Origin of the sequence: Micromonospora sp. NPDC007230 (assembly GCF_042869115.1) — a bacterium.
Taxonomy (GTDB): Bacteria; Actinomycetota; Actinomycetes; order Mycobacteriales; family Micromonosporaceae; genus Micromonospora.
The window spans coordinates 288,358-403,700 of sequence record NZ_JBIAFE010000002.1; the positions used below are offsets into that span (position 1 = coordinate 288,358).

Consider the following 115,343-nt stretch of genomic DNA (forward strand, 5'->3'; position numbering starts at 1 on the left):
CAGCCACTGACCGACGAGGACGTGACCCGGGCGAGCGCGCTGATCGAGGCGACCGGCGCCCGGGACTGGACCGCGCAGCGGGCGTGGGAGGAGGCCGAGCGGGCGCGGGCGGAACTGGACGCGCTCGACCTGCCCGACGACGTGCGCGATGAGTTCGCCGATATCGCCACCTTCACCACCGGACGGGACCACTGATGACTGAGCTGCTGTCTTCGAAGCCGAAGCCCACCACCAGCCCGGCGACCAAGGCGGGTGGGACCGCGAGCGACCCGGCCTGGGCGGCACTACGCCGGGCGCGGGACCACCTGCTCGGGCTGCAGGACGACGCGGGCTGGTGGAAGGGAAACCTGGCCACGAACGTCACCATGGACGCCGAGGACCTGCTGTTGCGGCAGTTCCTCGGCATCCGGACCGCCGAGCAGACCGCCGAGTCGGCGCGGTGGATCCGCTCCCAGCAACGCCCGGACGGCTCGTGGGCGACCTTCCACGGCGGGCCGGGCGACCTCTCCACCACCATCGAGGCGTACCTGGCCCTGCGGCTGGCCGGCGACACGCCGGACGCCCCGCAGCTCGCCGCCGCCGCCCGGTTCGTCCGCGCGCACGGCGGACTGGCGGCGAGCCGGGTGTTCACCCGGTTCTGGCTGGCCCTGTTCGGCCACTGGCCCTGGTCACAGCTGCCGGCGGTCCCGCCCGAGCTGGTGCTGCTGCCGCACTGGATGCCGTTCAACGTCTACGACTTCGCGTGCTGGGCCCGGCAGACCATCGTCCCGCTGTCCATCGTCCGGGCGCTGCGCCCGGTGCGGGAGCTCGGCTTCGGCGTCGACGAACTGCGCATCCCGACGGCGGCGCCGCGGCCGCCGCGGCTGCGGTCGCGGGCCGGGGTGCTGCACCGGCTGGACCGGGTCGCCAGCGGCTACGAGCGGATCGCCCGGGGACCGGTGCGCCGGCACGCGCTGCGCCGGGCCGCCGAGTGGATCGTGGCCCGCCAGGAGGCCGACGGTTCCTGGGGCGGGATCCAGCCACCCTGGGTCTACTCGCTGATGGCGCTGCACCTGCTCGGCTACCCGCTGGAGCACCCGGTGCTCCGCGCCGGGCTGGACGGGCTGGAGCGGTTCACGGTGCGTGAGCAGACCGAGGACGGCCCGGTCCGCTGGCTGGAGGCGTGCCAGTCGCCGGTGTGGGACACCGCGCTCGCGGTCACCGCGCTGTCGGACGCCGGGCTGCCGGCCGGGCATGCCGCCCTGGAACGCGCCGGGAACTGGCTGCTCAAGGAGGAGATCCGGGTGCGCGGCGACTGGGCCGTCCGCCGGCCGAAGACCCCGGTGGGCGGCTGGGCCTTCGAGTTCGAGAACGACGGGTACGCCGACACCGACGACACCGCCGAGGTGATCATGGCGTTGCGGCGGACCGGCGTACCGGCGGAGGCCGCCGTGCTGCGGGGCACCCGCTGGCTGCTCGGCATGCAGTGCCGCGACGGCGGCTGGGGCGCCTTCGACGCCGACAACACCCGGGCGATCGTCGGCGACCTGCCGTTCTGCGACTTCGGCGAGGTCACCGACCCGCCCAGCGCGGACGTGACCGCGCACATCGTCGAGGCGCTGGCCGCGGAGAACTTCGCCGGCACCGCGCCGGTCCGCCGCGGCGTGCACTGGCTGCTGCGGTCCCAGGAGCCGGACGGTTCCTGGTTCGGCCGCTGGGGCGCCAACCACGTCTACGGCACCGGGGCGGTGGTGCCCGCCCTGGTCGCCGCCGGGGTCAAGCCCGGCCACCCGGCGATCCGGGCGGCCGTCGACTGGCTGCACGCGCACCAGAACCCGGACGGCGGATGGGGTGAGGACATGCGCTCCTACCGGGACCCGTCCTGGGTCGGGCGGGGCGAGTCCACCGCGTCGCAGACCGCCTGGGCGCTGCTCGCGCTGCACGCCGCCGGCCATGGCGCCGGTGAGCCGGCCCAACGCGGGGTGCGCTGGCTGGTCGACACCCAGCGGCCGGACGGCGGCTGGGACGAGCCGCACTACACCGGGACCGGCTTCCCCGGCGACTTCTACATCAACTACGGCATGTACCGGCTGGTCTTCCCGATCAGCGCGCTCGGCCGGATCCTGAACGCGCGGGGCGGCCTGACCGCCGAGGTGGTGCCGTGACCGAGCCAGCAGCGCCCGCCGTTGCGGCGTGGACCCTGTGCGCGCCGATGCGGCCCGAGGCGGCGGCGCTGCGGCGGGGGCTGACCAGCCTCGATCCGGGCCGGTGGCCGGCGCTGCGGCGTACCGGCGCAGGATCCCGGCGCGCCCGGTCGGTGGCCGCCGGCCGGCCGACCGGGACGACCCCGGTGGCCGTCGCCGGGATCGGCGGCGGGCTGGCTCCCGGGCTGGCCCCGGGCGACGTCGTGGTGGCCACCGAGGTACGCACCGACCCGCGGGCCGGGCACCCGGGGCCGGAGGTCGTGCCGATGCCGTCCGCCGCCCTGCTCGCCGCCGCACTGCGTCGCCGCGGGCTGCGGGTACACCTCGGACCGGTGGTGACCACGACCCGGCTGGTCGACGGCGCGACCCGGGCCCGGCTGGCCGCGACCGGAGCGCTGGTCGCCGACCTGGAGTCGGCGTGGCTGCTGGCCGGCTGCGCCGACCGTCCGACCGCCTGCGTCCGAGTGGTCGCCGACACCGCGACCGGACCGCTGTACCGACCGGCCACGCTCCGCCGGATCCGCACCGCGCTGCGGGTGCTGCCCGCGGTGGCGGCGGCACTGGCCGAGTGGGCGGCGGCCGCCGGCAGCGTCCAGCAGGTCCTGCTGGCCTCGCCCCGCTCGTTCTGCGCCGGGGTGGAACGGGCGATCGCGGTGGTGGAGCAGGCGCTGCGCCGGCACGGCCCGCCCGTCTACGTCCGCAAGCAGATCGTGCACAACGCCCGGGTCGTGGCCGACCTGCGCTCCCGCGGCGCGGTCTTCGTGGACGAACTCGACGAGGTCCCCGACGGCGCGCTCACCATCTTCTCCGCGCACGGGGTGTCGCCCGCGGTACGCCAGGAGGCCGCCGACCGGCAACTGCCGGTCATCGACGCCACCTGCCCCCTGGTGACCAAGGTGCACGCCGAGGCGCGCCGGTTCGCCGGCCGGGGCGACACGGTGCTGCTGATCGGGCACGCCGGCCACGAGGAGACCGAGGGCACCCTCGGCGAGGCGCCCGAGCGGATCCGGCTGGTGCCCGACGCGGCCGCCGCCGAGACGGTGCAGGTGACCGACCCGTCCCGGGTGTCCTATCTGGTACAGACCACGCTGGCGGTGGACGAGGCGGCGGGCGTCGTCGACGCGCTGCGCCGGCGCTTCCCGGCACTGACCGGCCCCGGCTCCGACGACATCTGCTACGCCACCACCAACCGGCAGCGGGCGATCACGGTCGTCGCCGAACGGGCCGACGTCGTGCTGGTGGTCGGGTCGACCAACTCCTCCAACTCCCGCCGCCTGGTCGAGGTGGCCGAGCGGGCCGGCGCGCGGGCCCACCTGGTCGACGACGTGGGCGGCGTGGACCCGCGCTGGCTGGCCGGCGCCACGACGGTCGGGGTGACCGCCGGCGCGTCGGCGCCGCCCGGCCTGGTCGACGAACTCGTCGCGGCACTCACCGCGCTCGGTGCCCGGGAGGTGAGCGAGCACACCGCAGCCGTCGAGGACGTCAGCTTCACCCTTCCCAAGGAGGTACGTCAGCCGTGAGCATGCCGATGCGCCAGAGCCTGCGGATCGCCAGGTACCTGGTCGAACAGAAACTGCGCCGACGGCAGCGGTTCCCGCTGTTGCTGGAACTGGAGCCGTTGTTCGCCTGCAATCTCAAGTGCGCCGGGTGCGGCAAGATCCAACAGCCGGCGCACCTGCTGAAGCGCCGGATGCCGGTGGACCAGGCACTGGCCGCCGTGGAGGAGTGCGGCGCACCGATGATCTCCATCGCCGGCGGCGAGCCCCTCATGCACCCCGAGATCGACACCCTGGTCGCCGAACTGGTGCGCCGGAAGAAGTACGTCTTCCTCTGCACCAACGCGGTCCTGCTGCCCAAGAAGATCGACAAGTTCCGGCCGTCGCCGTACTTCGCCTTCACCGTGCACATCGACGGGCTGCGCGAGCGGCACGACGCGTCGGTGTGCAAGGACGGGGTCTTCGACGCGGCGGTGGCGGCCGTGCGGGACGCCCAGCAGCGCGGCTTCCGGGTCACCACCAACACCACGTTCTTCAACACCGACACCCCGCAGACCGTGATCGAGGTGCTCGACTACCTCAACGACGACCTGCGGGTGGACGAGATGATGCTCTCGCCCGCGTACGCCTACGAAAAGGCGCCGGACCAGGACCACTTCCTGGGCGTCACGGAGACCAGGGAGCTGTTCCGCAAGGCCTTCGCCGGAGGCCGGCGGGCCCGCTGGCGGCTCAACCACTCGCCGCTGTTCCTGGACTTCCTAGAAGGCCGGGTGGACTTCCCCTGCACCGCGTGGGCCATCCCGTCGTACTCGCTGCTCGGCTGGCAGCGGCCCTGTTACCTGATGGCCGACGGATACGCCGCCAGCTACCGCGAGCTGCTCGACTCCACCGACTGGGACAGCTACGGCCGGGGACGCGACGACCGCTGCGCGAACTGCATGGCGCACTGCGGCCACGAACCGACCGCCGTGCTGGCCACGATGTCCTCGCTGCGGCAGTCGCTGCGCGCGGTACGCGGCCGCTGAGGTCCGGCGCCGGCCCGGTTCACCCGAACCGGGTGGCCAGCCGGCGGTACAGCGCGGGCAGCAGCCCGCGTACCGCCACCGGCAGGCGCAGCCAACCCGGGACGTACACCTCGGCCTGGTTCCGGGTGATCGCGTCGGCCAGCGCGTCGGCCACCCGCTCCGGTGGCAGCGGGCGGGGACGGCGACGGTGGTACGGCTGGCCCCGACGGACGAAGAACGGGGTGTCCACCACCCCGGGCACGATCGTACTGACGGTCACGCCGCAGCCGGCCAGTTCCAGGCGCAGGCTCTCGGCGAAGGCGTCCAGCCCGGCCTTGCTGGCCGCGTAGACGGCTTCCCCGCCCACCCCGAGCCGCCCGGCGATCGAGCCGACGAAGACCAGATGCCCGCCGTGGTGACACATGCCGGGCAGCAGCGCCCGGGTCAGCTCGATCGGTGCGCGCAGGTTCACCGCGAGCAGCTCGTCGGCGCGCGCGTCGGCCATCCCGGCGAACGGGCCGGCCCAGCCGGTGCCGGCGTTGTTGACCAGCACGTCCACCCGGGTGTGGCGGGCCAGCGCCCGCTCGGCCAGCTCCCGGCCGGCGCCGGGCCGGGTCAGGTCGGTCAGCAGTGTGGTGACGCCGGTCTCGGCGGCGAGCCGGGCCAGCCGGTCGGCGTCCCGGCCGGCGGCGACGACCTGACTTCCGGCGTCGGCCAGCCGCCGGACGAGGGCGGCGCCGATGCCCGACGAGGCACCGGTGACCAGCACCACCGCGCCGGTCAGCCGCACCGCGGCAGCTCCGGCGGCGCCGACCCCCGCCGGGGCGGGCCGGACGTCGCGGGCGCGTCGGCCGGCCGGTCGTCGGCGACCGGCGCGCGGTCGGCCTCGGCGAGCAGGTGGGCCAGTTCGGCGTGCAGGGCGGCGACGAAGGCCGGGCCGACGTCGGCCAGCGACCCGTCCAGCAGCGCACCGACCTCGAAGGTGTCGCCGCAGCGCAGCACGCCGATCCCGACGGGCACCCCCGCCGCGAGCGCGACCACCGGGGTGGCCGTCCTGAGCGGCGCGCCGGCCAGCACCTGCGGACGCAACGGCGCCGGGACGTAGGAGACGATCACGTTGAGGTGCCGGCTGCTGTAGAACCGCCGCGCCAGGGCGGCGTGCACCGGCGCGGGCAGGTTGCCCATCGCCCGCATGACCAGGCCGGCCGCTTCGGGCTCCCCGCTGCGCAGCGCGGTCCGCAGCGACTGCCGGACCAGGGCGACCCGGAACCGGGGCGGGATGCGCCGCACCGGGAGGTCGAGGTTGACCGCACCGGTCCAGTTTCCCTGCGTCGGCGCCCGCCGCCGGGCGTCACGGGAGACCGCGAACATGGCCCGCAACCGGGGCGGCGCCGGCGCGGGATGGACCCGACCCAGCGCCCCGGCGGTCAACGCCAGCATGAGTTCGCTGGCGTGCGCCCCGCAGGCGCGGGCCGCGCGGAACACCTCGGCGGCGGGCAGGGTGGCGGTGACCAGGACCCGGCGCGGTGAGCCGAGCGGACGGTTGAGCACGGTGGCCGGCGCCGGCCCCTGGGCGGCCAGGCGGGCCAGCCCGCGTGCGGTGAGCGCGACCTGGCGGGCGGTGTCCCGGACCCGGCCGCCCAGCCCCGCGGTGTCCCGCCCTGGCCGGGCCGGTGCCTGCCCTGCCGGCTTCGCCGGCCGGGTGGTGGCCGGGTCGAGCAGCCGTTGCAGGACGCCGATCGCCGACAGACCGTCGCCGAGGCAGTGGTGCAGTTTGACCGCGACCCGGGTACGCCCGTCGGGGAGCCCGCCGAGCAGCAGGATCTGCCACGGTGGCCGGTCCAGGGCCAGCGGCTGGGACCAGAACCGGTCCACCGCGGCGCTGCCGTCGTCGCCCGGCGCGAGCCGCACCTCGGTCAGGTGGGCGGCGGGGTCGACGTACCGGTCGACCACCCAGCCGGGCCGGCGCCCCGGCCCCCGGCTGACCAGCCGGCGACGCAGGGTGGTGATCGTGGGTAGCCGCCGCGCGAGCAGCGCGGCCAGATCCTCGCGGGTGAGGGCGGTGCCGTCGGGTCGGGGCCCGAGCTCCAGCACCACACCGATCTGTTGCGCCACCGTGGCCGACTGCACGTACCGGAAGAACGCGTCCTGTGGGCGTAGCGGCCAGCTGGCCGGCTGTTCGCCGGCCGGCCCGGCGGGAGGCCCCCAGCGGGCCGGGTCGGTCGGGCGCGCCCCGTCCGGTGACGGCGCCTCGACCGGAGAGCGCGCACCGGCGACGGCCGGCAGCCCGAGGTCCGGCAGGTGCGGGTGGGCCGACGCCTGCACCGGGTGGGGTGGGTGCGGACCGACCAGCCGGGAGCGGACGAGCGCGACCAGCGCGGCCGGGTCGCGGACCGTCTCGGCCAGCCCCGCGGCGGTCATCAACGCCGCATTGGCCGCGCCGTGCGCGGCGATCGGCCGGTACATCACCACCGGCGTGCCGGTGGCCCACGCCTCGAGTGCGGTCGCTCCGCCGGCGTTGGTGACCAGCAGGTGCGCGGCCCGCAGCAGCGTGGGCATGTCGTCGACCCAGGCGCGCACCAGCAGCCGCCCGTCGGGGGTGGCCAGGCGCGCCAGCCGGTCGGCCAACTGCTGGTTGCGTCCGCAGACCGCGACGACCTGCACCGCGTCGCCGATGCCGATCAGCGGGGCGATCGCCTCCTCGACCGAGCCCAGGCTGTAGGAGCCGCAGGCGACCACCACCGCCTTCCGGTCCGGGTCGAGACCGCAGCGCCGGGCGGCCTCGGCCCGGTCACCCGGCCGGAACCGCTCGAGCACCGGGGGCGCGCAGACCCCGAGCGCCGCGCCCGGGGCGGCGACCGCCGCCACCGGCAGCGCCGCCGGGTGCACCACCATCCCCAGATCCAGCTGGGAATACACCCAGAACGGATGCGGGGCGAAATCGGACACCCAGGCTCCGACCGGTACGCCGAGACCGCGGTGCCGGCGTAGCCAGGCCAGCCCGGCACTGCCCAGCGGGTAGGTGGAGAGGATCAGGTCCGGGTCGAACGCCTCGATGACCGGGGCGAGCCGCCGCCCGGCCCAGGAGCCGGTGAACCACTTCGAGGCGTCGGCGAACCACCGGTGCCGCCACAGCGAGGACCAGAAGAACTCGTACAACCAGGGCGTCGCCCCGACATTGGTGAGGTAGGTGCGACGAAAGGTCGGGCCGACCCCCGGACCCATCGCGTCGAGGGTGTCCACCCAGCCCACCCGGCTGCCCGGCCAGAGCGCGTGGACGCGTTCCTCGAGCGCCCGGCCGGTGGCGTCGTGCCCGCCGCCGATGTCGGCGGAGACGATCAGCACGCGCCGCGCGATCGACTCGGCGGGCGGCCGGATCGGGTGACCCGGCCCGTTGTCGGGCGCGATCACCGGAGGCCCGCCGGATTCGGGCGGCACCGGGTGCGAGACCCGCGCGCTGGTGGGTATGCCAGGCGGGCATCGACCGGCCGATCCGGCGCCGACGATCTCGGGACTTCTCCATGGCCTTCGGTTTTCTGCTGGCGCTCCTCGCCGCACTGTGCAGCGCCACCGCGGCGATCCTGCAGTCGATCGGAGCGCGCCGGGTGGCGGCCATGGCGCACCTCGACCCGAGGCTGCTGTGGCGGCTGGTGCGCACCGGGCCGTACGCGGCCGGCCTGGCCCTGGACGGCGCGTCCTCCGGATTCACCTTCACCGCGCTGCGTACCGTGCCGCTTTTCGCGGTGCAGGCGGTCGGGGCGGCCAACCTCAGCCTGGTGGCGCTGATCGCCATGCTGGTGCTGCGCGTCCGGCTGGCCCCCCGGGACTGGGTGGCCATCGGTGGCGTGGTCGCCGGCCTGCTGCTGCTGGTCTTCTCGGCCGGCAGCAGCCCGCCGGCCGAGGCCTCGCCGAACGACGGCTGGTGGCTGCTCGGCGCGGTGCTCGCGCTGGCCGTCGGCGCGTACCTGGGCAGCCCCTGGATGCGAGGCCCGGCCCTGCCCGGCGTGCTGGCCGGGCTCTCCTTCGGCGCCGCGGCGGTCGGTGCCCGGCTGCTCGGCCGGGCCAGCAGTGCGGGCATGGTGCTGGCCAGCCCGGTCAGCTACACCCTGGTGCTGGCCGGAATGACCGGCGTGCTGCTCTACGCCACCGCCCTGCAGCGCGGCTCCGTCACGGTCGCTTCCGCCTCCACCATCCTCGGCCAGACCGTGGCCCCGGCGGTGGCCGGCTGGCTGGTGCTCGGTGACCGGGTGCGGCCCGGCGCCGAGCCGGTGGCGGTGCTGGGCTTCCTGCTCGCCGTCAGCGGCGCGGTCGCGCTCGCCCGGCACGCCCAGCCGCACCGGGTGGGGACCGACAGACCGGCGGACCGTGGGCGCCGGGCACCGGGTCGCGGTCGTTGACATGTCGTACGCCTCCAGCGACGAAAGGCGGAGCGCGCCACCAGCCGCCGCCCCTCGGGATGAATAGCAGCTTACCGGCGGATTTCTCCCCATCTAAGGTACTTTCAGGCTCTCGACAGCACGAGTGCCGGTTCGACCAGACGAGGGAGGAGGCGGATGGCAGCGGGAAGGTCCGCCCGGAAGCCCGACGTTCGTCCGCCTCGCCCGCTCGGTGAACCCGCCCTGGCTCCGGTACCGGCCGGCTGGTGGCTCGACGGCCTGCTGGTCGCCGCGCTCGCCGCGCTCACCGCCGCGCTGGTGTGGTGGTCGCCGCTGCTCGACGTCGACATCGCCGTACGGGACTGGTGCGACCAGCATCGGCCACCACCGGTCGCCAAGCTGATGCTGGCCTTCGACTACCTGGGCCAGGGCGGTCCGCTGACCACCCTGACCGTGGCGCTGTCGTTCTGGCTCGCCTGGCGGCACCGGACGATCCGGCCGATCATCCCGGCCGGCCTGGCCCCGATCGTGAGCACCATCCTGATCGTGGGCCTGAAGAAGTGGACCTCGCGCGGCGCCCCGCACCACGGTTCGGTGCGGTTGTTCAGCCAGGGATGGGAGGAGTTCTACCCGTCCGGGCACGTGAGCAACGGCATCGTCTACTACGGGGTGCTGGCCATGCTGCTCGCGCCGTACCTGGCGGTGCCGGTCCGGCGCGTGCTGCAGTGGCTGCCCGGTGTGCTGGTGGTCATCGGCACCACCTACCTCGGCTACCACTGGCTCACCGACAGCATCGGCGGCTACCTGCTCGGGCTGCTGATCATCCGGTTCCTGCTGCGGGTGCCGTGGCGGACCCTCCGCCTGCCCCGCCGACTCGACCGGCCGCCCCCCAGCGACCACCAGGTCTACTCGCACGCCTACCGGGAAGGGCCGCCGGGTTCGCACCACCGTTGGGGGCAGGTACGCATGATCGGGCCGGAACGCCCATGCTGACCGCCGACGTGCTGGCCGGAACCCCACTCGCCCTCGGTGCCGCCGCGGCGTTCGGGGCGTCCTCGGTGCTGCAGTTCCGCGCCTCCCACCGTGCTCCCGAGAGTCCGGCCGGGCGACCCAGCCTGCTGCTGCACCTGATACGCCAACCCGAATGGCGCTGGTCGGTGGTGCTCGCCGCCGGCGCCTTCGGCCTGCAGGTCGGCGCGCTCAGCCTGATGCCGCTGATCCTCGTGCAGCCGCTGCTGATCACCGGACTGGTCTGGTACATCCTGCTGCACTCGCTCACCGAGCACAGGCGCCCGGACCTCAGGATCATGCTGGAAGCGGTGCTCTGCCTGGTCGCGCTCTCGGCGTTCCTGCTGATCGCCCAGCCGACCGCCGGACAGGGCAAGGGGCTGGGAACGCTCTCGTCGGCCCTGCTGCTGGGCGTCGCGGTGGTCGGGGCGGTCGCGTTGTGCCTGGCGGCCGCCGTCGGGCTGGGCCGCAAGTGGCGCCCGCTGCCGCTGGCCCTGGCCGCCGGCGTCTGCTACGGCGTCACCGCCGGCCTGATCAGCAGCCTCGCCTTCCACTACAACGGCAGCCCGCTGAGCGTGTTCGGGCATTGGCAGACGTACGGGCTCATGATCCTGGGTCCGTTCGGCGTGCTGCTGAGCCAGAACGCCTACCAGGCCGGTCCGCTGGGCGCGCCGGCCCTGGCCACGATCATCGTGGCCGACCCACTGGTGTCGCTCGCCGTCGGCCTGCTCTGGCTGGACGAGCGGATCCAGGCGGGACCGGGAGACCTGATCGGCGAGATCCTGGCCCTGGCCGTGCTGGCCGGCGCCGTCTTCCTGCTCGCCCGGCGGGCCCCCCACGTGGACAAGGAGTAGCCGGTGGCGGGCCGAGCCGGAGCGCGAAATTGAGGTGCCCGGTCGCGGCCCGGCGCTCTAGGTTTCCGCCGTGACCCTCGACATCGTGAGCCTCGCCGAGCGCCCCGACCTCGCCCCGCTGCTCGACGAGGACTTCGACGGGGCGTGGCCGCAGTTCATGCTCTGGGACCCGATGGCGCCCGTCTACTACGGCGTCGCCCACGACCTCTATCCGGAGTTCGTCTTCGCCGCCGTCGACTCCGCCGACCCGGGGCGTGCCGTCGCGCGGGCGTACGCCGTGCCGCTGCGCTGGACGGAGGCGGAGCTGCCCGACGGCGGCTGGGACCGGGTCATCCAGCGAGCCACCATCACCCGCCTCACCGGGGCCACCCCGAACATCGTCTCGGCCCTGGAGATCTGCATCCGGCCGGACCAGCGCGGACGCGGCCTCTCCGCGCGGATGCTCACCGCCATGCGGGAGGCCGCCGCGAAGCTCGGCTACGACACGCTGGTCGCCCCGGTCCGCCCCAGCGGCAAGCACACCCACCCCGACCTGCCGATGACCGAGTACGCGGCGCAGGTCCGCGCGGACGGCCTGCCGGTCGACCCGTGGCTGCGGGTGCACGTCCGGGCCGGCGGGCGCATCGAGCGGGTCGCCACCCGGTCCATGATGATCAGCGGGACGCTCGCCGACTGGCGCTCCTGGACGGGCCTGCCGTTCGACACCAGCGGCCCGGTGCACGTGCCGGGCGCGCTCGTGCCGGTGCACTGCGACGTGACGCACGACCACGCCGTTTACGTCGAGCCCAACGTCTGGGTCCGGCACCGGCTCCAGTGAGCCGGCGCGGTCCCGGAGGGAGCACGGCAGCGATGTGGTGACGGGGTACGACGAGTCCGGCAGCGTCCGGCCGAGCCCGGCGGGCCAGCGGCTGCGGGGCGTGCCCGGCTGGCACAATCGCCGCCATGGATGGTCCCGAGCTGGTGCTGGTGCTGCGGTACCGCAAGGCGGTGACGTACGGGCTGCACGTCCTGCTCGGCGCGCTGGAGCAGCACGAGACCGGTACCCGGTACGAGGTGCGCTTCGGCGAGACCCCGGAGGCGACCGCGGCGCACATCCGGGCGGCGTCCGCCACGGCCAGCCGGGTGCTGGTGCTGTGGTCGTTCTATTCCCCCGACGCCGAGGCGCTGGCCCGGGAACTGGCGCAGATCCGGGCCCTGGCCGACGCACCGAACGTGGCGCACCTCGCCGGCGGCGTCCACGCGACCGCCGAGCCGGTGCAGACCCTGGACGCCGGCTGGGACATCGCCGCGGTCGGGGAGGGCGAGACCACGCTGCTGAGCCTGGTGGACGCGGTCGGCGAGCCGACCGGCATCCCCGGGCTCGCCTACCGCGACGCCGCCGGCGCCGTGGTGCGGACCGGGCGCCCGCAGCGCCGACCGCTCGACGAGTTTCGCGGCTTCTCGCTGAGGTGGGACCGGTTCAACGCCTTGGAGATCACCCGGGGTTGTGTCTTCTCGTGCCGGTTCTGCCAGACCCCGTTCATGTTCTCAGCCAGGTTCCGGCACCGCAGCGTGGCCAACGTCCGCCGGCACGTCGACGCCATGCGGCGGCGGGGGCTGCGCGACGTCCGGTTCATCACCCCGACCGCCCTGTCGTACGGGAGTCAGACCGACGAGCCGAACCTGGACGCGGTCGAGGAACTCCTGGCGTCCTGCCGGGAGGGGATCGGCCCGGACGGGCGGGTCTTCTTCGGCTCGTTCCCCAGCGAGATCCGGCCCGAGCACGTCTCGCGGGAGGCGCTGCGCCTGGTCCGGAAGTACTGCGCCAACAACAACATCATCGTGGGCGCGCAGTCCGGCTCGGACCGGGTGCTCGACGCGGCGAAGCGGGGACACGGCGTCGAGGAGGTGAAGCGGGCCGTCCGCCTCGGCGTTGAGGAAGGTTTCCGGATCAACGTGGACATGATCTTCGGAATGCCGGGTGAGAATCAGGCCGACGTCGACGCCTCCCTGGGTCTGGCCCGCGAGCTGGCCGACCTCGGCGCCCGGATCCACGCGCACACCTTCATGCCGCTGCCCGGCACGCCGTGGCGGGACGCGCCGCCCGGCGACGTGGCCCCAGAGACGATCAGGGAGGTGGACCGACTCTCCCAGCGCGGCGCCCTCTACGGCCACTGGCAGCGGCAACGCGACCACGCCGCCCGGCTGGCCGCGGCGGCCGAGGCCTACCCCCGCCCGGGAAAGAGCCGCACCATCCTGCCCCTCGCCGACCGCTGACCGGCGCTGGTCACGGCCGGATGTCAAGGGCGCCGATCAGACCGTCCCGCAGCGTGAAGCGGTGCCGCAGCCGGACCGGGCTGCCCGGAAACGTCCCCGAGACCAGGGTCCTGACCACCACGTTGCCACCGGCCTCCTCCTCGACCGCCTCGGGAATCGCCTTGTAGTCGAACTCGGCCGCGGTCCGCTCGCGCCAGGCCCGGATCGCCGCCGGGCCCTGGTAGGTCCGGTCCTCGTCGGCCACGAGCGCGTCATCGGTGAAGCAGGAGACGAAGGCGTCGATGTCGGGTTCGGCGCTCAGCTGGTAGTAGCGGACGATCACCTCGGGAACCGTGACGGTCATGCTGCTCTCCTCAGGTCGTGACCGGTTCGTCGTGGCTGACTACCACGAACGCGCGTTGGTAGGCGTCGCGGCGTCGTGCAGCGCGACCTCGACGGTCGTCCCGGGCGGCAGCGGGAAGGACTCCCCCCGTACGGCCACCGGAACGGGCTGGCCCGCCCCCGGGGCGGCGGAGATCCGCAGCCCCTCGTGGTCCACGTGCAGGAAGATCAGCTGGTTGCGGTAGCGGATCACGCAGTCGAGTTCGTCGAGGCCGTCGGGCAGCAGCGGGTTGAGCCGCAGGACGTCGCCGCGGACCTCCAGGCCGGTGTAGCACCGCTGCAGGATGTCCAGCGTGCCGGCGGCGGCGCCGAGGTGAATGCCGTTGCGGGTCGAGCTGTGCTGCGGATCCGTGAGGTCGGTGCCGAGGGCGGTGGTCAACATCTCGTACGAGCGGCGACGGTCCGTGCGGGCCAGCACCCACGCGTGGGCGACCCGGCTGAGCGTGGAACCGTGGGTGGTGCGGGACAGGTAGTAGTCGACGACGGCGGGGATCCGGGTCGGGTCGAACTCGTACCCCAGGCCGCGCACCAGCCCGGTGAGCTCCTCGGCGCTGAACAGGTACAGCAGCATCAGCACGTCGGCCTGCTTGGAGATCTTGTACCGGTTCGCGTCGTCGCCCTCGGCCTGCAGCAGCGAACCCAGCTGCCGCAGGTCGCCGTACCGCCGCCGGTACCGGTCCCAGTCCAGCTCCGCCAGGTCGCCGTAGCCCTCGAACTGGGCGAGGATGCCGTCGTCGAGGAAGGCCAGCCGTAGCCGGCCCCGGATGTGCGCCCACCGGCGCCGCTCGTCGTCCGCCGGGGCGACCTTCCGCCACGGCGCCACCCCCGGATGCCGGCCGAGGATCGCGCAGGCCTCCTCGGCGCGGCCGAGCACCCAGGCGACCATCACGTTGACGTACGCGGAGTTGTCCAGCCCCTGCCCCGGCCGACCCGGGTAGCCGTCGTGGAACTCGTCCGGACCCATCACCCCGCGGATGTCGTACCGGTCGTCGGCCGGGTCGTAGGTGGCCAGTCCGGCCCAGAACCGTGCGGTCTCGACCAGCATTTCCAGCCCGGAGTGGGCGAGGAACGGCAGGTCGCCCGTCGTCTCCCAGTACCGCCACACGCAGTAGGCCACGGCCAGGTTGACATGCTGCTGCCGGCCGCTGTGGTCCGCCACCCACTCCCCGGTCACCGGCGAACGCGACCGGGACGGACTGTCGTCCCGGCCGCTGTCGCCGCTCTGCCAGGGAAACAGGGCGCCGGCCATGCCCGCCGCGGCCGCCTGCCGCCGGGCCGCCGGCAGCCGCCGGTACCGGTAGGCCAGCAGCGCCCGGGTCAGCTCCGGCATCCGCAGATTCAGGTACGGGTAGACGAACAGCTCGTCCCAGAAGATGTGCCCGTGGTAGCCCTCGCCGTGCAGTCCCCGGGCGGGCACCCCGGCGTCCAGGTCGATCACGTGCGGTGACAGCGTCTGCAGCAGATGGAACGTCTGCACCCGGATCGGCACCTGCCAGGCATGCTCCTCGCCGACGTCCAGCCGGAACCGCTCCCACAGCTGGGTCCACGCCGTGGCGTGGTCGGCCAGCACCATGTCGAAGGTCCCCGCGTGCCGCAGTTCCCGGCGGGCGGCCGTCAACGGCTCGGAGACCACCCGGTCGCGGTTGGAGAAGATCGTCACGGTCTTCTCCACGACCACCCGGTCTCCGGGAGTCACGTCGACGCCGATCACCTGGCTCACGTCGTTCGGTCCGTGGGCCGCCGCCAGCCTGAGGTGGGCGACGCCGGCACCGCTGACCCTGGTACGCGCCGCCACGGCCACCTGGTGTCGGGACGTGGTCGTCACCGCCGTCAACCAGACGGTCTCGGCGTCGTCCCCGCCGGTGGTCACGTCCGTGAGGTGCCGACCGCAGCTGCCCGCCTCCGCCGGCGCGTTCGCGTTGACCACCCCACCGTCGAGGCCCGACCTGATCTCCAACCGGCCGGACCAGTTCTCCGCGACGATGCTCGTCTCCAGCGCCGCCAGGTGGGGACTCGCCAGCGACACCAGCCGTCGCTGCCGGACCCGGGTACGCCGCTCGTCCCGGTCGACCACCAGCAGCTCCCGCAGGTACAGCCCGCGCCGCAGATCCAGCATGTGATGTTCGTGCTCCCGCCGCCCCTGCCCCGGCGCGAACCAGTCCCCGCCGGCGGGACGGAACGTCAACGGGAGCCAGTTCGGCAGGTTGACGATGCCCTCGTCGCTGTCCGGCCGATCGGCCCCGTACAGCCGGTTGTGGAAACCGGCGAGGTAGGTGCCGGGATAGTGGACGCCGTCGGCGGAGGCCTCCGGGGCCGCCCCGCGGGTGGCCAGGTAGCCGTTGCCGAGGGTCAGCATCGTCTCCCGGGTGCCTTCCTCGGCCGGTGCCGCACCGTCCTGGTACGCCAACACCCAGCCGGCCGGCGGAGGCCGGCTGCACAGCTCACACCCAGGGTCCACGTTCGCCGGCACCCCGCACTCCCCTTCCACGGCGCGGTGCCGTTTCCCCGTTTCCCGCGCGTCAAACTCCCGGACGCCGGTAAATCGGGCGCTGAGGCACATTGCGCCGGCATAGGTTGGCCGGGTGAATCAAGCGGTTGCGGTGGTTGATCGGGTGGTGACCGAGCGGGGCGAGCTCGTCCTGCGGCAGTGCGGCGGGCATTTCGAGATCGTCAGCAACGGGGTGTTCCTCATGGACACCCGGGCCGGCGCGTCGGAGCGGCTGCTCGTCCGGAAGGCACTCGAGCTGGTACGGCCGGGGGCGCGGGTGCTGATCGGCGGGCTCGGGGTGGGGTTCTCGCTGGCCGAGGCGGCGGCCTCGGCCGTGCCGGCGGAGATCGTGGTCCTGGAGATCGAGGAGACGCTCATCGGGTGGCACCGCGACCAGCTGGCCGCCTACAGCGGGCACGCCCTGCACGACGCCCGCGTGCGGATCGTGAACCGCGACATGCTGGCCTGGCTGCGGAGCACCGACGAGGCCTTCGACGCCATCTGCCTCGACATCGACAACGGCCCGGACTGGACCGTGTTCCCCGGCAACGCCACCCTGTACGACGCGGACGGCACGGCGCTGCTGCGCGACCGGCTCGCCGCCGACGGCGTACTGGCCGTCTGGAGCGCCTCGGCCGCACCGGCGTACGCCGAGCGGCTGGCGGAGGTAATCGGTCCGGTCACCACGCACCTGGTCGAGGTGCCGCGCGGCGAACCGGACGTGGTCTATCTGGCCCGCCGCACCGGCCCTGGCCGTCCCGGGCCGTCCCGCAGCCCTGGCTGCCCGAGCCGGAGTGGATGATCCGCCGGCGGACCGCCCAGCAGCAGGTGCCAGCCGGGCGGAGCGGTGAGCCGGTGCAGCGAAATCGAGGCGCTGCCAGCGGCTCACCCGTTCGCCGGGGGCGGTGCCGTGACGAGCTGCGCGAACAGGTCGGCGGCGGCGTCCAGAACGTCCCGGTCACCGGTGATCAGCAGGTCCAGCAGCAGGCCGCGGGTCGCGGCGAGGCTCAGCCGGGCCCGGCGGCGGGCCTCCGCGTGGTCGTATCCGAGCTGGACGAACAGCTCCTCGACGGGGCTCGCCCAGGCGGCGATGACCGAGGCCCGGAACGGCTCGGTCCAGGATCGGCCGTACAGCGCGTGCGCGTAGATCTCGAAGAACAGCCGTTCCGCCGGGGCCAGCGCCGGGTCGGCGAGGCGCCGCCAGAAGCGCCGGCTCACCTCGACCGGATCATCGGTCTCCGTGGCGAGGGCGGTGAGCGCGGCCCGTTGCTCGGCCTCGATCCGCCGGACCACCTCGGTGAGCAGGCCCTCCCGGCTGCCGAAATGGTAGATCAGCATGCGGTGGCTGGTGCCCGTCCCGGCGGCGATCTCGCGGAGGCTGAGCTGGCTGAACCCGCCCTCCTTCAGGAAGCTGACGCACCGGTCGAGCAGCGCCTCGCAGGCGTCACCGGCCACCGGTGGACGCCGCGCCGTCGTCCGTCGCATCCGCGGCACCGGCCGGCGACGCCACGGTGCCCGACTCGGCAGCCGGGGACGACGATGCCACGGCTTCCGACTCGGCGGCCGCCTTGAGCCCGGCCGCCTCCATCCGCAGGTACCGTCGCGTCCGCGCCGCAGTCAGCAGCGCGACCAGCCAGGCGAGGGCGCCGGTCTGCTGGATGCCGATGCTGATCCGAGTCGTCCCGTCGGGCTGGCCCTCCACCCGGTGGTAGGCGATGGTGTGCACTCCGGGCGCGTGCGCGTCCCAGACGAACGACGCGCCCGGTCGTAGCTCGCAGACCCGCCACACCGTCGGCGGCAGGCCGGGCTGGCGGATCCGGAACCGGCTGCCCATCTCCAGGGATGGCCTGTCGAGCGGCTCCACGGTGGACATGGATGCCGTCCATCGTGGATAGCTCGTCACGTTCGCCAGCGCGGCCCAGGCGTGCTCGGGGGCCGCCGTGGTGGCGATCGTCTCCGCGTAGTTCATGTACCAGATGGTACACAGCGGCGGCGATCGTCAATAGCTGCCACCTCGGCCCAGCTGCGCGGTGACCCGCTCCTGCAGGGCGGTCAGCGCCGGGCTGACCGCGACGGCGAGCGGCGCGGGATCGGCCAGCCGCCGCGCCCCCGCCGGCAGCCAGGCGAGGTCGGCGTCGAACCGGCGGCGGGCGGCTCGCACCTCGCCGGCGGGGTCGGCGTTCTCGAGGCGCCGGCCGTCGCGCATGACCGGCGCCAGCAGCGGCTCGCGATCCGCCGGGGGCGGCTCGTCGCGCAGCCCGACCAGATCCCCGTCGGCGCCGGTGGGATCGCGGAACACTTGCTTGGGGCCGGGCAGGGTGGCCTTGCCGGGCGAGAGTTTGAGCACCGGCCGGTCGCCGTAGGCGACCAGTTTGTAGGCGCTGTCCAGCGACGGTGCGTCGTAGGAGACGCCCATCTTTGTACCCACGCCGTACCCGTCGATCGGGGCGCCCTGGGCGACGAGCGCCGCGATGACGTCCTCGTCCAGGCTGCCGCTGGCGACGATCCGGGCCTGCCGCAGCCCGGCCTCGTCCAGGAACGCGCGGGCCTGCCGGGCCAACGCCGCCAGGTCGCCGGAGTCGAGCCGCACGGCCATCGGGCCGGTCAGCCCGAGTTCGGTGACGACGTCCACGGCGGCCCGGACGCCGGCGGGCGTGTCGTAGGTGTCCACGAGGAAGATCGGGTTCGTCGGGAAGTCGGCGGCGAACGCGCGGAACGCCGCCCGCTCGTCGGGGAACGCCTCGACGTAGGAGTGGGCCATCGTCCCGGACGGGGTGAGCCCGTAACGCCGGGCGGCCTCGACGTGGCTGGTCGCGGTGAAGCCGGCGATGGCCGACGCCCGCGCCACGCCCGCCCCGGCCTCGATGCCGTGCGTCCGCCGGAACGCGAAGTCGATCAGCTGTGCGTCGCCGGCGGCCAGCCGGCAGCGGGCCGCCTTGGTGGCCACCGTGGTGTGGAAGGTGATCAGGTTCAGCACCCCGGTCTCCACCAGCTGCGCCTCCGCGATGGGCGCGGTCACCTCCAGCAGCGGCTCGTCGGCGAAGACCACGCGACCCTCGGGTACGGCCCGGACGTCGCCGGTGAACCGCAGGCCGGCGAGCGCCGCCAGGGTCGCCGGGTCGAGCCCGGCCACCTCGCGCAGATAACCCAGCTCGTCGTCGTCGAAGGTGAAGCTCTCCAGGAAGTCCAGCGCCTCGGCCAGGCCGGCCGCGACCAGGAAACCGCGCCGGTGCGGCAGGCGGCGCACGAAGAGGCTGAAGGTGGCCGGCTCGGTCATGCCGCGGCGCAGGTAGCTGGCCGCCATCCGCAGCTCGTACAGGTCGGTCCGCAGTCCGCTCATGTCACCCCCTCGACCACGCCACCACTGTGGTGGACGCGGTGGCGGCGCGTACGGCAAACGGAGATCCTGCGGCAGCCCCGCACCGCGTCGAAGGTGCCGACGGATCCACCGGTTGACGGCCAGGCGGGATTTCCCGCATCGCGTTTGACGAACTCATCGGGACGTGGGTCCGGTTCGGCGGGCGGGCGGGCACCAGCGGGCCTAGAGTGTGGGAATGGGGGAAGCGGTTGCCGCGTCCGCGGTGGCCATCATGGCTGCCGTGATGGGTGGCGTCCCGACGCCGACACCGACGCCCAGCCCGCGGGTGGACGCGACCCCCGTGCTGACCTCGACCCCGTTCGGTGCGCTGCCCGGGCAGCAGGTCACCCACACCGTCACGATCGCCGGCACGGCGACCCTCGTCGCCGCGCGGATCACCTTCACCACCACCGCGGATCTGGAGACGGTCACGGCGCGTGCCCAGCCGGGTTGGTGCGCGGTGACCGCCCGCGAGGTGGTCTGCGACCTCGGTGACGTACGGCTGGCCAGCGGCTCGCCGGCGCCGCGGATCACGATCACCGGCCGGGTCCGTCCCGGTGCGGCGCCCGGCACCGTGGTCCGTAACCGGGTCGGCCTCACCTCCGAGCAGGTGCCGGAGAACGAGGCCCAGATCGCCAGCAACGCCTACCTGGTGCCCGGCTCGACCGCGACCCCCATCGACCCGCCGGTCGAGCCGCAGGCGGCGACGGTCGACCCGACGCCGGCCCGGTCGATGCGGGTGCCCACCGTGCTGGCGGTGGTGGTGGCGGGCTTGGCCGCGGCCGGGGCGGTGGTGACCCGTCGGCGGTTGCGGCGGCGTCGCGCGGAAGGTGTTACGACTGGGCGGCCGGATCCGATGTAGCAGGCGGAGGCAGGCGGCGTCAGGAGTACGGCATGAACCGACGGTGGTGGCGGCGGGCAACGCTGGCGGCGGTCGCCGGGACGGCGACTGTGGTGACGACGTCCACCTGGCTGGACGCCGGGACCGGCACCGCGGCGGCGCAGGGACCGCTGCCCCTGCCGACCCTTTCCCTGCCCGTGCCGCTGCCCTCCGTATCGCTGCCGCCCCTGCCGCTGCCGTCGGTGACACTGCCCCCGCTCACGCCACCGTCGCCGAAGCCACCCACCGTCCGACCGACGACCTCCCCGTCGGCCGGCCCGTCGACCGGGCACAGCCCCGGGCCGGCGCCGGCCTCGCCGGCCGCGCCGCCGCGAGCCGGCGGGCCGGCCGCCCCGGCCGCGGGCCCGCCGATGGCCGACCCCGGGTCCGCCCCGGCGCTCATCGCCGCTGACCCCGGCGCCGACCTGTACCCGCAGCCACCGGTGGACGCCGCCAGCACGCCCGACGCCCGTCAGGTCGCCGCGCTCACCGACGTCGAGCGCCGGATCCAGTACCTGCACAACATCCTGGCCCGCACCCGCGACGACCTGGCCACGGTGCAGCGCCAACCCGATCCGGTGCTGCAACTGCTGACGGTCTGGACCGGTGGCCCCGCGCCGGTGGGTGACCCGGCGCCGCCGCTGGCCGTGGTCGACGCCGCGGACCTGCTTGACACGCCCACCGGCCGCGCTGCCGCCCTGTCCGCCGCGATCACCTCCGGCCAGGCCGAACTCACGGGCCGGCAGCGGGAGGAGGCGGCGCTCCGGCGGGAGATCGACCGGCGGGCCCGCGCCGCCGCCGTGACCGCCGCCGCGGCGGCACCGACCACCCGAGTCGGCGCGCCCGGCGGCAGCCGGCTGGGCCGGCCGCTGGCGGGCCGGCTCACCAGCAGGTTCGGCGTCCGCTTCGACCCGTACTACCACGTCTGGCAGCGGCATCCCGGGATCGATCTCGCCGCCCCGATCGGCACCCCGATCATGGCGGCGGCCGACGGACGGGTCACCCGCGCCGGATGGTACGGCGGATACGGCAACTACATCTGCGTCGACCACGGCCGGGTGTCCGGGCAGCGACTGTCCACCTGCTACGGCCACCAGTCCCGCCTGCTGGTGTCGCCCGGACAGCGGGTCCGCGCCGGCCAGGTGATCGGCCTGGTCGGCTCGACCGGCGCCTCCACCGGACCACACCTGCACTTCGAGGTGCGTCTCGGTGGCCGGGCCGTGGATCCGCTGCCCTGGATCTGAGACGTGCCCCTCGCGCCGGACCGTCGGTGTCCTCGCGCGCCCGGGTGCCCCGGCGGATAACCTGATCGCCATGATCTTCATTGCCGCCAAGTTCCGGGTGAAGCCGGAGGACGCCGACCGCTGGCCGCAGCTCGTCGCGGAGTTCACCGAGGCCACCCGCGCCGAGCCGGGCTGCCTGTGGTTCGACTGGTCACGCAGCGTGGCCGACCCGACGGAGTACGTGCTGGTCGAGGCGTTCCGCGACGACGAGGCCGGCGCCGCGCACGTGCAGTCGGAGCACTTCCGCACGGCGCAGCGGACGCTGCCGCCGCACCTGGCCGAGACGCCCCGGATCGTCAACGTGACCGTCCCGCAGCAGGACTGGTCGCTGCTCGGCGAGATGGCCGTTCCCGAGGGCAGGTAGTCGGCCGTCAGTCCTCGACGGTCGGGCCGAGCAGCCGGATCTCCTCGATGTCCAGGGCCGCCTGCACCTCGCGCAGCACGGCGTCGTCGATCTGGTTGGTCCGCCGCAGCCGGGTGAGCTCCTGCCGCTTGCGGTCGAGGACGCCCAGCCGCAGCCGCCGGCCGAGTTCCCGCTCCTCCTCGGCCTGCTCGTCCCCCGGGCACCGGATGTCGTCGAGGTGCTCCTGGTAGTCGGAGCGGAGCCGCTCGACGGCGTCCGGCGCTGCCCCCACGTCGGCGGCCACCTGGGGCAGGGCGTCAAGCGCGGCCTCGGTGGCCCGGATACGCGCCCAGCGGACCTCGTTCTCCCGCTCCTGGTCGCCGCTGAGGCCGGCCCAGCTCACCACGGCCGGCAGCGTGGTGCCCTGGACCAGCATGGTCAGCACGATGACCGTGACGGTCACGAAGATGATCAGATCCCGTTCGTGGACCGGCGTGCCGGCGCTGGTGGCGACCGGCACGGCGAGGGCGGCGGCCAGTGAGACCGCGCCCCGGAACCCGGCCCAGCCGGCTGCGGTGCGGACCCGCCAGTCGAACCCGCGGCCGCGCCGGGACTCGCGCCGGTCGAGATTCTGCAGCGTGGACACGCCCAGGTGCACCCAGGCCATCCGGGTCACCACGACGACGACGGTCACCACCACCGCGATGCCCAGCGACTGTGCCGGCGAGTGGCTGGTGATGCCGCGTAGGGATCGCGGGATCTGCATGCCGAGCAGCACGAAGAGGCTGCCGTTGACCATGAAGGTGGACAGGTCCCAGAACGCGAACGCGGTGATCCGCGAGCGGGCCCGGATGATCCGGGGCGCGGCCCAGGAGATGAGCAGCCCGGCGACCACCACCGCGAGGACGCCGCTGGCGTGCACGACGTCCGCGAGCAGGAACGCCACGAACGGGGTGAGGATGCTGATTCCGCCCTCGCGCAGCGGGTCGTCGACGTGGCTACGGATCAGGACGGCGACCCCGCCGACCAGCAGGCCGGCGGCAACTCCGGCGGCGGCCGAGCCGACGAACCGCCCGAGCAGTCCGGCTGCCCCGGGGAGTGCTCCCCCGGCGATCACCCCGACCGCGACGGCGAAGATCACCAGCGCCGTACCATCGTTGATCAGGCTCTCCGCGCGCAGGGTGGTGAGGATGCCGCGCGGCATCCGCTTGGCCAGGCCGGCGACGGCGGCGGCGTCAGTCGGCGCGAGCACCGCGCCGAGCACCCAGGCCGCCGGCGACTCGACGCCGAGGGCCTTCGCGGCGTACGCGACCGCGACCGTCGTGAGGAGCACCAGCGCCACGGCCAGCAGGGCGATCACCGCGAGGTTGGCCCGGACCTCGCGGATGCTGATCACGAGGCTCTCCCGGTAGAGGATCGCCGGGAGGAAGAGCACCAGCACCACCTCGGGTGGGAGCACCACGTGCGAGAACGGCGGGAGCAGCCCGAGCAGCGCACCCATGCCGATGAGCAGGACCGGGGGCGCGACACTGTAGCGGCCGCCGATCGTGGTGCCGATCAGCACCGTCGCGCCCAGTACCGCGATCAGCACGAGCGGTTCCACGTCGTACCCCCGTCACCGATCGGCGTGGTGCGGCGGCGAGCGGATCGCGGGCACGCCGCCGCCCCAACATGGTGGTACGGCGGGCCGAAGGCGCGCGGACAAACCGGCTAATTTGGGCGGCGGCTACTCGAACCGTGACGGATCCCCGGCACCGCGGCGCAGGATCTCCGGTTCGGGCCCGGACAGGTCGACCACGGTGGTCGGCTCGGTCCCGCACTCCCCCGCGTCGACGACGGCGTCGAGCTGGTGGTCGAGCCGCTCCTTGATCTCCCAGCCCTGGGTCAGCGGTTCGTCCTCGTCAGGCAGCAGCAGCGTGCTGGACAGCAGCGGCTCGCCCAGCTCGGCCAGCAGCGCCTGGGTGACCGTGTGCTTCGGCACCCGCACCCCGACGGTGCGCTTGCGCGGTTCCTGGAGCCGGCGCGGCACCTCGTGGGTGGCCGGCAGGATGAACGTGTAGCTGCCCGGGATGGCGGCCTTCACCAGGCGGAAGACCGAGTTGCTGACCTTGACGAACTGGCCGAGCTGCGCGAAGTCGCGGCAGACCAGGGTGAAGTGGTGCCGGTCGTCGAGCCGGCGGATCTCCCGGATCCGGTCCAGGCCGCCTCGGTTGCCGATCCGGCAGCCGAAGGCGTAGCAGGAGTCGGTGGGGTAGGCGATCAGCCCGTCGTCCCGGATCAGGTCGACCACCTGCCGCAGGGTCCGCGGCTGCGGATTGTCCGGGTGCAGGTCATAGTACCTCGCCACGGCGCCCAGCCTATGCCTCGCCGCGCGGACCGCGCGGGGTGGGGCGCGGCACAAATTTGCAGCTCGCAGGTTTGGCGGAGGATCGGACCGGAAAGGATGAGGCCCGCTCGAAGAGGGGGACCCGACCATGTCCGATGCCAGCACAGACCGCGACGACCGTCCGGCCGAGGTGACCGACCCGCTGCTGTGGCGGCTCGCCGCCGCGGTGGCCGACACCCACCAGCCGGACGAGCACGACGCCTGCGACAACGGCAGCTGCTTCGGTGCGACCTGGCCCTGCGCGCCGTGGAACAACGCCCAGGAGGGCCTACGCGCGGCGCAGGCCGCACCTCGTACCGACACTGCCGAGCCGGCCGCCCACCAGGACGCACCGGAGACGCCGGCTGGACGATCCGCCGAGTCGTCCCCGCCTCCGCCGTGGCAGTCACAGCCCGACCAGTCGCCGTTGGCGATCACGTCCGCGGCCTGACCCGGCACACCCGGGATGTTTGACCCAGTTGGTCAGCCTGGCCAGCCGATCGCGTCCAGGAACTCTTCCACGGCGACCACGACTCGGCTGAGCACCGCGATGGATTCCGTGAGCGGGCCGGGTACGTACATCCCGTGATCCGCTCCTTCCACCTCCAGCACGTGAGGTGACAGCCGGCGGGCGAGGTCAGCGTCCCACACCTTGTCGGCGGTGCCACCCACGAGGAGGAACGGTGCGGTCGCACGGCCCAACGCGTCAGCCACCCACGGCAGGGCGAGCAAGGGCGTGAGCCACACGGCGGGCAGGGATCTCTCGGCGGCAATCGCTGCCGCGTTCGTGCCGAGGGACTTGGCGATCAGCAGGGGGCGACCGCCAATAGTGTCGATCAGCGGGGCGACCTCGCCGCTGACCCACCCCTCGATTGCTGCCTCGTCAGGCCTCGGAAACTCCTGGGACCACGAGTATCGGTGCACCGTTGCGCCCCGCTGCTCCGCCACATCGCCGGCATACATGAGCAGGGGCGCACCCGGTCCGAACATACCGCCGGGAATCACGACAGCGTCAGCCATGCGGACGACCTTACCCAGATCCGTGACGGGGACGGGGTCAGCGACCGAGGGCTCGCTCCTGGTCATTGACTGGTAACCGTGACCGCGAGTTGTGTCAATATATTGTCCTGACATCCGCCGGCTTCACCGGGTGACCGCTTCGGTACAGTGGCGCCCATCCCCGGACCCCTGGACAGCCGTGACGAGGAGGTCCCGCGTGACCAGCCCCGAGATCGTCGTCGACCGGAGCAGCCCGATCCCGCTCTACTTCCAGGTCGCCGAGCAGTTCGCCGCCGCGATTCAGCGTGGTGACCTGGCACCGGGCGAGCGGCTGGACAGCGAGTTGCAGCTCGCCGACCGGCTTGGACTGTCCCGGCCCACCGTCCGGCAGGCCATCCAGCACCTGGTGGACAAGGGGTTGATCGTGCGCCGGCGGGGCGTGGGCACCCAGGTCGTCCGGGGCGAGGTCCGCCGGGCGGTGGAGCTGACCAGCCTGCACGACGATCTCGCCCGGGCCGGGCGGCAACCGTCCACGTCGGTGTTGGAACTGGCGACTGTGGGCTGCCCGGCCAAGGTGGCGGCGGCGCTCGGGGTGGACGCCGACAGCCCGGTGCAGCACCTGCGCCGGCTCCGCTTCGCCGACGGGGAACCCCTGGCGGTGATGGAGAACTGGCTTCCCCTCGACCCGGTCCGGCTCACTCTGGACGTCCTGCAGGCCCGGGGCCTGTACGCCATCCTGCGCGCGGCCGGGGTGCGGATCCGCAGTGCCCAGCAGCGGATCGGGGCCCGGGCGGCGACCGCCGCGGAGGCGCAGATGATCGGCGAGCGGCGCGGCGCCCCGCTGCTGACCATGACCCGCACCGCGTACGACGACCAGGGCCGGCACGTCGAGTACGGCGAGCACCTCTACCGGGCCTCCCGGTATGCGCTGGAGGTGGCTGTCGCCGAGCGGTGAACCCCGGGTTTCTCGCTCATTTCCAGTGATAGGTATTTACGTCGTCAGGCTGTCATGACATTGTGGCCGACATGCACCGCCGGCATGGACCTGCGGCCGGCGGGGCGACCCGCGAGTCTCTTCGAAAGTCACTTCTTGCGAAGGGAACAGCCCATGTCAGTCACGCCGAGACGCGTCCCGGCCGTGCTCGCCACGCTCACCGCGATCACCCTCGCCGCCACGGCCTGCGGTGGCGGCTCGGAGCCCGCCGGCAAGGACGCCAAGAACATCACCCTCACCATCGCCGCCAACGCTATCGCCGGCGGCAAGAACGCCACCGGTGCGGAGTGGATCGAGAAGTGGGTCATCCCCCGGTTCATCGAGGCCCAGAAGGCCAAGGGCGTCACCGCCAAGGTGTCGTTCGTGCCCAGCGGCGTCGATGACGAGCAGTACAAGACCAAACTGGCCCTGGACCTGCGGTCCAAGGGCGGTGCCGACGTCATCTCCGTCGACGGCATCTGGGTCGGCGAGTTCGTCCAGGCCGGCTACCTGAAGCCGCTGTCCGAGGTGGCCGGTGGCCAGGCCGACTCGTGGGAGGGCTGGTCGCAGATCCCGGAGAGCGTGCAGGGCCTGGGCACGTTCGAGGACAAGCGCTACGGCATTCCACAGGGCACCGACGGCCGGGTGCTCTATTTCAACAAGAAGCTGTTCGCCCAGGCCGGCCTGCCCGCCGACTGGCAGCCGAAGAGCTGGCAGGAGATCCTCGACGCCGGCACCAAGCTCAAGGCGCTGCCCGGGGTGACCCCGATCCAGATCAACGCCGGCACGGCGATGGGCGAGGCGACCACCATGCAGGGCGCGCTGCCGCTGCTGGTCGGCGCCGGCGGGGAGATCTGGAAGGACGGCAAGTGGGCCGGCGCCAACCAGCCGGTCAAGGACGCGCTCGACTTCTACACCAAGGTCTACGGTGGCGGTCTCGGCGACCCGAAGCTCCAGCAGGAGGCCAAGGGGCGGGACAAGTCCTTCGAGGAGTTCGCCGCCGGAAAGATCGGCATCCTGGCCGAGGGCGACTACTTCTGGCGCAGCGTCATCAACCCGAAGGACGGCACCGCGAAGATGCCCGACCGGGACAGCACCGTCGGGTACGCGATGATCCCGGCGAAGCAGCCCGGCGCGGGCATCCGGGGGCAGGACTTCGTCAGCATGTCCGGCGGCGGCGTCGACGTGCTCAACCCGAACTCGAAGTACCCGTCGCAGGCGTTCGAGCTGCTCGCGTTCATGCACTCGGCCGAGGCCACCAAGGCCCAGCTCGCCGGCGCGGCGCGGATCACCTCCCGGGCCGACGTCAACAAGGAGGTGCTGGCCGGCGACCCGATGCTCAACTTCGTCGCCGAGAAGGTGCTGCCGTTGACCGCGTACCGGCCGCCGCTGGCGGTCTACCCGCAGGTGTCGGTGGCGCTGCAGGAGGCGACCGCGGCCGCGGCGTCGGGCAAGAGTGCCGACGAGGCGGCCTCGGCGTACCGAAAGAAGGTCGAGGGGATCGTCGGTGGTCCGGGTAACGTCTCGTCCTGACGAGACGGTCGGGGGAGCGCGCCCGACGACGGGCGCCTCCCCCGCCCCCGACGCCGCCGGGCTGGGCCGTGCCCGCGCCGCCGGGTTCCTCGTCCCGAGCATGGTGCTGATCCTGCTCTTCCTCGTGGTGCCGGCCGCCTGGACGATCTACCTCGGCGTCACCAACTACCGGCTCACCGGGTTGGCCGCGGCCCATCCGGAGGTCGTCGGTCTGGACAACTACACCAAGGCGCTGACCGACGAGCGCTTCCGCACGTCGCTGCTGCTGACCCTGCAGTTCGTGCTCGGCTCGGCGGTGCTCGGTCAGGCCGGCCTCGGCTTCGCGATCGCCTTCGCGCTGCGCGACCGGCGCGGTCCACTGCGTCGAGTGGTCGAGGCGTTCATCCTGCTGTCCTGGATCCTGCCCAGCTCGGTCGTCGCGTTCCTCTGGATCGCCCTGCTCGACCGGGACGCCGGCACCCTCAACGCCCTGTTGGGCACGCCCGGCATGGCCTGGTTGCTCGACCACCCGATGCTGTCGATCATCATCTTCAACACCTGGCGCGGTACCGCGTTCTCGATGATGCTCTACGCCGCCGCGCTGGAGAACGTGCCCCGCTCGCACCTGGAGACCGCAAGGCTGGCCGGCGCGTCCACCTGGCAGCAGCTGCGCGACGTGGTGTTCCCGCGCATCCGTGGCCACGTGCTGACCAACCTGCTGCTGATCAGCCTCTGGACGTTCAACGACTTCACCCCGTTCCTGATCACCGCCGGCGGGCCCGAGCAGCGCTCCGAGATCCTGGCGGTCTACGTCTACAAGGTCGCGCTCTCCGGCGGCGAGCTGGGCTTCGGCGCCGCGATCTCGTTCATCATGCTGCTGATCAACCTGGTCATCGCGCTGATCTACCTGCGCATGCTGGGCCGGCGAAGGGAGCGGGCGTGAGCGCGAGGAGTGAGCCGGTTCTGCGAGCCCCGCAGTCGCGAACGAAGGTGCTGCGGTGAGCGCGAGGAGTGAGCCGGTTCTGCGAGGCCCGCAGTCGCGAACGAAGGTGCTGCGGTGAGCGCGGACCTGGCGGACGAGGCCCGGACCGACCTCGCGGCGCGGGCGGCGGTGCGGCACGTGCTGGCCCGCGTCGGGCGCTACGTCTTCCTCTGCCTCGTGCTCGCCTTCTTCGCCCTGCCGCTGCTCTGGCTGGCCACCGCCCCGTTCGACGACACCCCGACGATCGGCACCTCGCTGCCGCGGTTCACCCTCGACAACTTCCGCACCCTGCTGGACAACCCGTACGCGCTGACCTCGCTGGTCAACTCGGTGTGGCTGGCCGGCGGCACCGCCGTGCTGGTGGTGGTCTTCGCCGCGCTGGCCGCGTACGCGCTGAGCCGGGTCCGGGTGCCGGGGCGCGACGCGCTGCTCTACGGCCTGCTGCTGCTGTCGTCCATCGTGACCGGCACGGCCACCATGGTGCCGCTGTTCGAGCTGGCGTTCCGGCTCAACCTGATCGACTCCCGGCTCGGGGTGATCCTGGTCCTCACCGGCGGCCTGCTGCCCGCCGCGATCTTCATCCTCAAGGACTTCATGGACGCCACGCCGACGTCGTACGAGGAGTCGGCACGGGTCTTCGGCGCCAGCGCCCTGCAGATCATGCGGCACATCGTGGTGCCGGTCGTCCGCCCCGGGCTGGCCACCGTCGGCGTGTGGGCGGTGGCGAACGTGTGGGGCAACTTCCTCGTGCCGTTCCTGCTGCTGCGCGGCCCGGACAAGGCCCCCGCCGCGGTGATCATGTACACCCTCTACACCGAGGGCGGGCAGGCCGACCTGCGGCTGCTCTCCACCTTCTCGCTGCTCTACTCGCTGCCGGTGGCGCTGATGTTCGTCTTCGTGAGCAGCAGGTACGGGTTCCGCTTCCACGGAGGGATCAAGCGCTGATGTCCGCCATCGCCCTGCGCGAGCTGACCAAGGTCTACCCCAACGGGGTACGCGCCCTGGACGCCCTCGACCTGGAGATCGCCGACGGCGAGTTCTTCGCCCTGCTCGGCCCGTCCGGCTGCGGAAAGACCACCCTGCTGCGCACCATCGCCGGCCTCGAGCTCGCCTCCGCCGGCAGCGTACGCATCGGCGACCGGGCGGTGACCAACCTGCCTCCGGGGCAGCGGGACGTGGCGATGGTCTTCCAGGACTACGCGCTCTTCCCGCACATGACCGTGCGGGACAACATCGCGTACCCGCTGCGGATCAAGAAGGTCGGCCGGGCCGCCCGGCACGACAAGGCGGCGGGCACCGCCGAGGAACTGGGCCTGTCGGCGCTGCTCGACCGCCGGCCCGGGCAGCTCTCCGGCGGCCAGCAGCAGCGGGTCGCCCTGGCCCGGGCGATGGCCTGCCACCCGCAGGTGTTCCTGCTCGACGAGCCGCTGTCCAACCTGGACGCGCGGCTGCGGCTGGAGGCGCGGACGTTCCTCAAGCGGCTGCAACGGGAACTCGGCGTCACCACCGTGTTCGTCACCCACGACCAGGCCGAGGCTCTCGCCCTCGCGGACCGGATCGCGGTGATGGAAGGCGGCCGGATCCGGCAGGTCGGCACCCCGACCGAGGTGTTCCGCCGGCCGGCCAACACCTTCGTCGCCGGGTTCATCGGCTCCACCCCGATGAACCTGGTCCCGGCCCGGGTGCACGGCGACGAGTTGGCCGTCGCCGGGGTGCGGCTGCCGGTGCCCGAGGACGTCCGCGGCCGGCTGACCGACGGCGAACAGGTGGTCTACGGGGTCCGCCCCGAATACCTCGACCACTCCCCCGAGCCCGTACCCGACGCCCTCACCGGCCAGGTCGTGGTGGTGGAGAACCTGGGCAGCTTCTCCCTGGTGTCGCTGGACGTGCCGGCCGGGGACGATGGGGCGACCAGCGTGCAGGTCGTGGTGCCGGAGGGGCGGGAACCGGCGCCCGGCGACACCGGCTGGGTGGTGCCGCGCCCCGGTCGCACCCTGGTCTACCGGGGCGGCGAGCTGGTCACCGGCGCGGCGGCGCCACCGGTGCCGGCGCCGCGTACCGGCGTCGCGGCGGACGCCTGACATGGTGACGCACCGGGGCAGGTGGACGCTGCGGGACCGCGCCGAGAGCATCATGCGCGCCCTCCCGGTCACCGTGGCCCCGGGCACCGCCGCGCTCACCGTACGCCTCGACCACCCCCGCGACGCGGGCGTGCTGGACCTCGGCTGCCTCGGCCCGGCCGGCTTCCGCGGCTGGTCGGGCGGCGCCCGCGACGGCTGGACCATCACCGCCGACTGGGCCACCCCCGGCTATCTGCCCGGCGAGCTGGAGCCCGGCGAATGGCAGGTGCTGCTCCGGCTGCACCGCATCCCGCGCGACGGGCTGCCCTACGAGGTCACCGCTACCGCCAGCACCCGCCCCCCGGCCCCGCCGGCCGCGCCCGCGCCGCCGCCCCGGCCGGCACGCCCGCCCCGTCCCGCGCTGCCCGAGGTGGACGGGCGGCGGTGGCTCGCCGGGGACCTGCACGCGCACACCGTGCACAGCGACGGCGCGTACACCGTCGACGAACTGGCCGCCCTCGCCACCGCGCGGGGCCTGGACTTCCTCGCCGTCACCGACCACAACACCGTCAGCCACCATCCCTGGCTGCCCGCCGCCTCGGCCCGCTACGGCATCACGCTCGTGCCCGGGCAGGAGGTGACCACCGACCGGGGGCACGCCAACGTCTTCGGCCCGGTCGGCTGGGTCGACTTCCGGCAGCCGCCGGACGAGTGGCTGGCCACCGCGGAGCGGGCCGGCGGGCTGATGTCGGTCAACCACCCGCTCGGCGGCGACTGCGCCTGGCGGCAGCCGCTCACCACCCGGACCCGGCTCGCCGAGGTGTGGCACTCCGGCTGGTGGGACCGCACCTGGGGCGCCCCGCTCGCCTGGGCGCAGGCGTGGCGGCCGGACGTCGTACCGGTCGGCGGCAGTGACTTCCACCGGCCCGGCGCGGACGCGCTGCCCGGCGCGCCGACCACCTGGGTGCTCGTCGACGGCGACCCCACCGACGAAGCGGCCGTCCGCGCCGCGCTGGCCGCCGGTCGCACCGCCGTCTCCGCCGGGCCCGACGCGCCCCGGCTGCTGCGCCTGGGCGACGAGCTGCTGGCGCTCGACGCGGACGGCGCGCTGCTCGGCTACCCGGACGGCCGGCACCGGGTCGTCCGCGGCGACCGGTGCCTGCTGCCGGCCGCCGACGGGCTGCACGTCCTGGAATCCCACCGCATGGAGGTGATCGCACTGTGCAGCTGACCGGACGCACCAGAGTGGCCGGAGCCCCGGTCAACTTCGGCATCTACCAGGCGACCGACCCGGACGTCGGTCCGGAGGACCTGCTCGCGTCGCTGGCCGCCGACGGCTACACCGGCGTGGACTCCGGGCCGATCGGCTACCTCGGGACCGGCGAGGTGCTCACCCGCCGGCTGGCCGCGGCCGGCGTCGGGCTCGCCGGCGGCTGGGTCGACCTGCGCTTCGCCGACCCGGACGGGTTCACCACGGACCTGGCCCAGCTCGACGCGGCCCTGGACGTGTTCACCGCCGCGCCGGTCGACGACCCGCGCTTCGCGCCCCGGCCCACCCTGGCCTGCTCCGCCAACCCGGCCCGGATGGCCCGCCCCGGCACCCCGCCGGACCTGGCCTCGGCGCTGCCCGCCGCCGCCTGGCCGGGCTTCGCCGCCCGGGTGCAGCAGGCCGTCGACCGGTGCCGGGACCGCGGCCTGGAGCCGGTGTTCCACTACCACCTGGGCACCGACGTGGAGACCGAGGCGGAGGCCGACCGGCTGCTGGAACTGACCGACGTGGCGATCTGCCTCGACACCGGGCACCTGACCCTGGCCGGCGGCGACCCGGTCGCGGCGGTCCACCGCTGGGCCGGCCGGACCGGCCAGGTACACGTCAAGGACGCCGACCTGGCCGCGCACCGCCGGGTCCGCGACGCCGGCGGCGGCCTCGCCGAGGTGGTCGCCGCGGGCGGGTTCTGCGCTCTGGGCGCCGGCGACGTCGACCTCGCCGGGGTGCTGCGCGGGCTGGACGAGACCGGCTACACCGGCTGGCTGGTGATCGAGCAGGACGCGCCCGAGCGGGGCCGGAACCTGGACCGGATCCGCGCCGACCAGCGGGCCAACCTGCGCTGGTTGGCGGAGGTGCGGCGATGACCGAACCGGGCAAGCGGATCCGGATCGCGGTGGCCGGGCTGGGGGTCATCGCCCGTACGGTGCACCTGCCCCTGCTGCAGCGCCGCGCCGACCTGTTCGACGTCGTCGCGCTCAGCGACCTGTCCCCCGCGCGGCTGGCCGAACTCGGCGACCGGTACGGCGTCGAACCGGCCCGACGGTACGCGGACGCGGCCGACCTGCTGGACGGCGGCGGCTGCGACGCGGTGCTGCTGGCGACCTCCGGGTCACACGGCGAACTCGCCGCCGCGGCGCTGGACCGGGGGCTGCCCGTGCTCTGCGAGAAGCCGCTCGCCTACACCCTCGCCGAAACGGACCGGCTGACCGGGGCGGCGTTGATGGTGGGCTACATGAAGCAGTACGACCCGGCGGTGGCCGAGGCCGTCCGCCTGCTGGACGGGATCGGCGGTGCGGCGGCGGTGCACGCGGTCGAGGTGACCGTCCTGCACGCCGCCGGGGAACAGCAGCTCGCCTTCGCCCACCTGCCCCCGCCACCGCGCGACGTGCCGGCCGCGGCGGAGGCCCGGCTGCGGGAGGCCGACGCCCGGCTGCTCGACGCCGCGGTGGGCGGGGACGCCGGGGCGCGCGTGCTCTACCAGATCCTGATCAACAGCATCTCGCACGACCTGTCGCTGCTGCGCTTGTTCACCGGGCCGCCGGCCACGGTGGACCACGTGGCGACCTGGCCGCTGGCGCCCGACGGGCCGGCCGAGCCGTCGGTGGAGATCTCCGGCCGGCTGCCCGCCGGCGGCCGGTACGGCATCCGGTGGCTCAACCTGCCGGACTGCCCGGCCTACCGGGAGACGGTCACCCTGCACCACGCCCGGGGCACCCTGGAGCTGGTCTTCCCGTCGCCGTACCTGCTCAACGCACCGACCACGCTGACCGCGGTGGACCGGCACTCCGGCGGCGAGCGGCGCGCGCAGTTCCGGTCGGTGACCGAGGCGTTCGAGCAGGAACTGGTCGCCTTCCACGCGATGGTGACCGCGGGTACGCGCCCGCTGACCGGCGTCGCCGAGGGCGCCGCCGACCTACGCACCAGCCAACAGGTGGTACGCCGCTACGGGGAGCTGACCGGGGCGGCGATCGGCGGAGAGGCGGCGAGCTGATGGACCGGTCCACCGAGATCATCGTGGTGCCACACACCCACTGGGACCGGGAGTGGTACGAGCCGTTCCAGCGGTTCCGGCTGCGGCTGGTCGCGCTGCTCGACGACGTGTTCGACCGGATGGCGACCGACGAACGCCAGCGGTTCACCCTGGACGGCCAGCTCGCCGCGGTCGACGACTACCTGGAGGTACGCCCGGAGCGCCGGGAGCAGGTGATCGCGCTGGTCCGGGCGGGCCGGCTGGCCGTCGGGCCGTGGCAGATCCTGCTCGACGAGTTCCTCTGCTCCGGGGAGAACATCGTCCGCAACCTGGAGCGCGGGCTGGCCCGCAGCGCGGCGCTGGGCGGGGCCATGCCGGTCGGCTACCTGCCCGACATGTTCGGGCACATCGCGCAGATGCCACAGCTGCTGGCCGGCGCCGGGCTGGCCCACGCCTGCGTGTTCCGGGGCGTACCGGGCCGGGTCCGGTCGCACGCGTTCGCCTGGCAGGCCCCGGACGGCACCACGATCCGCACCGAGTACCTGCCCGGCGGCTACGGCAACGCCGCCGGGCTGATGGACGACCCGCGGCTGGTCACCCGCCGGACCACCGACCTGGCCGAGCGGCTGCGCGGCTGGCGGTCCACCGGCGACGACACGCCGATCCTGGCGATGTACGGCACCGATCACGCCGCACCGGCCCCGGACGCGCCGGACCGGCTGGCCGCCGCAGCGGTCGACGGGGTGCGACTGCGGCTCGGCACCCTCGCCGAGTACTTCGCCACCCAGCCGACCACGGTGGACGGGCTGCCCACGGTGGCCGGCGAACTGCGTTCGCACGCCCGGGCCAACATCCTGCCCGGCGTGATCTCGGTACGCGCCCACCTCAAGCAGGCGATGGGCCGGGCCGAGCGGCGCGTCGAGCGGTACGCCGAACCGCTCGCCGCGCTCTACCACGACCCGTCCGTGCAGCGGTTCCTGGACATGGCCTGGACCCGGCTGATCGACGCGAGCTGCCACGACTCGGTGACCGGCTGCGGCTGCGACGAGACCGCCGAGCAGGTGGCGGCCCGGCTCGCCGAGGCGGACCAGCTCGGGCGGGCGGTCTGCGACCTGGTGGGGGCGCGACTGGCCGGCGCGGTGTCCCGCGACGGGTACCTGCTGTTCAACCCGACCCCGGCGGCCCGGACGGCGCTGGTACGGCTGGACGTCGAGGCCCCGGCGGACGGGCCGGTCGCTCTGGCCGGCGCGGACGGCAGGGTCGCGCCGGCCCAGGTCCTCGACCAGGCACGGACGCTGCTCGCCGACGACGTGGTGCCGGCCGCCGACCTGGCCGCGATCCTCACCCGGGTGCACGGCACCGAGCTGTACGGACAGGAGATCACCGCCTGGTCGGTGTCCCCCGCCGACGCCACCCTGACCTTCCAGGTGGCCCGGCACGGCGACCCCGCCTTCGACGTCGAGGACGTCCGGCTCGCGCTCGCCGCGGCCACCGGCCCGGACCGGTGGCGGGTACGCATCGTCGCCGCCCCGCGGATGACCGTCGCCGCGCTGGTGGACGTCCCCGCGCTGGGACACGCCGCGGTCCGCCCGGTCGCTCTGCCGCCGGGCACCCCGGCGGTCCCGGCGCCGGATGGCAGCACGCCGGTCACGGTGGCCGGCCGGACGGTCGACAACGGACTGCTGCGGGTGGAGGTCGCCGAGGACGGCACGCTGCGGCTGTCCACCCCGGACGGAATGAGCGTCGCCGGGATCGGCCGGCTCGTCGACGGCGGCGACGTGGGCGACAGCTACAACTACGCCCCACCCGCCGCCGACGAACTGGTCGACAAGCCCCGGGCGGTGCGTACCGTCGTCGTGCACGACGGCCCGGTGGTCGCCGTGCTCGACGTGATCCGGGAGTACCGGTGGCCGGTCGGCGCGGACGTGGACGCCGGCTCGCGCCGGGTGGAGCGGGAGACGATCACGGTGACCACCCGGGTGGAGGTCCGGGCCGGTGAGCCGTTCGCCCGGCTGCGGCTCGTCTTCGACAACCGTTGCGACGACCACCGGGTCCGGCTGCACCTGCCGCTGCCGGCGCCGGCCCGCTCCTCGTACGCCGAAGGCCAGTTCGCGGTCGTCGAGCGTGGGTTGACCGCCGAGGGCGGCGGTGGCGAGGTCCCGCTGCCGACCTTCCCCGCCTCCGGGTTCGTCGCGGCCGGGGGTGCGGAGGGCTCGCTCGCGGTGCTGCTGACCCAGCCCACCGAGTACGAGCTGACCGAGTCCGGCCGGGAGCTGGCGATCACCGTGCTGCGGGCGATCGGGATGCTGTCCCGCAACCGGCACGCCCTGCGGGACGAGCCCGCCGGCCCGCAGTTGCCCACGCCGCAGGCCCAGTGCCGGGGCGAGCGCAGCGTCGAGCTGGCGGTGCTGCCGTTCCGGGGCGACTGGGACTCCGCCCGGGTGCCGGCGGCGACCGAGGCGTACCGGCACGAACTGCTGGCGTTCCCGGGCGCCGGTGACCCGTCGGCCGGACTGCCGGCGCCGGTGACCGGGCTGACGGTCGACGGGGACGGCGTCACGCTGACCAGCGTCCGGGACCGGGACGGCCGGGTCGAGCTGCGGGTGGTGGCGACCCGCGGCACCGTCGCCGTCATCGGAGCCGGCCGCGGCGTACGCGGCGCATGGCGAACCGACCTGCGCGGCCGGCCGGGCGAGGCCCTGCCGGTCGACGGGGAGGGCCTGGTCCGACTGCCGCTGCGGGCGTGGGAGATCGCCACCGTCCAACTGGACCTGGCGAGCTGAGGCGAGGGCCGGGCGGCGCCCGGCCCTCAGGCCGTCGGCGTGACCGCCCGCAGCCAGGCCTGGGCGATCAGGGCGTGGCCGAACGGGGTCGGGTGCACGCCGTCGCGGGTCCACACCCGGTCGTCGACGTCGGCGGCCTGGAACAACTCGTCCACGGCGACCAGCGTCGCGTCGAACTCGGCGGCGAGGTGGCGGACCACGTCGACCTTCGGGTCGAGATCCTCCCGCCAGGTGCGCTGGGCGTCGTCGAGCGGAACGACGAAGGGCTCCACGAGGATGATGCGGGCGCCCAGCCGACGGGTCTCCTGGAGGATGTGCCGGTAGTCGCGGGCGAACTCGTCGGCAGTGGTCGGGTCGTCCCGGTCGTACCGCCGCCAGGTGTCGTTGACCCCGATCAGCACCGACACCACCTGCGGGGCGAGGGCCAGGCAGTCGGTCTCCCAGCGGACGCGCAGGTCGCGTACCCGGTCGCCGCTGATCCCCCGGTTGCGGAAGCTGACCCGGTGCCCGGGGTGTCGGGCGGTGAACCAGGCCGCGGCCATCATCGCGTACCCGGTGCCGAGGTCCTCACCACAGGACCGGTCCCGGCCGGCGTCGGTGATGCTGTCGCCGATGAAGAGCACCCGCCCGTTGTGGGGCACCGCCACCGTCATCCACCCGTCTCCTCCCGCTCGACGATCCGCCCATGATCATGCCGCAGCCGTACGACGGCTGACTTCCGGCCGAGACGTGAGGAAAAATCCGCCATCCGGCTGTTGCATTCCGGCCCTCGAAACCCGGCCAAGCCGCCGAGCGTTACCTGGCCAGCGTCCCCGGCTGACCGGGCGGGCCGGCATCCACCCATCCCGGGTGGATCCGGGCTGCGGGGCCGATCAGCACCCGGCTCCCGCCGCCGGCGTCGCCTGGCCGCCACCTTGCGCGACGCCGGCGCGACCTGCCACGGCGCCGCGACCAGGGTCGACTGCCGGCGACGACAGCCCCGGTTCCGCCAGAGATCCCGGCCCACCCGGTCCCGGGGGCCCTCCTGGCGGGCGGGACCGGGTGGGCCGGAAAGGCGAGGCTGGCCTGTAGATCTTGACGACTTCGCGTCGATGCGGGTGGATAGGGCCTACTCAACTGAAGGCCAGCGCTGCCCTGGCTTTCCCGGAGAGAGGATTCCCATGACCATCCCACGCCTGCGCGGCGCCGCGCTGGCCACGGTCGCCCTGGTGGCTGCCGGGTCGGCGGTGGCACCGGACGCGGCCGGCGCGGCACCCGGCAACCCCGGTGCCCCGCGCTACTCTGCCGGTGCGGCGAGCGTCAACGACCCGTACTTCCCCGACCAGGGCAACGGCGGGTACGACGTCCAGCACTACGACCTCAACTTCGCCTACGACCCGGCGACCCGGTTCATGGACGCCACCGCCACGATCACCGCGGTCGCCACCCAGGACCTCGACCGGTTCAACCTCGACTTCCGCGGTCCGGACGTCACCTCGGTGACGGTCAACGGGCACGCCCACGAGTTCACCCGCGAGGGCCAGGAGCTGATCGTCACCCCGCGCCCGAAGCTCAAGGCCGGGCAGACGTTCACCGTGGTGGTGAAGTACGCCGGCGTACCGGGCCCGATCACCGACCCGGACGGGTCGATCGAGGGCTGGGTGCCGACCGACGACGGCGTCTTCGTGGCCGGGGAGCCGCAGGGCGCGCCGGCCTGGCTGCCCACCAACGACCACCCGACCGACAAGGCCACCTTCCGGTTCACCGCGAAGGTGCCGGAGGGCCTCACCGCCGTCGGCAACGGCCAACTCCTCTCCCAGGAGACCAAGGACGGCTGGACCACCTTCGTCTGGGACTCGACCGAGCCGATGGCCACCTACCTGGCTACCATCACCATCGGCAACTTCGTGGTCACCGAGTCGACCACGCCGAGCGGCATCCCGGTGTACGTCGCGGTCGACCCGCGGCTCGTCGCCGGCTCGGCCCCCGCGGTGGCGCAGATCCCCAAGATGATCGACTTCTTCGCCTCGAAGTTCGGCCCGTACCCGTTCGCCTCCACCGGGGCGATCATCGACCGGGCCCCGAACGTGGGCTACGCCCTGGAGACCCAGACCAAGCCGATCTTCTCCAGCACGGCGAGCGTCGGCACCATGGCCCACGAGCTGGCCCACCAGTGGTACGGCGACAGCGTCTCCCCGGAGCGCTGGTCGGACATCTGGCTCAACGAGGGCTTCGCCACCTACGCCCAGTGGATGTACACCGAGTACAACGGCGGCGCGTCGGTGAGCCAGACCTTCAACAGCAGCAGCAACTACGGGCGGGCCGCCTCGTCGTCGTTCTGGCAGACCGTCCTCGCCGACCCGGGCCCCGTGGACATGTTCAGCAGCATCCCGTACAACCGGGGTGCGATGACCCTGCACGCGCTGCGCGGCAAGGTCGGCGACGACACCTTCTTCCGCATCCTGCGCGAGTGGGCGGCGAGCAACCGCTACAGCCACGCCACCACGACCGACTTCATCGCCCTGGCGGAGAAGGAGTCCGGGCAGGACCTCGACGCCTTCTTCGACGTGTGGCTCTACCAGAAGGGCAAGCCCACCAGCTGGTGACGCCGACGGGCCCCGCGACCGGTCGGTCGCGGGGCCCAGCCCGCCCTGGGCGCTGGTCGATCGGCTGGGCGTCGCCGGTGGGCGCGGCGTGGCCGGGCCTGGGGCCCGGGGCAGCAGGGCCACGGCGGCCAGGGTCAGCGCGGTGGGCCGGGGTGCCGGATCGGCCCCGCCGCGGTCCCCGGTCTGCCACCGTTGACGGCAGAGTCCGCGCGGGTCGGGGGTGACAGGGGTGACCGAGCAGCCGCCCGTCGAGCCCAACGCCGCTGGTCAGCCCGCTGGTTCCTGGTTGACCCGGAACCTGAAGGTCCTGTCCGGGGTGTCGCTGCTGCAGGACGCCGCGTCGGAGTTGCTGTACCCGATCCTGCCGATCTTCCTGACCACTGTGCTGGGGGCGCCCGCTGCCGTGGTGGGCGCGGTGGAGGGTATCGCCGAGGGCACGGCCGCGTTGAGCAAGGTCGTCAGCGGCCGGGTCGCCGACCGGTTCCGGGCCCGACCGATGATCGGCCTCGGGTACGGGCTCGCCGCGCTCGGCAAGGTCGCCATCGCCGCCGCCACCGTCTGGCCGATCGTCCTCGCCGGTCGCAGCGTCGACCGGTTGGGCAAGGGCATCAGGGGCGCACCCCGGGACGCGTTGATCGCGACCGGTGTGCCGGAGACCGCCAAGGGGCGGGCCTTCGGTTTCCACCGGGCGATGGACACCGCCGGCGCGGTGATCGGACCGCTCATCGGTCTTGCCGGCTACGAACTGCTGCACCACCACATCCGGCCGCTGCTCGTCATCGCCGTGGTGCCCGCGGTGGCCAGCGCCATCCTGGTCGTCGCGGTCCGCGAGCCACCCCGCCGCCGCCACCGCACCGCCGGCTGGCACCCGCGGCACCTGCCCAGCCGCTACTGGCGGGTGGTCGGCGTACTGGCGCTGTTCAGCCTGGTCAACTTTCCCGACGCACTCCTGCTCCTCCGCCTGCACGAGATCGGTTTCTCCGTCCCCGCGGTCATCGGCGCCTACGTCACCTACAACGCGGTCTACGCCGTACTCAGCTATCCGGCCGGGGTCGTCGCCGATCGGCTGTCACCCCGCACGGTCTTCGGCGCCGGCCTGATTCTCTTCGCCCTCGCCTACACCGGGCTCGGTCTGACCCACTCCCACACCGCCGCGTGGGTGCTCCTGGCCGCCTACGGCGGATTCACCGCCTTCACCGACGGCGTCGGGAAAGCCTGGATCTCCGGACTCCTGGCCCGTCACGAACAGGGCACCGGCCAGGGCCTGTTCCAGGGACTGACCGGCCTGGCGATCCTGGTCGCCGGCCTCTGGGCCGGATTCGCCTGGGGGAACGACGGCACCCTCCCCCTCCTGGTCTCCGGAATCGCCGCCGCCGTCCTCGCCGGCTGGCTCCTCACCGGCCCCATCCGACAGCTCGGCACCCTGAGGTTGCGCCGGAGGTAGGGGGAGAAATGCCGACCGCTGCCGCCCACCGTGCCCCGGCCACCGACCGCTACTGCTCCTTGAGGCGGCGGTTGACCTCCTCGGCGACCCGCCGGTTCAGGTCGGCCAACTGCTCGTCGGTGTACCTGGTCAGGTCGCCCGGGTCCGTGCCGCCGTTCGCCGCCTGCTCCTGCTGCTTCTGCTGCTCCCGGCGTTGCAACTCCTGCTCCTCCGGTGAGCCGGGTGCGGCGTACGCGCAGCGGACCAGGGTGCCGTCGGCGTTCTTCAGGCAGGTCGCCTCCCGGCCGTTGATCTGGCCCCGGCCCTCCACCCGGTACCGGATGCTCTGCTCACTGCCGAGCGTGGCGGTCCACGTGCTGCCGCCGGTCGGCACCACCTCGAACACCTGGTCGTCGTTCCAGCAGCAGACGTCCCGGTACTCCGATTTGATCAGGGCGACGATCGCCTGCGGCGACGACCAGGTCGGGCTGAGCCGGTGCACGGTCAGCGGAGCGAGCCGACCGCCGGGGTGCCGGGTCGGCACCGTCGACACCGCCACCACCGAACTGGCCTCGCCCTGCGGGGTGAGCGGGGTGACGTACGCGCTGCGCCCACTGCCGTCGCGGTAGCGCATGGCGAACTCCGACTCGTTGCCGTCGTTGGCGCCGTCCTCGGAGGCGCCCCAGCCGCTGCGCTCGAACCACCAGTCGGCGAAACCGCCGACGGCGGCGGTGCCCTCCCGCTGGCGGGCGGCCAGGCTGATCGGATAAGACGGTCCGGGCACCTTCGTCGAGTCGTCGGTGATCGTGACCTTCCCGGTCTGTCCGTCGTACAGCGCCACACCGGCCGGCCGTTCGGTCACCACCAGGATTCCGGTCTGTCGCTTCAGCGGCACCACCACGACGGGGGTCTCCCCCTGGCAGTAGACGTACGCGTCGTCGGCGGAGAACCGGACCCAGCGCCGCTCGGCGGAGATCTTCCGGGCCAGGTTGTGGGTGAACCAGCCGCCGATCCGCGCATCGGCGGTCGACGCGTCGAACCGGCACCGCTGCTGCGCCCGGCTGTTGCCGCCGAGCGGGATCTCCTGCACCAGGCCGACCTCGTAACCGGTCAACCAGCCGCGCCGCTCGACCAGGACGCCGAACCGGTCGGAGTCGGGCAGGTAGCTGATGTCGGTGATCTCGCCGGTGACGTCGCCCAGGTTGGGCGCGGCCTGCGCCTTGCCGACCAGGTACGGCGCGCGTGCGGTCAACTCCGGGACCGGATCGGTCACCACCCGCATGGTGGTCACGTACCCCCGGTCCTGGAGGTATTCGCCGTAGACCAGCCAGCACACCCCGAGGGCCAGTCCGACGGCGGCGCCCAGCCAGCCGAGGACGACGATCCCGCCGGTTGCGGCAAACCTGGTCTTGCGCCCGCCGAGCCGGTGGGTGAGCAGTCGCAGCAGGGCCGGCGCCCCGGCGAGCAGGGCCACCAGGGCTGGCGCGATCAGCCAGGGCACGAGTTTGCGCAGCTCCCACACGAGAATGGTGGTGGCGTACGAGGCGTACCAGCCGACGGCGCCCAGCAGCAGAACCGGCAGACCCACCCGCAGCGCTCGACCCATCGACACCCTCCTCCAGAAGGACGAGCCTCAACCCTATTTCGAACGGTCAATGCGACCAGGCGCACGGCCGGTAGCTCAGGCACCCTCCCCCTCCTGGTCTCCGGAATCGCCGCCGCCGTCCTCGCCCGCTGGCTCCTCACCGGCCCCGTCCGACACCGCGTCAGACTGCTCACGGCGGGTGGCGGTCGGACCTGACCGCTGCCACGATCCGCTACGGCGTCAGCCGCCGCAGCAACCAGGCCGGCTCCGGGTTCACCACCGCCTCGCCACGCACCACGACCGTCGGGACCGTCTCGTCCCCGCCGGTGACCGCCCGGACCGCCGCGGCCCCGGCCGGGTCGCGCCAGATGTTCACCCAGTACGCGCCGCCGGCCCGGTGGCCGAGCCGGAGCCGCAGCCGCAGGCAGTACCGGCAGCCGGGCCGCCAGTAGACGACCGGCCGGCCGTCCCGGGCGCTGCGCTGCCGCGCCTGCCCGGCCGGCAGCGACCGCGGGAAGACCAGCGGGGAGAACAGGGCCGCCAGCACCAGGAAGATCAGGAACTGGGCCACCGCGAGCCCGGGCGTGTCCTGGGTGACCGCGACGAGCACCCCGCACGCCAGCATCACGCTGGCCATCCACCAACTCCGCAGCACGCCGCGGAATGCTACCCGGCACCACCGGTCGCCTCTCGCGCCCTGATCCCGGCGGCCGGGCGGAACTCTCAGGCCGTCGCGTCAGCCAGGAGTTCGAGCAGGTGGCGGTACGGTTGCCCGGTCGCCCGGGCCATCCCGATCTCACAGGTCCGGTTGACCGAGGCGTACCCGTCGAAGGGCCGGGCGGACACAGCCGCCGCCTCCTCGCGGGTGGCCGCGGCGGTCAGCTCCGGGTGCAGCAGCCCGCGGTCCCCGGCGAAGCCGCAGCACTGCCAGCCGTCCGGCACCACGACCTCGTCGGCGATCGCCCGGGCCACGGTGAGCAGCGCCTCGTCCAGCCCCAACCGGGTCGACGAGCAGGTCGGGTGCAGCGCGAGGGCGCCGAGCCGGCGCCGTACGGTGAGCCGGGGCAGCAGCTCCGTGGCGGCGTACGCGACGGCGTCGACCACCCGCAGCGGGCCGGCGTCGGCGAGCAGCTTGGCGAAGCCCTCGGTGCAGGAGGCCGCGTCGCTGACCACGGGCAGCGCCCCGTCGCGGCTGGCCGCCCGCAGCGCCGCCGGCACCCGGTCGTGGACGCGCTGGTAGCCGGCGGTGAGGCCCTTGGACGACCAGGGTGTGCCGCAGCACATGGCGGCCACCCCGTCCGGCACGAGCAGGCGCAGCCCGGCCCGCTCGGCCAGGGTGAGCACGGCGGCGGCGACACCCGACCCGCCCTCGGCGGGTGCGAAGAGCGTGCCCAGGCAGGACGGGACGAAGATCGCGTTTGGCTCGTCGACCGGGCGCGGCCGGCGGACCTGGCCACCGCGGGGCAGGTCGCGTCGCCACTGCGGGACCCGGTCGGCGCCGAGCACGGCGCGGGCCGCGCGGGTGGCCGCCTCGGGGAGCGCGGGCGGCAACGCGCCGGCCAGGTCCAGGCCGCGGGCCATGCCCCGGGTGGCCGCGCCCCACCGGTTGGCCGCCCCGCGCCAACCGGCCTGCGCCACGCTGCCGGTGCGGTCGCTGCGCAGCCGTTTCACCAGGTCGCCGGTGTTGATGAGGACCGGGCAGGCGGTCGCGCACATGCCGTCGACCGCGCAGGTGTCGACCGCGTCGTAGTCGTAGGCGTCCGCCAGCTCGCGGGCCAGCGCGAGGTCGCCGTCGGCGCGGGCGGCGGCGATCTCCCGGCGCAGCACGATCCGCTGCCGTGGGGTGGTGGTCAGGTCGCGGCTGGGGCAGACCGGCTCGCAGTAGCCGCACTCGACGCAGCGGTCCACCTCGGGTTCGACCGTGGGCACGGTCTTCAGGTGCCGCAGGTGCACGTCGGGGTCGTCGCTGAGCAGCACCCCCGGGTTGAGCACCCCGTCGGGGTCGCAGAGCGTCTTCACCTCGCGCATCACCGCGTACAACTCGTCGCCGAACTGGCGCCGCACGTACGGGGCCATCACCCGGCCGGTGCCGTGCTCGGCCTTGAGCGTGCCGCCGTGGCCGAGGACCAGATCCACCATCTCCTCGGTGAAGTCGGCGTACCGGGCCGGGGCCTCGCCGTGCGCGAACCGCTCGTTGAGCATGAAATGCAGGTTGCCGTCCTTGGCGTGGCCGAAGATCACGCTCTCTTCGTACCGGTGCCGGTCGAAGAGGTCGGCGAGCGCGGCGCAGGTGTCGGCGAGCGCCGCCACCGGGACGGCGATGTCCTCCAACAGGGCGGTGGTGCCCGAGGGGCGGGCGCCGGCGACGGCCGCGTACAGGCCCTTGCGGATGTGCCAGAACGCGGCGCGGGCGGCCGCCTCGCCGCTGAGCCGGGCCGGGGTGGTCAGCGGCAGCTCGGCCAGCACCGGTCCGGCCGCCGCCACCCGCTCGGCGAGGGCGTCCGGGTCGGACTCCTGCCACTCGATCAGCAGCGCCGCGTGGTCGCGGACCGCGAGGCCGCGCAGCGCGGCGTCCGCCTTCGGGTCGCGCTGGGCGACCCGCAGGGCGGCGGCGTCGAGCAGCTCGATCGCCGCCGGCCCGGCGGCCACCAGTGCCGGCATCGCCGCCATCGCGGCGGCCAGGGTGCCGAAGACCAGCAGGCCGGTCGCGGCGTGCCGGTGCGCCGGTACGGTGCGGAAGGTGGCCGCCGCGACGAACGCGAGGGTGCCCTCGCTGCCGACCACCAGGCGGGTGAGCAGGTCCGCGGGCGAGTCGTGGTCGAGGAAGGCGTTCACTCCGTAGCCCATGGTGTTCTTCATGGCGTACTGGGCGCGGATGCGGCGCACCGAGTCGGGGTTGCCGCGGACCCGGTCGCGCAGCCGCAGCAGGCCGGCGTGCAGCTCCGGCTCGGTGGCCCGGAGCCGGGCGTCGGCGTCCGGGGCGCCGGTGTCCAGCACCGTGCCGGTGGGCAGCACCAGCAGCAGCGAGTCCAGCGTCCGGTAGGTGTTGAACTCGGTGCCGCAGGTCATCCCGCTGGAGTTGTTGGCGACCACACCGCCGACCGTGCAGGCGGACTCGCTGGCCGGGTCCGGCCCGAGCCGCCGGCCGTACGGGGCGAGCCGGTTGTTCACCTGCCGCAGGACCACCCCGGGCTGCACCCGGACCCGGCGGCCGTCGTCGAGCACCGCCAGCTCGCGGAAGTGCCGGCGGGTGTCGACGAGGAGCTGGTCGCTGACCGCCTGCCCGCTGAGGCTGGTGCCGCCGGAGCGGAAGGTCAGCGGCGTGCCGGTCTGCCGGCTGTGTCGCAGCAGCGCGGCGACCTGGTCGGCGTCGGTCGGGGTGACCACCGCGCGGGGGTGCAGCAGGTAGTGGGAGGCGTCGTGGGCCAGCCGGAGCCGGTCGGCGGCCCGGGTCCGCACCCCGCCGGGGACCGCCGCCTCCAGCCCGGCCAGCAGCGTCCCAGTCATCTCCGGCGTCATCGCGCACCTCCCCGGCTCCACCCTAACCAGCGGTGATCCGGCGGCGACCGGCCCCTTGCAATTTGCATCGACGTGGATGGATACTCGCGGCTGAAGCGTTCGCCGAGGTCAACCCCGATCCCCGGCGACGTCCCCCGGGCGCCGACGCAACCGGCGGCCAGCACCCTCCTAGGAGGAGACCGTGAGAATCCGCCGACTCACCCCACTGCTCGCCGCGGCCGTCGGTCTGGTGGCCGCCGGCGCGTTCACCGTGCCGGGCGCCGCCTCGGCCGCCCCGCAGACCTTCACCGCCGACCAACTCGCCCGGGTCGAGGCCGCCGTCGGCGCCTCCGGGGTGGAGGGCATCGCCTGGCACGTGGACAAGGCGTCCGGCCGGGTCGTGGTGACCGCCGACGAGAGCGTCTCCGCCGCCGAACTCGCCACGCTCAAGAAGAGCGCCGGCGCCCAGGCGGGCGCGATCCGGGTCGACCGGGCCCGGGGCACCTTCCGCCCGCTGCTGTCGGCGGGCAACGCCATCTACGGCGGCGGCTACCGCTGCTCCCTCGGCTTCAACGTGGTCAAGGGGAGCACCTACTACTTCCTCACCGCCGGGCACTGCGGCAACGTGGCCAACACCTGGTACACCAACTCGAGCCTGACCACGCTCATCGGCCCCACCACCGGCTCAAGCTTCCCGGGCAACGACTACGCCCTGGTCCGCTACGACAACACGTCGCTGACCCACCCGGGCGGCTACACCGCCGCGAACGCGTTCGTCGGTGAGGCGGTCAAGCGCACCGGCTCGACCACCGGCACGCACAGCGGCACGGTGACCGCACTGAACGTCTCGGTCCGTTACGTCGGCCAGGGCGGCGGCACCGTGAAGGGCATGATCCAGACCACGGTCTGCGCCGAGCCGGGCGACTCCGGCGGCCCGCTCTACGACGGCACCAAGGCGCTCGGCATCACCTCCGGCGGCAGCGGTGACTGCCGGTCCGGCGGCACCACCTTCTACCAGCCGGTCCCGGAGGCGGCCAGCGCCTACGGTGTGACCGTCTACTGACAACCGCCCGACAATGGCCTTCCCGGCTGCCGCACGCCGGGAAGGCCATTGTTGGTCGATTACCGGAGCATCTCTCTGCTTCGGACTGCCTGCTCGGACCGGAGCGGCAGGTAGATCCCCTGGGCTCTGACGATCTGCTGGCCCTGTTCGCTGAGGATCAGGCGGAGGAGCTCTGCGAAGATTGCGTTCACCGGTCGCTGCGGGTCACAGTTGAAGTTCAGATAGATCAGCCGGCTCAGCGGGTATTCTGCGGTGGCGACATTCTCATAGGTCGGCGCGTATACCGGACTGTTGTTGTGATCGGACAGGGCCAGCATCTTCACCGGCTGATCCACGTACGCCAAGCCGGTGTAGCCAAGGGCGTACCTGTCGTTGGCGATGTGCTCGGCGACCTTGAAGACGGTGCTCTCCCAGGTGACGTCCGGATCCTTCGGAACACCCGGGGCGGCAACACCGGAGCGCCATTCGCCGCGGTTACCGTTGTAGTTCAGCACCCGCTGGCGGGTGAATTCCTCGAAGCCGTTCCACGGCGCAATGCCATAGATGTGGATCGGCTTGTCCGCCCACTCACCGGTGAGCCCCAGGTCGCCCCAGGTTCGGATCGGCGCACCGCCGCGGTGGCGTGTGGTCGACAGGATGGCGTCGAGCTGGTCGAATGACAGCCTTCCGATCGGATTGTCCTTGTGCACCGCAAAGCCGATGGCGTCCAGGAATCCATAATGCCGGTAGCTGCCACCTGAGATCGGCACGCTGAACGGGTCGTAGCCGAAGGCCTCACGGAAGCCGGCGACGTCCGTGGGCTTGAGCTCCCGGGACACGAAGACGCAGTCCAGATTGCCCTCGATCAACTCCAGGGCACCCAGGCTGCCGGCGTAGGGCGGGTCGACCGAGATGTTGACCTTCGGGTAGTACTCCTTCAGTTTGGCGATCCACGCCTTCGCGAGGCCGGGCAGGACGTCAGACGAGGCGCATTTCAAGTCACCCCTGAGTTCGTTGCGCTGGTACGCGGGCTGGAAGGTGGGTAGGGCGGGGTCAAGCGACGGCTGGAGCAACTCCGGTTGCGGCAGGGCACGGCCATGCTCCCGCCCCCTCTCCTTCTCCTCCTCGGTGAGTGGGATGTTCGTCGGCAGATGCGGAACGCCCCAGGAGACCAGCCCTACCGAGGAGTCGTTACCAGTCGCCTGCACGACGGTTGCGCCACTGACCGCGAGGACGGAAACCAGACCGAGAACGCTCACGCCCCGTGAGAGTCTGTTCATGATGGGATCTCAACTCACTTTCCGGAGAAATCTGACACAGCTTGCCTCGGATTCCACGAGGAACCGACACCATTGGCCGGTCGACCAATGGCCGAATGGACAACAGTATCCATTGTGTTTCATAGATGTTATGGATGACCTTGACCGCAGACTCTAGGCATGAATGTCGATGCCGCGCACCCCTTGTGTAATTTATGACCATAGATTTCGTAGCGGTTGCTGTCGGGGCGCGTCGAGCAACCGGATTGAAGGTCCGCGAGCCCGGAGGCCGGTCAACGTCCACGCGCTGACCGCGGCAGGTGTCAACGCCAGCGGCCAACGAGAGGCCCGCAGTCGGTGGCCGAACGTTGGTGGACGTCGCAATAGCGCCTGCCCGTCGGCCCCGGCAAGCGACCGTCGGGTCCCCGTCAGCGGAAAGACCTGAGTAGACGTTCAGCCACCCCGGACGGGTCGGGGCACCCGTCGTCGGACCCATGGTTGTCGTCCGGCCAGCCGGAACCTTCGCGCTGTTGCGCCGTAGGCGCGGGCAACCGCGGTGACTTCAATCGAGGTCGACACTTCACGGCCGAGAGCGAAGGGACCCCGTATGACCGCTCCGACCGGCCTGCCGCTCGTACTCTGCGGCCCGATCGTGCGCCGCGTCGACCCGACCAGCGTCACCGTGTTCGTCGCCCTGCGCGCCGATAGCACGGTCACGCTGACCGTCTTCTCGCTCGGCCCAGGCCCCGGGTACGCCCGCGGCGCCACCGTGGGCACCGGCAGCCGGGCCACGGTACGGCTCGCCGACCGGCTGCACGTCGTGGCGGTCACCGTCGCCGGGGTCACCCTGCAGCCGGGCACGCTCTACGGCTACGACCTGGCGTTCTCCGGCGGCTTCAGCGCGGGCAGCCTGTTCGACGCCGACGTGGTGGCCGCCAGCGCGGCGAGCGCCCGGGCGGCGCTGACCTACCAGGGCCACCCGCAGGCGCCGGCCGCGATGCCGGCCGTGCCCACCTTCGTCACGCCGCCGACCGACCCGAACCAGCTGCGGATCTTCCACGGCTCGTGCCGCAAGCCGCACGGCGAGGGCCAGGACGCCTTCCCGGTCCTCGACCCGATCATCGCCGCCGCCGGCGCCGACCCGGCGCTGCGCCCGCACCAGCTCATCCTCGGCGGCGACCAGATCTATGCCGACGACGTGGCCGACCCGCTGCTGGCCATCATCCACGGCCACGACGCCCTCCCGGCCAGCGGCAGCGACCCGGCGGTGCCCGCCTATCAGGGCGTCGCGGCACGGCTCGGGCTGGTGCCGGAGGCGATGCCGGTGGGCACCAGCTCGCCGCCGACCGACCTGACCTACCTGCCGGGCAAGCGGGCCACCCCGATCGAGCGGGACGCCAAGTTCACCTCCGGCGCCGCCCACAGCCACCTCATGTCGCTGCGCGAGTTCCTGTGCATGTACCTGCTGGCCTGGTCGGACGTGCTGTGGCCGGCGAGCTGGCCGACGTTCGAGCACGTGCTGCCCGCCGACACCCGCATCCTGCGGGACCCACAGGGCCGCCGGCCCGGCGAGACGGTGTACGACCTGATGCGCGCCGGCCGGGCGTACTCCCCTAGCGCGCAGCAGAAGGAGATCATCGAGCGCTGGGAGCGCTGGCAGCAGCAGGCCATCGCCCTGGCCACCTTCCGGACCGGCCTGACCGCGGTGCGCCGGCAGCTCGCCAACGTGGCGACGTACATGGTCGCCGACGACCACGAGGTCACCGACGACTGGAACATGACCCGGTCCTGGGTCGACGACGCGGTGGTCAACTCGGCGCTGGGCCGGCGCATCGTGCGCAACGGGATGGCCGCCTTCGTGGTCTTCCAGGCCTGGGGCAACACCCCCGAGCGGTTCGCCGAGACCGGCGACGCCGGGGAGCCCGGACGCGCCGCCCTGACCGCGCTGCGGGGCTGGTGCACCGCGCCCGACGACGAGAACAACGACGTCATTCTGCGCACCCGACTCGGCCTGCCCACCGGAGTCACCCCGGAGGGCAGGCTGGTTCGGCCGGCCGGCGCGCTGACCTACCACTACACGGTCACCTGGCCCCGCTACCAACTGATCGCCCTCGACACCCGCACCTGGCGGCAGTATCCGGGCGGCAACGGCAACCCCGGCGGCCTGCTGCTGGACGACCACCCGCTCAACGACATGCTCACCGGCGGCGGGGTGCTCGGCGACGACGCGGTGACCGTGGTGGCCCAGCCGGTCGCGCTGTTCGGCGTACCCATCCTCGAGCAGGTCGCCCAGCCGCTGGCCAAGGCCACCGCCGGCCGGTGGACCGCCGACGCGGAGGACGCCTGGGTGGCCAGCGACGCCGCCGTGCACAAGATCCTGGCCCGACTCTTCGCCGCCGCGCCGCCGGGACCGGACGGGATCCGCCGCCGGCGGCTGGTGCTGCTCGGCGGGGACATCCACTTCGGCTCCGCCGAGCGGATCCGCTACTCGGCGACCCTCCCCTACGCCTGCGGCCCCGACCCGGCCAAGCCGTACGAGGGGATCAACCGCACCGAGGGCGTGCTCGCCGGCTTCGTCGCCAGCGCCTTCCGCAACGAGGACTCGATGACCCGGATCCTGCACGACGTCGGGTACGTGCCGCTGCTCGACGTGACCGGCCGGATCGACCTGGTCGGCTGGGCCAACGAGCTGCCCGGCAAGGAGGGACAGCGGATGCGGGCCGGCGTCCAGGTGACCGTCGGCGCCGACGCCACCACCGGCTGGTGGGTGTCCGGCCGGCCGGCCGTCAGCGACCTCGACGCGCTCAAGCTGCTCGGCCGGCAACCCGACTGGAACGTGTACGTGCAGTTCCTCCGGCACGACGAGGCCGACCCGACGGTACACCGCGACGGCGTACCGGAGCCGGTGGCGGACCCGGCCGGGCTGCCCCGCGACCAGGCCCTCGCCCAATACCTGGCGGCCGCCCGCAATTTCGAGGACTACAAGGGGTCCTGGGGCAGCGGCAAGGAGATCGTCGGGCGGAACAACCTCGGCGAGATCACCTTCGACTGGCCGGCCGGGGAGTGCAAGTCGGCCACCCAGCGGCTCTGGTGGCACCTGCCCGGCGAGAACCGGGCCGCCGCGTTGACCACGTACACCGTGGACCTCTCGCTCGGCTGCTCGCTGACCAAGCCGCCGCCCTACGGGGGGTTCGTGCTGCGGCCCGACGACCACGACGCCACCACCAGCGCGAAGGCCCACTACGACGGGGTGGAGCGGCCGGCGGAACTGGTCACGGACCGCTGGGTCAGCCGCCTCCAGCACGACCTGGCCACCCTGGGCTTCCGCACCCCGGGCGAGACCGACGGGACGTACGGCATCGTCACCTACTGGGCGGTCCGGGAGTTCCAGGCGTACGCCCGGCGGGAGCGGGCGGCGATCGAGCCGGCCGGCGCGACCGCGCCCCGCTGGTCCGACCGGCTGCAACCGGTCGACGTGCCGGAGGCCGACCGCTACCTCGGGCCGATCAGCGGGGTGGCGGACCTGGCCACCCAGGTGGCGATCCAGCACTGGCTGGACAAGCGGTGGCGCTGCCCTGTCGTGGTCGAATCCTGGCAGGTCTCCGGGGACACCCCGCAGCGCCTCGACCAGCCGAACGTCTGGCTCTTCGACGACGTCACCGCCACCGACCGGCGGCTCTACTCCCGGGTGGTGACCGGCCGGCCGGCGGGTGCCGGCGGCGCGCCGCCCGGACACCCGGAGCTGATCCGGCTCGGTGGGTACCGCGCGCACCCGACCGACGCGCAGTGGAGCGGGCCGGTCCTCGACGGCGAGTCGGAGCTGCTGCCGGAGTGCGTCCTGCCCGTTCCGCCGGGACACGGCACCGGTCCCGCCCTGACCGACCTGGTCGCCACCATCGGCACCGGCGGCGACGCCGGCACCCGGGCCGCCCGCCAACTGTCCACTTTCAAGGTGCTGCGCGCCGTCGCCGAGAACCAGGTGCCCGACGCGGCCGGCGGCTGGCTGGACCGGGTGGCCGCGGACGACCCCGCGGTGCTCCGGTTCGGGCCGTTCGGCTGGCGGGCGCACGGGCCGCAGACGGCGCCCACCGCGCCGCCGCCCGCGCTGGACATCAATGCCGAGCCGGGCGAGATGTGGGCGTACCTGGCCTTTCTGCGGGCCACCGACCGGGACGCATACGACGCACTCGGCGGGCAGGGCGGTGTCAACGCCGTGCCCGGCTGGGGAAAGGACGGCGGCGGGCTGCTCTACCCCGAGCTGCGGGTGCTGCGGGCCCGGCCCGCGGAGACCGACTCGACCGGCGCGGCCCGCGAGGCGGTGGGCACCACGCTGGAACTGCTCGGACTGCGTTCCTGGCACTGGATGCACCGGTACGCGCTGGCCCTGCGGACCCACGACGGGGTGCGCCGGGGCGTGTGGACCATCGCCCGGCAGCGGCTGCACGACCTGCTGGTCACCGACTGGGACTCGCCGGACCCGGCGGCGACCCCGACCGTGCCGGACGTGACCGGCGGCGACGGCAATCCGCGCCGGGCCCGCATCGGCGACGTGTTCACCTCCGAGCGGTCCGTGGCGCTGCTGGCCTGCTGGCAGCAGTACCGGGCACACCAACTCGTCGCGGTGGGGCCGCCGGCCTCCCGCGCGGAGAAGCCCGAGTTCCGCACCCGGGCCAGGGCGGCCAGCGAACTGCACACCGTGCTGACCCGGGCGAAGACGCTCGGCCCGGACTTCAGTGGCCCGCCCACCGGCTGGACCGACCTGCACGAGACCGCGCTGATCACCGCGATCGGGCAGGTCGTCGCCGCCGACGCGCCGGTGGCCGCCGCGCTGACCACGCTCGTCGGCTGGCCCGGCTGGCCGACCGGGCACCGCTACACGCTGCCCGTCGCGGTGCTGCCCGCGGCCGAGCGGACCCTCTCCCCCGCCCGCGGTTCGCTGCGGCTCGACCTGAGCGACCTGCCGAGGGTGACGGCATGACCAGTGGCACGGAAGGACGTGAGCTGCGATGACCGAGCCGAAGAACGCCCTCGCCCTGCTCTGGGACGAGGTCCGGTTGCTGGCCGAGCCGGTGCTGTCCGCGTACGACCCGTGGCGGCGGGCCCGGCTGATGCGCGCGCTCGGCTGGGACCTGGAGGCGGTCAGCGGCTTCGACGCCGCCCACTTCGAGGAGTGGGCCGCCACGGTCGAGGAGGCCCTGGCCGCGCTGTCGGTGGTCCGCAACGACAACAAGCTCGACACCTTGGCCGGGCTCGGCAAGGTGGCCGAGGCGGCCGGGAAGGCGTTCGGGAAGATCGGCGAGCTGCCGACCGTGAAGGGCGGCCTGCCCGACGTGCCCGGGCTGCCCGCCGAACTCGCCGACGACCTGATCGACCTGCTGGTGCTGACCTACCTGCTGCGCCGGGTGCCCTGGTCGGTGCCGGTGCTCGACCTGCTCGGCCTGGTCGATCCGGCCGCCGCCAACCCGCCCAGCCTGCCGATGCCGCCGAACGACTCGCCGATCCGGCTGCCCAAGCGCCGCGACGAGCTGCACCTGGACCGGGTCGTCGACCTGGTCCGTGACCCCGGCGGCTACTTCCGCGCGTTGTACGCCCCGGACGGCTGGGACACCCCGGCGGGGGTGGCCGAACTGTCCGCGCGGCTGCTGCCCCGGCTGGCCCGGGCGCTGCGGGCGTTCGGCCTCGACGCCGACCAGGGCGTCCGCCCCGACCTCGGGCCGGACCAGGGCGAGGTGGGCCGGCGGCTGGCCGACAGCCTGCTGCGGCTGCGCTTCAGCGGCCGGCGTACGCCCGACGGCGCGCCACCGCCCGGCGCGGGGCTGGCGCCGTGGAGCCCCACCTTCGGTATCGGGGTCACCGCCGGCCTGGCCAGTTGGGACGGCCGGCTCACGGTGATCCTCGCGCCCACCGGCGAGGCGCACCTGGAGGGCTCGATCGGGGCGTGGAACGTCGCCACCGACCTCAGTGGCGCCGGGCCGGCGCTCGCGATCAACAGCCAGGGGGTGACGTTCAGCGGCGACAGCGCGGTGGTGAAGTGGGCCGCCGAGGTCGCCCGGATCGCCCCGGCCGGGCAGCCCGGCTGGATCCTCGGCGCCCCTGGCGGCACCCACCTCGCCGTCGGGCAGCTCGTCATCGGCGGCAAGGCCAGCCTCGGCGCCGGCCGCGACGACGTCGAGCTGAGCATCCGGGCCGGCCGGGCGGAACTGGTGGTCCGCCCCGGCGACGGTGACGGGCTGCTGGCCAAGCTGCTCCCCGCCGACGGGCTGCGGGTCGGGCTCGACCTCGGGCTGGCCTGGTCGCTGCGGGGCGGGCTGCACCTGTCCGGGGCGGCCGCGCTCGCCGCCGAGTACCCGCTGCACCTGTCCTGGCACGGCCTCGGCCTGGAAGGGCTGCGCGTCGCGCTGGAGGCGGACACCGCCACCCGGGCGCTGAGCCTGACCCTCACCACCACGGTCCGGGCCGCGCTGGGCCCGCTGCACGCGGTGGTGCAGAACATCGGCGTCCGCGCCGACCTGACCTTCCCGCCGGCGCTGCCGGCCGGCTCCGGCGACCAGGCCACCGCCGGCAACCTCGGCGCGGCCGACCTGCGGCCCCGGTTCAAGGGACCGGACGGCGTCGCGCTGCGGATGGACAACGGCATCGTCTCCGGCGGCGGCTACCTGTTCGTCGACGAGGCCCGCGGCATGTACGCCGGGGTGCTGCAGCTCGGCATGGCCTCCACCACCCCGCTCGCGCCGATGAAGGGGTTCCGGCTCCAGGCCACCGCCATCCTCAACACCCGCAACCCGGACGGCAGCCGGCTCACCGAGGCCGACGGCGGGCACACCTTCTCGCTGCTGCTCGCCGGCACGTACGAGTGGTTCCCCGGACTGATGCTGTTCTGGGGCATCTCCATCACCGGGCTGGGCCTCGTCGTCGGCTGGAACCGGCGGACCAACCCGGAGGAGGTGCGCAACGCCGCCCGCACAGGCACCCTGGACGCGCTGCTCTTCCCCCCGGACCCGGTCGGCAACGCGCCCGCCGTCATCGCCACCCTCAGCCGGATCTTCCCGGTCGACACCACCGGCACCGTGCTCGGCGCGATGGTGCGGCTGAACTTCCTCAACGGGCAGGTCACCGCCGACCTGGCCGTGCTGGTCGAGTTCCCCGACCCGGTCCGCATCCTGCTGCTCGGCAAGCTGGTCATCGACTTCAAGGAGGCCGGAAAGTTCCGGCTCGACTCGGCGGGCATCGTGGACTTCGCCCGCCGTGAGATCAGCGTCGACGCCGCCCTCATCGACTCCAAGCTGTTCGGCCGGCCCGTCTCCGGAGAGATGGCGCTGCGCGCCCGGTGGGGCGCGGGCAAGGCGTTCGCCCTGTCGATCGGCGGCTTCCACCCCAAGTTCACCGCCCCGCCCGGGTTCCCGCCGGTCAAGCGGTTCAGCATCGCCCTGTCGAAGTCCGGCAAGGGCCTGGACCTGACCGCGTACCTCGCCGTCACCAGCAACACCGCCCAGTTCGGGGCCGAGCTGAAGCTGCACTTCGAGGGCGGCGGTTTCGTCATCGACGGCCGGGCCTGGCTGGACGTGATGTTCCAGTTCAAGCCGTTCTGGTTCACCGCCGAGATCGGCGCGACGGTGTCGCTGAAGTACAAGGACACCGAGCTGCTGGCGGTCAACCTGCTGGTCGGGGTCAGCGGGCCGAAACCGTGGCGGGCCTGGGGCGAGGCCCGGATCAAGTTCCTGTTCTGGGAGGTGTCGGCGAAGTTCTCCTGGACCGACGGGGACACCGCCGCCACCGACGAGCCCACGTACGTCGACGCGGCCGAGGCGCTGCACAACGCCCTGAGCGCCCCGGACGCCTGGGAGGTCCGGCCCGCCCTCACCGCCGGGGAACCGGTGACCCTGCGCGACCTGACCGGCTGGACCGGACCGGTGCTGCTGCAACCGGGCGCCCTGCTCGCGGTGCGGGAGAACGTGCTGCCGCTGGACACCGACCTGTCCCGAATGGGCACCTCCAAGATCAGAGGTGCGAACCGGTTCACCCTCACCGGGGTGAGCGTGGGCGCCGGCGACGACGAGCTCACCGGCCAGCTCGGCGAGCCGGTCGAGGACGATTTCGCCCCCGGCCAGTTCCGCGACCTGTCGCCCGTGGAGCAGCTCACCACCCCCGGCTTCGTCCGCCTCGCGGCCGGCCGCACCGTGGCGCTGCCCGACGGCACCGCACTGCCCCCGACCGCGCTGACCACCTTCGCCGCGCTCAGCGACGACTCGGCGTACGACCGGATCATCATCGACGACCCGGACGCGGCCGGCCGGCCGCTGCCCGCGGCGCGCCGCCTGGCGGCGGCCGACGGCGGCGACCTGCTGGCCCGGTTCGCGGCCACCTCGCCGGCCGCGTTCGCCGGCAGCCGCCGCGCCGGGCCGGCCCGCTTCACCGGCCCGGCGTTCACCCTGGCCGACGCCGGCCCCGGCGACGCCGGCCTGACGGTTCCCGCGCCCCGCCGCGCGGCCCGGGCGACGGACGCCGGCCCGATCCCCGGCCCGCGCCGCGGCGCCGACACCCCCGAACGGTCCCCGTCCCGGCGCGCCGGGACCCTGCGCCGCCCCCGGGTCCGGGTGCCGCAGCCCCGGATCGTCCCCGCCGAGCTGGAGGTCCGCTGACATGGGTGGCCTGCGTTTCCTGCCCTGGGTGCGCGACGGGGTCACCCGCGTCGTCCCCGACACCGATCCGCTGGCCGGGGCCATGCCGCACGCCCGGGCCACGGTCAGCCTCAAGGTCACCGCCCTGGGCACCGAGACCGCGACCGGTACGACCCAGGAGATCGTCGGCACCTCGACCGCGCTGCTGCACGGCCCCGGCGACGTCGTCGGCATCGACCCGCAGGAGATCATCCGCAGCTACCCGGCGCCGGGCGCGGAGAACGTCGAGGTGTCCCTGCTGGCCGCGGTCGAGTTCGACCGGCCCGACCTGCCCTGGCTGTACACCCCGGCGAAGCCCGACGCCCGGGGCGCCCTGCGCCCCTGGCTGGTCCTGGTCGTGGTGCCCGTCGACGGCGGCGGCGAGCTGCGCACCGAGGCGGGCCAGGCGCTGCCCCGGCTCGCCAGCACCGTGCGACAACTGCCCGCGCTGGCCGACTCGTGGGCCTGGGCGCACGCCCAGGTGCTGGTCACCACCGAGGACGAGGACGTCGCCACGGTGATCCAGGGCGCGCCGGAACGTACCCTGTCCCGGCTGCTCTGCCCGCGGCGGCTCGCCGCCGGCACCGACTACCTGGCCGCCGTGGTCCCCGCCTTCGAGGCCGGGGTCCGCGCCGGCCTCGGCGAGCCGGTCGACGACGCCGGTCCGCTCGCGCCGGCCTGGGGACCCGGGTCGGCGCACCCCGGGCCCGACGACCCGGTGCTGCTGCCCGTCTACCACCACTGGACGTTCCGCACCGGACCCGACGGCGACTTCGAGTCGCTCGCCCGCCGGCTACGGGCCCGACCGCTGCCCGACGACGTCGGCCGGCAGCCGGTGGACATCGCCGCGCCCGGCTGCGGCCTGCCGCAGCAGCCCGACGACGGCGTCGAGGGCCGCTCGGTGCTGGGCTTCGAGGGCGCCCTCGCCGCGCCCGGCATGACCCCGACCAGCTGGGCCGACGACGTGCGCACCGCCTGGCAGACCGCGCTGACCGGGCTGCTGCGGCACGCGGCGGACCGGCTCACCCCGCCGCTGTACGGCGACATCCACAGCCAGGAGACCCAACTGCCCGCCCCCGGCGCGGAGCCGCGCTGGCTGGCCGGGCTCAACCTGGACCCCCGCTACCGCACGGCGGCCGCGCTCGGCACCCAGGTGGTGCAGCGGCACCAGGAGGACCTGGCGGCGGCGGCCTGGCAGCGGGCCGCCGAGATCCGCGAGGCCAACGAACAGCTGCGCCGGGGCCAGGCGGCCCGGGACACCGCCACCGCCCTGTACGCCCGCAGGGTCGACCCGCACGCCCCCGGCCCGGCGGTCGACGACGACCGTCTCGTGGCCCTGACCCAGCCGGTGCACGACCTCGTCGAGGTGCCGACCCGCGGCCTCGCCGCCGACACCGCCGACCCGCTCGACCAGCAGTTGGCGGACAACCCGGGCGCGAAGGCGGCCACCTCGGCGCCGGTCCGCCGGCTGCTGCGTTCCCGCGGGCCGCTGGCCCGCCGGGTGGACACCGACGCCGCGGCGGCGGCGCTGACCCGGCTGGCCGGTGGCGCCAGCGCGGTACCGCCCGCCCGGGTGCCGGCCGGCGGCACGGTCCTGGACAGCCTGGTCAGCGACGGCCGTGGCGTGGGCGACCTGACCCGCGCGGTGATCGAGCAGGCCGCCGCGAACGGCTGGTGGCGCACCGGGACCAGCGGCCTGCGGGCCGCGGCGGCCCCCAGCGCCGCGCTGGCCGCCGACGACCCGGTCACCCGGGTCGTCACCAACGGCGGTGACCTGCTCACCGGCGACCGGTTCTTCGTCGGGGCGGCCGACGGCCGGCTGTTCGAGCGGCGCCGGCTCGGTCCCGACCGGTGGGTCTGGCGGGACCACGGCACCCCGCCGGGCACCGCGGTGGCGACCTCCGCCGCCGTCCTGCCCGGCCGGGTGTACGTGCGCACCCGCAACAGCCGGCTGTTCGAGCGGAGCTGGGACGGCGACCGGTGGGTGTGGGCCGACTGCGGCGCCCCGACCGGCGGCGTGCACAGCCGGCCGGTGGTCGGCGGTTCGTTGCTGTACGTGCTCGGCGGCGACGGCGCGCTCTGGCGCTTCGACCCGACGGGCCGCTCCTGGACCTCGCTGGGCACCCCGGTCGGCGGCAACGAACGCCTCTGGGGCACCCCCCGGCCGTCGTTCGTCGGCGTGCTGGTCGCCACGAGCAGCAACCGGCTGTTCGCCCACAACGGGCAGTGGCGGTCGTTCGGCGGGCCGGCCGTCTGGGGCTCCCCGGCCGCTGAGCACCGCTACCCGAACGGCCAGTACGGCATCGAGTACGTCACGCCGGACGGACGGCTGGTGTCGCTGTACGCAGACGGGTCGACGTACCTGCACGACCCGGCGCCGGACGGCCGCCGGGTGGTATCGCTGGCGCAGGAGGCGGCACCGTTCGGCAACGACGAGGAGCTGGGCATCGTCACCCTCGCCGCCAGCACCGGCAACCCCGGCGACATCCGGCTGATGACCCGCTACCTCTGGTACCACGACCTGCAGGAGCGCTACCTCTGGGGCTGGCGCGCGGAGACCACGGCGGTCCCGGCCGGCGGGTTCGGCGCGCACCGGCCCGGCCCGCTGGTCGGTGACTCGCGCGACGGGGAACTCTTCGCGGTCACCGCCGACGGCCGGCTCACCTCGTACCGCTGGGCCTACCCGCGCCCGTCCGCCTGGCTCGACCACGGCACCCCGGCCGACCCGCGCGGCGCCGGACCGGTCGACGCCCCCGCCCCGGCCGACGTGCGGTTCGCGCCGAAGGTGGGGCTGCTCACCTCGCTGCTCCTCACCCACACGGTCACCCAGGGCACCGGCAGCCGACCCCGGATCCAGGTCGCCCACAACCTCGGCGAGGACGGCGCGGTGCAGGAGCCGGCGCTGACCGCCGCGGTGGACGGGCCGGCGATCCCGGCGGTAGCCCGGGCCACCGCCACCACCCTGGGCACCGTCCTGCCGACCGGCCGGCCCAGCCTGGTCACCGCCGCGCTGCTGCCCGGCACGGTGACCGGCACCTGCCGGATCGCGTACTGGGTGGGCCGGGACGCCACCGCGAACGGGACGGCGAGCGGCGGCTGGACCGGCCCGTACGAGCTGCCCGACCCGGTCAGCGGGGAGGTCGCCGGGCTCGATGTGGCCCTGGCCGACCTGGACGGCGACGGCCGCCCCGAACTGATCGTCGGGTACGCGCTGAACCGGGCCGGCGGCGCCGACAACCGGGTGCTCTACCGGATCGGCTGGCGGCTCGACGAGACCGGCACGGTCACCAACGGCTGGACGGACTCGCTGCCCACCCCGATGCAGCTCGACCGGATCACCTCGGTCGGCATCGACGTGGTGGACATGACCGGTGACCAGGTCCCCGACCTGCTGGTCTTCGCCGTCGGCACGGTGGGCGGCACGGGGATGGCCCGCTACCTCACCGGGCGGGGGCTCAACCGGCGCGGCCGGGTGGTCGGCGGGTGGACCGTACCCCAGCCGGTGCGGGACGAGGTGGCGACGGCCACCGCGGACGCGGCGGGCGTGGCGGTGGCCGACATCACCGGCACCCGGCGGCCGGACCTGGTGGTGGCCCGGCGCACCGGCGGCACCGTCACCTACCGGGCCGCCTTCGACCTCGACCCGGACGGCGTACCGGTGAGCTGGACCGACGCGGCCACGCTGACCGGCGCCGCCGACACCGGCGCCGCCCGGGGCCTGACCGTCGCGCTGGCCGACCTGCGCGCCGACCTGGTCGCGGACCGGGCCAAGATGGGCGACGACTTCATGGCCGCCGCCGCCCGCCACCAGGGCCGGCTCGCCCCGGCCCAGGCACTGGCCCGGGACCACCGGCCCGCCCCGGTGGACGTGGCCACCGCCGCCGCGGCGGTACGCGAGACGGTACGCCCGGAGACCGCGGTGGCCGGCGAGGTGCTGGCCGGGCTCACCCTCGGCGACAGCGACCTGGTCGACGCCCTGCCCGACAGCGGCGACCCGCTGCGCCGGCTGCTCGCCGGGGTCACCTTCGACGTGCCCGCCTACGAGCTGCTGCGCGGACTCTCCCAGGAGCACGTGGTGCCGAACCTGCCGGCGGTGGCGCCGGAGACGTTGACCGCGCTGGCCGCCAACCCCCGGTTCATCGAGGCGTTCCTGGTCGGGCTCAACCACGAGATGAGCCGGGAGATGCTGTGGCGGGAGTTCCCCGCCGACCCGAAGCAGACCTGGTTCCGGCAGTTCTGGGACGTACGCGGGGCCGTGTCGGCGGGCGCGCCGCTCACCGACATTCCGCCGCTGACCGACCCGGCCTGGCGCAACGGACCGCTCGGCAGCCACCTGACCGCCGTCGGCGCGCCCGGCGAACAGTCGCTGGTGCTGGTCATCCGCGGCGAGCTGCTGCGCCGGTACCCGTCCACCATCGTCACCATGCGGGCCGCGAGCTGGACCGGCGCGGAGGAACGCACCCCGACCGGGCCGGACGTGCTGCCCATCTTCAACGCCTGGCTCTCCCCCGACCTGCTGCTGTTCGGCTTCCCGTACACCGCCGCGGTGGCGCGCGGCGCCGGCCGCCAGGCCGACGGGCCGGCCGGGTACTTCTTCGTGCTCCGCGAACAGCCGACCGCGTCCCGGTTCGGGGTGGACCTCACCGGCGACCCGCTGCCGCCGGACGCGGTGGTCTTCGCCGCCCGGCGGGACGGCAACGCCGCCGACACCGCCCGCGCGCTCCTGCAACGCCCCGTCCTCCTGGCCCGCCACGCCAGCGACCTGCTACCGACGCCGGAGAGCCACCCATGAGCAAGCGTCAGCGAGCGAATCATCAGCACAGCGCGGAGGTGCCTCATGCCGGCGCCGAGCGGAGCGAGGTGAGGGCATGAGCACCTCGTCGTACGCCGCCGACCGGCCGCCGCTGTCCGGCGCGCTCACCGGCACCCCGTGGACGCTTACCCCCACCGCCCCGGCGGTCATGCTGCCGGTACGCCTGGAGACCCGGTTCGCCGGCGCCACCCTGAAGATCCGCGTCTATCCCGACCAGATCCACGTCGACGACCACGAGCCCGGGCTGACCGCCGAGGAGATCGCCGCCGGGCGGGCGTACTGGGGGGAAGGGCGGCCGGGCGGGCTGACCGACACCCCCGACGAGGCGGCCTGGAGCGACCTGGTGCGCCGCTTCGGTGCGCCTCGCGCGGCGTGGATCGCCCGGGTGCTGGAACCGGCCGGCGGCGTCTTCCCCGACCCGCTCACCCGCCCCGGCCCGTGGTGCGAACCGGCCCGGGCCCGGCTGCTGCCCACCCGGTGGTACGCGGTCGGCCGCACCACCAGCGGCAAGCTGTTCACCGGCACGTCCACCTCGGTCACCCCCGACCTCCCGGTCGGCCCCAGCCCGGTGCTCACCGGCGACAGCAGCATCGCCCGGCTCTCCGCCGAGGCGCCCCCGGTCGACGACGGGATGCGCTGGACGGTCGACTTCGGCACCGCCGTCGCCGCCGGCATGGCGCTCACCGTCACCGTCCCCGTCGACGCCAAGGGCCAGCCGGAGCCGGTGGAGCGGCTGCTGGTCTTCGGCCTGGACAGCACCACCGGCCCGGCCGGGTCCGCCGCGGCGCTGGGCCGGCTGCTGGAGGCGCACGCCGCCACCGACGGGCTGGCGTTCCTCGCCCCGGGCACCCCCACCAACAACACCGACACGGACACCCCGGCGGCCACCCCGACCGTGACGGCGGTAGCCACCGCGGACAGCGCCGCCGAGGCCGCCGCGCCGGAGACCGCCGCCGCCCTGGTCGCCACCGCGCTCGGCGTCCCGCTGACCGCGGCCCCGGCCGACGCGCTCGCCGCCGCCCGCCGGCGGCCGGCCCGCACCGGCGCGCCGACCGCGCTGGCCCGGGGCAGCGGCGCGACCGCCGTCGACCGCCCCACCGGCCGGCTGGTCCGCCGGGTGCTCTGGCCGGCCAGCTTCGGCGGCCTGCTGCGGCACCTGCTGCCGGTGGCCACCCCGGCCGAGCAGGCCGCGGTACGCGCCCACTTCGTCGACCACGTGCACGCCGAGGGCCCACTGCCGACGCTGCGGGTGGGCCGGCAACCGTACGGGCTGCTGCCGGTGGCGAGCCTGCGCGACTGGCAGCCGGCCGGGCCGGGCGAGGCGAAGGCGGTGGCGCTGCTGAACAACCTGTGGCGGCGGATCTGGCTGCCCTCCCCCGTCCCGCGGATCGTGCCCGGCCTGCGCGACCCGGAGGGCACCCTGCTGGAGATCCTCGCCACCGACGCCCGGGTGCTGGAGGTCCGGGCCCGCAGCATGCTCGGCAACGAATACGTCAGCTGGCTGTGGCGCTTCGCCCGGCTCGGCCTCGGGCCGGACTGGCGGGAGCAGGTGGTGGAACCGGCCCGGGACCTGCTGGCCGCCGTCGGGCTGGGCGGCCCCACCGACCCCCGGCTGTCCCTGGCGGTCTTCGCCAAGCAGGCGTACGCGCTGGGCACCCCGCTGCTCGACGGGCCCGGGCGACCCCGCGCCGGCCGGGTCCGGGCGTACCTGGACGCGCTGGCCGCCGTCGGGCTGCGCGGCGACGCGATCCCGGTCAGCCCCGGCGACGGCCCCGTGCCGCTGTTCCACCGGCTGCTGCGGGCCGCCCTGATCGCCGAACACTCGGCCGCCGCGAACGCCTTCGCCGCCGAGGCGGCGCTGCCGGCGGCTGCGGAGATCCCCGAGCCGGAGCTGGTGGACGTCCGCCCGCGCGACCGTACCGGGGTGCTGCGGCGGCGGCTGGCCGTGCCGGTGCCGGGCACCACCGACACGGTGGGCGACCACCTGGCCGGCGTCCGGGACGACCCCCGGCAGGTCCGCGCCACCGCCGACCTGCGGTCCTTCCGCACCGCGCTGACCGGGCTGCGCGACGCCCTCGACGCCGGGCTGCCCGCCGCCGACCTGGAACGGCACGTGGCGGGGACGCTCGGGCTGGCCAGCCACCGGCTGGACGCCTGGATCACCTCGCTGGCCACCCGGCGGCTGGCCCAGCTCACCGGCGGGCCGACGCCCGGCGTACACGTCGGCGGCTACGGCTGGCTGGTCGACCTCGCGCCGGCCGGGGCACCCACCCTGGTGGACCGCCCGGCCGACATCCCGGAGTCGGTGGCGCCGCCGAAGCTGCCCGTCGCCCCGGCCGGGGCCGGGCACGTGCACGCCCCCTCCCCGGCCCAGGCGGTGACCGCCGCGATCCTGCGCAGCGCCTCCCGGACGCACGGCGGCGAACCGGCACTCGCCGTGGAGCTCTCCTCCCGCCGGGTCCGCCTCGCCGAGCAGGTCCTCGACGGGGTACGCGCCGGGCAGAGCCTCGGCGCGCTGCTCGGCTACCGCTTCGAGCGCGGCCTGCACGACCACCCGACCGGCCCGTGGGACCAGTTCCTGCCGACGTTCCGCGCGCTGGCCCCGGTCCGCGCGCACCGCGTCGACGCGACCGACGACGGCCGCACCACGATCGCCGCCACCGTCGAGTCGGCCGCCACCGTGGACGGCCTCGAGCTGCACCGGCTGCACCAGGCCGGTGCCCTCGACGCCCGGATCCGCGCCCTGCCGGCCACCGCCCGCGCCGCCGTCACGGAGGTCCTCACCGAGCTGGCCGACGCGGTCGACGCGGTGGCCGACACCCTGCTCGCCGAAAGCGTGCACCAGCTCGCCCTCGGCGACATGAACCGGGCGGCGGCGGCTGTCGACGCCGCCTCCGGCGCGGCCACCAACCCGCCCGAGCTGCACGTCACCCGCACCCCGGTCACCGGGACCACGATCACCCACCGGGTGCTGTTGCTGATCAACGACGACACCCGCTTCGCCCGGCTCCGCAACGACTGGCCGGCGGCCCGCGGCGACCACCCGCGCATCGCCGGGGCCGCCGTGGACGAACTCACCTCCGTGTTGCTGCCGCCCTCGTTCCGGGTGTTCTGGCGCTACCGCTGGCACGCGCCGGACGGGATCACCGCCACCGTCTGGCGGCCGGCGAGCCTGGACCGGATCCAGACCCCGGCGGTGGACCTGCTGGCCGCGCCGCCGCACCCCGGTCGGCCCGACGACGCCGAGCTGGACCGGCGGATCGCCCTGGACGCCTGGGGGCCGCTGCGGCCGGCCGAGGTCGGCGACGACTGGACGCTCGAACTGGACTACGAGCGGCAGCCCGACTGGCCGCTGGACCGGGTCAGCCTCGCCGAGTTCCTGCACGCGGTGACCGTGCTGCGCGACCTGTACGGCCGATCCCGGCCGGTGGTCGCCGCCGACCTCGGCACCGACCCGTCGGTCCCGCCGCAGGTGGACGAGAGCACCAAGGCACAGGCCGACGAGACCTGGCAGGCGGCCCGGCGGATCGCCACCGGGCTGGCCGCGCTGCCCGCCGAGCCGCCCGCCGGCTGGGACGAGACCAGCGCCCGGAACCTGCTCACCGTCGCCGCCGGTCTCGGCGTGGTCGGCGCGGTGCCCCCACCCAAGCGCCCGGGCAGCGCCCGGGCGGTCGCCGACACCGCCGCCACCAGCCGCTTCGAGCTGGATCGCCGGCTCGCCGCGCACTGCCGCGTGATCGCCGAGCTGCACAACCGCCCGTCGTGCCCGCCCGGCGGCTGCACCTGCAACCCGACCACCGACTTCGACCGGCCCGACGCGCCGCCGGACCGCCGCCGGGAGGCGCAGATCGCCCGGCTGCGGGCCCTGCTCGGCCCGGACATGCCGGTGTTCCCCAAGGCCACGGCACCGCAGCCGGCGCCGCTCGCCGCCGCGCTCGGGGCCAGCGATGCGCTACAGGGCGGCTCACCCCATCCGGTACGCCGCTGGCTGTCCCGCTACGGCCGGGTCCGCCCGGCGGTGGGCCGGCTGCAGGAGGTGCTCACCACCGCCGACGCGCTCGACGCCGGCGAGGTGGTGAAGGTGCCCGCCACCGTCCGGGTGGCCCAGCTGCCGTACGCCCCCGGCGACCGCTGGGTCGGCGAGGCCCCGCCGAAGGCGAACACCCAACCGCTGTCCCTGGTCGTGGTCGCCCCTGGCGACATCGACCCGAGCCGCCCCGTACAGGGCCTGGTGGTCGACGAGTGGACCGAGGTGGTGCCGGCCGGGAAGGTGCAGACCGGCCTCACCTTCGAGTACGACGCACCCGGCGCCGCCGCCCCGCAGGCGGTGCTGCTGGGGCTGGCGCCGCAGGGGGCGACGAGCTGGCAGCCGGCCAGCCTCGCCCAGGTGCTGGAGGAGGCGCTGGACCTGGCCGTGGCCCGGGCCGTGGACGTCGACTCCCTCGGCGCGGCCGGGCAGTTCCTGCCCGCCCTCTACTTCCCGACCAACGTCGCCGAGACCACGACCACCACCGACTTCGTGCCGGACGCGACGCTGACGCCGCAAGGCGGACAGGAGCCTTCATGACCACCGTGGACCAGCCGCTGACCGCCACCGAGGCGCCGTCGGTCACCACCTGGACCCGGCTGGAGCCGCGTACCCGCCGGGCCGACCTCGCGCCGGCCGTGGATGCCCGGATCGCCGACCCGTTGTGGCTGCTCGCCCGGCAGTGGCAGCTCGGCGAGTTCACCGGCGAGGACGCCGGCTCCCCGGTGGCCGCCCGGGTGCACGCCGAGGTGGCCCGGTTCACCCGCTACCGGCCCGGCCCGTACGCCGGGGCGGTCGGGTTGCCCGCCGGGGTGCCGTGGGAGGCGCTGGTGGAACGGGAGTCCGCCGCGACCGCCGGGGACCTGCGGTTCGCCGTGGAGAGCGGGCAGCAGCTGCTGCGGCTGCTCGCCACCGATGCCGGCGAGCTCGCGCCCCGGCTGTGCGACACCTACCGGGTGCCGGCCACCCCGCCGGACGGCGCCTCGGCGGCCGACCCGGAGACCGTCGGCTACCTACGTATCGCCGCCGGTCGGGTGCCGCACGGGGGGCTGGCGTTACGGGCCTGGGCGGAGGGCCGCTTCGTCCGCGAGGTGCAGGTGCCCGACGGTTTGCTCGGCGCCGTCAACCGGGCCGTCGCGGACTGGCTGGCCTGGCTGGGCGTACCGCCCCGGCCTGCCGGGCCACCCCCCGGCTACCTGCTGCAACTGCCGGCCGTGCTGGCGCCCGGCAGTTCTCGGCCGGCCGAGCCGCCGTGGCCGCCGGCCGACTTCACCCCGCTGTTCAGCGCCCCCGGGCTGGAGGGGTCGGCGTGGCGCCGGGAGCGGATGGAGTACGAGGCGGCCGTCGCCGCGCACGACGGCCGGGCCGAGCTGGTGCTCACCGTGCACGAGTACGACGGGAACCGGCTGGACTGGTACCACTTCGACCACGAGCCGGGCACCACGCTGGAGGCGCGCAAGGCCGTCGACGACGTGGTGAAGGTGCTGCTGCCCAGCCCGGTCGCCTACGCCGGCATGCCGTCGACCCGGTTCTGGGAGCTGGAGGACGCCCAGGTCAACCTGGCCGGCATCGGCGCCGGGGCCGGCGACCTGGCCCGGATGTTCGTGGTCGAGTACGGCCTGGTCTACGCCAACGACCACTTCCTGCTGCCACTGGAACTGCCGGTCGGCTCGGCCACCCGGATCCGCTCGCTGCTGGTCACCGACACCTTCGGCGGGCAGACCCTGGTGCCCGCCGCCCCGGAGTCCACCGCCCTGTTCCGGCCCGCCGCCGCCGACGGGCGCGGCGCGACCGACGTGCTGGTCCTGCCGGCCACCGCCGCCGCCACCCTCGACTCCGCCCCGGTGGAGGAGGTCCGCCTCGGCCGGGACGAGATGGCCAACCTGGCGTGGGCGATCGAACGCACCGTCACCGGCGCCACCGGCCGGCCCATCGACCGCACCGCCCAGGTCGGCCGGGCCGCCGTGCCGCCGCGCCCGCCGGTCGACGCCGACGCGGACGTGCCCTCCATGTCATACGCCTTCGCCACCACCGTGCCCGAGAACTGGGTACCGCTGCTGCCCGGCCCGACCCAGGACCGCCCCGACGTGGTCCGGCTCCGCCGGGTCCCCCTGCAGCAGCCGAACCGCGACGGGGCACCGGTCGCGGTGACCGGCTACAGCCGGCTGCTCGACTGGCGCGAGCGGGACGGGCGGCTGGTGGAGCTGGCCTTCCCCGAGGAGGAGGTGCCACGCGCCGGCAGCCGGGTGCTGCGCCAGTGGCAGCTGGCCCGATGGACCGACGGCTCGGTGCACCTCTGGCTCGGGCGCGCCCGGCACGTCGGCGCCGGCGAGATCTCCAGCGGCCTGCGCTACGACACCGTCCAACCGCGCTGACCCACCCGCCCGCGACCGACACAGACAGCGGAGAAACACATGACGATCATCTGGAAGAAGGACCTGCCGCTGCCGATGGCGCGGCCCCGGTACTACGACTACGAGTACCTGCGCGCCGACGACCTCACCCAGGCGTTGGACTACCTGCTGGCCCGGCAGAACCTGGCCGCCCGGCTGCTGCGGCCGATGGGGGTGGTCAGCGGCCTCGAGCTGACCGCCACCGGCAGCGACGTGACCGTCGGCCAGGGCGTCGCGATCGACAGCGACGGCATCGTGATCGTGCTGCCGGAGAGCCGGCGCACGACGCTGCCCGGCGACGGCACCTTCTTCGTCTGGGTGGAGTACCACGAGTTCCTGTCCGACCCGCGCGACGAGGGCGGGGCCGCCGGGGAGACCCGGTGGACGGAGGAGGGGCTGGTCAAGGTCAGCGCCGCCGCCCCGACCGACGCCGCGCACGCGGTGCTGCTGGGCAAGGTGACCCGGACCGGCGGCACGGTGGCCGTGCAGGGCACCGGCCGGCAGGTCGCCGGGCTGCGGGTGCCGGTCGGCGCGATCGTGCCCGCGGTCGGCTCCGGGCCTCAGGCCGGCATCACCTTCCCCACCGACCCGGGCGGCGGCTCGGGCGACGAGGCGTTCATCCGCTACTGGGCGTACAGCGGCGAGAACACCCTCCTCCGGATCGCCAACAACAACGACCCCGACGACCTGATCGCGTTCCAGCAGTACGGCGCCGACCGGCTGCGCATCGGCGGCGGGATGCTGCACCTGGGCAGCATGGAGGGCAGCCTGGTGAGCGCCGGGCAGGTGGTCACGGCGCTCGGCTTCTGGGGCCCGGGGATTCAGCACGCCCAGCTGTCGTTCCGGGCCGGCAAGGGCTTCGAGCTGGTCGACCGCAGCGCCGACGGGCCGAACCTCAGCTACGCCGAGGGCAGCAAGCCGTACGCCGACCTCGGTGTGCGGGAGCTGCGCGCGAGCGCCCTGCGCGGGCGCGGCGGCCTGTCCCTGACCGCCGAGGGCAACTTCGCGGTCCGGGCCAGCGGCGGGGTCACCGTGTTCAGGGACGGCACCGGCAACGGGGACCTGACCGTCCAGGGCAACGCGTGGGTGAACGGGAACCTCACCCTGCCCAACTGGAGCTGGATCAACGGCGGCACCCGGCTGCACATCGGCGGTCCGGAACGCCTGCACCTGCTCAACGCCGCCGGCGTGTACGTCGGCTTCGGTGGGGTCGCCGGCAACGACAGCGGCTGCCTCTGGGTGGAGAACCGCAGCTCCTTCGGCGGCGACATGCGGGTGACCGGCAAGATGGTGGTCGGTCCGGCGACGCCGCCCCTGGCCTCATGGAGCGGCGGCGGCATCAGCACCTTCGACCTGTTCTCCTCCGGCGCCATCTACCTCGGTCTCAGCGAATCCAGCGGCTACACCATCAGCCTGAACGCCGGCAACGGCATCATCAAGGGCAAGTCCAAGCAGTTCGCCATCGACCACCCGCTGGACCCGCCGGACGCCACCGAGCGCCGCCAGCTCATCCACGCCGCGCTCGAAGGACCGGAGAACGGCGTCTACTACCGCGGCGAGGGCCGGCTCACCGACGGCGCGGCCACGGTCGAGCTGCCCGCGTACTTCGAGGCGCTGACCCGCGCCGAGGGCCGCACCGTCCACCTCACCCCGGTCTTCGAGGGCGACGAGCCGGTCTCCCCGCTCGCCGCCGGCCGAGTCCGCGACGGCAGGTTCCGGGTCCGCACCGTCGACGGCTCGGCCGCCACGCACACCTTCTACTGGGAGGTGAAGGCGGTCCGCGCTGACCTGGAGCCGCTGGACGTGGAGGTGCCCGCATAGGCCCACCGCGCGGGCGGCCCGACCAAACCGGTGGGCCGCCGTGCCGATCGGGCCGGCGCACCACCGCCCGGCGGCTTCCGGGGCTCCCCCGATCCCCGGCCGGCGCCCCGCCGGTCGGCGGCCACGCTGCTCGATCGGCGCGGATCGGCCGCCGCTCGGATCGCCGCTTTGCCGATAGCCGACTCATGCCTTGTCGCGCTGACCTGCGCTTTCGACAGTGGACGCAGCCCTCGCCCGGCCGGCCCCGACGGTCCGCGGCGCAGCGGTGAACCGCCGGCGTGGACGCCGCCCGCGCCGGCCCTAACGGAAAGCGGAGGCACGGAAATGGACAGCGTCACGGTCGATCCGGAATACCAGGTGACCGTCTTCGAGGAGGACGACGACCCGGAGTCCCTGATCGGCGACGAGGTCGACTACGACCTGGCCATGGACGAGGAGCACTGACGTGAGCGCTCATCTGGCACCCACCCTGCGGGTGCTGCGCGAGGAGATCAACACCCGGTGGCCGCACCGCGACCGCAGCTCCGACGGCTGGATCGGCGACGCCGCCCATCAGGCGCGCAGCTCCGACCACAACCCGGACGGTGACGACCGCTCGGTCAACGCCATCGACGTGGACGTCGACGGCATCGACCCGCTGCTCGTGGTCCGCCACTGCATCACCCACCCGTCCTGCCAGTACGTGATCTACAACCGGGTGATCTGGAGCCGCGTCCGCAGCTTCGCCCCGGCCCGCTACACCGGCACCAATCCCCACAACAAGCACCTGCACGTCAGCGTCAGCCACCAGCGTGCGCTGGAGGACAGCCAGCGGCCGTGGGGCATCGCCACCGCGGCGGTGACCCGGCTGGGCGACCGGGTGCTACGCGCCGGGTGCCAGGGCAGCGACGTACGGGAGTTGCAGACGCTGGCCAATCGGGTCGGCGCTCGACTCACGGTCGACGGGGCGTTCGGCCCCCGAACCATCGCCTGGGTCCGCAGCTTCCAGCGGGCCCGGTCGCTCACGGTGGACGGTCTCGTCGGTCCGGCCACCCTCACCGCCCTACGCAAGGCCACCACGCCGCCCCCGCCGCAGCCCGGGCGCGCGCCCGGCGCCCGCACCGTGCGGCGGGGCAGCACCGGCGACGACGTCGCCTTCGTCAAGCGGTTCGTCGGCGCCCGCCGCTGCGGCCCGCCGGGCGTCGACTTCGACGAGCGCACCGACGCGGGCGTCCGCTGGTACCAGCGGATGCGCGGGCTCACCGACGACGGCATCGTCGGCCGGCTCACCTGGGCGCAGATGGGCGTCCGGGTCACCTACTGAACAGGCTCGGGAGTTCTCATGCGAGTGTCCTTCCGTCCGGCCCGGGACGGCTTCGCGTTCACCAACGCCTTCGTCAACCAGATCAAGATCATCGGCCTGCCGATCACCGAGACCAAGGGCCGGTGCGGCGGCATGGCGTTCGCCGCGCTGGACCACTGGCACCGGCGGCTCCCGGTGCCCGACGCCAGCGCGCTGCCGCCCGACGGCAACCCGGTCGCCGACTACGTCTACGACCGGCTGATCACCAGCATCATGGACAACTGGGCGATGTACGCCCAGTTCATGAGCACCCCGGACCACCCGACGACGCTGCGTGGGATCGGCGTGGCCCGGATGACCCGGGAGGAGCAGTTCCCCAAGATCAAGCAACTACTCGACCAGGGACTGCCGCAGCCGCTCGGGCTGGTGCAGTCCCGCGACCCGGCCGGCTTCGGCAACGACCACCAGGTGGTGGCGTACGGCTACGAGCAGGACGCCACCCGCACCCGGATCTTCATCTGGGACAACCGCTTCCGCCGGCGGGAGGACGTGCTGGAGTTCAAGACCGCGTACGACCCGGCCGATCGGGCGGTGCGGCAGAGCAACGGCGACGAGTGGCGGGGCTTCTTCGTGGAGCGCTACTCCCCCCGGGTGCCTTGGTACCTCTCCGCGGGCAAGCTGCTCAGCGACCGCTCGGACCCGCGGATCTACGTGGTGCACGGCGGGGCGAAGTTCTGGGTGACCAGCCCGCAGGAGTTCGACCGGCTGGGCCTGCGCTGGACCGAGGTGGTCGAGCTGCCCGACGGCTCGACGGCCTACGTCGCCGACCGGCCCGGTGACCGGCTGCTGCTCCGCGAGATCGACCGCCCCGAGGTGTACGTCACCTACGGCGGGTACGGCTTCCACATCCCCGACCCGGACACCCTGACCCGGCTGGGCTTCACCTGGTCCGACGTCCGGGTGGTGCCGCGCGACTCGCTGCGCGCCCTGGCCCCGGTGCCGATCGAGGGCACGGTGCTTCGCGAGGAGCACAAGGATCCCGTCTACCTGGTGGCCGGCGGGGCGCTGCACCACGTACCGGACCCCACCACGTTCACCGCGCTGGGGCTGCGCTGGGACCGGGTCGGGGTGGTGCCGGACGGGGCGCTGGCCAAGCTGCCGATGGGTGACCGGCTGCCCACCTCCCACCTGCCGGCCTGGTCGGAGCTGCCGGCGGGTCAGCTGATCACCCGGGACCACGATGCGGTCGACTACCGGGTCGAGGCCGGCGCCAAGCCGGCCGACGAGGTGGAGTTCGTGCTGACCCTGGGCTCCGGCCTGACCTGGCGCAAGGAGCTGGGCCTGCACGCGAAGGACGGCGACTGGACGATCGCGGTGCAGGACGCCAAGCGCACCGACGCCAACGGGCTCTACCGCTACCAACTCCCGGAGGGGCAGCTCCGGCTGCGCAAGGCGAAGCTGTTCGGCGCGGTCACCGGCGTGCTGGAGCTGAACGACCTGGATCGGCTGCCGGCCGGTGCCCGGGTCACCTTCACCTGGGTGCGGGACTGATCCGCGGATCCTGGCCGCCCCGGCACCGCGCCCGGACGGCCGGCTCGGCGCCCGCCCCGAGTTCGGGCCGGGCGCCGCGCTCAGCCGTTCTTGCGGCCCACCGCGCAGTATTCGGAGGTGGGGGTGGTGTCGTTGCCGTCCGGACGCCACCGGGAACAGGTGACCAGGCCGGGGTCGAGGAGTTCGAGCCCGGCGAAGTACCGCCCGATCGCCGCCGGGGTTCGGACGGCCATCTTGGCGGAGCCGCCGTCGTTCCACATGGCCAGCGCCCGGTCGACCGCCTCCGCGTTGACTTCGCGGGTCGGGTGCGACAGCACCAGGTAGCTGCCGGCCGGCACGGCGTCCACCAGCCGCCGGACGATGCGGATCGCCTCCTCGTCGTCGACGATGAAGTTGACGATGCCGAGCAGCATGATGGCGACCGGCTGGTCGAAGTCCAGCGTCCGGCGGGCCTCGGCCAGGATCAGCTCCGGGTCGCGCAGGTCCGCCTCGATGTAGTCGGTGGCGCCCTCGGGGCTGCTGGTCAGCAGGGCGCGGGCGTGCACCAGCACCATCGGGTCGTTGTCGACGTAGACGATGCGCGACTCCGGCGCGGTGGTCTGGGCGACCTCGTGGGTGTTGTTGGCCGTCGGCAGGCCGGTGCCGATGTCGAGGAACTGCCGGTCACCGGCCTCGCCGGCGAGGTGGCGGACCGCGCGGCCGAGGAACTCCCGGTTGAACCGGGCCGACTGGACGAGCTCCGGCAGGAAGGTGAGGACCTGTTCGGCGGCCTGCCGGTCGGCCGCGAAGTTGTCCTTGCCGCCGAGGAGGTAGTTCCACAGGCGGGCCGAGTGCGGGACGCTGGTGTCCAGCGCGTCGGCGCGGGCCGGGGCGGTAAGCGGCTTCTCGGTCACCGACGCTCCTTTGTGTCTGCTGGTCGCGCACAGCCTAGGTGTCACAGGGGACCTGCGGCAATGTCGGATGGTCGCGCCGGCAGGTCCTCCGGGGCGTGCGGTGACCGGTGGGCGCCGCCGGGTCAGCTCTGCCGCAGGGCCGGCATCGGCACCGGGACGGCCAACGCCGTCGCCCCGGCGCCGGCGCCGCGCTCGCAGGTGTTCGGCGGCACCGTGCCGATGCCCCGGGTGGCGGGGCGTTCGGCCGCCCAGAACATGAAGCCGAGCATGCCGGCGGTGGTGCCGGCGCCGTGCGGGGCGACGCTCTGCACGTACGGGGCGGCGGCGCGCTGCACCGAGGTGGCGTAGTCGACGCACTCGGGCAGCGGCTTGCCGCCGTAGGCGAGGTAGGCGCCGCCGGTGAACTTGGCCGGGGCCAGTGGGGGCACCGGTGGGCTGTACTGCGGCTTCCCGTCGACGTGCTCCTGCCAGCTCGCCTGGGAGGTGCTGGCGGAGGCGGGCCGGGCCGGCACCATGGCGTTGGCGTAGTCGAGGACCGGGGTGTCGGTGCACAGCCAGTCGGCGGTGGCCTTGCGGTTCAGTTCGATCAACCACCGGTCGCCGGCCGCCACGTCGATGGTGAGCCGGGTTTCGGGCCGGGCGCCGCTGGCGTCGTACGGGTGGACCGCCCGGTAGGCGTCGATGAAGGACTGGAGGCCGGCGAGGTTGGGGCCGCTGTTCTGCTCGTAGTCGATCTCGATGCCGACGCCGAGCCGGGTGGCGACCGCGGCGGCCCGCTGGCCGAGCAGGGTGGGGTTCTCAGCGAGGGCGGCGTTCCAGTCGTCGGTGTAGGTGATGCCGCCGAGGGAGAGCATCACCCGCACGCCGTGGGCGGTGAACCAGCCGACGATCTCGGGGGTCATGCCGCGCGGGACGCCGTCGAGGGTGGTGGCGTTGGTGCTCTGGTGCAGCAGGTCGAGCGGGTTGACGAAGCTGAGCACCACCAGGTTGACCGACGGGCGGCCGTCGCCCCGGTCGATCAGCCAGTGGTTCTGGCTGTCGAACTCGGCCAGTGTGCGAGCCGTGCCCCAGGTGCAGTAGTCGTTGCCGCAGTGCCAGGCGCCGTAGACCTGGATCGGGGTGGCCGCGGCGGGTGCGGGCGCCGGCCGGGGTGGCGGCGCGGCGGCGGCGGGCGTGGCGGTGGCGAGCGCGAGCAGGAGCGTGGCCAGCGGTACCGAGCGTCGCATGCGGCCTCCCCGACTCAGCGGTACACCTTGTTTACAGTAGGGGGTCGAGCTCCGTCAATGCGTGGCGGCGATCTCGTCGAGGACCCGGCGTTGGAAGGCGCGGGCCTCGGGGCCGCTCGGCGGCGGTCCGCCCCGGCGGGCCTCGATCGACCGCCCGATCAGGTCGGCGTCCTCGCGGCCGACCCGACCGGGGCCGGGCCGGGCCGGGCCCGCGGCGAGCCGCCGCCCGGCGTCCGCCTTGGCGAGCCAGACGCCCTCGCGGCAGCGGACCAGAGAACGGCAGGCGCCGAGCACGGCATCCTCCGCACCGGGGGCCGGACCGTCCCCGGGCGGGGTCGGCAGCGCCAGCCACCAGGTCAGCGCCGCGACCAGCAGCCGGCGCAAGTCCTGCGGCGTGGGATCGGCGAACACGTCGGCCGCGGGCGGGCCGGCCAGACTCAGCCCGGACTGGCGCAGGATGCTGCGGTCGAGGGCGTACCAGAACCGCCCGTCCGCGGCGGGCCGGTCCGCCGGGTCGTACGTGGCGCGGAACGGCATGGTCTGGCCGGTGTTGAGTTCGACCTCGAACCCCGGCTCGGGCGTGCCGGAGGCGGCGACGTCCCGCCGGTAGGCGACCAGTTCCAGGCCGCGCGCCGGACAGGGCAGGGCCTCGTGTCGCAGCCGGTCCACCAGCGCCCGCTTCGCCCCGCCGTCGAGCGGGCGGGCCACCACCAGCGCCACGTCCACGTCGCTGCGCCCCGGCTGGTACGCGCCCAGCCCGACCGAGCCAGCCGCGTACGCGCCGACCAGATTGTCGCCGAGCACCGCCCGGGCCCGGTCCACCAGTTCGGCGAGGTATCCGCGTACGTCGTCGTTCATGCCCCGCATCCTGCCCGGCCCGTTCCGGGGTGGGCCGGTCGGGTCAGCGCGGCGGGTCGGGGCAGCAGACGGTCAGCGCCCCGGGCACCGCCTTCACCTTCAGCCGCCGCGTCGTGCCTCGCGCGCCGCCGTCCAGCTCGTACGTCTTGGGCGCGGCGAAACGCACCCGGACCTGGCGACCGCGGGTGATCCGGACCAAGGGTGAGTCGGCGGAACGTCCGGCGGCCATCCGGCCCAGCGTCCGCGCCCAGTCGACGGCGCCGCTGGCGGTGGAGACGCCGATCTCCAGGGCGCCGTCGTCGGGGCGGGCGTCGTCGAAGGCGGGGATGCCGCCGGTGATGGTGCCGACGTTGCCGAAGAGCACGCAGCTGGCCTCGCCGTCGAACCAGTCGGCGCCGTCCACCCGGATCCGGGTGTGGATCAGCTCGCCGCGCACGTGCCGCAGGCCGGTCCAGACGTACGCGATCCGGCCCAGCCGGCCCTTGAGCTTGCGGTCGGCGTCGCGGATCAGGTCGCCGTCGAATCCCGCCCCGGCCATCACGGCGAAGTACTCGCCGTTGAGCCGGCCCAGGTCGAGCTTGCGCCGTGGGCCGTGCAGGGCGGTGCGGAGTGCCTCGGGCAGGTCGGTGGGGATGCCCAAATTGCTGGCGAAGAGGTTGGCGGTGCCGGCCGGCAGGATGCCCATCGGCACGTCCGTACCGGCCAGGGTGTCGGCGCAGCGCTGCACCATCCCGTCGCCGCCCCACACCAGGATCAGTTCGGCGCCCTGGTCGAGCGCCTTGCGGATCTTCTTCGGCGCCTTGCGGCTCTTCGGCACCTCGTACCAGAGGAGCCGGCCGACTCCGGCGGCGACCAAGCGGGTCCGCAGCTCGTCCAGGCCGCCGCCGAGGGTCTTCTTGCGGTGGGCGACGACCGCGACGACGCCGGCCACCTGGGTGGCCGGTTCGGTGCCGGGGCGGTCAGCGGTGCGCGTGCTCATGGCCACGGTGGTACCCAACGGCCGGGTCGGCCACGCCTCACCGCGGTGCGACGCGCCCGATTCCGATCAGCCGCAGGCTGTGATCGATCGACCGCGTTCGGTAGAGTACGGACGTTGATCGCTGGCGATGGCCGGGGGTCGGAGGGGCGCTGGGATGAGTCGACGAGGCGGGCGGTGGACGCGCGTCGCGCTGCGCCTCGGGCTCCTGCTCGGCGGAGTCGTCGGGGCCTGGGGCGCTCACGAGGCCGCCACCACCGCGGCCGCCTACGCCGCCGACCGGCCGCCCGCCGCGCCGGTGGACGCCGCGCCGGTGGACGCTGCCGTCGACCTGCTCACCGGCGTCCTCCGCCCGGTCCTCGCAGCGGTGACACCCCCACCTGCACCGGAAGCGCCGACCGATGTCGCGGCCCCACCCGCCCCGCCGGCGGCACCTGCCTCCCGCCCGGTGCCGCCGCCGACCCCGGCGGTGCCCAGCCATCCGGCCCCGGACGGGGCCGCGGCCCGACCGGGCCGGGTATCCGCCCCACCGGCCCGCCAGGTGGAGCCAGCCGCACCGGCAGGCACACCGAAGCCGGCCGAGGCGCCCCGCCCGACCACCGGGCTGCTCGGCGAGGACGTGCTGACACCCGTGGGTGGCGCCCTGGGCGCGGTCACCGACCCGGTCCGGACGGGGGTGCTCACCCCGGTGGCCGACACGCTACGGCCGGTCACCGACCCCGTGCGGGCCGGCGCGCTCACCCCGGTGGCCGACACGCTACGGCCGGTCACCGACCCCGTGCGGGCCGGCGTGCTCACCCCGGTGGCCGACGCCCTCCGTCCGGTGACCGAGCCACTCGCCCCGGTTCTCTCGCCCATCTGGCAAGGGCTGGAACCGGTGCTCGAGCCCCTGGATCCCGTGCTCGAGGTCCTCGAACCGGTGACCGACCTCGTGGATCCGCCACCAACGGCACCACCCGCGACGACGCCGCCCGGCGGCCCGGTCGGCGACCCGATGCCGGGCGCCGGCCCAGGCGGCGTCGGGCCGGCTACCGGGCCGGCCGCGGGGCCGGTCGCCGCCCCGGCCAGACCCGGCTCGGGATTCGCACCCACCAGCGCCCCGACGGACCGGCACACCACGACACAGCTCTCGTCCCTGCCGCGCCTCGCCGGGTTGGACGCGCCGCGCCCGCCCGGGCCGGACGCGGATTCCGCGCCAGCCACGCCCACCCCCGGCACCAGCGGATCCGGCTCGTCCGGCACCGTCCACGGCAGCCCGGCCGACGCCCCCACGTCGGTATGGACCCCGCCCAGCCTGACCGGGCGCCGCTGCCACCCGACCGGTGGCGACGCTCTCCCCTCCCGCTCGCCCCGCCCGGGCACCCGGCCCGCCTGACCGGCGGGCCGCTCCGTGCCGTCCGTGCGGCACCGGTGACCTCCGCGTACCCGTATGCCTTGCCGGCCCCTGGTGGCCCGTGCCGGCCCGCGATGACGCCGGCACTCCCAATCGACGTACCCGATCACGATGGTGACCAGGAGTTACCCATGAACGTGACCATGCCCGTCGTCCGGGCCCGGTGGTGCGACATCGGCCGGATCGCCGATCTCGTCACCGAGGCCCTCGCGCCCGCCAACCTCGGCGCCTGGCTCGTCCCCGACGAGCGGCGCCGGCCGACCATCCTCACCGCCGTGGCCCGGATCTGGATCGAACACGCGCTGCTCTTCGGCGACGCGTTCCTGCTCCCGGACGGCACGGCCGCGACCGTCTGGTTCCACCGCTACCGGCCGATCCCGCCCCCGGCCCGGTACGCCGACCGGCTCGCCGACGCGTGCGGTGCGCACGCGGACCGCTTCCTCCTGCTCGGTCGGAACCTCGCGGCGCGGCGGCCCACCGAGCCGCACAACCATCTGGCCCTGCTGGCCGCGCCGGGCCCGGCGGAGTCGGGTCGCGCCGCGGCCGTCCTCAGCGCGGCGCAGCGCTGGATGGACACGCTGAGCCTGCCGACATATGCGGACGTCGTCACCGACGACGACCGTGAGCTGTTCTGGCGGCACGGATACCGCCACCGGGACACCTTCCCGCTCGACGGCCACACGACCATGCACTCGATGTGGCGGTTGCCGCCGTTCTGGAACGGCCGGGCCAGCCGCAACGCCCGCCCGACGGCGCGGCGCCCACTCGCCCTGCCACGTAACGGCCCGGTACACGGGTGGACGCTGCGCTGAGCAGGGCCGGATCCGCGACGGTGACCGGGATGCCGCTCCGGCCCGGTCACCGTCGCGGCGGCGTTCGGTGCCGTCACCGTGGCCACGCACGGTAGCCGAGTCGTTCCTCAGCGACCGATGTCACACCCGGCGACGGCGACTGCCGGCGGGGTCAGCGCAGGTCCGCTAGCCTGGCGGGCCGAGGCAGGGACACGATTCGGCCGAGCAGTCGGAGGGTATCGGGTGCGGATGCTTCCAACCGGTGACAACGGCAACGCAGGCGGTGCCACCGCCCCGAGCCCGGGGCGGCCGCGTCGGCGCCGGCGGATGCTGATCTTCCTGGCGGTCTTCGCGCTGCTGGCCGGCTCCGGCCTGATGGCCGGCGGCTACTACTTCGACAGCGTGCCCACGCCCACCGACCTCAAACTCCCGGAGTCGACCACCGTCTACTACGCGGACGGCCGCACGCCGATGGCCAAGCTGGGCGCGGAGAACCGCACCATCGTTCCGTACGACGAGATGAACGACTCGGCCAAGCAGGCCATCGTGGCGGCCGAGGACCGCACCTTCTGGACCAACAAGGGCATCGACTTCAGCGGCGTGCTCCGGGCCGCCTGGTCGAACCTCACCGGCGGGCAGCGGCAGGGCGCCTCCACCATCACCCAGCAGTACGCCCGGGTCGCGGCGGACCTGCGCGGGGTCACCTACTCACGGAAGCTACGCGAGGCGGTCATCGCCTGGAAGCTGGACGACAAGTACAGCAAGAAGGAGATCCTCGGCTTCTACCTGAACACCGTCCCGTTCGGCCGGGGCGCGTACGGGATCGAGGCGGCCGCGCAGACCTACTTCGGCAAGACGGTGCGCCGGGACGCGCCGGCCTCCCAGCAGCTCACCCAGGCGGAGGCGATGGTGCTCTGCGCGATGGTGAAGCAGCCCGAGGCGGACCCGAACGACCCCGAGGGCTCCCCCGGCTACGACCCGCGGCGCAACGCGAAGGCCCGGCAGAACTCGATGGATCGCTGGAGCTACATCCGCGACGGCATGGTGAAGCTCGGCTACCTGACCCGGGAGGAGGCGGCGAACCTGGCCTACCCGGACGACGTGAAGCCGATCGACCCGAACGCCGGCCAGTCCGGGCTGGACCGGCCGACCGGCCTGGTGGTCGAGCACGTGCTCAGCGAATTGCGCCAGACCGAGCAGTTCCGGGGCAAGAGCGACGAGGTCATCCGCGACGGCGGCTACAAGATCGTCACCACCATCGACAAGCGGGTCCAGGACGCCGCCGAGGCGGCCGCCGACATCCGCCGCGGCACCGCCCCGGAGGCGGTCCGCGACCAGCCGAAGAACTGGCAGGCCGCGCTCGTCGCGGTGGAGCCGGGCAGCGGCCGGGTGCTCGGCTACTACGGCGGCAACGGAGGCTCCGGCGGCGCCGACTACGCCGGCTGGTACTACGACGAGAAGGGGCAGGCGCGGGGCTTCGGCCAGCACCCGCCGGGTTCGTCGTTCAAGGTGTACGACCTGGCTGCCGCCGTCGAGAACAAGATCTCCGTGAAGCAGCACTTCGACTCGCCGGACACCAAGGAGTTCCCCGAGTCGGGGCGGACCAAGGGCAGCCCGGCCGGCCCGATCCGCAACGCCGAGCACGCGCCCTGCCAGCCGAACTGCGCCCTCTGGGAGGCCACCGTCGCGTCGCTGAACGTCACCTACTTCGAGCTGACCGAGAAGCTGGGCATCGCGAAGGTCATGGACATGGCCAAGCGCGCCGGCGTCGACTCGATGTGGGAGACGGTGAAGGGCAACCCGCAACCGCAGCGGGTGGACCTGCGCGACGAGCCGACCGACGAGGTCGCGAAGCGCTTCTCCACGGAGGTCGGCATCGGCCAGTACGGCATCACGGTGCAGGACCACGCCAACGGGATGGCCACCTTCGCGGCCGGGGGCAAGCGCGCCGAGGCACACTTCGTCCGGTCGGTGACCAAGGGCGAGGACAAGATCTACAGCGAGCAGCTGAAGGCGACGGACCTCGGGCTGGACGAGGAGGCGCTCAACCAACTCGACTGGACGTTGCGCCGGGTCAAGGCGGCCAAGTTGGACAACGGTTGGGACTCCGCCGGCAAGACCGGCACCTGGCAGGCCGGGCAGAGCACCACGCAGAACGTGCACACCTGGATGGTCGGCTGGACCGGGGCCCTCGCGGCCGCCGTCTGGCTCGGCACCACCGACGGCAAGCCGCTGCGGACGAAGGACGGCAGCTACGAGGTGTACGGCTCCAGCGGCCCCGGGCCGATCTGGCGGCAGTTCATGGCACAGGCGACCGCGTCCCTCAAGCTCGACCCGGACAAGTACCGGTTCGGCGACCCGAAGTTCCCGGACGACGCCCCGTCGACCACCGGCCCGGCGCAGCCGGCGCCGACCACCTCCGCGCCCCGGCCGACGGCGCGCCCGACGCCGAGCGCGACGCCCTCGGACGCCAGCCCCAGCCCGACCGAGCCGCCGACACCGGATCCGACGGGGTCGCCGTCGCTGCCCCCGCTGCCCACCCCGTCGCCGTCGAAGAGCCGAAAACCGGGAGGTACCGCGTGACGGGTGAGCTGCCGGAGCTGATCGTCCCGGATGCCGCCGCCTGGCGGCGGTGGCTCGGCGAACACCACGCCGACCCCGCCGGGGTGTGGCTGGTGCTGGCCAAGCGTGGCAGCCAGCAACCGACCACCCTCAGCTACGACCAGGCGCTCGAGGAGGCGCTCTGCCACGGCTGGATCGACGGCCAGGTCAAGGGGCGCGACGAGAGCACCTACCGGCAGCGGTTCACCCCGCGGCGGGCGCGTAGCTCATGGTCGGCCCGGAACGTCGGCATCGTGGCCCGGCTGCTGGCCGAGGGGCGGATGCACCCGGCCGGGATCGCCGAGGTGGATCGCGCCAAGGCCGACGGCCGCTGGGACGCCGCGTACCCGGGGCCGGCCACCGCGGAGGTCCCTTCCGACCTCGCCGCCGCGCTGGCCGCGGAGCCCCGGGCCCGCGCGATGTTCGACATCCTCACCGCCCAGAACCGGTACGCCATCCTCCACCGCCTCGCCGGCGCCAAACGCGCCGACACCCGCGAACGCCGCATCGCCCAGTTCGTCGCCATGCTGGCCCGGGGCGAGACCGTCTACCCGCAGCGCCGGACACTCGCCGAATAGCGGACCCCTCCGCTCTACCCTGGTCGGGTGATCCGGGCTGTCGTGGTCGACGTGGACGACACGCTGTGCCTCACCGAGGCGGCGTGCTTCGAGCTCGAGAACGAGGTGCTGAGCCGGATCGGCCGCGCACCGATGCCGCGCGCCGTGCACCTGGCGACCTGGGGGCAGCCGCTGCTGGAGGCGATGCGGCAGCGCTCACCCGGCGTGGACCTGGACCAGTTCGCGGCGGCGTACGCGGGTGTGCTGCGCCGCTACGTCGCGGCCGGCCGGCTCGACGTGATACCGGCGGAGAACCTGCACGCGTTGGACCGGCTGGTGGCGGCGGGGCGGACGGTGATGCTCCTGACCTCGCGGACCGAGTCGGAGATGGCGCACCTGCTCGCACCGGACCACGTCCTGGCCGAGCGGGTCAGCGCCGTCTTCCACGCCGGCAACACCCGGTACCGCAAACCCGATCCCCGGGCCTTCGACGAGCTGCTCGCCCGCACCGGGCTCGCCCCGCACGAGTGCGTGTACGTGGGCGACTCGCCGGGTGACGCCGAGGCCGCCGGGAAGGCGGGACTGTCCTTCGTCGGCTGCCTGCAGAGCGGCGTACGGCGGCGCGAGGATTTCGAGCCCCGCCACGTCGACCTGTTCATCGAGGCGTTCCCCGAGGTGGTGGACGCCGTGGCGCAGCTCGCGGCGCGACGCCCCTGAGCACGGGCCCCCGGGGTCAGGGGGCCAGCACCAGCTCGCGCAGCTTGCCGTCGAGGGCCGGCCCGTCCACGCCGCCCGGCCAGCCCCGCAGCAGCGCACCGCCCTTCGCGACCACCACCACGGTCGGCGGCTCGCGGACCGCGTACGACCGCCAGATCGCGCCGTCGTCGTCGACCACGACCGGATACTCCACCCGGTGCTCCCGCAGGTAGCGCTGCAGGTCCTCCGGTTTGTCCTCGGTGGCCACCCCGACGAAGACGACCTTGTCCCGGTGGGTGCGGGCCAGCTCGCTCAGGGCGTCCTGCCGCTGTGCGCAGAGGCTGCACCACGAGCTGAAGAAGACCAACACGACCGGGCGGTCGGCCCACAGGTCGGCGAAGGCGAGCCGACTGCCGTCGGTGAGCCGGCCGGTGACGGCCGGGGCGCCCGGCACGCCGGACGGGACCGGGCGCAGCGCCAGACCCGCCGGCACCGGGCCGGGCAGCGCCGCCGCCCCACCGGCAACCGGCTCGGTGCGCGCCGGCGCCTCGTCGCCGCCCGAGCAGGCGGCCGAGGACAGCACCATCCCGAACGCCAGCGCGACGGCCGCCAGCCGGACGGCGTACGTGCGGGTCACGACGGCACCACGGCGACCAGCGCCGGCCCCTCGCTGGTGTTCCGGGTGAGATCGATCGGGGGGCGGCCGTCGACGACGAGCCGGTAGGCGTCCCGGGCGGCCAGGTTGACCGGCACCGAGAACTCGCAGTACGTCGGGACGCGCTCCACTTCCAGGTCCTCCTCGAACGTGGCCACGGACGTGCCGGACGACAGGGAGCCCTCGGCCAGCGTCCGCCCGGCCGCGTCGATCACCTGGAACGGCGCCCGGTTGTGGAAGTGGGTGTAGGGGCCGGTGCCCGCGCACTCCACGCCCACCGGCCGGATGTTGATGTCCCGCACCAGCACCCGCACGGTCATCGCCGATCGGGCCTCCTCAGCCCCGCCGCACCCGGCCACTGCGCCGGTGAGCAGCGACGGCAGCAACAGCGCTGCCAGCAGGCGCCGCATCTGTCCTCCAGACGGTCGGGGGGCCCGGGGCGGCGGGACACGCCCACCGCCCCGGGCCGTTCGTGGGTCAGCTGATCAGCGCTCGGGGTCGTTCGACCCGGCACTGGCTGGTCACGGTCTTGCTCGGGTCACTCACCGACGTGGCGGTGAGCGTCACCAGGGTGGTCGCGGCCGCGTCGGCGGTGGCGCCGACCGAGACGTTGACCCCGGTGGTGGCGCCGAACTTGGCCGTGGCCAGTTCGTTCGGCAGCTCCACCTGCCAGCCCTTGCCCGGCACGCTCGCCGAGAGACGGTACACGTCCGACTGCAGGTACTCGCTGGCGTCCTCCGGGTGCTGCTGCTCGCCGGCCACGTACTTGCCCGTGTTGGTCAGGTCGAACGTGCAGAACGCGCCCTTGTCGGTCGGCTTGCTCCGGGTGATCAGGGAGCCCTTGGACAGGGCCACGCCGTGCTCGCTCGGGCCGGCGCCGTCCAGCGACTGGACCGCCACCGTGTACGACAGCACCCCGTCGGCGTCCCGCCGGAGGTTGAGCACGTAGAAGTGCAGCCGGTTGGCCTCGTCCACGTACTCGTACTCGCTGCCGGAGTTGGCGCCGGCGTGGAACAGCGCGTCGGACAGCTGCCGGTAGTCGCCCATGGTGATCTTCTGCGGGATGCCGTTCGGCTGGTAGAAGTCCACCATGTCGATGTCCTGCGGGTTGGCGTCGACGACCCACACGAACGGCGCGCTGTCGGTGTTCTTGGTCTTGCTGATCAGCACGCCGTTGTCCGGGGTGAACGAGTCCGCGCCCATCCGCTGGACGACCTCGACGGTGTAGTTGTTGAACCGGCCGCCGTCGCAGAGCGGGTCGGTCGTCGTGCTGCACGCCGGCGAGCGGTCCTGGTTCATGGCGATGTTGATGCCGGTCAGGCCGCCCTCGCCAGCGTCCACCGCGCGGGCGGTGACGTCGGCGACGACCAGGCCGGAGGAGGCGAGCCCCTCCCGGGACAGCCGCAGCGCGTGCTCCTCACCGAGCAGCCCGATCTTCAGCTTGTCCCGCAGCGTGTGCAGCGACCCCATCGAGCCACCGTTGACCGGCGGGATCTGCCAGCGGGTGTGCGGACCGCCCGGACCGTTGAAGGAGCCGCGCGACATCATGCTCCAGATGCCGGTGTACGCGCGGCGCAACGGCACGCCGTACGGGTTGTTGTAGTTGTCGCCGATGCTCAGCAGGTGGCTCAGCTCGTGCGCGTACGTGCCCATGCCCGAACTCTCCGCCTGGGTCGACGAGCCACCGCCGGCGTTCGGCCAGATGGTGGCGGCCGCCTTCCAGGACGTCCAGTCGACGTACCGGGTCTTGGCGTAGTTGGGCAGGTTGGGGTCCGGCGGGCCCCACGCGTCCGGCACGTCCTCCTTGGTCTGGAACATCATCTGGCCGAACTCCTGCCAGGTCGAGGACTCGTCCTGACCGGCGGAGAGGATGAAGACCAGTTCGTAGCTGTTGGCCACCTCGTCACCGACCGCCGCGCGCCAGGCGCCCAGCCCGTCGGTGCGGATGTTCTTGGCGCAGGTCTCCCCCGACGGGCAGGCGCCGGGGTTGAAGCCGTTGTCGATGCCGTACTGGTACGACTTCGACGGCATCTTGTACGGCCCGAAGCCGGTGAGGTCCACGCCGTAGCGGCCGTTGGAGTCCTGCATCCAGTATTCGTGCAGGGTGTGTCCGCGGTTCAGCTCGTTCGGCTTGTTCAGGAAGTCGCTGTAGAACTGCGGGACGCCGTCGCGCGGAATGTTCGCGGCGCTCGCCTGGGGGTTGCCGAAGACCGAGGACTTGGCCGGCTGGGTGACGACGAACGGCTGGTCCGGGTAGTCGAGCGTGACCAGCGCGATCTTGAAGTTTCGGATTGACCCGCGCACGGCGGGGTCGTTCCAGTTCTTGTTGGGCACCTGGACGTAGTCGTCCCAGGTCATCTTGTCGGGGTTCTGCCAGTTCTGTGCGTCGATCGCCTGGAACGGGCCTGGCCCGTCCGGCGACACGTCGGGTGCGGCGGAGGCCGGCCCGGTGGCGCCGGACGCGACCACGACGGACGCGACCGCGGCGGCCAGCACCGAACGCCACACCGCACGCCTGGGGGGTAGAAGGTGCATCGGGTCACCTTTCAGGTCGAGGGCTTAATCGGCGGGGCGATCGGGCGACGGCTCCGGATCTCGGGCGGCGTCAGACGCGCCTGAGCCGGAGTTGTCGCGAGACGGACGGGGGTCACCGTCCCGCATGATCACACCCGATCCGAATCTATGAGCCGGCCGGCGCACCGGTCACCGTGCAGATGTCGGCAGGTGGACCGACCACTTCCGACACGTGCAGGACGGCATCGCGTCATGCCCCTCGCGGCTACCCGTCGGCATCGGCCCGCAGCGCCCGCCGCACGTCCCGGCACAGCTGCGTCTCGGTCTCGGGCGACAGCCCGCCGCGGGGCGGCCGGCACGGCCCGCCGTACCGCCCGACCAGCCGCATCGCCAGCTTCACGGCCTGGACCACCTCCGGCCGGGAACCCCAGCTGAGCAGGGGGTGCAGCTGCGCGTACAGCGGCAGCGCCGCGGCCAGGTCGCGGGCGGCGCACAGCCGGTGCAGGCGCAGGCTGAGCCGGGGCAGGGCGTTCGCGCAGTGCCCGATCCACCCGGTCGCGCCGCACACGGTCAGCTCCAGCAGCACGTCGTCCGCGCCGGCCAGCACATCGAGGTGGGGGCACAGGTCACGGACGCGGTGCAGCCGGCGTACGTCGCACTCCCGCACGGCCACCACGCCGTCGATCTCGGCGACGCGGGCCAGCAGTTCCGGCGTCAGGTCCGTTCTCGCGTCGGCCGGATCGTCGGACACCACCACCGGCAGCCCGACCGCGGCCACCTCGCGGTAGTGGGCGACGACCTCGGCGGCACCGGTCGGGTAATCGACCGGCGGTGGGGCGAGCACCGCCTGGGCACCCGCGGCCCGCGCCTGCTCGGCCCAGCGCCGGGACTGCCGGCTGCCGTACCCGCCGACGCCCGGCACCACCGCGCAGCCGGCCGGTGCCGCCTCGACGACGGCGCGGACCACGTCGGTGCGCTCGCCGTCGGACAGGGCCCGGTACTCCCCCAGCGAGCCGCACGGCGTCACCCCCTGGCAGCCCTCGTCGGCGAGCCACCGCACGTGCTCCTGAAGCCGGTCGTAGTCGACCGACAGATCAGCCCGGAACGGGGTGGGAATCGCGACGATGACGCCCTGCCAGGGCCTGGTTCTGGCCACGACGGTGTTCCCTTCTCGGACACTCCGCAGCCGTACCCAGTCGGCAGGACGGCCCGCCCTGGCCCCCGTCGGGCCGGCAAACGCACACGTTAGGTACATCACCGGCCGCCGGTCTTCCGACAGATGCTGAAACTGCTCAGGCGGTACCGGATACGGGTGTCGCGCTGCCGGCACGGGGGATTGCGCGCCGGCCAACATCATCGGAAGGTAGGCCAACGGTCCTACCAGCACAACAGCCAGCCGGAGCCGAGCGGCAACACCGCGGGCCTCGGGCTGGCCGGGGGAAGCGCATGCGCATGGAGCTGCAACGCATCGTCGACCGGGTCGCGGCGCGGGTCAAGCGGCCGGCTCTGATCGAGGATCGGCGTCAGCGGGTGGTCGTCTACAGCGAGCACTCCGGGGTGCTCGACGGGGTACGCCGGAGTTCGATCCTGCGTCGGCACACGACGCCGGAGGTGATCGCCTGGGCCCGGGAGATCGGGATCATGGACGCCCGGGAGCCGGTGCGCACCCCGGCCTGCCCCGAACTGGATCTCCTGCCCCGGGTGTGCGTGCCGATCCGGCACCAGGACCTGCTGCTGGGCTTCGTGTGGTTCATCGACGAGGGCACGGGGATGACCGACGAGGACATCTCGGCGGTGGCCGAGGCGATGCCGGACCTGTCGCTGGCCCTCTACCGCGAGAACCTGCTCGGCGAGCTGGCCTCGCAGCGGGAGGCGGAGGCGACCCGGACGCTGCTGGTGGAGTCCCCGGAGGCCCGGCGGGAGGCCGTCCGGTCGCTGCTGACCGACGGCGTGGTCACCAGCGACGGTCAGGTCACCGCGCTGGTCGCCCAGCTGATCGTGGCCCAGGACGAGGTGCTCGACGACACCGCCCGGATCGCCCTGGAGCACGCCCTCGTCGCCACCCGGCACTGGGTCGGGTCGCGCGAGACGCTGCACCTGGTCCGGCACGACCACGGGGTGCTGCTGCTGTGCGGGGGGCGGAACACCGGCCGCCTGGCGGCACAGGACGCCGCGGCGCACCTGGACCAGGCGTTGCGCGGGGCCATCCGGGGACTGGCGTCGGTGGCCCGGACGGTCCTCGGGATCGGCGACGCCCGACCGCGCCTGTACGACAGCGTGCTGTCGTACCAGGAGGCGTTCCAGGCGGCCCGGGTGGGTGTCCAGCTGCCGGCCCTGGGTCCGGTGGTGCCGTGGCCCGAACTGGGCATCTACCGGCTGCTGTCCGGCATGGATGCCCGCCACCTGGACGTCGCGCGAGTGCATCCGGGGCTAGGCCGGCTGCTGGGCGACGAGGCCCACCAGGTGCTGCTGGAGACCCTGGAGACCTACCTCGACCTGGCCGGCAACGCGCATGCCACGGCGGAACGGCTGCGGCTGCACCGGACGACGCTCTACTACCGGCTGCAGCGGGTGGAACTGCTCGCCGAGGCCGACCTCAAGGACGGCAACGAACGGCTCTGCCTGCACCTGGCCCTCAAGCTGGGCCGGCTGACCGGCCAGTACCAGCCGGGTGGATGACGTCGGGGCGGGGCGCCGGTTGCCCGGTGCCCCGCCCCGCCTCGCGATCCCTACAGGCCGGCGGCCACCGCCGCCGTCCGACCGCCGACCACCGGCAGGGTGATCCGGCTGCGGTCGAAGTGGACGGTGATGTGGGCCCGGTTCTGCTTGGCCCGGCTGCTGTAGCCGGAGTACGACCCGAGCAGGACCACCCCGATCTGGTGGCCGGCGTCGAAGACGTAGTCCTCGGGCAGCAGGCTCAGGTCGACCTCGGTCTTCTGGCCGGGCACCAGCGGCGCCGACACCGACGGCGAGTCGAGGTTGAGGCCGTCGACGATGCCCTTGGTCACCAGCTCCTGCGGGTTGGTGGCGATGTTCTTCTCCACCTTCTTGTAGCAGGCGTCCTCGGCGAAGCCGCCCCAGGTCGCCGTCTCACCCCAGCAGTCCTCCTCCGTCAGCGTCCGGACGCCGTCACCGGCGGTGCTGAAGCGCTGGCGGGTGCCGTAGTCGACGAGCAGCCCGGCGAAGCTGGTGTCCTCGCCGTCGACAGTGGCGTTGATCTTGACGATCGGGGTGCCCGAGATGTGCAGCGGCGCCTTCAGCGGCGCGGAGAGGAACACCAGCCGGTTCTCGGTGTTCGCCGCCGGGTCCGACGGGTGGCGGATCGCGTTGGTCTGGCTCATCGTGGGCGTGTCCTGGAAGGTCGCCTTCGCGTTGCCCGGACCGGACTTGACGGACAGCCCGCCGGCGTTACCGGCGGTCGGCGCCTGCAGGAACACCTGGGTCGGCTGGGTGTTCGGCAGCGGCCAGGTGGCGGCCGTCTCCCACACGTCCGGCAGCCGCTCGATGTCGACGGCCGGCTCCCGCATGATCCCGTTGTCGATGCCCTGCAGCCAGTAGTCGAACCAGCGGTGCAGGGTGTCGACCCACTGCGTCCGCCGGAAGTCGAACGGGTCGACGTGGCCGGTGCCGGTCATCCAGAGCTTGCGCGGCACGCCCTGCGCGCCGAGCGCCTCCCACCACTTGCTGAAGTGGTCCGGCCGGACGTTGTCGTCGTTGATCCCGTGCACGACGAAGACGCTGGCCTTGACCCGGTCGGCGTGCGGCACGTAGTCGCGCTCCGCCCAGAAGTCGCTGTAGTCGCCGGTGACGTCGTCGCCGCCCTGGCCGAGGGCCGTCCGCACCGGCGCACAGTACGCGCGGCGAGCCGGGTTGGTGACCGTGTTGGCGAGGCTGCCCGAGTAGTTGTTCGCCCGGGTGACCAGGCCGTTGCTGCGCGAGTAGTCGTACCAGCTCGAGATGGCCGAGATCGGCACGATCGTGGTCAGCCCGTCCACCCCGCTCGCTGCGGCGGCGTTGGCCAGGGTGCCGTCGTACGACTTGCCGATCATGCCGGTCCGGCCGTTGTGCCAGTCGGCGACGACCTCCCGCCCGGCGGCGTCGTACCCGGGCCGACGCCCGTTGAGCCAGTCGATCGCCGTCGGCGCGCTGATGTTGTCGGCCCGACCACCGGTGACCGGGCAGCCGGTCGAGTTGTTCGTGCCGATCATGTCCAGCAGGACCATCGCGTAGCCGCGCGGGACGAAGTAGTTGTCGTAGAAGAGGGGCCATTTGTCGTTCAGCCCGTCCCCGTCGACGTCAGCCTTGCACTCGCTTTCGTTGCCCCGGCAGACCGTCGAGTAGTACGGGCTGGCGTCCATCACCACCGGAACCTTGAGCCCGTTCTCACTGGCCTTCGGTCGCATGATGTCCATGGCCACGACATCGAGCTTGCCGTCGCCGTCCGTGTCGACATCAGAAGTGACGAAAATCCGTTCCCGAATGGCGTCGGCATAACCGAAGGCCGGTTGGGTGACGCCGTTGGAAATCACCAACTCAGCGCGCTCGTCGGCACCCGGTTGGGCCAGTGCGCCGCTCGCCGGCAGACCGGTGGCCACGACCGCCAGGGCCACCACCGACGCCCGCCAGGCGCGTCTTCCTCTTTGCATCCGTGCTCCTCCTCCCACAGTGCCGTCGACCAGCGGCTTTGAACCCCTCCGTTCGGCGGGCACCCGCCACCGCCCCGACGGTCGCACCGAACCTACGGATCGGCGCACACGCAGGTCATCGGACACCTGTGGAAGATGGCCGCCCTCGGCTCCTACGCCTGTCGCAGGGTGGAAGCACGACTTCCGGCATTCATCGTTTCGTGACGAACAGTCATTGACACAGCGCGTGACGTGAGTTGAGGATTGGCCCACCCGCCGGTCGATCGTCCACCCCGGACACCTGTCCGGTGTCAATTTCCGGCGCTGGTCCGCCTTGCCGCACCAGCGCCGGTAGGCGATTTCCGCCGGCCCTCATCCGTCGGTCGTGCCGAACCTCCGCAGCAGCACGTGGGACCCCGATTCCACCGACCGTCGCTCGCAGTTCCGTACCCACGACAGAAAGGGCAACTATGCGAATGCCGAACTCCGGTGACCGCCGCTGGCGAGCACCGGTCGTCGCGATCGCGGCCGTTTCGGCCGTGCTCCTGGTCAGCCCGGCCTCGGCCGTCACGCCACCCGCCGACGACGCCGGCGCGAGCACCGAACTGAACCGGCTGCCCGACGAGGCGGCCAGCGTGGTGGAGGTCCTGCTCGCCGACCGCGACGAGCTGGACGCACTCGTCGCCACCGGCGTCGACCTCGACCACCACGTCGAACAGAGCGAACAGGGCATCGTCGTCCACGCGGTGGTCACGTCGACCGAGGCCGCGGCCCTCCGCGCCCGGGGCTACCGGCTCGGCGAGACCCTCCTCCGGCCCAGCGACTCGGCGGACCGCGTCGAGGAACGCGAGGCGACCATCGCCGCGCACGTCGCCGAGAACCGGGCGTTCACCGCGGCCCTGCAGACCTCCGAGACCTCGGACGTCAAGATCATCCGCGCCGACTACTACACCTCGGGAACCAACCAGATCCTGTCGGTCGAGGCGAAGTGGGCTCAGGGCCAGACCTCGACCAGCACGCTCACGGTCGTCCGGGACAGCGGCCCCGGCACGGAGCTCGGCTCGGGCGGCAGCCAGACCATCTCCCGTTTCGTGGACGCCGGCGTCTACCTGTACCACCGGGGCGCATCGACGGTGACGACCCGGCCGGACCGGATCCGGATCACCAGCCCGACCGGTGGGGTCGCCGTCGCCCAGGTCAAGGAGTGGCTGCCCATCCCGGCCGACAACCCGGAGGGCCCGGGCTACCAGAAGGATTTCGTCACCAGCTACCTGACACCGACCGAGCTGTACGCACGGATCCACCAGCTCGCCGCCGAGTTCCCCGACCTGGCCGAGATCGTCGAGCTGCCGTACAAGACGAACGGCTACCGCCGCAAGGCGCAGGTGGTGCTCGGCACCACGAACGCCAACCGGGTGGCCGTCGACTCGCTCGCCTGGGGACACGAGGGCGGCAACGACATCTCGGTCGAACTGGTCAACCCGGGTGCCGCCAGCCGCCCCCTGTCGGTGAGCGTGACCGGCAAGGACATCAGGGTCAGCCTGGCGACCAACGCCAGCGGCGCGCTGACCAGCACGGCGGCCCAGGTCGCCGCGGCGTTGAACGCCAACGCCGGGTCGCTGGTCCGGGCGTACACCTACCGCGGTGACGCCGGTGCCGGTGTGGTCGCGGCCGCCACCAAGTCGGTGCTCACCGACAACCTGAAGGCGCCGGCCAGCGTCTCCCGCGATCCTCACCCGGTGTACGCGATCCGGATCGGCAAGGTCCGCGACGGGTCCAAGACCGGTGTCCTCGCGTACGCCCAGGAGCACGCCCGCGAGTGGGTGCCGCCGCTGGTCGCCGTCGAGACCGCCGAGCGGCTGCTGCGCAACTACGGCCACGACGGCCACACCAAGCAGCTGCTCAACAACCTGGACATCTGGATCGCCCCGTCGGTCAACCCGGACGGCGGGCACTACTCGTTCTACGACTACAACTCGCAGCGGAAGAACATGACCAACCACTGCCCGCTGACCGACGCGGCCGACGCCCTCGGCCGGAACTCGTGGGGCGTGGACAACAACCGCAACTACACCGAGTACAGCCTGTTCGACGGTTACTCGGGCGCGTCCAGCAGCTGCACCAGCGGCACCTACGCCGGGCCCAGTGAGCTGTCCGAGCCGGAGGACAAGAACGTCGACTGGCTGGCCCAGCACAAGAACATCAAGTTCTCGATGAACCTGCACTCCTCCGGCAACTACTTCATGTGGTCGCCAGGGGCGTACGCCACCCCGGGCCGGATCTCGGCGCCCCGCCCGACCCTCGCCGAGGAGTCGTTCTTCTGGGGGGCCTCGTCGCAGATCCTCACCGCCATCAAGCGGCAGCGCAACATGGCGGTGACGCCGGCCCGGACCGGCCCGATCTCCGACGTGCTGTACTCGGCGGCCGGCAACTCCGGCGACATGCTCTGGTACAAGTACGGCATCTACGCCTGGAACTTCGAGGTCGGCACCTCGTTCCAGCCGGACTGGGACGAGGCGCACCAGGAGACGATGGAATTCTCCAACGGCCTCGTCGAGCTGATGCGGGTGGCCCGGGACTTCGACAAGGACCAGCAGCGGCCGAAGAGCGGCCTGTCGGTGAAGCCCAGCGCCACGGCGGGCATGGTGGACGTGACGTTCACGGTGAGCGAGCCGGCCGCGGTGTTCTACACCGTCGACGGCAGCGTACCGACCTACGCGTCCACGCTCTACGCGTCGGCGGGGATCCGGGAAGGCGGAGAGACGCTGACCCTGCCCGTCGGTACGAAGATCCACTGGTTCTCGGTGGACGCGGCCGGCAACGTGGAGAACAACTACCGCGCTGACGGCACGGGCAAGAACTTCCTGAAGGGCAGCGCGGTGCTGCCCACCAGCTAACGGAAACCGACCCGGGTGCCGGGTACGGCGGCGCATGCTCCGTACCCGGCACCCGGCCGTCCGCGACCGCGGGCGGGCCTGCAGGAGAATGCCTGCTCCCGCCGACAGGCGCGGAAGCTCACCGCAGCCAGCCCAGAAAGCGCCGGTGCAGGATGCCGGCGGGCGCCCAGGTCAGATCCTCGGCGGCGCGCACGAACTGCGATCCCATGTACAACGCCAGGGACATGGGCGCGTCCGCGAACTCCGCTTGCAACTCCCGGCGTCGGGTCGCGCACGGCCACGGCGCCCCGCAGCCGCCGCAGCTCCAGATCGGCAGCACCGGCCCGTGCGTGCTCACACCCGCACCCCCAGGTAGCGCGCCGTGATCGTCCGTGCCTTCCGGCTGGTCGCCCAATCCACCTGCCAGCACGGGTACGGCACCAGCAGCGACCACCACACGCGGCAACCGACACACATCCCGTCCAGCCCACGGACGTGCACCGCGAGGATCGCCTGTTCCTGATCGTCATTCACTCGGCTGCTCCGTGCGGCCAGTGACCCCGGTTGATCGGGATCCGGTGCCGGGCATGGCAGGGCAGTTCGACGCCGCATCGGCAGATGCGCCGCCAGTCCCGCCAGGACCAGACCGGCCGGTGCCGTCGGGCGAGGGTCAGGGCAGTCGCGAGCAGATATTCGTCGTACGAGACGCGCTGCCTGCCAGGAGAGCCAGCCCCCGCTCGGCTCACCGCTGGTCCCTCGTCCCGTCACCGGTGCGCTGGCCCGGCGTCCGTGGCACGGTCGGCACGCTCTGCGTCGACTCGCGGCGCCAGGGCGTGTCCCGCAACCGCTCCGCCTGGTCGAGCAGCCGCCGCTGCGCCTGCGCCTGCTCGCTCGCCTGGTACCACTGCCCCGTGCCCGGCGGTGGCGGCGGCTCCGGCCGCCGGAACAGCCACCGCACCAACCTGCACAGCTCCGACCAGATCGCCACAGGTTCCGCCTCCACGTCGAGCGTCGGAAGGCGGCGAGGTCTCGTCCGGCCGTATCGGCTCCCTGGCGTAAAGATCCCCGCCGCCGTCGGTGACCTGGACGCTACGAGCGGTCACGGGCGGCGGCGGGGACAGTTTGTACCCGAGGGAGGGCTACCCCGTTACCCCGATCGCGAGCGCCAGCTCCCGCGCGTCCTCCCCGACCGTGCCCGGCCGGTTCGACAGCTCCAGCGCGACTGTGCGGGCGAACGGTTGGTGGCGAACGGTGTCCACGCTCTCGCGCAATGCCCGGCCGAGCAGGTGCATGGCCGCGACCTCGCCTCGGTTCAACATGTGCGCCCGAGCGGCCTCGATCAGGGCGGCAGCCCGACGGGTGTGCGACGGCAGCGCACGGAAGTCCGCCGTGTCGGCCCGCCGGACGGCCTCACCAGGTCGGCACAGGTCCGTCTCGATGGTGACCGCGTACGCCGCGCAGGCGGCCGGCCCGAACATCAGCCAGGGGTGGGCGTACCTGTTGCCGAGCCGGCTCGCGGCGTCCTCGGCGGCGTCCCACGCGCGCCATGCCTTTCCGGCCTGCCCGGCCTTGCTGTGTCCGAGCGCGATGCCCAGCTGCGCCTGCCCCCACCGCGCCAACTGTTCAGCATCCGCTGCCGGGTCGACCAGGCCGGAGGCGTCAACGAGCACCTGCTCCGCAGCGTCGATCTGGTTCGCGCCCCGGTAGACGTGCGCGTAGTACCAGGCGGCCACGGCGATCGCCGCGGGGTCATCGGCGTCCTGGGCGGCGAGCATCGCCCGGTCGGCGGCGAGCCATACCAACTCCGGATACGGCTGGTGGGCCAGGTACAACTGCGCGAGGTGGTAGACGCGCGCCAACTCGATCAACGCCTGTCGGCGGGCCAGGCCGTCCAGCCGGCGGGCGCTGCGTTGCGCGTCCGCCAGCAGCCCGGGGAGCACCGCGGCGACCGCCGTGCGCTCGACGGTCGACCGGTGCCACAGCGCCCACGCCTGATCGACCAGCCCGCGCAGCACGTCGACCGACGTCGGCTCGCCGACCGGCACCTTACCCCGCCGGATGGCGGCGGCGACCGCGTCGACGTCGGGGTGACCGGCGCGGGTCACCGATGCCACCGGCAGGGACTGGTCGCCGGTCAGGTCCGCCAGGTCGGAGATGTCGAGGACCTCGGCCAGGCGGAGCAGCATAGGCAGGCGGGGCGGAAGGAGGCGCCCGTTCTCCAGGGCCTTGACCCATTCGGCGCTGCGGCCGACGAGCCCACCGAGAACTGGACGCGTTTTGCCTGCACGTTGACGGTGGGCGCGGAGGCGAGCACCGAAGGTCGCGGGATCGGTCATCGTCGTCTCCCAGGTAGCGGTCTGGGCAGCGGGCCGCCGGCCGCTACTCCGGCGGGCCGCCACAGTCGACGGTACTCGCGCGGCTGCCTCCACGCGCCATCGTCGCAGCCTAGTTTCGGAAGAAGAGCCGCGCGAAGCGTGCCGACCAGACATGTCGAACGGGAGTCATGCCGCCTGCACAGACTTCGGTACTGGGAGCGGCTACAAGCCGCCGTGTCAGCGGCGGCGCATTGTTGTCCGGCCTCGCTACCATCGGCGGCGGCAACTCCCCTGTTGAATGAGCCGGCGATCGTGACGACCTGGCGGCGCGGCCGGGCTGGTTGGGCGCAGGGGTACGGAACCGAGCCGGTGAGGAGTACCGATGCGCAATCGGGCGACCGCCGCAGCGGGAACCGTGGTGTTTCTCGTACTCGTACCAGGATCCGTGGCTGGCATGATTCCGTGGGCGCTGACCCATTGGCGTACCCGGGACAGCGTGCTGCGAATCCCGCCGCTACAGGCCCTCGGCTGGCTCCTGCTCGCGGCCGGCGTCGGGGTTCTGGTGCACGCGTTCGTACGCTTCGCCATGGAGGGGATCGGCACACCCGCCCCGGTGGCTCCAACCACGCACCTCGTCGTCGGCGGGCTATACCGGTTCGTCCGGAATCCGATGTACGTTGCCGTGGTGGCCGCGGTCGTCGGCCAAGCGTTCGTGCTTGGGCAGACGGTCCTGCTCTGGTACGGGCTCGGGGTCGCGCTGCTACAGGGGGCATTCGTGCACCTGCGGGAGGAGCCGGAGCTGCGCCGCCGGTTCGGTACGGAGTACGACGCCTACCGGTCCAACGTACCCGCGTGGTATCCGCGCCTGCGCCCGTGGCGTCCCGAGCGTTGAACCCGTTGCTCGGCCACCACCGATGAGCCGGTGGAGATCGGCGAGCAAGGCCACCTCCCGTTTCCGGGAAGTGGCCTGTGTCCTGCGAGGGCGCCGGGCACGGGCGGAACCCGTGCCCGGCGCCGGCCGGATTAAAGCGAGCGGACTCGCACGTCGCGGAACTCGATCAGGTCGTTCGTACCGTGGTTCTGCAACCCGACGAACCCGCTGAGGAACTGCCGCAGGTCGGTCGGCGGGTCACCCGCACGGGACGACGCCTTGCCGGGCGTGTTGTCGAACTCGTTGATCACCACGCCGTTCCGGATGATCGTGTAGTGCTGCCCGACCACCCGGACCTCGTAGTCGTTCCACTGGCCCTTCGGGGTCGCCCCGGCCTTGTCCAGACCCTGCGGGTCGAAGTTGTAGATCGACCCGGTCTTCTGCACCTCGCCGGTCGGCCCGTCGTAGATCTGGATTTCATGGCCGCAGTAGATCGCCACCCAGGCCTGCGAGCTCCGGGCCGAGCCGACCGTGCCGCAACTGCCGGCCGGCCGCTGGTCCAGCGGGATCCGCGGGTCCGGGAAGCGGGTGAAGACCCCACTGTTGGCGTACGTGGTGCCGGCGGACACGTCCCGGAACTTCAGCCGCAGCGAGAAGTCGGCGAACTCGTCCTTGGCGTACCAGAGCATGCCGAGCCCACCCGAGCTGCGGATGGTCCCGTCTCGCTGGAGGGTGAACGACCCGCCGGGCGCCTGCCGCCAGTCGGCGAGCGACGCCGCGGTGCCGTCGAAGAGCGACTGGTACCCGGCGACCTTGCCGATCTTCGACTGGGCCGCGGAGGTCTGCAGCTTCTGCGCCTCCTTGTTGTCCACGATGCCGCCGGCCCGCAGGTCGTTGACCACGTCGGCGACGTGGCTGACGAACTGGCCGTGGTTCGTCCAGTTCCGCTCGTCGTCGATCAGGTCGTTGATCGTGCAGCCGCCGCCGGCCACGTGGTTGGCCACGCCGGTGTCGGTGTCCAGCAGCTGTACCGTCTTGCGGGTGTCCGGCGCGGGGCAGCCCGTGGTGACGGTGATCTTCGCGGTGGACACCTGGCCGTCGGCGTACGTCACCTTGAGGGTGGCCTCGTAGGTGCCGTAACCCGCGTAGGTGTGGGTCGGGTTGGCCTCCCGCGACGGCGCGCTGCCGTCACCGAAGTTCCACTCCCACGCCACGCCGCCGGCCCGGGCCGACGAGAACGCGATCGTCTTCGGCTGGCTCGGGGTGACCGCCTGCCAGGCGGCGTCGCTCGGCCGCGGCGTCGCCTCGCCACCGGTGTACACGATCCGGATCAGCTTCTGGTTGGAGTGGAGGCTGAAGAAGCCCCCGGCGTAGTCGAGCATGTACAGCGCCCCGTCCGGGCCGAACTTGGCGTCCATCCAGGACTGGAGCTGGGTGCCGCCGCTGCCGGAGCGGATGATCTGGCGCAGGTCCTCGGCGAACGCCGGCGGGCCGGCGTTGGCGACCTTGGCCGGGTCGACGGTGACGGCGATCCGGTTGTTGGCGTTGGACTCGTCACCGATGAACCACTTGTTGTCCCAGTACGCCGGCCAGGCAACGCCGCTGTTGGTGTCGACCTTCGTCCGGTGGTAGGTCGGGCCGTCCATGATGGCCTGACCGCCGCCCTTGAGGTACGGCTGGGTGAACGTCTCCTCGCCCGCCACGTACGAGGGCAGCCCGCTGCCGTCGGTCCGCTTCGGGTAGACCGGGCCACCGCCCTGCGGCGAGTACCAGATCATGTTGTCCCGGGCGGGCGGGATGTTGACCAGGCCGGTGTTGCGCGGCGACTCGTTCTTCAGGTTGTCGCAGTCGTACCAGCCGGCCAGCACGTTGGCGTCGGTGTTGCTGCGGTCCCGGTAGGGCTGCCGGTTGCCCATGCAGTATGGCCAGCCCTGGTTGCCCGCCGAGGTGATGATCGTGGCGGTCTCGTACTTCGCCGGGCCGAGGTCCGGGCTCGGGCCGCCGGCGTCCGGGCCGACCCAGGCCGCGGTCAGCCAGTGGTTGACCGGGTCCCAGGCGATCCGGGCGATGTTGCGCACGCCCATCACGTAGATCTCCGGGCGGGTCTTGCCGCCGCCCTCCTCCTTGCCGGTGAACAGGTTCCCGGACGGGATGGTGTAGGTGCCGTCCGGCTCCGGGTGGATGCGGATGATCTTGCCGTTGAGGTCGTTGGTGTTGCCCGAGGTACGCCGGGCGTCCTGGAACGAGGTGCCCTTGTAGTCCTGGGTCCAGTTGTTGCCGGAGTAGCCGCTGGAGCCACCGGAGGAGTTGCTGTCACCGGAGCCGATGTAGAGGTTGCCGCTCTCGTCGAACGTCATCCCGCCACCGGCGTGGCAGCAGCTGTGGATCTGGGTGTCCCAGCTGAGCAGGTCCTTGCGGGTGCTCTGGTCGAGCGTCTGGGCTGCGGCGTCGTAGGTGAACCGGGAGACGGTCCGCTTGCCGATCCGCTTGTCCCGGTCGATGGACTCGTGCGGCATCCAGTAGACGTAGACCCAGCCGTTCTCGGCGAACTTCGGGTCCAGGGTGATGCCGACCAGGCCCTCCTCGTTCTTCACCAGCTCGCTGCCGCTGCCCCGGTTGCCCATCACGGCGAGGGTGGTCAGCAGCTTGACCTGCTTGGTCTTCGGGTCCCACTGGTGGATGGTGCCGCAGCCCAGGCCGACCTTGGGGTCGTCCCAGTTCACGATCGGCCCGCTCGGGCAGGCGGCCTTGCCGATGTAGAAGACCTTGCCGTCGGGGGCGATGGTGAGGCCGTGCGGCTCACCGATCTGGTCGAGCTGCCCCGACTGGTTGGTGGTGGTGAGCCGCTCGATCCGGTAGTTCGAGGCGATGGTGGCCTGGCAGTCGCCCCGGACCAGGCCCGCCGACCACTTGATGGCCCCGGCCAGGTGGCCCTGGAACTGCTTGTCGCTGGTCCAGCTCGCCTCGGTCCGGCCCATCCCGGTGTAGAACGACCGGCCACCCTCGTAGTCCTGGCACCAGGAGATCGGGTGGAAGGCGCCGTTACCGCTCAGGCCCGGGTTGTAGGTGCCCTCCTCGACCTGGGCGATGGTGTGGACCTTGCCGATCGGGCTGGGGTCCCAGTTGATCCACTGGTCGGAGCGGGTCCAGGTCAGCGGCAGGTCCTTGTTGGCCGGGTGCTGCCGGTCGGTGAGGTCGATGGTGGCCTTCTGCACCGTGCTGTCCGGCGCGGGCCCGGCGTCCGGCCCGATCAGCCACAGCTCGGCCAGCTGCACCAGCGGCTCGCCGCTGTTCGCCGTGACGTTCAGCCGGTAGTGCTGGTAGGCCGTCGTGTTGGTGAAGCTGTACTGCTTGGTCTGGAACCGCTGCGGGAAGGTCTCGTTGCTGCGGCTGTCCAGGTCGGTCCAGGTGCTGCCGTCGTTCGAGCCCTGCAGGGTCCAGTTCTTCGGGTCACGGCCGGGGAAGTCGTTGGCCGAGGTGAGCGCGTACCGGCTCACCACCACCGGCTTGGCCAGCTTCGCCGCCAGCCAGCCGGTCGGGTTGAACGTCAGCCACTTGGTGCCGGTCGACCCGTCGATGGCCTTCGCGGCGGTCTCGTTCGGCGGGTTCTCCGCGCTCGCCGTGGCCGAGACCGGCTTCTCGGCGTTCGGCAGGCTGGCGGCCGGGCGGGTGCCGATCAGGCCGGTGAACCAGGAGGACTCCGGCTGGGCGCGCGCCGCGTCGTGGACGCCGACGAAACCGCCGCCGCCCTTCACGTACGCCTGGAAGGCGGCCTCCTGGGCCTCGTTGAGGGTGACGCCGTTGGCGGAGAGGAAGACCACCGCGCGGTAGCGGGCCAGGTTGCCGAAGGTGAACACCGCCGGGTCGGCGGAGTCGTCGACGGTGAAGCCCTGCTGCTCGCCCAGCTCACGGATGGTGGCGGTGGCCCGGGCGACCGGGTCGTCCTGCTTGTCCACCGGGCCGTGGAAGACCAGCACCTTGACCGCCGCGGCGGCCTCGGCGGCGGCCGCCGCAGGGGTGACCGCCTGGGCGGGCAGGGCCAGCACACCGAGCGCCAGGGCGGCGCTCGACGCCAGGGCGCCGATCCGGCGCCCGCGGGTGCGACGTGCTGCAGCCGGGGTGAATGGTGTAGGTGTGGTGGTGGATCCCGTCGAGTCGGCGCGGGAGCGTCCGACCCATCGGGAGAACCGGAAATGGCGTCTGTCGGCCATCTCGACTCCTCCTGGTTTGAGGGACAGGTTCTTCCGGGTCGTCCATCTGCCGGTGAGGTGAGGCGCTCACCGGAGCACTGGGTGCGCGACCGCCGGCGCCACCCGGATCGGGCGGCCGGTGCGGCGGGTCGCTGGTGGGGGTGTCGGTCCGGGGGCTGCTGGCCGACCGACGGTGGCCAGCAGCCCCGACCCGTCACTTGTGCTGGTGCTGACCGTCGGCGGCGGGCGCCGCGGCGGCGCCGGCGGCGCCAGGGGTGCTGGTGGCGCCCGCAGTGCCAGTGGTGCCGGTGGCGCCGGCCGCGCCGTGCTGGTGGCCCATGCCGGGCGGCATGTTCCCGTTCTCGTCGAGGACGTGCAGCATCGTCGACATGCCGGCGTCGGAGTGGAACTGCATGTGGCAGTGCAGCATCCAGTGCCCCGGTCCGACCGAGTCGCCGGCCACCACCTGGACGCCGAAGGAGTCACCGGGGCCGAGCGTCTTGTTGTCGATGATCGGTATGGAGTCGACGAACGGCTGCCCGTTGTTGCTGATCACCCCGGTGCGGGTGTCCGCCCAGGAGTGCCCGTGCAGGTGGAAGGTGTGCATGTCGTTGCCGATGCCGACCACGACGAACTCCACCCGCTCGCCCTTGCGGGCGACCAGGCAGCTCGGGCCCGGCTGCGGGTTCACCTCGGTGCAGGTGTCCGTGGCGGCGCCGCGGCGCAGGTTGATGCTCTGCCGGTCACCGAAGACCACCGTGTAGGTCCGGTCCGGCTTCGGGTCGCCCGGACGCCGGACGACCAGGCCGCCGAAGAGACCGGACGATAGCCCCTGGGTGCCGTGCGGGCCGCCCACCACGTGGTCGTGGTACCACCAGTAGCCGGCCGTGCCCTGCGCCCCGGTCCGGTTGTTGCGCGGCTGGGCGTACCAGGTGTAGGTGCGCGATTCACCCGGCGGGACGTACGACCCGCTCTGCACCGTGCCGTCGGACTGCTGGGTGTACTTGACCCCGTGCACGTGCAGCGAGACGCCCAGCGGGTGGGCCGGGTCGGTGCGCAACGCCGCCAGGGTCTCGGCAGACACCTGGTTGTGCAGGGTGATGGCAAGGCACTCTCCCTCCATCATCTCCATGAGCGGGCCCGGGTAGGAGGCAGTCTGCGGAGTGAGGCCGTAGCCGAGCCGGATCTGCGTGCCGTCCTTGGGCAGTTCCACCGCGTACAGCTGGATGCTGCGGTCGGGCTTGCCGCAGCCCTCCGGCTTCTCGGCGAACATCCCGGTGCCGGCTGCGGCCAGCCCGCCGGCGCCGACGAGGGTGAGCAGTACGACGGCCGCGACCACCAGCATCCGCCGGGCCCCGCTACGCGGGCGCTCGGTCCGGCCGCCCAGCGGCCCGGTGGCCTCGCTCGTCGGATCGACGGCCGGCTCCGGCTCGGGTGCCGGGTTGCCGTCCTCGACCAGCCGCCAGGCGCTCATCGGGCACCCCGCAGCTCGACCATGCGCTGGTAGCTACGCTCGGCGGCGCCCAGCGACCCCGGCGGGTTCGGCTGCGCGCTCGGCGCGGTGTCCTGCTCCCACAGGAACTCGAAGCGGCCCCGGCCCTTGAGCTCGCCGAAGAACTCGTGGAACGGGATGACCCCGGCCCCGAACTCCACGTCCAGGTAGGAGTTGCCCTGCTGCGGGTTGGGCAGCGGCACGCCGTCCTTGACGTGGAACAGCGGGAAGCGGTGCGGGTGGGCGTTGACGTAGTCGACCGGGCGGAAGCCCGGGTACTTCCGTGCCCCGCCGTACGCCCACAGGATGTCCATCTCCAGGAACACGTACCGGGGGTCGGTCAGGTCCAGGAAGAGGTCGTACAGCCGCACGTCGGGCCGGTCCGTCGCGAAGCTGAACTCGATGGTGTGGTTGTGCTGGTAGAGCTTGATGCCGCGGGCCGCGGCGGCCTCGCCCCAGGCGTTGAACTCGGCGGCGGCGGCCTGGTAGCCGGCGATGGTCCGGTTGCCGGTGGGCGCCTCCGCCGTGCCGATCGCCGGCATGCCGAGGATCTCGGCGACGTCCAGCTCCCACTCCAGGTTGGTGCGGAAGTCTCGCAGCCCGCGGTGGCTGCCGGCCGCCTTCAGCCCGTTGTCGTCGAGCAGCTGCCGGATCTGCTCCGGGGTGATGGCGCCCACCGAGCCCTGTGTGTAGCCGGCGAACTCCACCTCCCGGTAGCCGATGCGGGACAGCTCCTCGAAGACGGCGGCGAAGCCGACCTGGGCGATCTTGTCGCGGACGCTGTAGAGCTGGATGCCCAGGTGCCCTTGCGGGATGAGCTTGCCCTGGCCGCCCTGGTCGGCCCCGGCCGGCAGGGCGCCGGCGAGGCTGGCCGCGCTGACCGCCACCGTGGAGCCGGCGAGGCCCCGCAGCAGGGTACGTCTGTCGATTCTGTTCCTTGCCATGGTGGTTCCCTTCCGTTCGCTCAGCAGCAGGAGTTCGGGCCGCCCGCCGGGCCGCCCGGGCAGCACGGGGTCAGTGGGGCGATCCGGACGTTGCGGAAGCTGATGACGTCGTTGGTCCCGTGGTTCTGCAGCCCGACGTAGCCGGTGGCATGCTGCCGGCCGGCGCCGCCCGGGTCGTCCGCTCGGGGCGGGCTGAACACGGCGTCGGGCCGGTTGACGTACTCGTTGATCAGCTTTCCGTTGCGGAACACGGAGTAGTGCTGGCCGACCACCCGGATCTCGTAGTCGTTCCAGGTGCCCTTGGGGGTGACCCCAGCACCGGCCAGGTCGACCCGGTCGAAGCCGTACACCGAGCCGCTCTTGTACTGGTCACCGTCGGTCCGGTCGAGGATCTGCAGCTCGTGGCCGTACTTGATGGCGACCCACTCCGGCCGGGACTCCGCCGGGTGGCGGCGCACGTCCGGGAAGCGGACGAAGACACCGCTGTTGGCCCGGCCGTCGCCCGGCGCGTCATCGCGCCACTGGAACTTCAGCGAGAAGTCGCCGTACTGGGCGACCGGGTACCAGAGCATGCCGAGCCCGGGCACGGCCTTGCTGGTGATGGACCCGTCGGCGTTGCGGGTGAAGCCACCCGCGCCGACCTGCTGCCACTTGCCGAAGGACGCGGCGTTGTCGTCGAGGATCGGCTGGTAGCCGTTCTTCGTGTCCGGCTTGCCGACGCCGGAGCGGCCGGCTGCGCTGGCCAGTTTGCCGTGCTCCTGGTGGCTGATGACGCCGAGGTGGTGCAGGTGCTCGGCGACCGAGTTCACGTAGGAGACGAACTGGCCGTGGTTCGGCCAGGAGCGCTCGTCCTCGATGACGTTGTTGATGGTGCAGTCGCCCGCGACCACCCGGTTGGGCACGCCGCTGTCGACGGTGCCGAGCCAGACGTTGGGTCGGGTGTCCTTCACGCACTCCGGCTGCGGCCCGCTGGCGACCACCGTGAAGGTGACCGAGGCGGTGCCGGAGGTGTTGCCGGCCTTGTCGGTGGCCCGGTAGCTGACCGTGTGCTGGCCGGCCTGGTTGACCGTGACCGGCGCGGAGTACCTGGCGTACGCGCCGCCGTCGAGGGAGTACTCGACCCGGTCCACGCCCGAACCGCTGTCGCTCGCGGAGATGATCACCGTGGCGCTGCCCACGTACGCCCCGTTGTCGTCGAGCTGCCCGGAGAGGGCGGCGGTGACGGTCGGCGGGGTGGTGTCCGGGGCCGGCGGGTCGACCACCGTGAATGACACCGACTGCGGCGTCGAGGTGTTGCCGGCCTTGTCGGTGGCCCGGTAGCTCACCGTGTGCTGACCCGGCTGGTTGACCGTGACCGGGGCGGAGTAGGCGGCGTAGGGCTGCCCGTCGAGGGAGAACTCGACCCGGTCCACGCCCGACTGGGTGTCGGTGGCGGAGAGGGTGACGGTGGCGCCGCCGACGTAGGCGCCGTTGGCGTCCCGCTGGCCGGTCACCGCCGCCGTCACGGTGGGCGGCGTGGTGTCGGCCGGAGGCGTCTCGACCACCGTGAACGCCACGGACTGCGGCGTCGAGGTGTTGCCCGCCTTGTCGGTGGCCCGGTAGCTCACCGTGTGCTGACCCGGCCGGTTCACCGTCACCGGCGCCGAGTACGCGGTGTAGGCGCCGCCGTCGAGCGCGTACTCGACCCGCTCGACACCCGACTGGGTGTCGGTGGCGGAGAGCGTCACGGTGGCACTGCCCACGTAGGCGCCGTTGGCGTCCCGCTGACCGGTCACCGCCGCCGTCACCGTGGGCGGCGTGGTGTCCGTCGGCGCCGGCTCGACCACCCGGAACGACACCGACTGCGGCGTCGAGGTGTTGCCCGCCTTGTCGGTGGCCCGGTAGCTCACCGTGTGCTGACCCGGCTGGTTGACCGTGACCGGGGCGGAGTAGGCGGCGTAGGGCTGCCCGTCGAGGGAGAACTCGACCCGGTCCACGCCCGACTGAGTGTCGGTGGCGGACAGGGTCACCGTCGCGCTGCCGATGTACGCGCCGTTGGGGTCCTTCTCCCCCGTCACCGCCGCTGTCACCGTCGGCGGCGTGGTATCCGCCGGAGGCGTCTCGACCACCGTGAACGCCACGGACTGCGGCGACGAGGTGTTGCCCGCCTTGTCCGTGGCCCGATAGGTCACCGTGTGCTGCCCCACCTGGTTGACCGTGACCGGCGCGGAGTACCTGGCATAGGCACCGCCGTCGAGGGAGTACTCGACCCGGTCCACGCCCGATTCGGTGTCGGTGGCCGACAGGGTCACCGTGGCGCTGCCCACGTAGGCGCCGTTGGCGTCCCGCTGGCCGGTCACCGCGGCCGTCACCGTGGGCGGCGTGGTGTCCGTCGGCGGCGTTTCCACGACCCGGAACGACACCGACTGCGGCGACGAGGTGTTGCCGGCCTTGTCAGTGGCCCGATAGTTCACCGTGTGCTGACCCGGCTGGTTCACCGCCACCGGCGCCGAGTAGATGGCGTACGGCTGCCCATCGAGGGAGAACTCAACCCGATCCACGCCCGACTGGCTGTCGGTGGCGGAGAGGGTCACCGTGGCGCTGCCGATGTACGCGCCGTTGGGGTCCTTCTCCCCCGTCACCGCCGCCGTCACCGTCGGCGGGGTGGTGTCCGCCGGAGGCGTCTCGACCACCGTGAACGACACGGACTGCGGCGACGACGTGTTGCCCGCCTTGTCAGTGGCCCGATAGCTCACCGTGTGCTGACCCGGCTGATTCACCGTCACCGGCGCCGAGTAGTTGCCATATGCGCCGCCGTCCAGGGAGTACTCAACCCGGTCGACACCCGACTCCGTATCGGTGGCGGAGAGCGTCACGGTGGCACTGCCCACGTACGCGCCGTTGGGGTCCCGCTGACCGGTCACCGCGGCCGTCACCGTGGGCGGCGTGGTGTCCGCTGGCGGCGTTTCCACGACCCGGAACGACACCGACTGCGGCGACGACGTGTTACCCGCCTTGTCGGTGGCCCGATAGCTCACCGTGTGCTGACCCGGCTGGTTCACCGCCACCGGCGCCGAGTAGATGGCGTACGGCTGCCCGTCGAGGGAGAACTCAACCCGGTCCACGCCCGACTGGCTATCGGTGGCGGACAGCGTCACCGTCGCGCCGCCCACGTATGCCCCGGTGGGGTCCTTCTCCCCCGTCACCGCCGCCGTCACCGTCGGCGGCGTGGTGTCCGCCGGAGGCGTCTCCACGACTCTGAACGCCACCGACTGCGGCGACGACGTGTTACCCGCCTTGTCCGTGGCCCGGTAGCTGACCGTGTGCTGGCCCACCTGGTTGACCGTGACCGGCGCGGAGTACCTGGCATAGGCACCGCCGTCGAGGGAGTACTCGATCCGGTCCACACCCGATTCGGTGTCCGTGGCCGACAGGGTCACCGTCGCGCTGCCCACGTACGCGCCGTTGGGGTCCCGCTGACCGGTCACTGCCGCCGTCACGATGGGCGGCGTGGTGTCTGTCGGCGGCGGCTCGACAACCCGGAACGACACCGACTGCGGTGCCGAGGTGTTGCCCGCCTTGTCAGTGGCGCGGTAACTCACCGTGTGCTCACCCAGCTGGTTCACCGTCACCGGCGCCGAGTAGGTGCCGTACGCCCCGCCGTCCAGGGAGTACTCGACCCGGTCCACGCCGGAGCCGCTGTCGGTCGCCGACAGGGTGACCGTCGCGCTGCCCACGTACGCCCCGGTGGGGTCCTTCTCCCCGGACACCGTGGCGCTGACCGTGGGCGGCGTGGTGTCCGATCCGCCACCGGAGACCACCAGCAGGCCGGTCATTCCGCCGTGGCCTGGGATGGCGCAGAAGTACCGGTAGGTGCCGGGCGAGAGCACCACGTCAACGGTCCACCGGCCCCCGTTGCTGTCCGTCGGATCCGCCAGGATGTTGACGTCGACGTCGCTGTTGTATCTCGGGTCGCCCGTTTCGAACGTGAGGGTGTGCTGCATTCCGGTGGTGTTGCCGGTAGCCCGGCTGTTTTCGAAGACCAGGGTGGCCGGCCCGGCCGTGGCGGTGGTCGGCGCCGACAGGTACGACAGGAAGTTGTCGCCGGCGGTCCAGGTCAGGACCTGGGCCTGCAGTTGCGACGAGGATCGAGGCCCGGCCGTCGCCGACCGCTCGGTGTCGGTCGGACGCGCGTTCGCCGGGGAGCCGGTCAGGGCGGCGGTCAGCAGCAACAACATCGCCGCGATGACCGCCACCGATCTCCGGAGCCGGCTCGCAGAGAGCCGATCCCGCGATGCGGATGGGTTCATTGATGCCTCTTTCACGGTCCGGGAACAACCGGGCGGAATGTGCGTCGGCCCGTCGGTGTCAGGTGTCGTCAGAGGTGCTTCTTCGGGTGCTCGCAGCCCGTCGGCCCCTCCCCTGGCCGCGCGGGATCCCCGGCCGTGGCCGGCGGCCACGGTCGTCCGATGTGGATGGTTGGTTGATCCCGGTGTCAGCGGCGAGCCGGTTCGCACGCGGCGCCGGGCAGGGTCGCGCGTCGGAGCTGATCTGGTCGTGTCGGGTACGGACGGACGTCGGTCGATCCTTGGCGCATGCCTGCGCCAGGTCGCCATGGTGCGTTGACCCGGGGTGGCCGTCGCTGGCCGGTCATGACCCTCCGACGGGTTGCGCCGCCTGAAGGCCACGGTCGAGAACTACTGTGCCGGTAGTTCATCTCGACGAAACATATTGATGGTGCCAGACAGTACTAACTTCCTCTCAGGCTGTCCATAGCTTTCGTCCGCTCACCGACTACTTTTCTTCACGACAGACGAAAGTGGTCGGTAGATTCCTACCGCAACCCTCCTGGGTCTCACCGCACGACGACGGAGGCGCTGACGGTGAACCGGACGGGCCGGGTTCCGGCGGGGCTCGATCGCCGGGGCGACCGACGGGTGAACGTGCGCCATCCGCATGGAGCGGCAATCCCCGCCAGTCGGGCGAGCCCCGCCCACTCCGGGGGGTGTTCGCCCTGATCAGGGGCTATAGAAGATCACGGCTTCCTGATTTCCGGGGCCGGCGCGGTGATCGACCGATCCGGTTGCCCCGGTCACCCATTGATCTGCGTCCACGGCCGTGTGATTGTGCTCCAGCGAGTCGCCGACCCCCGGCGGCTCGGACGGTCGATCCGTCGAACCGGGGCCACGCCGGCAGCTCCGGGACCGACCGTCGTCCCGCCTCATCGCTACCCCGCGCCGCGTGTCCCCACCGGGCTCCATGCTGCGCGCCTCGGAACAGGAGCGAACCCCCTTGAAGCTCTCACCCCGCCTCGCCGCGCTCTCCGGCGCGGCCGCGGCCGGCCTGATCGCCGCCGGCACCGCCGCGGCCGTACAGGCCGCGCCGCCCAGTCCCGCTCCCGACGCCGCCCAGGCCCGTACGCTCGCCGCGAACTCGGCCCGCGCACTGGTCGCCAGCCGGCCCGGCTACCTGCACGCCAGCTCGGACGACGCGTTCGTGCAGCAGTCGGTCATCAGCTCCGAGGGCACCCAGTACGTGCCCTACGAGCGCACCTACAAGGGCCTCCCGGTGACCGGCGGCGACTTCGTGCTGGCCACCGACTCGGCCGGCAACCTGAAGTACGCCTCCGTCGCGCAGCAGCGGGCCATCGGCAACCTCGCCACCACGCCGAAGCTGACCTCGGCCGCCGCCGAGAAGACGGCCCGCGCCCAGCTCAAGACGGTCAGCACCGTCGAGGGCACCAAGCTGGTCGTCTACACCCTCGACAGCGCCCCCGCCCTGGCCTGGGAGACCACCGTCCGGGGCACCGTCGCGGACGGCCCGAGCCGGCTCACCGTGGACGTCGACGCGCTGACCGGCAAGGTGCTGCGTACGCAGGAGCACGTCGTGCGCGGCAGCGGCACCGGCGCGTGGAACGGGCCCAGCCCGCTCAGCCTCAACACCACGCTGTCGGGCAGCACATACTCCATGAAGGACCCGACGGTCACGAACCTGAGCTGCCAGGACTCCGCGACCAACACGACGTTCAGCGGCTCGGACGACGTCTGGGGCAACGGCACCGCCACCAACAAGGAGACCGGCTGCGTCGACGCCCTCTACGGCGCGCAGACCGAGCACAAGATGCTGTCACAGTGGCTGGGCCGTAACGGCGCCGACGGCAACGGTGGCTACTGGCCGATCCGGGTGGGCCTGAACGACCAGAACGCCTACTACGACGGCACCCAGGTGCAGATCGGCAAAAACACCGCGGGCCAGTGGATCGGCTCGATGGACGTGGTCGCTCACGAGATCGGCCACGGCATCGACGACCGCACCCCGGGCGGCATCTCCGGATCGGGCACCCAGGAATTCGTCGCCGACACCTTCGGCGCGGCCACCGAGTGGTTCGCCAACCAGCCCGCCAGCTACGACGCCCCGGACTTCCTCGTCGGCGAGAAGGTCAACCTGGTGGGCAGCGGCCCGATCCGCAACATGTACAACCCGTCGGCTCTCGGCGACCCGAACTGCTACTCCAGCAGCATCCCGTCCACCGAGGTGCACGCCGCCGCCGGTCCGGGCAACCACTGGTTCTACCTGCTGGCCATGGGCAGCAGCCCGACCAACGGCCAGCCGTCCAGCCCGACCTGCAACGGCAGCTCGGTCACCGGCCTCGGCATCCAGAAAGCCATCAAGATCATGTACAACGCGATGCTGATGAAGACCACGTCGTCGTCGTACCTGAAGTACCGCACCTGGACGCTGCAGGCGGCGAAGAACCTCTACGGCAGCACCGGCTGCACCGAGTTCAACACCGTCAAGGCCGCCTGGGACGCCGTCAGCGTACCGGCGCAGTCCGGCGACCCGACCTGCTCCGGCACCACCCCGCCGCCGACCGGCTCCTGCTCCGGCCAGAAGCTGGCCAACCCCGGCTTCGAGTCCGGCAACGTGAGCTGGAGCGCCTCCTCCGGGGTCATCACCACCTCCACCGGCCAGGCCGCGCACGGCGGCTCGTGGAAGGCATGGCTCGACGGCTACGGCACCGCCCACACCGACACCCTGTCGCAGTCGGTGACGATCCCGTCCGGCTGCCGGGCGACCCTCACCTTCTGGCTGCACATCGACAGCGCGGAGTCGACGACCACCACCGCCTACGACAAGCTGACCGTGAAGGCGGGCAGCACCACTCTGGCCACCTACTCCAACCTCAACAAGGCCGCCGGTTACGTACAGCGGTCCTTCGACGTCTCGTCGCTGGCCGGGACGACCGCCACCATCTCGTTCAGCGGGGTGGAGGACAGTTCCCTGCAGACCTCGTTCGTCATCGACGACACGGCGGTCACTCTCTCCTGAGCACGCCCCGAGCGGCCGGTCGTCGTCCTCCCGACGGCCGGCCGCTCCGCCGGCTCAGCCGTACGTGGGGCGCTGCGCCCACCCCGGCGCGTCCGTGCCGCAGTTGTGACGCTGACCGTCGCGGGCCTGCTGGTCGCCGCGTTCACCGCCGGTACCGCGGCCGGCCTGCTCCGACAGCCGGCGATGCCCTCCTCAGCTCGTGCGGCCCGCCCGCGTCCCCGCGTCGGGGCCGCGGCTGAGGCGGGCCATCACGTCGTCCACCGCCCGGCTGAACAGCTCCATCTGCCGTACCGACTGCCCCTCGATACCACCGAGCCGCGCGGCCAGGGCGTCGACGTCGGCCCGGGCCGAGGCGCTGACCTGGGCGTCGAGGGCGGCGAGGGCGGCGTTGACGGCCAACACGACCTGCCCGCAGACCGCCTCCATCCCGTCCCCGGCCAGCTCCGGGTCCACCGTCACGGACGCCAGCCGGCCACCCTGGACCACCACGGCCCGGACCCGGCCGTCGGCCGCCGCGCCCTCGGCGCGGAGCAGCTCGCCCGGGTCGCCGTCGGGGTGCTCGGCCGCCCGCGAGCGCATGGCCGACAGCGCCTGCTGCGTCCTGGTGAGCAGCTCGTCGAGGCTTGCCGCCGCGGAGAACGAGTCGTTGGTCATATCCGCGCCTTCTTCACGTCTTTCCGGAGCACCGCGACGATAGCAACCGCCCCCGACCGGGACACCGCGAGCACCCGGGGCCTCGGTCACGAAAAGAGTGGCCGTCCCGGGCGGGATGGCCACTCTTTCCGTGCGTCAGCGCGCAATGTGGGGCGCCCCACCTGCCAGGGGCGTCAGCGCAGGCGGAGGTGCTGGCCTGGGAAGATCAGGCCCGGGTTGTCGCCGACCACGCGCTTGTTGCGCTCGTAGAGTGCCTGCCAGCCGCCGGCGAGGTGGTTCGCCTCCGCGATCAGCGACAGCGAGTCACCCGACCGGACCGTGTAGGTCGCGCCGCCCGACGCCGGCGCGGTACGCCGGTGGCTGCGGGTCGCCGGCTGGTCGCCGCGGGACGACCGGTCCTTGGTCACCTTCTTGTGCGACTTCTTGGGGCCGGAGTCCTTGGTGGAGTAGTGCTTGGTCGAGCCGCCCTTCTTGCCGCAGACCGGCCAGGCGCCGATGCCCTGCCCGTCGAGGACCTTCTCGGCGACGGCGATCTGCTCGCCGCGGCTGGCCAGGTCGGCGCGGCTGGCGTACTTCTGGCCGCCGTAGCCGTTCCAGGTGCTCTTCGAGAACTGGAGGCCACCGTAGTAGCCGTTGCCGGTGTTGATGTGCCAGTTTCCGCCGGACTCGCACTGGGCGATGGCGTCCCAGTTCACGCTGGATGCGCTGGCCGGCGCGGCCGGCCCGAGGATGGCGGCGGCGCCGGTAGCGGCACCGACGACGAGCGCCCCGACGGCGACGCGACGCTGCGTGGTGCGCCGATGACGTGCGACGTGTTCAGTTGCCATGTGGGTTCCTCCACGCCGACGAGGTGAGCTGTCGGGTTCGGGCCGAGGAGCCCGGCCGCCGGATGGGCGGCTTCACCCCGAGGTGTCGAGCACCGAGGAACATGTGGGTCCCCCGCTCCCGCCTGAGGTCCAGGTACCGACGGGCCGGCGGCGGGATTAGGCGTTACCGGCCCGGGTGTCCGCGATCGCGAACGCAGTCGACGTTAGGGATGGTTTCGGATGATCGCCCACTTCTTGTGAAGTTCTTCACCCGGCCGAGCGAAGGCCACACCGTACGAGTTGCGCGGCGTCCACAGGTGCTCTACAAGCGCCATTCAGGTCCAGTTCGGCAACTCGCCGGCGACGTCCAGCGGCCGGCCGGAGACCAGCACCACGATCACGGGTACGCGCCGGCATTGCGCAGGGTCGCGTATGGCCGCTCGAAGGTGGACGGCCCGCAGGTCCGCCTCGTTGAGCTGGGTGTCCGCCTGGTTATCGCCGCGGTTGCGGGAGCGGGCGCGCGCCGATCCGGCACCGACTACGGTGGCGAGGTCCGGCACGGTCGCCGGGCTCGGGTGCGCAGGCGGAGGAACATGACTGACTACGGACACGAGCTGGCCTTCGGCGGCTTCCTCACCCCCGCCGCCGGCGAGTTCGAGCAGGTGGTGGCGCTCGCCAAGCTCTGCGAGCAGGTCAACCTGGACCTGGTCACCTTCCAGGATCACCCGTACCAGCCAGGTTTCCTGGACACCTGGACGCTGATGTCGTATCTCGCGGCCGCGACCAGTCGGATCCGGCTGGCCGGCAACGTGCTCAACCTGCCGCTGCGCCAACCGGTGGTGCTGGCACGCAGCGTGGCAAGCCTGGACCTGCTCACCGGCGGCCGGGTCGAGCTGGGCCTCGGCGCGGGCGCGTTCTGGGAGGCGATCGAGGCGGTCGGCGGTCGGCGGCTGTCCCCCGGGCAGGCGGTGGACGCGCTCGACGAGGCGATCCGGGTGATCCGCGAGGTGTGGGACGTCGAGCGGCGCGGCATGGTCCGGGTCGAGGGCACGTACCACCGGGTGGTCGGGGCGAAGCGCGGGCCGGCGCCGGCCCACCCGGTGGAGATCTGGGTCGGCGCGTACAAGCCCCGGATGCTGCGGCTGGTGGGGCGCGCGGCGGACGGCTGGCTGCCGTCGCTGGCGTACCTGTCGCAGGGGCCGGACGAGCTGCCGGGGATGAACGCGCTGATCGACGAGGGTGCCGAGGCCGCCGGGCGGGATCCCCGGTCGGTGCGGCGGCTGTTGAACGTCAGCGGCCAGTTCACCTGGTCGTCCACCGGCTTCCTCACCGGGCCGCCGGAACAGTGGGTGGAGGAGCTGGCCGGGCTGGTGCTGGACCACGGCATCGCCACCTTCATCCTCGGCGCCGACGACCCCACCGCCATCCAGCTCTTCGCGCGGGAGGTCGCGCCCGCGGTGCGGGAGCTGGTCGCCGCCGAGCGCGCCGAGCCGGGCACCCGACCCAGGGCCGTCGAGGAAGCGCGCGAGGCGGTCGAGGCCGGGGGCGCCACCGCGCTCGCGGTCACCCCCACCTCCGATCCGGGCGTACGCCTGACCGACCACCAGCTCTGGGACGAGTCCACCCGCCCGGTCGCCCCGCCGGCGCCGGCCGGGCACGTCTACACCCCGCACGCGCAGGCCGTCGGCGCGCACCTCGTCGACGTGCACGACCACCTGCGTCAGGAGCTGGCGCAGGTGCGCGACCTGCTCGAACAGGTCAAACGAGGAGTGGTCTCCGCCGGTGCCGCCCGGGCCGTGCTCAACCAGATGACCATGCGGCAGAACAACTGGACGCTGGGGGCGTACTGCGCCGCGTACTGCACGGTGGTCACCCAGCACCACGGGCTGGAGGACAATTCGATCTTCCCGCACCTGCGGCGGGCCGATCCGGGGCTGGCCCCGGTGCTCGACCGGTTGGCGGCGGAGCACGTGGTGATCCACGACGTGGTGGAGGGCGTGGACCGGGCCCTGGTCGACCTGATCCGCAATCCGGGGGACTTCACCGAGGTTCAGCGGGCGGTGGACATCCTCACCGACACCCTGCTGTCGCATTTGGCATATGAGGAACAGAACATCGTCGAGCCGCTGGCCCGCCACGGCTTCTACACCGGCCAGATCTGACCGCAGGGCGGCCGCTCCTCGGGCCACCGACCGCCCCCGTCTCACTGACCAATTTTCGCGTTAGCGCAGGTCAGATGGGTCGAGCTACGGTGGGCCGCAGAGGTGATGGCAATGGCTGTGATCTATGTCGACCTGTCTTACCACGACTGGGACCGCGTCAAGGGCGAGTTCGACTGGGCGGCGGTCCGCCGGGCCACCTCTCCCGTCCTGTGCTTGCGCGCCAGCTACGGCGACCCGCAGGGCTTCCACCCGCCCAGCCCGCACGTCGCCGACATGGCGCGTGGTGCGGCCGGCGCCGGCTTCGACGTGATCGGTGGCTACCACAACCTGATCAGAGGCGATCAGGCCAGCACCAACCGGCAGGTCGACTATCTGCGGAGCACCCTCGACGGGATCGGGGCGGTGTGGGCGATGCTCGACGTCGAGCGCTACCCGGAGCTGGTCGCCAACGGACTGTGGCCGCGCTTCGACGACGTACGCCGGTTCGTGGACCGCTGGCACGCCGTCGATCAGCGGGTGCTGGCGATCTACCTACCGAAGTGGAACTGGGACGGGAACCTCGGCCGGCCCGACCTCCGGCCGCTCAACGCACCCCTGGTCGCCAGCGACTACGGCAGCAACCCCACCGGCGCGCCTGCTGCCGTCTACGCGCAAGGTGGCGGGGACGGCGGCCCGGGCTGGGCCGCGTACGGCGGGGTGACCCCGTCGATCTGGCAGTACGGGTCGAACGTCGCCTGCCCCGGCGCGTCCGGACAGACCGACTGCAACGCATACCGTGGCACGCTCGCCCAGCTGCGGGCCCTGTTGACGAAGGACGACACCATGACCCCCGCCGAATTCTCCGCGATCCTGTCCGACCCGGCTGTCGCCGCGAAGATGCGCGCACTGCCCTGGCAGTACATCGGTGGCGGCATCCCCGCCGGCATGTCGACGCTCAACGTGCTCAACGACCTCTACCAGACCACCCATGCCGCACCGACCGCCGCCGCGATCGCGGCGGCGACCGTGCAGGCGCTCGGCGGGCAGTCCCCGGCCGACGCCGCCGCCGCGATCGTGGCCGCGATCGGCAAGGACCGCGCGGCAGCCCTCGCCGCGGCCCTCACCGCGGCCAGCCAGTAGCGACGGCGGCGGCCTCCGTCGGCCGCGGCGTGGCTGCCGCGGCCGACGGAGGCGGCGGCGTG

Annotated in this window: 80 protein-coding genes and 1 riboswitch (1 of these 81 running past the window's edge); of the genes, 45 read left to right on the forward strand and 35 right to left on the reverse strand. The window is 73.2% G+C overall.

The annotated features are described in order from the left end of the window. The 4 genes in view from ACFYML_RS04330 to hpnH are tightly spaced (at most 2 nt apart) and all read left to right on the forward strand, a layout consistent with a single transcriptional unit that may run on beyond the window. A protein-coding gene (locus ACFYML_RS04330; RefSeq protein WP_387419239.1) for a polyprenyl synthetase family protein crosses the window boundary here: on the forward strand, window positions 1-195 show its 3' end. Its footprint begins 813 nt before the window's first position; only the last 195 of its 1,008 coding nucleotides appear in the window; its start codon lies off the left edge, out of view; it ends in the stop codon at window positions 193-195. Further along, window positions 195-2,144 (forward strand): squalene--hopene cyclase, encoded by a 1,950-nt coding sequence (gene shc / locus ACFYML_RS04335; RefSeq protein WP_387419240.1) that lies wholly within the window; start codon window positions 195-197, stop codon window positions 2,142-2,144. The genes ACFYML_RS04330 and shc overlap by 1 nt, the downstream gene beginning before the upstream one ends. Then, window positions 2,141-3,703, forward strand: a complete 1,563-nt coding sequence (gene ispH, locus ACFYML_RS04340) for a 4-hydroxy-3-methylbut-2-enyl diphosphate reductase (protein ID WP_387419241.1) — start codon at window positions 2,141-2,143, stop codon at window positions 3,701-3,703. Before shc ends, ispH begins: the two co-directional genes overlap by 4 nt. 2 nt (window positions 3,704-3,705) lie before the next feature. Then, window positions 3,706-4,704 carry an adenosyl-hopene transferase HpnH gene (gene hpnH, locus ACFYML_RS04345; RefSeq protein WP_357435968.1) on the forward strand — a complete coding sequence of 333 codons (999 nt, stop codon included), beginning with the start codon at window positions 3,706-3,708 and terminating at the stop codon, window positions 4,702-4,704. Between the two features lie 19 nt (window positions 4,705-4,723). Here the strand turns inward: hpnH and ACFYML_RS04350 are convergent, their stop codons facing one another. Continuing rightward, the gene (locus ACFYML_RS04350; RefSeq protein ID WP_387419242.1) at window positions 4,724-5,473 is read right to left on the reverse strand and encodes an SDR family NAD(P)-dependent oxidoreductase; all 750 of its coding nucleotides are present in this window, start codon (window positions 5,471-5,473) and stop codon (window positions 4,724-4,726) included. Then, window positions 5,464-8,094 carry a wax ester/triacylglycerol synthase domain-containing protein gene (locus tag ACFYML_RS04355; protein ID WP_387419243.1) on the reverse strand — a complete coding sequence of 877 codons (2,631 nt, stop codon included), beginning with the start codon at window positions 8,092-8,094 and terminating at the stop codon, window positions 5,464-5,466. The genes ACFYML_RS04350 and ACFYML_RS04355 overlap by 10 nt, the downstream gene beginning before the upstream one ends. A 110-nt stretch (window positions 8,095-8,204) precedes the next feature. Here ACFYML_RS04355 and ACFYML_RS04360 point away from each other — a divergent pair, with 110 nt between their 5' ends. From ACFYML_RS04360 to ACFYML_RS04380, 5 genes are all read left to right on the forward strand, one after another. After that, window positions 8,205-9,080 (forward strand): hypothetical protein, encoded by an 876-nt coding sequence (locus ACFYML_RS04360; protein ID WP_387419244.1) that lies wholly within the window; start codon window positions 8,205-8,207, stop codon window positions 9,078-9,080. Window positions 9,081-9,236: 156 nt separating this feature from the next. Next, window positions 9,237-10,052, forward strand: coding sequence for a phosphatase PAP2 family protein (locus ACFYML_RS04365; RefSeq protein WP_387419245.1), 816 nt, complete (start codon window positions 9,237-9,239; stop codon window positions 10,050-10,052). Next, window positions 10,046-10,921 (forward strand): DMT family transporter, encoded by an 876-nt coding sequence (locus ACFYML_RS04370; protein WP_387419246.1) that lies wholly within the window; start codon window positions 10,046-10,048, stop codon window positions 10,919-10,921. Before ACFYML_RS04365 ends, ACFYML_RS04370 begins: the two co-directional genes overlap by 7 nt. A 70-nt stretch (window positions 10,922-10,991) precedes the next feature. Next, window positions 10,992-11,738, forward strand: a complete 747-nt coding sequence (locus ACFYML_RS04375; RefSeq protein WP_387419247.1) for an N-acetyltransferase — start codon at window positions 10,992-10,994, stop codon at window positions 11,736-11,738. Window positions 11,739-11,863: 125 nt separating this feature from the next. Further along, window positions 11,864-13,177 carry a TIGR04013 family B12-binding domain/radical SAM domain-containing protein gene (locus tag ACFYML_RS04380; RefSeq protein WP_387419248.1) on the forward strand — a complete coding sequence of 438 codons (1,314 nt, stop codon included), beginning with the start codon at window positions 11,864-11,866 and terminating at the stop codon, window positions 13,175-13,177. A gap of 10 nt (window positions 13,178-13,187) precedes the next feature. Here the strand turns inward: ACFYML_RS04380 and ACFYML_RS04385 are convergent, their stop codons facing one another. Both ACFYML_RS04385 and ACFYML_RS04390 read right to left on the reverse strand, forming a co-directional pair. Then, entirely contained in the window at window positions 13,188-13,520 is a 333-nt protein-coding gene (locus ACFYML_RS04385) for a nuclear transport factor 2 family protein (RefSeq protein ID WP_387419249.1), read from the reverse strand. 39 nt (window positions 13,521-13,559) lie between these two features. Continuing rightward, complete coding sequence (locus ACFYML_RS04390) at window positions 13,560-16,028, reverse strand: glycoside hydrolase family 65 protein (RefSeq protein WP_387419250.1); 2,469 nt, start codon at window positions 16,026-16,028, stop codon at window positions 13,560-13,562. A gap of 112 nt (window positions 16,029-16,140) precedes the next feature. Here ACFYML_RS04390 and ACFYML_RS04395 point away from each other — a divergent pair, with 112 nt between their 5' ends. After that, window positions 16,141-16,848 carry a spermidine synthase gene (locus ACFYML_RS04395; protein ID WP_387419251.1) on the forward strand — a complete coding sequence of 236 codons (708 nt, stop codon included), beginning with the start codon at window positions 16,141-16,143 and terminating at the stop codon, window positions 16,846-16,848. Between the two features lie 83 nt (window positions 16,849-16,931). Here the strand turns inward: ACFYML_RS04395 and ACFYML_RS04400 are convergent, their stop codons facing one another. From ACFYML_RS04400 to ACFYML_RS04410, 3 genes are read right to left on the reverse strand one after another with little or no spacing between them, the layout of a single operon-like run. Next, window positions 16,932-17,531: a TetR/AcrR family transcriptional regulator gene (locus ACFYML_RS04400; protein ID WP_387419252.1), complete on the reverse strand. Its 600-nt coding sequence runs from the start codon at window positions 17,529-17,531 to the stop codon at window positions 16,932-16,934. Then, the gene (locus ACFYML_RS04405; RefSeq protein ID WP_387419253.1) at window positions 17,491-18,015 is read right to left on the reverse strand and encodes an SRPBCC family protein; all 525 of its coding nucleotides are present in this window, start codon (window positions 18,013-18,015) and stop codon (window positions 17,491-17,493) included. Before ACFYML_RS04405 ends, ACFYML_RS04400 begins: the two co-directional genes overlap by 41 nt. Window positions 18,016-18,045: 30 nt before the next feature. Continuing rightward, window positions 18,046-19,386: a nicotinate phosphoribosyltransferase gene (locus tag ACFYML_RS04410; protein WP_387419254.1), complete on the reverse strand. Its 1,341-nt coding sequence runs from the start codon at window positions 19,384-19,386 to the stop codon at window positions 18,046-18,048. A gap of 214 nt (window positions 19,387-19,600) precedes the next feature. On the opposite strand from ACFYML_RS04410, the gene ACFYML_RS04415 reads away from it, so the two are divergent. The 3 genes from ACFYML_RS04415 to ACFYML_RS04425 all read left to right on the forward strand — a co-directional run bounded on the left by ACFYML_RS04415 (window position 19,601) and on the right by ACFYML_RS04425 (window position 21,931). Beyond that, window positions 19,601-20,266, forward strand: a complete 666-nt coding sequence (locus tag ACFYML_RS04415; RefSeq protein WP_387419255.1) for a hypothetical protein — start codon at window positions 19,601-19,603, stop codon at window positions 20,264-20,266. Window positions 20,267-20,298: 32 nt separating this feature from the next. Then, on the forward strand, window positions 20,299-21,528 hold the full coding sequence (locus ACFYML_RS04420; RefSeq protein ID WP_387419256.1) for a M23 family metallopeptidase: 1,230 nt from the start codon (window positions 20,299-20,301) through the stop codon (window positions 21,526-21,528). A gap of 70 nt (window positions 21,529-21,598) precedes the next feature. Beyond that, window positions 21,599-21,931 carry a putative quinol monooxygenase gene (locus ACFYML_RS04425; RefSeq protein ID WP_387419257.1) on the forward strand — a complete coding sequence of 111 codons (333 nt, stop codon included), beginning with the start codon at window positions 21,599-21,601 and terminating at the stop codon, window positions 21,929-21,931. 7 nt (window positions 21,932-21,938) lie between these two features. Here the strand turns inward: ACFYML_RS04425 and ACFYML_RS04430 are convergent, their stop codons facing one another. Both ACFYML_RS04430 and ACFYML_RS04435 read right to left on the reverse strand, forming a co-directional pair. Beyond that, window positions 21,939-23,501, reverse strand: coding sequence for a Na+/H+ antiporter (locus tag ACFYML_RS04430; protein ID WP_387419258.1), 1,563 nt, complete (start codon window positions 23,499-23,501; stop codon window positions 21,939-21,941). Window positions 23,502-23,636: 135 nt separating this feature from the next. Beyond that, the gene (locus ACFYML_RS04435; RefSeq protein WP_357435487.1) at window positions 23,637-24,257 is read right to left on the reverse strand and encodes an L-threonylcarbamoyladenylate synthase; all 621 of its coding nucleotides are present in this window, start codon (window positions 24,255-24,257) and stop codon (window positions 23,637-23,639) included. A gap of 127 nt (window positions 24,258-24,384) precedes the next feature. Here ACFYML_RS04435 and ACFYML_RS04440 point away from each other — a divergent pair, with 127 nt between their 5' ends. Beyond that, window positions 24,385-24,726 carry a hypothetical protein gene (locus ACFYML_RS04440; protein WP_387419259.1) on the forward strand — a complete coding sequence of 114 codons (342 nt, stop codon included), beginning with the start codon at window positions 24,385-24,387 and terminating at the stop codon, window positions 24,724-24,726. Window positions 24,727-24,758: 32 nt separating this feature from the next. Here ACFYML_RS04440 and ACFYML_RS04445 read toward each other — a convergent pair whose 3' ends face one another. After that, window positions 24,759-25,295 carry an alpha/beta hydrolase gene (locus ACFYML_RS04445; RefSeq protein ID WP_387419261.1) on the reverse strand — a complete coding sequence of 179 codons (537 nt, stop codon included), beginning with the start codon at window positions 25,293-25,295 and terminating at the stop codon, window positions 24,759-24,761. Window positions 25,296-25,491: 196 nt separating this feature from the next. Here ACFYML_RS04445 and ACFYML_RS04450 point away from each other — a divergent pair, with 196 nt between their 5' ends. The 9 genes from ACFYML_RS04450 to ACFYML_RS04490 all read left to right on the forward strand — a co-directional run bounded on the left by ACFYML_RS04450 (window position 25,492) and on the right by ACFYML_RS04490 (window position 36,823). Continuing rightward, window positions 25,492-26,229, forward strand: coding sequence for a GntR family transcriptional regulator (locus ACFYML_RS04450; protein WP_387419262.1), 738 nt, complete (start codon window positions 25,492-25,494; stop codon window positions 26,227-26,229). A gap of 153 nt (window positions 26,230-26,382) precedes the next feature. Beyond that, window positions 26,383-27,780 carry an extracellular solute-binding protein gene (locus ACFYML_RS04455; RefSeq protein WP_387419263.1) on the forward strand — a complete coding sequence of 466 codons (1,398 nt, stop codon included), beginning with the start codon at window positions 26,383-26,385 and terminating at the stop codon, window positions 27,778-27,780. Beyond that, on the forward strand, window positions 27,755-28,702 hold the full coding sequence (locus ACFYML_RS04460; RefSeq protein ID WP_387419264.1) for a carbohydrate ABC transporter permease: 948 nt from the start codon (window positions 27,755-27,757) through the stop codon (window positions 28,700-28,702). The genes ACFYML_RS04455 and ACFYML_RS04460 overlap by 26 nt, the downstream gene beginning before the upstream one ends. A gap of 114 nt (window positions 28,703-28,816) precedes the next feature. Further along, window positions 28,817-29,686, forward strand: coding sequence for a carbohydrate ABC transporter permease (locus tag ACFYML_RS04465; RefSeq protein ID WP_387419265.1), 870 nt, complete (start codon window positions 28,817-28,819; stop codon window positions 29,684-29,686). After that, window positions 29,686-30,822, forward strand: a complete 1,137-nt coding sequence (locus ACFYML_RS04470) for an ABC transporter ATP-binding protein (protein WP_387419266.1) — start codon at window positions 29,686-29,688, stop codon at window positions 30,820-30,822. Before ACFYML_RS04465 ends, ACFYML_RS04470 begins: the two co-directional genes overlap by 1 nt. A 1-nt stretch (window position 30,823) precedes the next feature. Then, window positions 30,824-32,032 carry a CehA/McbA family metallohydrolase gene (locus ACFYML_RS04475; protein ID WP_387419267.1) on the forward strand — a complete coding sequence of 403 codons (1,209 nt, stop codon included), beginning with the start codon at window positions 30,824-30,826 and terminating at the stop codon, window positions 32,030-32,032. Continuing rightward, on the forward strand, window positions 32,023-32,934 hold the full coding sequence (locus ACFYML_RS04480; RefSeq protein ID WP_387419268.1) for a sugar phosphate isomerase/epimerase family protein: 912 nt from the start codon (window positions 32,023-32,025) through the stop codon (window positions 32,932-32,934). The genes ACFYML_RS04475 and ACFYML_RS04480 overlap by 10 nt, the downstream gene beginning before the upstream one ends. Further along, on the forward strand, window positions 32,931-34,061 hold the full coding sequence (locus ACFYML_RS04485; RefSeq protein ID WP_387419269.1) for a Gfo/Idh/MocA family protein: 1,131 nt from the start codon (window positions 32,931-32,933) through the stop codon (window positions 34,059-34,061). Before ACFYML_RS04480 ends, ACFYML_RS04485 begins: the two co-directional genes overlap by 4 nt. Then, window positions 34,061-36,823: a hypothetical protein gene (locus ACFYML_RS04490; RefSeq protein ID WP_387419270.1), complete on the forward strand. Its 2,763-nt coding sequence runs from the start codon at window positions 34,061-34,063 to the stop codon at window positions 36,821-36,823. The genes ACFYML_RS04485 and ACFYML_RS04490 overlap by 1 nt, the downstream gene beginning before the upstream one ends. Window positions 36,824-36,849: 26 nt before the next feature. On the opposite strand, the gene ACFYML_RS04495 is transcribed toward ACFYML_RS04490, so the two are convergent. After that, window positions 36,850-37,476 carry an SGNH/GDSL hydrolase family protein gene (locus ACFYML_RS04495; protein WP_387419271.1) on the reverse strand — a complete coding sequence of 209 codons (627 nt, stop codon included), beginning with the start codon at window positions 37,474-37,476 and terminating at the stop codon, window positions 36,850-36,852. Between the two features lie 507 nt (window positions 37,477-37,983). On the opposite strand from ACFYML_RS04495, the gene ACFYML_RS04500 reads away from it, so the two are divergent. Then, the gene (locus ACFYML_RS04500; protein WP_387419272.1) at window positions 37,984-39,408 is read left to right on the forward strand and encodes a M1 family metallopeptidase; all 1,425 of its coding nucleotides are present in this window, start codon (window positions 37,984-37,986) and stop codon (window positions 39,406-39,408) included. Window positions 39,409-39,637: 229 nt separating this feature from the next. Then, window positions 39,638-40,852, forward strand: a complete 1,215-nt coding sequence (locus ACFYML_RS04505) for an MFS transporter (RefSeq protein ID WP_387419273.1) — start codon at window positions 39,638-39,640, stop codon at window positions 40,850-40,852. A 49-nt stretch (window positions 40,853-40,901) separates the two neighbouring features. On the opposite strand, the gene ACFYML_RS04510 is transcribed toward ACFYML_RS04505, so the two are convergent. The 3 genes from ACFYML_RS04510 to ACFYML_RS04520 all read right to left on the reverse strand — a co-directional run bounded on the left by ACFYML_RS04510 (window position 40,902) and on the right by ACFYML_RS04520 (window position 45,935). Continuing rightward, the gene (locus ACFYML_RS04510; RefSeq protein WP_387419274.1) at window positions 40,902-42,437 is read right to left on the reverse strand and encodes a hypothetical protein; all 1,536 of its coding nucleotides are present in this window, start codon (window positions 42,435-42,437) and stop codon (window positions 40,902-40,904) included. A 211-nt stretch (window positions 42,438-42,648) separates the two neighbouring features. After that, window positions 42,649-43,053 carry a glutaredoxin domain-containing protein gene (locus tag ACFYML_RS04515; protein ID WP_387419275.1) on the reverse strand — a complete coding sequence of 135 codons (405 nt, stop codon included), beginning with the start codon at window positions 43,051-43,053 and terminating at the stop codon, window positions 42,649-42,651. Between the two features lie 86 nt (window positions 43,054-43,139). Continuing rightward, window positions 43,140-45,935, reverse strand: coding sequence for an FAD-binding and (Fe-S)-binding domain-containing protein (locus ACFYML_RS04520; RefSeq protein WP_387419276.1), 2,796 nt, complete (start codon window positions 45,933-45,935; stop codon window positions 43,140-43,142). Window positions 45,936-46,116: 181 nt separating this feature from the next. Between ACFYML_RS04520 and ACFYML_RS04525 the strand changes: the two genes are divergently transcribed. Further along, a complete protein-coding gene (locus ACFYML_RS04525) occupies window positions 46,117-46,977 on the forward strand; it encodes a S1 family peptidase (protein WP_387419277.1) in 861 nt (286 codons plus the stop codon). Between the two features lie 59 nt (window positions 46,978-47,036). Here the strand turns inward: ACFYML_RS04525 and ACFYML_RS04530 are convergent, their stop codons facing one another. Continuing rightward, window positions 47,037-48,215, reverse strand: coding sequence for a PstS family phosphate ABC transporter substrate-binding protein (locus ACFYML_RS04530; RefSeq protein ID WP_387419278.1), 1,179 nt, complete (start codon window positions 48,213-48,215; stop codon window positions 47,037-47,039). A gap of 607 nt (window positions 48,216-48,822) precedes the next feature. Here ACFYML_RS04530 and ACFYML_RS04535 point away from each other — a divergent pair. From ACFYML_RS04535 to ACFYML_RS04570, 8 genes are all read left to right on the forward strand, one after another. Next, entirely contained in the window at window positions 48,823-53,193 is a 4,371-nt protein-coding gene (locus tag ACFYML_RS04535; RefSeq protein ID WP_387419279.1) for a peptidoglycan-binding protein, read from the forward strand. A gap of 28 nt (window positions 53,194-53,221) precedes the next feature. Next, complete coding sequence (locus tag ACFYML_RS04540; protein ID WP_387419280.1) at window positions 53,222-56,854, forward strand: DUF6603 domain-containing protein; 3,633 nt, start codon at window positions 53,222-53,224, stop codon at window positions 56,852-56,854. Between the two features lies 1 nt (window position 56,855). After that, window positions 56,856-61,664 (forward strand): hypothetical protein, encoded by a 4,809-nt coding sequence (locus ACFYML_RS04545; protein ID WP_387419281.1) that lies wholly within the window; start codon window positions 56,856-56,858, stop codon window positions 61,662-61,664. Window positions 61,665-61,740: 76 nt separating this feature from the next. Next, window positions 61,741-66,252: a hypothetical protein gene (locus ACFYML_RS04550; RefSeq protein WP_387419282.1), complete on the forward strand. Its 4,512-nt coding sequence runs from the start codon at window positions 61,741-61,743 to the stop codon at window positions 66,250-66,252. Beyond that, on the forward strand, window positions 66,249-68,087 hold the full coding sequence (locus tag ACFYML_RS04555) for a hypothetical protein (protein ID WP_387419283.1): 1,839 nt from the start codon (window positions 66,249-66,251) through the stop codon (window positions 68,085-68,087). The genes ACFYML_RS04550 and ACFYML_RS04555 overlap by 4 nt, the downstream gene beginning before the upstream one ends. A gap of 39 nt (window positions 68,088-68,126) precedes the next feature. Continuing rightward, a complete protein-coding gene (locus ACFYML_RS04560; protein WP_387419284.1) occupies window positions 68,127-69,926 on the forward strand; it encodes a hypothetical protein in 1,800 nt (599 codons plus the stop codon). A 445-nt stretch (window positions 69,927-70,371) separates the two neighbouring features. Next, complete coding sequence (locus ACFYML_RS04565) at window positions 70,372-71,229, forward strand: peptidoglycan-binding protein (protein WP_387419285.1); 858 nt, start codon at window positions 70,372-70,374, stop codon at window positions 71,227-71,229. Window positions 71,230-71,247: 18 nt separating this feature from the next. Then, window positions 71,248-72,759: a hypothetical protein gene (locus ACFYML_RS04570; RefSeq protein ID WP_387419286.1), complete on the forward strand. Its 1,512-nt coding sequence runs from the start codon at window positions 71,248-71,250 to the stop codon at window positions 72,757-72,759. An 80-nt stretch (window positions 72,760-72,839) separates the two neighbouring features. Here ACFYML_RS04570 and ACFYML_RS04575 read toward each other — a convergent pair whose 3' ends face one another. The 4 genes from ACFYML_RS04575 to ACFYML_RS04590 all read right to left on the reverse strand — a co-directional run bounded on the left by ACFYML_RS04575 (window position 72,840) and on the right by ACFYML_RS04590 (window position 76,715). Next, window positions 72,840-73,652 (reverse strand): SAM-dependent methyltransferase, encoded by an 813-nt coding sequence (locus tag ACFYML_RS04575; RefSeq protein ID WP_387419288.1) that lies wholly within the window; start codon window positions 73,650-73,652, stop codon window positions 72,840-72,842. 122 nt (window positions 73,653-73,774) lie between these two features. After that, on the reverse strand, window positions 73,775-74,878 hold the full coding sequence (locus ACFYML_RS04580) for a hypothetical protein (RefSeq protein WP_387419289.1): 1,104 nt from the start codon (window positions 74,876-74,878) through the stop codon (window positions 73,775-73,777). 54 nt (window positions 74,879-74,932) lie between these two features. After that, the gene (locus ACFYML_RS04585; RefSeq protein ID WP_387419290.1) at window positions 74,933-75,736 is read right to left on the reverse strand and encodes a nucleotidyltransferase domain-containing protein; all 804 of its coding nucleotides are present in this window, start codon (window positions 75,734-75,736) and stop codon (window positions 74,933-74,935) included. Window positions 75,737-75,779: 43 nt separating this feature from the next. Then, complete coding sequence (locus ACFYML_RS04590; protein ID WP_387419291.1) at window positions 75,780-76,715, reverse strand: diacylglycerol/lipid kinase family protein; 936 nt, start codon at window positions 76,713-76,715, stop codon at window positions 75,780-75,782. A 154-nt stretch (window positions 76,716-76,869) separates the two neighbouring features. Here ACFYML_RS04590 and ACFYML_RS04595 point away from each other — a divergent pair, with 154 nt between their 5' ends. The 5 genes from ACFYML_RS04595 to ACFYML_RS04615 all read left to right on the forward strand — a co-directional run bounded on the left by ACFYML_RS04595 (window position 76,870) and on the right by ACFYML_RS04615 (window position 82,771). Next, complete coding sequence (locus ACFYML_RS04595; RefSeq protein WP_387419292.1) at window positions 76,870-78,087, forward strand: hypothetical protein; 1,218 nt, start codon at window positions 76,870-76,872, stop codon at window positions 78,085-78,087. Window positions 78,088-78,236: 149 nt separating this feature from the next. Continuing rightward, complete coding sequence (locus ACFYML_RS04600; RefSeq protein ID WP_387419293.1) at window positions 78,237-78,917, forward strand: hypothetical protein; 681 nt, start codon at window positions 78,237-78,239, stop codon at window positions 78,915-78,917. 228 nt (window positions 78,918-79,145) lie between these two features. Next, window positions 79,146-81,479, forward strand: coding sequence for a transglycosylase domain-containing protein (locus ACFYML_RS04605; RefSeq protein ID WP_387419404.1), 2,334 nt, complete (start codon window positions 79,146-79,148; stop codon window positions 81,477-81,479). Continuing rightward, window positions 81,476-82,075 (forward strand): YdeI family protein, encoded by a 600-nt coding sequence (locus tag ACFYML_RS04610; RefSeq protein ID WP_387419294.1) that lies wholly within the window; start codon window positions 81,476-81,478, stop codon window positions 82,073-82,075. The genes ACFYML_RS04605 and ACFYML_RS04610 overlap by 4 nt, the downstream gene beginning before the upstream one ends. Window positions 82,076-82,102: 27 nt before the next feature. Further along, entirely contained in the window at window positions 82,103-82,771 is a 669-nt protein-coding gene (locus ACFYML_RS04615) for an HAD family hydrolase (RefSeq protein WP_387419295.1), read from the forward strand. 16 nt (window positions 82,772-82,787) lie between these two features. On the opposite strand, the gene ACFYML_RS04620 is transcribed toward ACFYML_RS04615, so the two are convergent. From ACFYML_RS04620 to ACFYML_RS04635, 4 genes are all read right to left on the reverse strand, one after another. Further along, complete coding sequence (locus ACFYML_RS04620) at window positions 82,788-83,387, reverse strand: TlpA family protein disulfide reductase (RefSeq protein WP_387419296.1); 600 nt, start codon at window positions 83,385-83,387, stop codon at window positions 82,788-82,790. Next, window positions 83,384-83,815, reverse strand: a complete 432-nt coding sequence (locus tag ACFYML_RS04625; RefSeq protein ID WP_357435547.1) for a hypothetical protein — start codon at window positions 83,813-83,815, stop codon at window positions 83,384-83,386. The genes ACFYML_RS04620 and ACFYML_RS04625 overlap by 4 nt, the downstream gene beginning before the upstream one ends. Before the next feature lie 67 nt (window positions 83,816-83,882). After that, on the reverse strand, window positions 83,883-85,940 hold the full coding sequence (locus tag ACFYML_RS04630) for a M6 family metalloprotease domain-containing protein (RefSeq protein ID WP_387419297.1): 2,058 nt from the start codon (window positions 85,938-85,940) through the stop codon (window positions 83,883-83,885). A 244-nt stretch (window positions 85,941-86,184) separates the two neighbouring features. After that, window positions 86,185-87,075, reverse strand: coding sequence for a dihydrodipicolinate synthase family protein (locus ACFYML_RS04635; RefSeq protein ID WP_387419298.1), 891 nt, complete (start codon window positions 87,073-87,075; stop codon window positions 86,185-86,187). Window positions 87,076-87,371: 296 nt separating this feature from the next. On the opposite strand from ACFYML_RS04635, the gene ACFYML_RS04640 reads away from it, so the two are divergent. Next, the gene (locus tag ACFYML_RS04640; RefSeq protein WP_387419299.1) at window positions 87,372-88,598 is read left to right on the forward strand and encodes a PucR family transcriptional regulator; all 1,227 of its coding nucleotides are present in this window, start codon (window positions 87,372-87,374) and stop codon (window positions 88,596-88,598) included. 50 nt (window positions 88,599-88,648) lie between these two features. Here the strand turns inward: ACFYML_RS04640 and ACFYML_RS04645 are convergent, their stop codons facing one another. Continuing rightward, complete coding sequence (locus tag ACFYML_RS04645; protein ID WP_387419300.1) at window positions 88,649-90,565, reverse strand: Xaa-Pro dipeptidyl-peptidase; 1,917 nt, start codon at window positions 90,563-90,565, stop codon at window positions 88,649-88,651. Window positions 90,566-91,014: 449 nt separating this feature from the next. Here ACFYML_RS04645 and ACFYML_RS04650 point away from each other — a divergent pair, with 449 nt between their 5' ends. Next, window positions 91,015-93,441 (forward strand): M14 family metallopeptidase, encoded by a 2,427-nt coding sequence (locus ACFYML_RS04650; RefSeq protein WP_387419301.1) that lies wholly within the window; start codon window positions 91,015-91,017, stop codon window positions 93,439-93,441. A gap of 118 nt (window positions 93,442-93,559) precedes the next feature. On the opposite strand, the gene ACFYML_RS04655 is transcribed toward ACFYML_RS04650, so the two are convergent. The 4 genes from ACFYML_RS04655 to ACFYML_RS04670 form a co-directional block, all read right to left on the reverse strand. Further along, window positions 93,560-93,778 carry a hypothetical protein gene (locus ACFYML_RS04655; protein ID WP_387419302.1) on the reverse strand — a complete coding sequence of 73 codons (219 nt, stop codon included), beginning with the start codon at window positions 93,776-93,778 and terminating at the stop codon, window positions 93,560-93,562. Next, complete coding sequence (locus ACFYML_RS04660; protein WP_387419405.1) at window positions 93,775-94,113, reverse strand: hypothetical protein; 339 nt, start codon at window positions 94,111-94,113, stop codon at window positions 93,775-93,777. Before ACFYML_RS04660 ends, ACFYML_RS04655 begins: the two co-directional genes overlap by 4 nt. 49 nt (window positions 94,114-94,162) lie before the next feature. Then, window positions 94,163-94,408 (reverse strand): hypothetical protein, encoded by a 246-nt coding sequence (locus tag ACFYML_RS04665; protein ID WP_387419303.1) that lies wholly within the window; start codon window positions 94,406-94,408, stop codon window positions 94,163-94,165. A 151-nt stretch (window positions 94,409-94,559) separates the two neighbouring features. Continuing rightward, entirely contained in the window at window positions 94,560-95,756 is a 1,197-nt protein-coding gene (locus ACFYML_RS04670) for a helix-turn-helix domain-containing protein (RefSeq protein WP_387419304.1), read from the reverse strand. A gap of 361 nt (window positions 95,757-96,117) precedes the next feature. Here ACFYML_RS04670 and ACFYML_RS04675 point away from each other — a divergent pair, with 361 nt between their 5' ends. Next, window positions 96,118-96,627, forward strand: a complete 510-nt coding sequence (locus ACFYML_RS04675) for a methyltransferase family protein (RefSeq protein ID WP_387419305.1) — start codon at window positions 96,118-96,120, stop codon at window positions 96,625-96,627. A gap of 131 nt (window positions 96,628-96,758) precedes the next feature. Here the strand turns inward: ACFYML_RS04675 and ACFYML_RS04680 are convergent, their stop codons facing one another. The 4 genes from ACFYML_RS04680 to ACFYML_RS04695 form a co-directional block, all read right to left on the reverse strand. Further along, entirely contained in the window at window positions 96,759-100,817 is a 4,059-nt protein-coding gene (locus ACFYML_RS04680; RefSeq protein ID WP_387419306.1) for a ThuA domain-containing protein, read from the reverse strand. Window positions 100,818-101,010: 193 nt separating this feature from the next. Continuing rightward, window positions 101,011-102,270, reverse strand: coding sequence for a multicopper oxidase domain-containing protein (locus tag ACFYML_RS04685; RefSeq protein WP_387419307.1), 1,260 nt, complete (start codon window positions 102,268-102,270; stop codon window positions 101,011-101,013). Then, window positions 102,267-103,232 carry a sugar phosphate isomerase/epimerase family protein gene (locus tag ACFYML_RS04690; RefSeq protein WP_387419308.1) on the reverse strand — a complete coding sequence of 322 codons (966 nt, stop codon included), beginning with the start codon at window positions 103,230-103,232 and terminating at the stop codon, window positions 102,267-102,269. Before ACFYML_RS04690 ends, ACFYML_RS04685 begins: the two co-directional genes overlap by 4 nt. Window positions 103,233-103,252: 20 nt before the next feature. After that, window positions 103,253-107,449, reverse strand: coding sequence for an OmpL47-type beta-barrel domain-containing protein (locus ACFYML_RS04695; protein WP_387419406.1), 4,197 nt, complete (start codon window positions 107,447-107,449; stop codon window positions 103,253-103,255). Window positions 107,450-108,503: 1,054 nt separating this feature from the next. Here ACFYML_RS04695 and ACFYML_RS04700 point away from each other — a divergent pair. Continuing rightward, the gene (locus ACFYML_RS04700; protein ID WP_387419309.1) at window positions 108,504-110,540 is read left to right on the forward strand and encodes a M4 family metallopeptidase; all 2,037 of its coding nucleotides are present in this window, start codon (window positions 108,504-108,506) and stop codon (window positions 110,538-110,540) included. 192 nt (window positions 110,541-110,732) lie between these two features. Here ACFYML_RS04700 and ACFYML_RS04705 read toward each other — a convergent pair whose 3' ends face one another. The 3 genes from ACFYML_RS04705 to ACFYML_RS04715 form a co-directional block, all read right to left on the reverse strand. After that, window positions 110,733-111,194, reverse strand: coding sequence for a YbaB/EbfC family DNA-binding protein (locus ACFYML_RS04705; RefSeq protein ID WP_387419310.1), 462 nt, complete (start codon window positions 111,192-111,194; stop codon window positions 110,733-110,735). 173 nt (window positions 111,195-111,367) lie between these two features. Further along, window positions 111,368-112,021: a transglycosylase family protein gene (locus ACFYML_RS04710; RefSeq protein WP_387419311.1), complete on the reverse strand. Its 654-nt coding sequence runs from the start codon at window positions 112,019-112,021 to the stop codon at window positions 111,368-111,370. Continuing rightward, window positions 112,020-112,194, reverse strand: a riboswitch (cyclic di-AMP (ydaO/yuaA leader). Its footprint overlaps the gene before it by 2 nt. Window positions 112,195-112,335: 141 nt before the next feature. Continuing rightward, complete coding sequence (locus ACFYML_RS04715; protein ID WP_387419312.1) at window positions 112,336-112,560, reverse strand: hypothetical protein; 225 nt, start codon at window positions 112,558-112,560, stop codon at window positions 112,336-112,338. Window positions 112,561-112,593: 33 nt separating this feature from the next. On the opposite strand from ACFYML_RS04715, the gene ACFYML_RS04720 reads away from it, so the two are divergent. Further along, window positions 112,594-114,162, forward strand: a complete 1,569-nt coding sequence (locus ACFYML_RS04720) for an LLM class flavin-dependent oxidoreductase (RefSeq protein ID WP_387419313.1) — start codon at window positions 112,594-112,596, stop codon at window positions 114,160-114,162. A 111-nt stretch (window positions 114,163-114,273) separates the two neighbouring features. Then, window positions 114,274-115,281 (forward strand): hypothetical protein, encoded by a 1,008-nt coding sequence (locus tag ACFYML_RS04725; protein WP_387419314.1) that lies wholly within the window; start codon window positions 114,274-114,276, stop codon window positions 115,279-115,281. Window positions 115,282-115,343 lie beyond the last annotated feature (62 nt).

Bases quoted from the DNA above. Each gene is read 5' to 3' on its own strand.
- ACFYML_RS04585 (WP_387419290.1), bottom strand. From the start codon at position 75,736: ATGAACGACGACGTACGCGGATACCTCGCCGAACTGGTGGACCGGGCC.
- ACFYML_RS04645 (WP_387419300.1), bottom strand. From the start codon at position 90,565: ATGCAAAGAGGAAGACGCGCCTGGCGGGCGTCGGTGGTGGCCCTGGCG.
- ACFYML_RS04595 (WP_387419292.1), top strand. From the start codon at position 76,870: ATGAGTCGACGAGGCGGGCGGTGGACGCGCGTCGCGCTGCGCCTCGGG.
- ACFYML_RS04650 (WP_387419301.1), top strand. From the start codon at position 91,015: ATGCGAATGCCGAACTCCGGTGACCGCCGCTGGCGAGCACCGGTCGTC.
- ACFYML_RS04545 (WP_387419281.1), top strand. From the start codon at position 56,856: ATGGGTGGCCTGCGTTTCCTGCCCTGGGTGCGCGACGGGGTCACCCGC.
- ACFYML_RS04370 (WP_387419246.1), top strand. From the start codon at position 10,046: ATGCTGACCGCCGACGTGCTGGCCGGAACCCCACTCGCCCTCGGTGCC.
- ACFYML_RS04560 (WP_387419284.1), top strand. From the start codon at position 68,127: ATGACGATCATCTGGAAGAAGGACCTGCCGCTGCCGATGGCGCGGCCC.
- ACFYML_RS04400 (WP_387419252.1), bottom strand. From the start codon at position 17,531: ATGCGACGGACGACGGCGCGGCGTCCACCGGTGGCCGGTGACGCCTGC.
- shc (WP_387419240.1), top strand. From the start codon at position 195: ATGACTGAGCTGCTGTCTTCGAAGCCGAAGCCCACCACCAGCCCGGCG.
- ACFYML_RS04360 (WP_387419244.1), top strand. From the start codon at position 8,205: ATGGCCTTCGGTTTTCTGCTGGCGCTCCTCGCCGCACTGTGCAGCGCC.
- ACFYML_RS04455 (WP_387419263.1), top strand. From the start codon at position 26,383: ATGTCAGTCACGCCGAGACGCGTCCCGGCCGTGCTCGCCACGCTCACC.
- ACFYML_RS04630 (WP_387419297.1), bottom strand. From the start codon at position 85,940: ATGCACCTTCTACCCCCCAGGCGTGCGGTGTGGCGTTCGGTGCTGGCC.
- ACFYML_RS04535 (WP_387419279.1), top strand. From the start codon at position 48,823: ATGACCGCTCCGACCGGCCTGCCGCTCGTACTCTGCGGCCCGATCGTG.
- ACFYML_RS04495 (WP_387419271.1), bottom strand. From the start codon at position 37,476: ATGACGGTGGCGGTGCCCCACAACGGGCGGGTGCTCTTCATCGGCGAC.
- ACFYML_RS04415 (WP_387419255.1), top strand. From the start codon at position 19,601: ATGGGGGAAGCGGTTGCCGCGTCCGCGGTGGCCATCATGGCTGCCGTG.
- ACFYML_RS04680 (WP_387419306.1), bottom strand. From the start codon at position 100,817: ATGGCCGACAGACGCCATTTCCGGTTCTCCCGATGGGTCGGACGCTCC.
- ACFYML_RS04485 (WP_387419269.1), top strand. From the start codon at position 32,931: ATGACCGAACCGGGCAAGCGGATCCGGATCGCGGTGGCCGGGCTGGGG.
- ACFYML_RS04475 (WP_387419267.1), top strand. From the start codon at position 30,824: ATGGTGACGCACCGGGGCAGGTGGACGCTGCGGGACCGCGCCGAGAGC.
- ACFYML_RS04440 (WP_387419259.1), top strand. From the start codon at position 24,385: ATGTCCGATGCCAGCACAGACCGCGACGACCGTCCGGCCGAGGTGACC.
- ACFYML_RS04420 (WP_387419256.1), top strand. From the start codon at position 20,299: ATGAACCGACGGTGGTGGCGGCGGGCAACGCTGGCGGCGGTCGCCGGG.
- ACFYML_RS04600 (WP_387419293.1), top strand. From the start codon at position 78,237: ATGAACGTGACCATGCCCGTCGTCCGGGCCCGGTGGTGCGACATCGGC.
- ACFYML_RS04710 (WP_387419311.1), bottom strand. From the start codon at position 112,021: ATGGCAACTGAACACGTCGCACGTCATCGGCGCACCACGCAGCGTCGC.
- ACFYML_RS04540 (WP_387419280.1), top strand. From the start codon at position 53,222: ATGACCGAGCCGAAGAACGCCCTCGCCCTGCTCTGGGACGAGGTCCGG.
- ACFYML_RS04490 (WP_387419270.1), top strand. From the start codon at position 34,061: ATGGACCGGTCCACCGAGATCATCGTGGTGCCACACACCCACTGGGAC.
- ACFYML_RS04670 (WP_387419304.1), bottom strand. From the start codon at position 95,756: ATGACCGATCCCGCGACCTTCGGTGCTCGCCTCCGCGCCCACCGTCAA.
- ACFYML_RS04605 (WP_387419404.1), top strand. From the start codon at position 79,146: ATGCTTCCAACCGGTGACAACGGCAACGCAGGCGGTGCCACCGCCCCG.
- ACFYML_RS04555 (WP_387419283.1), top strand. From the start codon at position 66,249: ATGACCACCGTGGACCAGCCGCTGACCGCCACCGAGGCGCCGTCGGTC.
- ACFYML_RS04720 (WP_387419313.1), top strand. From the start codon at position 112,594: ATGACTGACTACGGACACGAGCTGGCCTTCGGCGGCTTCCTCACCCCC.
- ACFYML_RS04425 (WP_387419257.1), top strand. From the start codon at position 21,599: ATGATCTTCATTGCCGCCAAGTTCCGGGTGAAGCCGGAGGACGCCGAC.
- ACFYML_RS04470 (WP_387419266.1), top strand. From the start codon at position 29,686: ATGTCCGCCATCGCCCTGCGCGAGCTGACCAAGGTCTACCCCAACGGG.
- ACFYML_RS04590 (WP_387419291.1), bottom strand. From the start codon at position 76,715: ATGAGCACGCGCACCGCTGACCGCCCCGGCACCGAACCGGCCACCCAG.
- ACFYML_RS04385 (WP_387419249.1), bottom strand. From the start codon at position 13,520: ATGACCGTCACGGTTCCCGAGGTGATCGTCCGCTACTACCAGCTGAGC.
- ACFYML_RS04725 (WP_387419314.1), top strand. From the start codon at position 114,274: ATGGCTGTGATCTATGTCGACCTGTCTTACCACGACTGGGACCGCGTC.
- ACFYML_RS04690 (WP_387419308.1), bottom strand. From the start codon at position 103,232: ATGGCAAGGAACAGAATCGACAGACGTACCCTGCTGCGGGGCCTCGCC.
- ACFYML_RS04675 (WP_387419305.1), top strand. From the start codon at position 96,118: ATGCGCAATCGGGCGACCGCCGCAGCGGGAACCGTGGTGTTTCTCGTA.
- ACFYML_RS04445 (WP_387419261.1), bottom strand. From the start codon at position 25,295: ATGGCTGACGCTGTCGTGATTCCCGGCGGTATGTTCGGACCGGGTGCG.
- ACFYML_RS04365 (WP_387419245.1), top strand. From the start codon at position 9,237: ATGGCAGCGGGAAGGTCCGCCCGGAAGCCCGACGTTCGTCCGCCTCGC.
- ACFYML_RS04705 (WP_387419310.1), bottom strand. From the start codon at position 111,194: ATGACCAACGACTCGTTCTCCGCGGCGGCAAGCCTCGACGAGCTGCTC.
- ACFYML_RS04640 (WP_387419299.1), top strand. From the start codon at position 87,372: ATGGAGCTGCAACGCATCGTCGACCGGGTCGCGGCGCGGGTCAAGCGG.
- ACFYML_RS04500 (WP_387419272.1), top strand. From the start codon at position 37,984: ATGACCATCCCACGCCTGCGCGGCGCCGCGCTGGCCACGGTCGCCCTG.
- hpnH (WP_357435968.1), top strand. From the start codon at position 3,706: ATGCCGATGCGCCAGAGCCTGCGGATCGCCAGGTACCTGGTCGAACAG.
- ACFYML_RS04520 (WP_387419276.1), bottom strand. From the start codon at position 45,935: ATGACGCCGGAGATGACTGGGACGCTGCTGGCCGGGCTGGAGGCGGCG.
- ACFYML_RS04410 (WP_387419254.1), bottom strand. From the start codon at position 19,386: ATGAGCGGACTGCGGACCGACCTGTACGAGCTGCGGATGGCGGCCAGC.
- ACFYML_RS04405 (WP_387419253.1), bottom strand. From the start codon at position 18,015: ATGAACTACGCGGAGACGATCGCCACCACGGCGGCCCCCGAGCACGCC.
- ACFYML_RS04550 (WP_387419282.1), top strand. From the start codon at position 61,741: ATGAGCACCTCGTCGTACGCCGCCGACCGGCCGCCGCTGTCCGGCGCG.
- ACFYML_RS04695 (WP_387419406.1), bottom strand. From the start codon at position 107,449: ATGTTGTTGCTGCTGACCGCCGCCCTGACCGGCTCCCCGGCGAACGCG.
- ACFYML_RS04685 (WP_387419307.1), bottom strand. From the start codon at position 102,270: ATGAGCGCCTGGCGGCTGGTCGAGGACGGCAACCCGGCACCCGAGCCG.
- ACFYML_RS04380 (WP_387419248.1), top strand. From the start codon at position 11,864: ATGGATGGTCCCGAGCTGGTGCTGGTGCTGCGGTACCGCAAGGCGGTG.
- ACFYML_RS04580 (WP_387419289.1), bottom strand. From the start codon at position 74,878: ATGCGACGCTCGGTACCGCTGGCCACGCTCCTGCTCGCGCTCGCCACC.
- ACFYML_RS04510 (WP_387419274.1), bottom strand. From the start codon at position 42,437: ATGGGTCGAGCGCTGCGGGTGGGTCTGCCGGTTCTGCTGCTGGGCGCC.
- ACFYML_RS04515 (WP_387419275.1), bottom strand. From the start codon at position 43,053: ATGGCCAGCGTGATGCTGGCGTGCGGGGTGCTCGTCGCGGTCACCCAG.
- ACFYML_RS04570 (WP_387419286.1), top strand. From the start codon at position 71,248: ATGCGAGTGTCCTTCCGTCCGGCCCGGGACGGCTTCGCGTTCACCAAC.
- ACFYML_RS04625 (WP_357435547.1), bottom strand. From the start codon at position 83,815: ATGCGGCGCCTGCTGGCAGCGCTGTTGCTGCCGTCGCTGCTCACCGGC.